The organism is Candidatus Vagococcus giribetii (genome assembly GCF_017316185.1).
GTDB lineage: Bacteria > Bacillota > Bacilli > Lactobacillales > Vagococcaceae > Vagococcus > Vagococcus giribetii.
Map to the genome: position 1 here is coordinate 345 of NZ_JAFLVX010000014.1, position 115,343 is coordinate 115,687.

Below are 115,343 nucleotides of genomic sequence, written 5' to 3' on the forward strand. Positions count from 1 at the left end.
CAAATAAAGAACTGGCATCGATTGGCTATCAAGATATAGCCAAACAATACCAGTATATACACTTAAACTATTGAACCGCCGTATACGGAACCGTACGTACGGTGGTGTGAGAGGGGCAAAGAGTTATTACTTAACTTTTTCCTCTACTCGATTGTAAAAAATAAATAACATCCTTTAATAAAACATTTAAAGCTATTTCGTTTACTATGTTAATCTCCTGATGTTAAAATGATTAAAAGTGACAAAAATATATCGCTTTATTAGAAAAGGGGAGTTTTTTTATGAAAAAGAGCAATTGGTTAACAGGTAGTGTTGTCACAATAACATTATTAAACACTGTATTTCCCGCAGTAAATGTTTCTGCTAATGTGATGTTAGAAAAAGAAACTTTAAATGAAGCAAAATCATTAAAAAATAAAAGTCCGTTGATGTTGAAAAGTGATGCTTATTTAAACAAACTTAGTCAATACAATCAAAAAAAGGCTAACTATGAAGCTAAGATTAGTGAGATGGAGACAAAGAAAGCGTCTCTTGAGGCTAAAAAAAGTAACTATGAAGAAATGACTTTGGCTTACGAAGAAGAATTACTAACATATAAAAACGAGTTAGCAATTTATAAAGTTAGTAGTATGGACGAATACGAAGAAGTCACCAAAACATTAAAGCCTAAAATAGAAGAATATGAAAAACAAATAGATGCTTACAAAAACAAATTAACCAATTATGAAACGATGCTAAAGGATTATGAAGACATGCTAGCTACGTATAGTAAAGAATCTGAAGCCTATCAAGAAGCTTTAGCAAACTATGACGTATTACTTGCTGATTATCAAGAGGCAAAGGTGCATTTTGACCTAGTTTCAGCTGAGTATGACAAATTACTTCTTTCATACAATGAAGACTTAGCAACTTATCAAAAAGCTGTTAAAGATCTTGAAAATGAAATCGCTATCTATGAAGAAGAAGTTATCAAAAAGTATCAAAAAAATCTTGATGCATATGGTGAAGAATTAAGTCAATACGAAGAGCAACTAACCAGTTATACAGAGAATTTAAAAGAGTACAAAGAGCAATTAGCGGCAATTGAAGCTGATTTATTACCATATAAATCTAGATTAGCCGATTATGAACAAGAGTTGTTTGATCAAAAGGAAGCATTAAGTTTATATGATCAAAAGGCTGCATCTTATGATGCTAAATTAGACGAGTACGACCAAAAGTTGTCTGACTATCAGATTGAGCTAGAAGCTTATAATCAAGAGAAACGAGCTTATGAGGCAGAACTAAGTAGGTCAGAATCGTTTATTTTAGATGCTCAAAAAAACATTGAGCAATATGAGGAGCAAGCGACTTCTTATCAAGCGAGACTATCAAGATATGAGAAAGATATCGATGAGTACAAAATTTTAGCTAATAACTATCAAGAAGAAAAAGCTCCTTATGAAGAACAATTGCGTATTTATCAAGAGGAGTTGGATCAGTATACTGGCTTAGTACAAGAGAGTGAGCAAAAATTAACTAAGTATCGACAGGAAAAAGAGATTTATCAGAAACAATTAGCCTTATACGAAGAGCAATTAGAAGCGTATAAGCAGTCTGATCAGAAAGCTTATGAAGAGATTCTTGAAAAGTATAATACGACTAAAGCTTCCTATGATGCAGTTAATAAGACCTTTGAAGAAGAATCTAGTCATTTAAAACAACTTGAAGTAAAGCAAAATGAGCTAGTGACGAAACACAAACAGTTAGAAGATACCTACACACCTCTTCGAACAAAATATGAGGAAGCAACTAGTCTTTATCAAGCAAAACAAAAAGAATACGAGAATTTACTTCAAGAATTTCTTTCTGTTACCACATCTCGTGATGAACTTGAAGTGGAGCTAGCAGCAGCTAGAGAGGAAGTTAAGACATTAACAGCTAAATATCATGAAGTAGACTCGTTGTATCAAGAAAAGAAACAAGTCTCAGATAATTTACTGATTGAAAAAGATAATCTACTAACTGAGTATGATGAGCTAAACCGTATGTACCAACCATTGAAAACTCAAAATGCTAGGTTGTTAAAAGAATACAATGCCTTGTTAGAAGAGTTTAACCGATTGCATGCATTAGCCAATAGCTTAGAGAATGCCTATGATACAACGAGTGAAGAACGTGAACGCTTATTAGATGAGTATGAGTCAGTAAAACAAAGTTATGATCAAACTGTAGAGGCATATAATCAAGCTAATATAGAGAAGGATAAGTTGGCGAATCAACTATCTGACTTGATTGTAATGGCTAATGGAGTCAATCAAAAACTGAGCCTAGTAAAAAAAGAAAAAGAAAAAACATCTAATGAGTATAAGGAAGCTCATGCAAGTTATTTAGTTACGTTAGGTGCCTATGAAGAGACTGAGGCTTTATTGAATCAAGCTAAAGTGACTAATCAAGCTATTCAAGTGGATTATGATGCTTTAAAAGTTTCTTATGATGAGACGCAAGTGATTTATCAAGACACAACTAATCAGTACAATGAATTAATTGAAGAGTACCGCAAAGCTATCAAACAATATGAAGAGCTGACTCTAGAGTATGAAGCGATAAAATTATCTTATGATAGTAGTTTGAAAAGATACAATGAATTGAGAGTGCAGGGTAAACAGTTAAATACAGAATTGAAACAAGTTTCTAAAGAACTGCTTATCTTGAAAAAAGAGTACTATATTTTATCAGCGACATACAAGTCATTGTTATCAGATTTCAATAAGATGGAGACAGTCTATCAATCAGAGATGGATGCTTATGAAGAAGGCATAAAAGAAAAATTGAAGGTTGAACAAAATTATTCAGTAGTTAGTCAATCTTATCAAGAAACCAAAAGAATTATAGAAGAGAGCTTAGCAATTATAAATGAATTAGTCTTGCTTTCACAATCATTTCCAATTGAAGAAAGTAAAGAATCAAACAGTAATAAAGAAGAACTAGCTAACTTTAGTCAGAATTGGAGCGCTCAATTTAGCAAAGCATCTCAAGCTAAAAATGATCTATTAACAGCTATTGATCAGTATCAAGTAGTTTTGGACACGTTTAATGCGTCAAATAGTCAAGCTGAAAACTCCCCAGTAGAGGCAATAAAAAGTCCTTTTTCTAAGGAGTTATTTGAAGCTAATTTTGAAGAGTATGATAAATGGTATCAGTCCTCATTGGTTGCTTATAATGATAATGTAGAAATGACGCAACTATCCAAGGGTTTAAAAGAAAAAAATCAAGAGATTAATGATTTGGTAAAAGAAGTGATTAGTATAACGGAGGAGAGCTCTAGAGAAACGACTGATAAACTAGGAGAGGTTAGTTCAATTCCTAAGAACACGTATTTTCAATATAAAAACCAATACTTCAATTTGTTTACGAATGAAAAAATAGAGGAAATACTTGCTATTTTATCTGGTAATCAAGTCATTGTTGAGGAAACATTAAATGAATTATTGCCTAAAGATTCCAATGCTCTTGAGTTTAATTTAAAACTTATAAAAGAGGCTGTTGAGGTATTTAATAGAGATGTAGAGACAATAAAAAGTAAAGATGCGACCTTCAATATAGAAACAATTGATTTAGATGATAACAAAAATAATGTGGCGAGAGCCTATAATGAATTATCAGATTATTTAAGTGTTCAAATTAATCCTAATTCGGAAGAAGCAGATGCGTTCTCAGTCTTATATAGCGAAACCGCACGCAAGAATACAGCAAACTTTGAGGGATCAAAAAAGCAAGCAAATAAGATGTCTGATGAGGAGTTTATTGATCGTTATGTTGATGGAATCACAGAACCAGGAGTTAGACCTGTTGAAGAGTTTACTGAAAATGATAAAATATATCAAACTATTTTCTTTGCTGGTGGTGCCTTCCACTCTATTGAAGTAGCACCATACACATTCTTTTTTAAAGGAAAAGATTTAGTAGATGCTAACGTTACGTATAAAGATATCGAAAAGGTGAATGCCTTAGATATTGATGTTGAAGAGGCGAAACCTAAAGAAGTAACAGTTCCGGAGTTACCGATTTGGCCAGGCGAGTTAGTAAAACCTGTTCCAGTGACTAATGTTGAGTTAACTTTCACTCAAGTTAAATTTCCTGAAAAACCTGAGGAACCTTTGTTAGGTGAAGCGTTAACTTCTATTGAAGAGGTGAGTGAACCAAAAGAGGCTGAAAAAATAGATAATTTTGAAGATAGTCTTGATAAACCAATTGATGTTATTGACGTAAATGACCCAGTTGATTTTACTGAAAGCATCATTGAGATGCCCAAAGATGTTGAACTACCCGTTGAACCAGACAAACCTGAAATAGTCCCTCCTTTGGGTGATTTTGATGCTCCTAGTGGGAGTTTAGATGAATCAAAAGAAGTTACTAAACCAGGAGATGTGACTGTTCCTGAGAAGGTAGATTTACCTGACTTAGAGTTGAAAGATCCTACAATTATTACCAAACCAGGAGAAATAGCACTGATAGAGCCAATTGAAAAACCAATTTTACCGAATGAAATAGGTGAGATTGAGGGGGTTAAGGAACCAGAAAAACCTGTGAAGCCAACAGACCCGACAGACCCAGTAGATCAAGCTGAGCCGACAAATCCAACAGATTCAAAACAACCAAAAGAGGTAAGTGCTGGTAAGAGAACGAATAGTTCTCAAGGAAATATGGTATTACCTAAAACAGGACAAGCTTCAGGTTTTATAGCTTCAATGACTGGACTTCTTGCAATGGTAAGTGGACTTTGGGTCTTTAGAAAGAAACACTAAAGCCCAGTAAGAAAAAAATATCCAATAAATAAGGATTCACTATGCAAGCATTATGACATAGTGAATTCTTTTTTTTATTACCTGTTAGCTAGGTTTGAGAGGTTATGAGTAGTTAGTGCTAGGATCTTTTCATATTTCCTTGAAGTTACTAGTAGGAACAGGTATATTTTAAGTATTGAAAAAATTAAAACGATTACAAGGAGAGCTTATGTTTCTTTTGATTGATAATTACGATTCATTTGTTTACAATTTAGCTTCGTATGTTGAGGAGCTGGGAGAGAAGATTGAGGTAATGAGAGTTGATGAGGTAGATTTTCATCAGTTAGATCAACGAATTTCAAATCTTGATGGGCTTATTATTTCACCAGGACCTAAACGCCCAGAAGATGCAGTAGAGTCATTAAAGGTATTAGATCGTTATCAGGATAAGTTACCCATTTTAGGAGTATGTTTAGGTCATCAGGTAATGGGGCACTACTACGGTGGGCAAGTGAAAAAAGGTAAGAAGCCTGTTCACGGGAAGGTATCACTGGTTAGTCATACACAGCATGAGATGTTTGAGAAGGTGCCAGAATCTTTTAAAGTGACGAGATATCATTCACTTTCTTTAGTAGAAGAGAGTATGCCAGATTGTTTAGAAGTAACGGCGAAAAGCGAAGATGGTGTGATTATGGGGATTGCTCATAAATCTAAGCCGATATACGGCGTGCAGTATCATCCGGAAGCTTTGTTAACAGAATATGGTCATCAGGTGTTACAAAATTTTATTAATCAATGTAAAAAAGGAGCCCGCTAGTCATGACAAGTGTTCGCTACTATGAAAAGTATCCTAGTATTTCAACTGTGTTTGATCTTTTTTCGACAACGCCTTATGCGGTTTTTTTAGATTCTTCTCTTCAAAATAAGTTGGGACAGTATTCTATTATAGGTTTGAATCCTTATTTGATATTAGAAAGTAAAAATCAGGTGGTTAGGGCAAATGGAGAAATCAGTTCTGAATCACTTGAATACCTAATGAATCAGCAGATGGCTACAGAAAATCAAGAGAATCTGGAAGAATTACCCTTAGTAACAGGTGCTATTGGTTATTATTCTTACGACTATGGTATGGAGAAGATGGGAGTTTCTTCTAGGCACGAAGATCTGATTGGTGTTCAAGAGGCAATTTTTTGCTTTTACGATTGTTTTATCATTGAAGACCATCAAAAAGGTAGATTAGCTGTAATTTCTAACGGAAAGCTAAAAGAGACTGAAACGCAATTAAATGAATTAGAAGAATTGATTTTTGCACAAGAGGAAGTAACTTACTGCTTAGAAAATTCTAGTAGCCATGAGATGAGTGTTACGACTAATATGGAGCAAGAGGCTTATGTGAAAGCAATTAAGCGAGTGATTGACTATATTTATGAAGGTGATATCTACGTGATGAATTTAACTCGTCAGTTAGTGATTGATAGTCAAATTAAGCCTTATGAGTTATTTAAGAAGTTAAGAGAGATTAATCCGTCGCCATTTGGTGGGTATTTAAATTATCCCGACTTTCAAGTGGTTTCCTCATCTCCTGAGCGTTTTATTGAAGTTAAGGATCGCGTGGTGACTACTAGACCAATCAAGGGAACTAGAAAAAGGGGACAAACAAAAGAGGAAGACAAGGCGTTAAAAGCAGATTTGGAGAATTCTGAAAAAGAGAAAAGTGAATTGTTGATGGTAGTCGACTTACAGCGAAATGATTTAAACAAAGTGTGCCAAGCTGGATCAGTCAAAGTACCTAATCTTTTCTTTGTTGAGCCTTATGCCACTGTCTTTCATTTAGTGGCTGATGTTCAGGGGCGTTTGAAAGAGGGAGTCTCAACAGTTGATTTACTCGCATCAGTGTCACCAGGAGGCTCAATAACTGGCAATCCTAAATACAGAGCAATGGAGATTATTGATGAGTTAGAAGAAAGTAGAAGAGGTCTCTATACAGGCTCTATGGGCTATATATCAGCAACAGGTGATAGTGATTTTAATATTATCATTAGAACAGCTATTGCTAAAGAGGGCAAGTTCCATCTAGGTATAGGTGGAGGAATCACCTCTGAGTCAATTCCTTTAGATGAATTTGAAGAGACGAATCAAAAGGCGAAAGCGATTGTCGAAAGTTTTAGAAGATAGAGATGAGGAATAGATATGCAGTTAGATGAAGGATTCTATTTTGGTTTAGGGGCTTTTGAAACGTTGTGTGTCCATCAAAAAAAAATTGTTTTTTTAGAAGAGCATCTAAAAAGGCTTAGAAAAACTTTATTATTTTTAGGTATTAAGCAACCTCTTACAAGTCAAGAGTTGATGGATTATGTTAGTAAACAAGACAAGGAAAGTTTTGTTTTGAAAGTGGCCATCTCAGCAGAAAACAAATTATTCTCTATTAGAGATAATCCCTATACAAAAGAGATGTACGAAACAGGCTTTGACATCAAGTTGTCTGATAATCGTCGTAATGCTTATTCACCTTTTGTTTATCATAAAACCTTGAATTACGGGGATAACATCATGGAAAATCGTTTGGCAAAAAAAGAAGGGTATCAGGAGGTTCTCTTCTTAAATACAGAAGGCTTAGTTAGTGAATGCAGTACTGCCAATATCTTTTTTGTTAAAAATAAACAGATATACACACCGAAAATTGAGAATGGTTTGTTACCAGGTATCTTGAGAGAGTATGTATTGAAGGCGTATTCTGTGATTGAGAAAGATCTATCCTTATCTGATATAGAACACATGGAAGAAGCTTTTGTGACCAATTCTGTTCTTGGGATTATGCCAGTGTGTCGTATTGGACAAACAAAATTTCCTTCTATCAAAGAGAGTCAAAAAATGGCAGAAAAATATGTTGAGTCAATAAGTTATTAAATAACTAAAGGAAAAAGCTGATAAGCCCACTACAGGTTTTATCAGCTTTTTAGCATGCCTTCTTATTCAACAGAAACAAGATTAATCTTAGAAACACCTTCAATGGCTTCTATTTGATTTAACAAGTCTTGAATGGGTATTTGTAAGTCTTTAATATCTAAACTTATCAGAACGTTAGCTTTCTTTTGAATGGGAATATTTTGATTAATGGTCAAAACACTTCCGCCATTTTCTGAGATTACTTTTAAGACGTAAGACAGAATGCCTTTTTTATCCGACAAGACAAAAGAGATAAGAGCTTTTCTTTCTAGTGTCATGTCTTGAGTAGAAAACACATGGTCTTTGTATTTATAATACGCACTACGAGAAATGCCAACGTGTTTAATCGCATCGCTCACATGGTTAAATTCTCCTGTGTCTAAACTTTTTTTAACAGCAATCACTTTTGAAAAAACATCTGGTAACATGGCTTCATCTACGATTAAATAGTTTGTTAACATTGTGTCGCTCCTTCCAAATCACTATTAACTTTATAACATTTCCACTGATGTTTCAATTCTTTTAGTTGGTCATTGAGTGAGTCTATATCGATTTTTTCTTGAGCAATAGCAAGTAGTGTCGGCCCGCTTCCTGAAACGAGGACAGTTAAAGCGCCTGCTTGTTTGGTTAGATCTGATACGATGTTGACCTCGTGAATCAGTTGTTTTCGGTAAGGTTCGTGTAGTTTGTCTGTCATTACTTCTTGTAACAATGGCCCGTCTCCACTCGTTAAAGCTTGAGTCGCAAATAAGAGTTTGCTTTGATTAGAAACAGCATCTGTAAAGTCAATCTTTTCTGGTAGGAGTTCCCTAGCTATTTCAGTAGAAGTTCTAAAATCAGGTATGAGAACCAAGAACTTATAAGAAGAGTGAAGGGGAAATCTTGATGTATAAAGAATTTGATCCCCTTGATAAGAGGCAACTAGTCCGCCGATTAAAGCAGGGGCAACATTGTCAGGATGACCTTCTATTTTTGTACAAAGGGCTAAAGCTTTTTCTTGATTAACAGGGTGACCAGCTAAGGCGTAAGCTCCTAATACCCCAGCAACAACACAAGCTGAGCTACTACCTAAGCCTCGCTCAAGAGGAATATCACTCTTTATCACAAGTTTAATAGGAGACGGCTTTATCCCTAGTTCTGTCATGGCTTCTATGTAAGCCTGATAGACTAGATTGTTTTCATTTTGATACTCAGTAGGGCAACCTGAAATCTGCAAGGACTTTGATGGTTTAAAGTAAAAGTAAGAATAGATATCTAGAGCCATACCTAAACAGTCAAAACCAACGCCCAAATTAGCAGTTGTTGCGGGAACTTTGATACATATCATTGGCTAATCTCCTTTCCCATGAGTCAAAACGTAATGGCTCATTTCTTCTGTAGAGATACAGTCATTAAAAAGAATCGGTAACTCAAGAAGTTCAGCTAAATTATCTGGAACAGGGACACCTGTTTCTCTTTCTAGAAGGCTCATACGAGAAAATAAGTCATCAGTCGCATTGTCTTCAGATAGATTCAAAGCGTCTAACACACTTTCCGTAAATTTATAAGGCGACGCTGTGGCTAAGACAATTTGTTTGTAGCCAAATTCTTCTTGTTCTTTCATAACTTTGTAAGCTACAGCAGTATGAGGATCTAATAAATAATCATGCTCTTTGTAGACGGATTGAATTGTTTGTTTAACTTCTTCATCTGTCGCATATCCTGAACGAAATGTTTGTTGGATTTCTTTTAATGTATCTGAATCTACAGAAAAATAACCATGAGTAGCAAGTTTATCCATCCACTGATTAATTAAGTCACTATCTTGTCCACTTACTTCAAAAAGGAGTCTTTCTAGATTAGACGAGATTAAAATGTCCATACTAGGGGAAGTGGTCATCAGAAAATCACGTCTGGCATCATAGATGCCTGTTTGTAAGAAATCATGTAGAACCTTGTTTTCATTAGACGCACAAACAAGGTGACGTATGGGAAGACCTAGTTTTTTAGCATAAAAGCCAGCAAGAATATTACCGAAATTCCCAGTTGGAACAATAAAATCAACGGACTCATCTACTTGAATCTCCTGATTGTTAACAAGCTGAGAATAAGCGTAAAAATAATAAACAATTTGAGGAATAAGTCGCCCAATGTTGACTGAGTTCGCACTAGATAATTGAATGTTCACTTGATCAAATTCAGCGATTATTTCTGAGTTGTTGAAGAGTTGTTTGATCTGAGTCTGAGCGTCATCAAAATTACCATCAATCCCGCAAACTCTAAGATTGTTCCCAACTTGTGTTTGCATTTGTAATTTTTGAATCGAAGAGACACCCTCATTCGGGAAAAAGACCATGATATCAATGGCCTTATTATCTTTGAAGCCCTCAAGCGCTGCTTTACCAGTGTCGCCACTTGTTGCTGTTAAAATCAGAATTTTTTTTGCCTCATTCTGAATACTTAGAGAATGGTCCATAAAATGAGGCAAAATAGAAAGAGCCACATCTTTAAACGCATTGGTTGGTCCATGAAATAGCTCTAAAACAAAGTCATCACCAACTTGTTTCAGAGGAGTGATGTCTTTTGTTGTAAATTTATCTTCATAAGCAAGTTGAACACATTCTTTGATAGCATCATGGCTAAAGTCTGTCAAAAATAATCGGAAAATTGTCTGAGCCATTTCTTGATAATTGAGATTAACAATATCAGCAACATTTATATGATGATCAGGAAAATTCCTAAGAACGAATAAACCGCCATCAGGACTAAGTCCTTGAAGGATAGCTTGACTTGCTGTCATGTTTATATGATTAGATCGTGTACTTCGATAAATAGTTGTCATAAATAAAACCCCTTGTTTTTTGATATTCCTTATGATAGTATATCCATCATACAAATACAAGTGTTTTTATCAGGAGGACAAATTAATGAATGTTGCTATTTTAGGTTATGGTGTAGTCGGCTCAGGTGTTGAAACAATTATTTCAGAACAATTAGGTGATAAAGAACCTATTAAAGTGGTCAAAATATGGAACAGACCCAATAAAACGAAACAAATTCCTTACTTCGTCTCAGACATTGAGGAGATTATTAATGATCCATCTATTGAGTGTGTGGTGGAAGCTTTGAATGGCATTCACCCAGCGTATGAGCATATTATGGCTTGTTTAAAAAAAGGAAAGCATGTCGTTAGCGCTAATAAAGCGGTTGTTGCTGCATTTTTTGAAGAGTTTCAACAAGTTGCTCATGACAATCAGGTTTACTTCAAGTATGAGGCAAGTGTAGGTGGTGGGATTCCTTGGATAAAAGAGTTAAAACGCGCCAAACGAACAGACGCCATTTCTTCTATTTCTGGGATTTTAAATGGGACATCGAATTATATTTTATCAACGATGGCAAAAGCTCACTTATCTTTTTCAGATGTGCTACTTGACGCTCAAGAATTAGGTTACGCAGAAGCAGATCCAAGTGCAGATATTGATGGATTTGATATCTTAAACAAACTCATTATTTCAAGTTACGTGGCATTTGAAGCAAGAGTCAAACCAGATGATTTCTTACGCCTAAGCATGAGGGGCGTGACGTTAGAAGATAGTCAATATTTTCATAATTTAGGTTACGAGTTGAAATATCTTGGCACTGCAAATGTTGAGAACGAGTCACTTGAAGGAGATGTGATGTTGACTGCTTGTTCTAAACAGAGCTTAGAAGCTAATACATCTTTAAATTACAATTGCGTCTCTCTTGTAGGAGAAACAATCGGTACTTTAAGTTTTTATGGGCAAGGTGCAGGTCAACTGCCAACTGCTCATAGCATGGTGCAAGATTTGCTAGATATTACTAATGAGTCTCATCAAATCAAGTTAAATTCAGTGAAGGATATCTCCAATAAAGGACTTAAAACGTATCAATTTGTTGTGAGAAGTCAACAATCTATCCCAGAGAGCTTTGTGAAGAGAGAAGACCAAGGCTATTGTTATTTACTACCGATGTCTCAATTAAGATTTAAAGAAGTTGTTATGCCTTTATTAGAGGAAACGGATTTAGTTGTTAAAATGGAAGAGTTAAGAGGTGAGTGTGGTGATTAAAGTAGCTAAGTTTGGTGGCAGTAGTGTTGCTAATAGTGCGCAATTAAAGAAAGTCAAAGGGATTGTTGAAGCAGACTCTTCTCGAAAAATAATTGTTACTAGTGCTAGTGGTAAAGAAAACGGTGAGGATCATAAAATAACTGATTTACTGTATTTATGTTATGAGCATAAACGCTACGGTATGCCGATTGATATGATGTTTAACTTGATTCAGGAAAAACTATTAACTATTCAACGTGAATTGTCTTTAGATAACACAATTGATGAGGATATACAGGCTCTTTATGAGGCTTTAAAAGGGCCAATCGAGCTAGATTATTTAATTAGTCGAGGAGAATTTTTAACGGGAAAATTACTTAGTCGCTACCTAGGCTTTCGTTTTATTGATGCAAAGGAGATGATATTTTTTAAATACAATGGAGAATTTGATTATCCGAAAATGGTTGAGGCCTTTCAAAAGTTAGAACCTATTGAAACTGGCGTTGTGATACCTGGCTTTTATGGTAGCTTACCAAATGGGGATATTCGTTTAATGACTCGCGGAGGAAGTGATATTACAGGAAGTATTTTGGCTAATGTGGCTGAGGCAGAGCGCTATGAAAATTGGACAGACGTTTCAGGTATCTTAAAAGCTGATCCAAGACTAGTCAAACAACCCAAACAAATTGATATTATAACTTATGAAGAGTTAAGAGAGTTATCCTATATGGGAGCTTCAGTGATCCATGAAGAGGCAGTTTATCCAGTTAAGGATAAAAATATTCCTATTTATATCCTTAATACCAACGAACCTGAGAATAAGGGCACGATTATTTTAAACAAGGTGGCGATTGAAAAAAGGCAAGCTATTACAGGCATTGCTGGCAAACAGGATTTTTCAATTTTAACTGTTGTTAAAGAGCATATGTCCGATGAGTTCGGAACAATTAGAAAAGCCATTGAAGTGTTGGAAAGTTTTCATATCAAGGTGGAGCAAATTTCGACTGCTATTGATCGTTTCTCATTAGTGGTTGATTCTGAGCAGTTGAAACCAGTTCTTTATGAGGTAGTTGCTCAGATAAAAGAAATCTGTCAGGCTAACCAAGTGAACGTTAGTCACGAATTATCTCTTATTACTGTAGTATCGAGATTTATGAAAGAGAAAACAGGTATGAGTGGTCGCGTATTTGAGGCATTAGGGAAAGAAAAAATCAATATTTCTTTAATCTCTCAAACAGGAGACGAGACTAATATTATCATTGCTGTTAGTAATCAAGATTACCGAAAAACAATCAGAACTATTTATCAGGAATTCGAGGGAGCAGCTTGATTTGAATTTGAAAGACACTCTCTAACTAATGGAGAGTGTTTTTTTGTCTGACGTCATTTATTCATCTATGCTATAATGCTTCATTGTAGGAACGACTAGAATAAATTGTAAGAGGAAGAGTATGATGTCAAAAGTAACGTATCGCTTAATAAAAAAAGAAGACTACAAGTCTATATCCAAATTAATAGAAGAAGCTTTTCATCTAGGTGATTTAATCTCGGATAAAAGTTTATTAACAATTTTTACTAAAAAATATTTATATGATTGTTTATCTGAAGCGACATACATTGAAGTAGCTGAGCTTAATAACCAAGTTGTAGGTGTTATTATGGGAAAAGCAGATTCAAAATACAGTTACTTAAAACATAGCAATTATTATGCGCAAGTTATGATGCAACAATTCAAAATTTTTCTTCATCCTAGTAAGAAAGAGTTGAGTAGTTACAATGATTTATTAACTATTTATGATGAGTTTTATGAGAAGCATAAAGAGAAATTTGATGGCGTTTTAACTCTATTTGCTGTGAATGAGACTTGTCGTGGCTATGGAATAGGTAAACAACTTTTAAAAGATTTAATGAGTTATTTAGAAGAATCTCAGGTGAAACGAATCTATCTTTTTACTGATAGTACGTGTAACTATGGTTTTTATGAGTATCATGATTTTAATAGATTAGAAGAGAAGCCTATTACGTTTAATACATCAGATAAGCCTAAGACGATGAGCGTTTATTTTTACGAACGTTTATTGACTAGTTGTTCATAAAGAAGAAAAAACCATTTTAAAGGTACCTTTTGTTATTTTAAATGAGAAAAGTTATCATTTGTTCAGTAAATGTGCTATACTGACAAGAAATATGGTGATTGGCAGGAGATAAAGATGACAAACATTAAGAAAGCTCTATATATTGGGCTAGGAGGTATTTCTTTTGTGTTAGGAACATTAGGTTTAAGTTTACCATTGATTCCAACAGTTCCTCTTTATATGTTGACTAGTTTTTTATGGTTAAGAAGTTCTGAAAAATTGTATGGAAAATTTATCGCTTCAACTTACTATCAGAAGTACGTACAGGAGTTGATTATCGAAAAGAAAATGACGAATAAGGGGTTAGTACGTTTATTTCTAATGATTTTTATTGTCTTTTTAATCCCAGGGATACTGGTTAATAACCTGGCCATGAGAATTTCTTTAGTCATTGTCTATGTATTACACCTTATCTTTTTGACTTTATACTTTAAAAAGAAAGAAAAGAAACAAGTAACTGTTGGTGTGGAGAAAAACTAACAGATGTATCAATTGATAGAAACACTCTTCTTTTTGAAGATGTTTTTTTTTATTTTGACTTTAGTTGTGGTTTTTGTTCGTTAATTATATAATTAATGTACAAGAAAGAGGTGTAAAACATGAAACCTGAAACAAATGTTAGTCAGTGGAGCTATGAGAATAAAGAGAATTGGATTAAACCTTTACCCAAATCTCAGTCGCCAATCAATATTGTAACAAGGGAAGCAGAGCCAATGTTGGCAGAAGGGCGAATTGTTTTAAATTACAGTCATCAGTTACTTTCTTTATTTGATGCAGATCACTGTATTGAAGGAAAATTGAAAGGTTTAGCAAGCATTAATAGCCGGCCCTTCATATTATCTCAGTTTCATTTTCACGCCAGTGGTGAGCATACGATAGATGGTACATTCTTTCCGCTTGAGTTACATCTTGTTCACGAGTCTCAAGTGGGGATGTTGGCAGTTATTGCGGTGTTATTCGAGTTGGGTGAAGCCAATGAAACCTTAGATGATATACTAGATTTTATGAATCAATCTGGAGAGGATAATCATATCAACATGATGGATTTAATTCCTGATTCTTTTGATTATTATCACTACTTAGGCTCCCTAACAACACCACCTTTGACTGAAAATGTGGAGTGGTATGTCTTAATGAATCGAATGACACTTTCAAAGGAACAGCTAAAGAGATTGACGAGTTATCATAACCATAATTTTAGAGAACCTCAGAATTTGAACAATCGAAAAGTACTTAAAAAGCTCTTTTGAGTGATTCTTTGTTAAGTAGATTTTTTGTAAAAGTAGCTAAGTTTAAGAGCTAGATTCTATAACTGCTAATTGATATATGTTAGTATGAGATAACTTACTGAAAATTGGAGGACGTTACATTGCAAAATAAAATTATGGCTATTAATTCTGGGAGTTCATCACTAAAATTCCAATTATTCGTGATGCCAGAAGAAGAGTTAATCGTAAAAGGCTTATTTGAAAGAATTGGCTCGAAGGAAGGAATCGCTTTTTCTTATTCTTTAAATAATGAGAAAAAAGCGTTTACGATTGAGGGCACAACTCATCAAGAAGCCGTTTCTTTTTTAATTGATTTTTTAATGAAAGAACAATTAGTCGCATCTCTTGAAGAAATTACAGGAGTTGGGCATCGTGTTGCTCATGGTGGCGAATATTTTAAAGCATCTAGTTTAGTCGAAGAAAAAGAAAGTCAAATGATTCATGAACTTTCTAAGTTGGCTCCTTTACATAATCCGGTAAACTTAGCAGGAATTGAGGCATTTAAAGCGGCGTTACCAGGATGTCCTCAAGTAGCTATTTTTGATACAGCTTTCCATCAAACATTACCAACATCACAGTATTTATATCCAATTCCAATGAAATATTACCGTGAAGATAAGATTAGAAAATATGGCTTCCACGGAACAAGTCATCAGTTTGTGGCACAAGTTGGTGCTAACATTCTAGACAAACCACTAGAAGAATTAAAATTGATTACTTGTCATTTAGGAAATGGAGCAAGTATTTGTGGGATTAAAGAAGGTAAATCACATATGACTTCTATGGGGTTCACTCCAATCGCTGGTTTAATGATGGGAACTCGTTGTGGGGATTTAGATCCTTCAGTTGTTACGTATCTACAAGAAGAAAAAGGATATACTGCTGAAGAAATGAATACTATTTTAAACAATGAGTCTGGTTTATTAGGCGTTTCTGAGTTAAGTAATGACTTTAGAGATGTCATTGCTGCAGCCGACATGGGAGAAGAACAAGCAATTATTTCTTTAGATATGTTTACAAGTAAAGTAAAACAAACAATTGGTGCCTATGCAGCTGAACTAGGTGGTGTCGATGGTATTATCTTTACAGCGGGTATTGGTGAAAACTCAAGTTGGGTGAGAGAGAAATGCTGTGAAGGTCTAAGTTTTTTAGGCGCAACTATTGATGTTGACTCTAACAATCAAAGTAAAGAAATTATCAGTACTAAAGAAAGTACAACTGCTATTTTAGTTGTTCCAACTAATGAAGAATTAATGATTGCTAAAGAAACAATGGCCATCATTTCAAAATAAATCATAGTCAAAAGTAATTAATAAACTAAAAGAGACATCAGCTTGATAGCGGATGTCTCTTTTAGTTTATTTTGGATGAATAACTTGATAGCTTTTCATCAATGCTTGAGAAATCATAAGTCTTCGTGGATAAACTAAGTATCGAGGGTACCAAACAGGTTTAAACTTGTTTTTGTATTGTCTTAATCCTTTGAAGGAATACAAACTAGAGGAATGTTGGTAAATACTTGTTGTAATGGTACTTAGTAAACCATTTGTTCTTTCATAACTACTTGAAAGAGGTGCCATACCTAAGTTAAAGACTTGATACTCATTTTCTTTTGACCAAAGGATGAGATGTAAGTAGAGTAAGTCCATCATTGGGATATTATCATGCTCTCTCCAACGAATTAAATCCACTGAGATTTTACCTTCTGTATAAGTTGGCATCATCGAAGCAAAAGCAATCACTTGACCTTCTTTGGTTCTAATAGTGGCGATGTCTTGTTTTAATAAATAAGTATCACCAAAGTTTCCTAAAGAAAAACTCATTTCTTTTCGATGACCAAGCCATTCAGTTGATATTGGTCGTAATTCTTCAATTAATTCTTTAGAAGAAGGTTCAACTTGGAAACTTAATTCCTCTTGTTCTTGCTTATTCAATAACTGACGGAACACTTTGCCTTTGTTACCAGATGTTTTAAAGCTTGTTACGTCTACTTCAGCTTCTTCTCCTAAGTTAAAGAGAGTGTAGTTAAATTCAGTGTAGATATGAATATTCTCTGTTCCTGTTTGATAAAAAATAATTTCTTTCCCAATTTTAGTCGCATAATCATGAAGATCTTTAATGAAAGGGAAAAAGTTTTCGTTATTACCAACAGGGTCTCCTAAAATAAGGACAAAGTAGGTTGTTTCTTGGTAGATACAACCAACACCTAGTAATGTATTGACTAGAACTTTGTTTGAAGGTAAAAAGCCTAAGTTTGCTAGGTTGCTACCTGTATAGTCTGTAATGACTGTTTCAAATTCGGTTACCTCACTACTCATATTGGGTTCGAAGACCAATGTTGAGAAAGTATATTTATGACGCAAACGGTAGCGATTTAGTAAAATATAAGTAAACCAAACAGCTGAAAGGCCTAAAACATAATAGATAAAGCCTTTAAAGAGTTCTAAATCATAAGCACTAGCAGTGTCGTAGATGGATTGAATATTGAAAGCAAGTAGCAGTAATGTTAGTAGCCAAATAACTTTTTCACGTCGATAGCGAACGGTTAAATAAACAGAAAAGTTCTTACGTGATAAGATCAAAACAAGCATTAGAACCACAGTGAAAATTAGACCTTCTACAAACAATAATTGATTAAATAAAACAATTTGACTAATGAGGGTTAGTGAAAGAAGGATTAGTAAGTTACGATAAGCTTCCTTTGACCCATAATACAAGCCAACTAAGTTAGGTATCAAGTAAGTGCTAGCTAATAAGTAGACGACTGATAATACAGCAAAGACAATATTAGTTGTATCACTTGATACGTAGAAAACACCAAAGAATGAATCTTGGAAGAAGAAAAATCCGCCAATTAGAAAGAGAATAATAATAAACCAACGAATTAATATTTGAACTCGCTTTTTAGTGATATCCACAAAAATCGTACCGAATTCCCGAGTGAATAAAACCATTTCATCTTTTTCATTGAGCTTATCTTTTAGAATTAATTGAAGCTCGCTAATAGATAAGATTAAGCCAATTAAGAAAGGCAAGATGTAGTAAGCTAAGCGATAAAATACTAAAGCAAGTAAGACGGCACTTTTGCTTTCGTTAAACTGTTGCGTCATACCTAGTAAAAAGATAACGTCAAATGCGCCTAAACCACCAGGCACCATACTAATAAGACCAGCAATAGCAGCAACAATAAAGACACTTTCCATTTGCCAGAAATTCACATGGACGCCTACAAATCTAAGAGATAAGAACATGACGATTCCGACAAATAAGTAATCAAGCACAGATACGACCGTGTATTTTAAACTTAAAAAGCGGTCACTTGGTACAGGTGGCTTGGCAATGGTAAAGATTAAAAAGACAGGTAGTAGTCCTGCTAAGATAAATAAAGCTACCTTCAATAAAGGATTACTATCCAGTAAACTGGAAGCTGAAAAAACATCAAAGAGCACTAAAAAGGACAGGACCCCAATCCCTGTTAACATCGATAAAAGTAGCAGAGAGATGTTCTTTTTCAACTCTGTTTTTTCTTTATCTGTTTCAATAAAATTTTGGAAGTAATTATACCTAATACTTGAGCCAACAATCCCACCAAAACCAATTAAGGTATTAAGTGAGTTGATAATCCAACTCATCTTCATGGTCTTAAGCCAAGGAACCTTTAATTTTTGGGAACGAATCAGGACGACGTCATACAGACTCAGTATCCAAATCCCCGCAAAACTAACGAGTAGTAACACCGCAATCGATGTGAAAGATCTGTTTTGAATAACGTGAAACACATCTTTAAAATTGATTGACGCAAGCTCTGTTTTTAGTTTCCATGCTGATAGGATAAAAATCCCGAAAGCAACAAAAAACTTAATAAATTTTTTCAATGTTGACCTCTCCTTTATGAATTAAATAACCTTATCATTATACTACCAGTTAAGGGAAAGGTGGTAAATAGTAAAGGTGGTTTAAATAAAAAAATAACAGACTAAGTCACAAGAGACTTAGTCTGTTAATGGATTAATCTTGTTTACCACATAAGCGGTAAATAGCTTCTGCATAGATTTCCATGGTTTTTTCCATTTCATCCAGTTGCCAAACTTCATTGGCTTGGTGCATAGTGTCTTTTGTATCTTTAAACATTGCACCAAACGCAACGCAATTGTTCATAGTTCTAGCATAAGTTGCTCCACCAGAAATGAGAGGTTCACCAACTTCACCAGTCATATCTTGATAGGTATTAAGAAGTGTAGTCACTAATTCAGAGTCTTTTGGTACATAAAGAGAATCTAAGAAATCAAACTCGTTGTAGACTAAGCCGTATTCAGCTACTTTTTTAGTTAAGGTAGCTACTAATTCGTTTTTATCAATCGTTACTGGAATTCTAATATCAATCCCAATTTTAGTTTCATCTTCATTAATTGAAACAGTCGCAGCATTAAAAGTTAATTTTCCTGAAGCGTCGTCCTCAATAGGACCTAAAACACTCACGCCGTTAGCATCATTTTTAACTAGCTTGCCTAAGAAATCTAAACCAGTGTGTGTATAGAAAGGAGCCATTGCTTCTGCTAAACGAGTATTCGCATTAATTCCTTCTGGTGCATCTTTTGAGTGAATGGCTTTTCCTTTAACGATAATCCCATCATCTGTTTGAGTAAAGTCATAACAAAGAGCTTCCAGTTCTTTAGCAACTTCCTCTTTTTTATCTCCTGTATAAGTTGCTGTATCAGGTACCACATTAAGGGCATTACCACCTGTTAAAGTAAAATCAGATGTGCCTTCACCAGTTAAATAAACTTGAAGTAATCCTTTTTCAGCAAATATCACAGGGAAGTTAGCATCAGGAGCAATTCCCATATCTACGCCTTTTTCTTTTTTATGGTATTGATCCATGCAACGCCATAAATTTTCTTCGTCTGTTCCAAAAATAAAGCGAATTTTTTTAGTTAATGTTACGCCTGAATCAAGTAAAGATTTCACTGCGTAAAGAGCAGCGATTGTAGGACCTTTATCATCTTGAACACCACGACCATAGATCGCACCGTCTTTAATGGTTGCTTCAAAAGGTGGTGTGTCCCATAAACTTTCATCTCCAGCAGGAACAACGTCTAAATGGCATAACACACCAAATAATTCTTCACCTTCGCCAATTTCAGCGTATCCATAGTAGCCGTCTGGATCAATAAATGTGGTAAATCCTTCTTCTTCAAATAATGCCAGACCTTCTTTTAAGGCATCTAAAATGTCTTGACCAAAAGGAGCACCTTCTACAGCGTCTTGTAAAAATGATGGTACTTTAACTAAGCGCTGCAAAGAAGTAATTGCCTCTTGTTTGTGTGCGTCTGTAATAAATGTTTTCATCAAATCACCTTTACCTTTCTTTATCTTCTATAATACTGCTAAAAGGCCTAAATAGACAGCAGTTCCCACAAAAAATGAGTAATAAGAGCTTATCACTATTGCTAACGAAAGCAAACGTCAATTGATAAGTATTAGTAAACACTTTTCGTTATTATAGAAAGCCTTTACATAACTATTTTACCTGATAAATAAAACAATGAATGTTATGATCCTTTTTTTCTCATAGTGTTTTAATTTATTCTAATAATGAGATGGAACAGTCGTTTGATAAGTTAAAAAAACACTAAAGATAGCCTTGAAGCTTTCTTTAGTGTCTTGTATTCACTACTTATGTTTCTTCTGTTTCTGATGACTCTTTGTGTTGGTTTTTCATTCTAAATTGGACGAGTTCTCGAGCAATAACCCCAACAGATAAACTGACTAAACCGAGTCCTAGTATACCGTAAATAACGGTGAAAATTTTACCAATATCTGTGACAGGGTGTAAATCACCATAACCAATGGTAGCAAGGGTCACGAAACTAAAGTAAAAGGAATCGACAAAGGTCATATCTTCTACAAAATGATAAAAGAAGGTGCCCATGAGCATAATCAAAGTTGTTGCAGCAAGTAATGCTTTTGTTTCTTCTTTCTTAAAACATAATTTAAGGCATCTACCTAGGCTTTTAAAGCCAATGAGAAGACTTAACATAAAAAAACCACCTATCAAAAAAATTTGTTTCTATTGGACTATCTTAACATACTTCTTTGGTAATATTGAGGGGAAAGTGAGTAGAGAAAATGGAAATAAAAAGTGGTATGATAGACGAGAAAAAAGTACACGAGAAGTGGGGATTTAGATGAAGCGAATAAGTCGAGTAGTGATTGCTTTTAGTTTGTTATTTCTATTAACAAGCTGTGGCTCAAAAGATAAGGAAGAACCTAAAAAAAGAGAAGTTGCTGAAAGAATTAATTGGGAGCTAGTCAAGCAAGTGTCAGGTGTGTGGTTGGGTGAAGGTGAAAAAGAGAAAAAAGTGTATACTATTGCCTTTAAAGATCATGAACTATTTATTAATAATGAAGCTCTAGAAGTAACAGGAACGGAAAAAAACATGGTCCTGACTCAAACGGAGAAGGGGAAGATTTTCTTCTATGATTTCCAAATAGAAGGAGATGAGTTGACTGTTATGCCTTCTTTTCCAGTTAAGGAAGGTCAAACAGGAGGAGTACTAGCTCCTTTTAAATTAGTTCCGATTCAGCATAAGGAAGTTGAAAAACGCAATGGTCATGAGGAAGATGTCGTGACGTATGAAAAAGCTTGGCAAGACATGTATGCTCTTTATAACGAACAGACACCATTTTCTTTAAGCATCACTCAGTACACAAAAGAAGGAGACCCTATTTTTGAGCAAGTGACATTTGATGGGACGCAGTTGTCTTATACTCATGATAATACAAAGGATAAATTTGGTGAAAAAGACGTTAAAAATTGGCACTACAAACAACTAGATTATAAAGAAAAACAAGGGGCAGATAACAAGGGAACAAAGGCTTTTATCTTATCTGAACCTGTTGAAAAAGAGGCGGATAAAGAAGTAGTTTTTGACTGGTAAATTTATCACAAAATTTTGAGCAATTCATAGTTAAAAATTCGAGGGTGCGTGCTATACTGAATCATCAAATTTGGAGGAAGTGAAGTATGCACTTAGTGAGTTACACGGAAGAATCATGGAAAGACATTGAGGCTTATCAATTAGATGATGCCTCATATACTGGTATACCAAAAGAAATCATTCTAGCTAATAAAGATAAAGAAGATTTCTATCCTATTTTATGTTTCAAGGAGGATCGATTAGTGTGCTTTTTTGCTTTAGATGGCAGCAGTGATCGAGAGGTTTATACAACAAATGAGAAGAGCTTTTTGATTCGAGCTTTTTCAACGGATTCAAGGGAAGTTCGAAAAGGTTATGCGACGCAAAGTTTGACTGAATTAGTCGTCTTCTTAAATAGTAATTTTGCCGGTATAAATGAAATCGTGCTAGGTGTGAATGAAAAAAATCCTAATGCTCATAAGATGTATTTAAAAGCAGGATTTATAGATACTGAAAAGAAACATTTAGGGCCAAGAGGCTACCAACATGTTATGCAGTTAAGATTTTAATAGAAATGTTTAACAGATTATTCTTTTTTAGGATAATCTGTTTTTTTACTAAAGTTGTTATATAATTAATAGTAGAAAAGAGGGATGTCAGTGAGAGAGGTTAATATATACGATAAGTTAAGTAATAACCCAATTATTGCAGCAATCAAAGATGAAAAAGACTTAGAGGCGGTCCTTGAATCAGATGTAGAAGTTATTTTTGTACTTCAGTCTTCCTTACTAACGATTAAGGAAGTGTCAAAAAAAATTGAACAGAGTGGAAAAGTTGGCTTTGTTCATATGGGACTTGTCAAAGGTTTATCTGATGATGAAGTTGGTTTGCGTTATTTGAAAGAGAATACTTCTTTTTCAGGGATTATTTCGACAAAATGGCCTCAACTGGTAAGAGCTCAAGCCTTAGGTTTTATGACTGTTTATCGTATTTTTATGGTAGATTCCCTTGCCTTTAATTCTTTAAAGAAAGCTCAAAATCCTAAGTTTCCTGATTTCATTGAAATTTTGCCCAATGCTAGTGGTAAAATTATTAAGTCAGTCAATGAACAAATCAAACGACCTTTAATTGTGAGTGGCTTAATAACAGATAAAGAAGATGTGATTAATGCCTTGAAGCATGGGGCAATTGCTATTTCATCAACAAATAAAAAAGTATGGGAATTCTAAAAAACAGATTGAAAAACTTTGTGAATTATTCTATAATATAAGTAATAAAATAAACAGCTAGAGAAAAGAGCGCACAGAACGAATCTTCACTAACGTGAGGGTTGGTTTTGTGTGCTCTTTTTATATTAATTGGAGGGTGGAAAAATGTACGATATAACGATAATTGGCGGCGGTATCAGTGGTTCTTCCTTAGCGTATGAACTTAGTAAATATCAGGTGAAGGTTTGTTTGCTAGAAGCTGAAAATGACGTGGCAGTTAAAACAACTAAAGCAAATAGTGCCATTTTACATGCTGGGTATGACCCAAAACCTGGTTCACTCAATGCAAAATTAAATGTGGAAGGAGCTAAGCTAGCTAAAGAAATCTGTCGAAAGTTAGATGTTCCAAGAAGACAATTAGGTTCTTTAGTAGTTGCTTTTTCAGAAGAGGATTTAGAAACTATTCGTGATTTGTATGATCGTGGTAATCAAAATGGTGCCCCTGATTTGGCTCTCTTATCAAAAGAAGAAACCCTTGCAAAAGAACCTAACTTGAACAAGGATATTTACGGTGCTTTATATGCGCCAAGTGCGGCTGTGGTGAATCCTTGGGAATATACGATTGCTATGGCTGAGGTGGCGATTCAAAATGGTGTGGACTTTTTCTTTAATCAAGAAGTAACTAACATTACTCCGGTGGCGGATTATTTTGAAATCAACACACAAGATACTTTATATCAGTCCAAATACGTTATTAATGCTGCAGGTGTCCATGCAGGTGAGATTCACGAAATGGTTGCACCTCCAACGTTTCAAACGATTCCTTGTCGAGGTGAGTATTATTTATTGGATTTAGAAGAAACAGATACGGTATCTCACATTGTTTTTCAATGCCCAACAAAAGTAGGGAAAGGCATTCTAGTGGCACCAACAACACATGGAAATATTATTGTAGGACCAAATGCAGAAAATATCCCAGATGAGTTAGTCAATACGGGGCAAGATACAGCCAATACTGCTCTTGGTTTAAAAGATGTTGCTAAAGGAGCAAGAAAAAGCATTCCTTCTATTAATTTAGGTAATTCCATTCGTAATTTTTCTGGTGTGAGAGCTAATACAGACCGCTCCGATTTTATTATTGAAGAAGTAATACCAGGATTTTTCGACATGGCAGGTATTAAGTCTCCAGGCTTAACAGCAGCACCAGCTAATTCTCTTTACTTAATGGATTTAATGGTAGAAAAAGGACTTGTTCTAGAGGAAAAAGAAAGCTATGTGGATTCTAGAGTTCGTGTTCATTTCAATCAAGCATCTATTGAAGAAAAACAAGCTTTAATCAAAAAAAATCCAGACTATGGTCGCATTATTTGTCGCTGTGAGAATATCACAGAAGCAGATATTAGAGAATCCCTTCATCAAACCTTACCTGCTCAATCAGTCGATGGCGTGAAAAGAAGAACCATTGCTGGTATGGGACGCTGTCAGGGTGGTTTCTGTGGACCGAGAGTCGTTGAAATCATAGCAGATGAGCTTAACCTATCACCTTTAGAAGTGGATTTAGATCGATTCAATAGTCATATCTTAGTGAGTGAATCAAAGGAGGAAGAGTCATGTACAATGTAATAGTCATTGGTGGTGGTCCAGCAGGATTAGCAGCAGCCTTAAGTGCTTACGAGAACGGCCTTAAAAAGGTTTTGATTGTCGAACGTGACGTTGAATTAGGTGGTATTTTAAATCAATGTATTCACAACGGATTTGGTCTTCATTATTTTAAAGAGGAGTTAACTGGACCAGAGTACGCTGGTAAGTTTATTGAAAAAGTACAAGAAACACCTATTGAGATTATGTTAGATACGATCTGTTTAGAAGTGACAGAAGACAAACAAGTTCATGTGATGAATAAAACGCAAGGTTATCAAATACTAGAAGCAAAAGCTATTATTCTAGCTATGGGTTGTCGTGAGAGAACAAGAGGAGCTATTCAATTACCTGGAGCAAGACCAGCAGGCATTATGACAGCAGGAGCAGCTCAGCGATACGTGAACATGGAAGGTTACATGGTTGGAAAGAAAGTAGTTATTTTAGGCTCAGGAGATATTGGTTTAGTGATGGCTAGACGAATGACTTTAGAAGGAGCAGAAGTATTGGCTTGTATTGAAGTTATGCCCTACTCTGGTGGACTTAATCGAAACATCGTTCAGTGCTTACACGACTTTGATATTCCTCTTTACCTCTCACATAGCATTATAGATATTAAAGGAAATGAGCGCTTAGAGTCGATTACTATGGCTCAGATTGACGCAAATCGCAACGTAATTCCTGGAACAGAAGAAGTGATTGAATGCGACACCCTATTGTTATCAGTTGGTTTGATTCCAGAAAACGAGCTATCTAGAAAAATGGGTGTTGAGATGGACAAAAAAACTAAAGGAGCTCTTGTTTTTGAAAATAGAGAAACATCGATTCCTGGTATTTTTGCTTGTGGGAATGTGTTACACGTTCATGATTTAGTAGATAACGTGAGTGCTGAAAGTGCGATAGCTGGAAGTGCGGCGGCAGATTTTGTGAAGGAGCTTAATCATTCCTTAGAAGAAGCAATTAATCTTACAAATGGCGAGGGTGTGACATATGTTCTCCCACAAAAAATTAGAAGAAATCATGTGGATAAACGAGTAGATGTTTATTTTAGAGTGAATAAAGTAATGGAGTCGTGTGAAGTTATTATTAGCCATCACGGTGAAGTTATCACAACATTCAAGAAGAAAGATTTGGCGCCAGGCGAGATGGAATCATTGAAATTAAGAAAAAAATTTATTGATGATGAGTCTATTTCAGATTTAGAAATTTCAATCAAGGAGGGATAGAGATGGCAGAACTAATTTGTATTGTATGCCCTAAAGGATGCCATTTACATGTTGATGAACAAAATGAATACCGTGTCACAGGCAATCATTGTAAAAAAGGCGAGGTTTACGGGAAACAAGAATTGATTAATCCAGTCAGAACCATTACATCAACTTGTAAGATCAACCATGGACAACTTCCAAGGATACCAGTAAAAACAAGTGATACTATTCCAAAAGGGAAAATGTTTGAGATTATGAAAGAAATCAACCATGTGGTGTTAGAAGCTCCTGTTGCTGCTGGGGACTTAATTATTGAAAATGTGTTAGATACAGGCGTTGACGTCATTGCTTGTAAAGAAATGATTAGAATTTAACTTAACTAGGAGGAAACAAACATGACATTAGTAAAAATCGTATACGCATCAAATACAGGAAACACAGAAGGTATTTCTGAATATTTAGAGGAAGCGTTTGAAGAATTAGATGTATCAGTTGAAAGAGAAGAAGCAGGGGATGTTGATAGCGATTATTTTGAAGATGCAGATATCGCTATTATCGCTACATTCACTGATGGAGACGGAGAGATTCCATTTGATTTTGAAGATTTCTATGAAGACATTGTTGATGAAGATTTAAGTGGTAAGTTATTTGCAGTAGTTGGTAGTGGTGACAGTGAACTTTATCCAGATTATTTCTGTCATGCAGCTATTTCATTTGAAAAAGCTATGAGTGAAACAGGTGCTACTAAAGCATATGACACCCTAAAAATTGAAAACGATGCAGATAGCGACGATGTGACTCGTATCAACGAATTAGCCAAAGAGGTTGTGGCAAAACTATCTTAGGAAAAAGAGGGAGAGACAAATGAAAAAAACAAAAACCATGGATGGCAACACAGCTGCCGCTTACGTTTCTTATGCTTTTACAGAAGTAGCTGCCATATACCCAATTACACCTAGTTCAACAATGGCAGAGCTTGTTGATGATTGGTCATCTAAAAAAACTAAGAATATATTTGGTGAACCAGTGAAAGTAGTTGAAATGCAATCAGAAGCTGGAGCAGCTGGGACTGTTCACGGCTCACTCAAAACAGGCGTTCTAACCTCAACTTACACAGCTTCTCAAGGGTTGTTGTTAATGATTCCTAATATGTATAAAATTGCTGGGGAGTTACTTCCGACTGTTTTTCATGTGACTGCTAGAGCGATTGCTACAAATGCTTTAAGTATCTTTGGTGATCATTCAGATGTTATGGCAACAAGACAAACTGGATTTGCCATGTTATGTGAAGGAAGCGTTCAGGAAGTCATGGATTTATCCGGTGTGGCTCATTTGGCTAGTATTGAAAGTAGTTTGCCATTTTTAAACTTTTTTGATGGTTTTAGAACAAGTCACGAGTTACAAAAAATTGAAGTGATTGATTACGACGATTTGAAAGGTTTAGTCGACTATGACCAATTAGAGGCTTTTAGAAAACGCGGCCTTAATCCGAATACACCTACTGTATCAGGAACGGCTCAAAACCCAGATATTTATTTCCAATCAAGAGAAACCGTGAATCAACATTATATAGAGTTACCAAAAATTGTACAAAAATACATGAAAGAAATTAATGCTATAAGAGGAACTGACTACGATTTGACGACTTACTATGGTCATGAAGAAGCAACAGAAGTTATTATTTCTATGGGATCAGCGACACCAACAATTCGTCAAACTGTAGATTATTTAAATGGACAAGGGCGAAAAGTGGGACACATTGCGATTCATCTATACCGACCATTTCCTACAGAAAACTTGTTAGAAAAATTACCTAAAACAGTTGAAAAAGTAGCTGTTTTAGACCGAACAAAAGAGCCTGGCTCAGACGGAGAACCTCTGTTTTTAGATGTTCAAAGTGCGTTGTATGAACACTCTAATCATCCGCTTATTATAGGTGGTAGGTATGGTATTGGCTCAAAAGATGTCACACCGAATCAAATTGTCTCTGTTTTTGATCACTTACTTGTAGATAAATCAGAGATGAAACGTCGATTTACCATTGGGATTGAAGATGATTTGACTCACTTGTCACTACCTATGACTCCTGTTCTTGATTTAACACCAAAAAGTACCTTCCAAGGTAAGTTCTGGGGATTTGGCTCAGATGGGACAGTTGGTGCCAATAAACAAGCCATTAAAATTATTGGGGATCATACCGACCAGTATGCTCAAGCTTATTTCTCTTATGATTCTAAAAAATCAGGAGGTCTAACAGTCTCTCACTTAAGATTTGGTGAGGAGCCGATTAATTCGATTTACTTAGTGGAACATCCAGATTTTGTTGGTTGTCATAATGCGGCTTATATTCACAAGTATGACTTGATTAAGGGATTGAAAAAAGGAGGAACTTTCTTACTCAATACGGTTTGGAGTGAGGAGAAAGTGTTAAAACTTTTACCTAAGCATTTGAAACAATACATTGGAGAAAATGATATTCAGTTTTATATTATTAATGCCATGGATATTGCTCAAGAAGAGGGGTTAGGTCGACGAATTAATACAGTGATGTCTACTGCCTTTTTCGAATTAACTGGCTTGATGCCACGAGAAGAGTACTTGCCATTACTGAAAGAAGAAATAAAAGCGACTTATGGGAAAAAATCATCAGAAGTTGTAGAAAGAAATTGGCGAGTTATTGATAAAACATTTGATGCTTTAGTAAAAGTAGGCGTCCCAAGTGATTGGGCAAGCATTGAAGTAACAGAGAAAAAAGAAACAACAGAGGTTCCTGCTTATGTTAAAAATATTGTAGAACCGATTGAGCGACAAGAAGGTAACAGTTTGTCTGTTAAAACACTAATTGATAACGGTATGTTGGGAGGAAATATGCCACTTGGAACAGCTGCCTATGAAAAACGAGGCATTGCTCTTGAAGTTCCTGAGTGGATTCCTGAAGCGTGTACCATGTGTAATGAATGTGCCTTTGTGTGTCCTCATGCGGCTATCCGTCCTTTCTTAGCTAGTGAAGAAGAGATGAGTGAAGCGCCTGCTGGGTACATCACTCGTGATTTCAAAGGGAAAGATGGATTGAATTACCGGATACAAGTGTCGGTTGAAGACTGTACAGGATGTGGTTTATGTGTGGAAGCTTGTCCGGCAAAAGAAAAAGCACTAATTATGCGACCTTTTGAAGAGCAACAAGCAGAAGCAATTAACTGGGCCTTTTCAATGACTTTAAAACACAAAGAAAATCCAGTCAAAAAGGAATCAGTGAAAGGTTCTCAATTTGAACAACCTTTACTAGAATTCTCAGGAGCTTGTTCTGGTTGTGGCGAAACGCCTTATGTTAAATTATTAACGCAATTGTTTGGTGATCGAATGATGGTAGCCAATACAACTGGTTGTTCTTCTATCTGGGGAGCATCTGCGCCAACGACACCGTACACAACTAATCAATTCGGTCAAGGTCCAGCTTGGAGTAATTCCCTATTTGAAGACAACGCGGAATTTGGTTTTGGGATGTATGTGGCGAACCAAGTCAAACGCAATCGTGTGGCAGACAAAATTGAAAAGCTTGTTGCTAGTCAAGAAGGCAGTCCTGAAACAAGAAAACTTATGGAAGAGTGGCTTGCTAAAAAAGAAGAAGGTCAAGGAACACGCCAACGGGCAACTCGTTTATTAGAAGCGATAACACAAGAAAAGTCAGATGTATTTAATGAGTTGGCAACTGATAGCCATATGTTTGTCAAACCAAGTCAATGGATGATTGGTGGAGACGGCTGGGCATATGATATTGGTTTTGGTGGAATCGATCATGTCCTTGCTTCAGGAGAAGACATCAATATCTTGGTGATGGATAATGAGTTGTACGCTAACACTGGTGGTCAAATGTCTAAAGCGACGTCTCAATCTGCTGTGGCTAAATTTGCAGCTTCAGGTAAAAAGACGACTAAGAAAGATTTAGGTATGATGGCTGCTACTTATGGCAATGTTTATGTAGCTCAAATTTCGATCAATGCCCATCCAAATCAAGCGATTAAAGCCATCACAGAGGCTGAAAGTTACCCTGGTCCATCTCTTATTATTGGTTATACACCTTGTATTAATCATGGGATTAAGGGTGGCATGAGCCATGCGTTATTAAATGCCCAAGAAGCTGTAGAGTCAGGTTACTGGCAGTTATATCGCTACGATCCACGTTTAGCAGAAAAAGGCAAAGACCCAATGCGAGTGGACTATAAAAAGGCTGATACAGATAAAATACCAGAATTTTTAGAGACACAAACTCGTTTTTCATCATTAATTAATGTATTTAAAGACGAGGGAAAAGTAGAAGAGATGTATGATAATACAAAAGAAGATGTGATAGATCGTAGAGAGAACTATGAACGACTATCTCAATTAAATAAGAAATAAACACTTTGAGGCTTAGACATGAATTTGCTTATTTATGTCTAAGCTTCTTTTGTTATAATGGGGGTAATAAGAAGAAAATGAGGATAAATCAATGAAATTAACCATTAGAGAAATCGCTAGTTTAGCTGGTGTTTCAACGACAACTGTATCTCATATTTTAAATGACAAAGGACAGCGCTTTAGTGAAGAGATTAGAGAAAAAGTATTAAAGATAGTGGAAGAGCATAACTATTCACCTAATTATTTTGCCTCTAATATCATAAAAAATAAATCCCGATTAATCGGTGTTATTGTTCCGGATATAACAGAAGTTTTTGCTTCTACCTTGATTAACTTGATTAGAAAACCTTTAAATGAAGAAGGGTACAACCTAATGACCTGTGAATCTTCAAGTAGTTTAGAAGAAGAGTTGGCTTTACTTGAAAGGTATCGTCAATTGTCTGCAGAAGCGATTCTCATGTTTACATCGAGTAAGTTATCAGAAAAGATTACGAATAATCGTTATCACGGTATTCCAGTTGTCTTTATCGATGCAGGAATTAATGATAATTATTATGGGAAGATATTCTTTAACGAATACGACACAGCCGTTAGGGCTATTAATTGGCTCATTAAAAAAGGGCATAGCCATATCGGCTTAATCACTGCTAATGACAAACAACATGCTTTTCCAGAAAGAGCTGATGCTTATTACGACGCCTTAGCAGCTAATGGTCTATCTTTAAATAAACAATATGTAGTGAAAACAGAATTTACAATTGAAAAAGGCTATGAAGGTACCCAAAAATTATTGCAACAAGAGAAGCTAACGGCAATTTTTTGTTGTGACGATAATTTGGCTTTAGGTTGTTATCAAGCCATTTATGATGCTGGAAAAGTAGTAAATCAAGATATTGATATTATCGGTTTTGATGGTGTTGAAATACTTAAACACATTAGACCAAAAGTAAAAACGTTGCACCTTCCCTTTGGAGATTTTGGTGATTTAATAGCAACTAAAATCATCACGGCTATTGCAGAGCCTTTAAAAAAACAACCAGATACTTATTTCAATATGATTTTTAATGAAGGAGAAGAGTGATGATTGTTAAGGAAATAGGGTTAAGTGAAAATCAAGCAATGTTGCATCAAATACTCGAACAACACCAAATAGAGAGAACAGGACATAAATCAGAAAAAAGCGACATGGTTTCATTTTGCTTAACTATTAACCATGAGTATGCTGGAGGAGTTGTCGCAAAGAAAACAGGTAACAGACTCCATATATCTCTGTTGGGAGTAAGTCCTCAACATAGACATAAAGGATATGGTGAGACGTTAATAAAAAGAATGGAACAAGAAGCTAGAAATAACAACTGTCGCCATGTGACAGTTAATACTCAGGATTTTCAAGGTTTGTCCTTTTATCAAAAGTTAGGTTTTCATATCTTTGGTGAAATCAAAGATTGCCCTTATGAAGGAACGACTAAGTATTACTTACTGAAAGAATTAACAGAGGAAAAGTCATGAAAATTGAACGGTTAATGTCGATTATTGTCACGTTGCTAGCTAAAAAAAGTGTCACAGCTAGCGAATTAGCCGAGAGGTTTCAAGTAACTACAAGGACTATTTACCGTGATATTGATACGTTAAGTTTGGCGGGGATACCTATTTATTCTAAGAAGGGAATAAATGGCGGATTTTATTTAGATGAAGATTATAAACTAACGAATTTGTTTTTTTCAGATGCAGAAAAACAGTTTATTTATGAGGTGAGTCACGGTTTAACGAAGAGTGTCTCTCATCCAGATTTCGAAGAACTAAATCAAAAAATGAGTTATTTAGTCGATGCATCGAAAAAAGCAACACCCTACTTGTTTGATTTTACCTTGTGGAAGACAAGTCAAGTGATGCTAGAAAAAATTGAGCAAGGCATTGAAGAAAATAAAACAATCACTTTCGAGTATGTGTCCTATAAAGGTGAAACAACTTTTAGAGAAGTGCAGCCAATTAACCTCGTTTATAAATCTTAAGTGTGGTACGTCTATGCGTATTGTTTAATGAGGCAAGACTATCGTTTATTTCGAATAAGTCGAATGAGACAGGTAGTGTTACTAACAAATACCTTTGATCCCAATACGCATCAGCAGATGACTAAAACAACCCTTGATTCATTTTATTCTGGACTTGAAATTAAAGTTGAGATGACTGAGGTGTCTCTAGAGTTTGATAAAAAAGCAAGAGTTAAAGTCTATGATACTTTTCAGGTTAAGGATATTATTGAGTTAGATGACGTATTATTAGTTAATAAAAAATGTCCTAAAGATTCGTGGTTAGTTGAGATGTTGCTTAGCTTTGGTGGAAGTGTCAGAGTGATGTCACCAGAATGGCTAAAAATAGACATAATGAATGAGGCAAAACAAATTTTGGCTAAATATGACATAATGTAGTCAATTTCGTTTGTTAGGATAAATATATAGGAGAGGAGATAGCAGAGATGAAAACAAGTCAATTTAAAGTAGAGAGCTGGCAAGAAGAATGGGTTGTAGAGGGTCAACTAGCTCATGCACAAGCAACGTATTCAATAGAAGGAGACTTGAAAGGTAGTATTCAAGTTGATTACAGTATGTATTATTTTGATTACAATAAAGCGGACGTTCATCAATCTACCAGTCGATTTGAAGGGTTTGGTATTTTCACAGGGGAGATTGATGGACAAAAGGGTAGTTTTAGTTACTATGACCGTGGTCTGTACTTAGAGTCTAGTTTTGATACATCAATAGAGATTATTGCTGGCAGTGGGACAGGTGATTTTAAGACTATTGAAGGAAGTGGTTCTTATCGCCCCGTAGGAAGCAACATGGAAATGACCATCAATCTAAAGATGGGGGATTAACTAGATGAAGCATGAATGGCGAAAACAGGAAAAGGAGCTTTATCTACCTAAAAAGATAGAGATGATAAGTATCCCAAAACAACTTTTTTTACTCATTGAAGGAGCAGGAAATCCTAATAGTGATGCCTTTGCTAAAAAGATTGAAGCTCTCTATAGTGTTTCTTATGGTATTAGAATGGGTATGAAAAAAGGACGATTTGGTGAGGCTTTTGAATATACTGTTTATCCTTTGGAGGGAATCTGGACGACGGAAGATGGCTCAAAAGATGAAGCTTTAAATAAAGAGTCTCTAGTTTATTGCGTGATGATTCGACAACCTGATGGTGTGACTAAAGAAATTGTCGAAGAGATTAAAAAAGAAGTTTTTGACAAGAAGAAAAACAGTGACATTAACTTGATTAAATTTGAGAGTTATGAAGATGGTTTATCTTTACAAACGATACATCAAGGTAGCTTTGATACAGAAGTTGAAACGTTTGAAAAGATGAATGCTTTTTTAGCAGATACACCATACGAAAAAGATTGGTTGATGGACAGATTTGTTCATCGTGAAATCTATTTGTCTGACCCAAGAAAAGTAGTGGCTGAGAAAAGAAAAACTGTCTTGAGGTATAAACTGAAAGAAAAATAAGCTAAAAGAGACATTTTATTCATTTAAAATGTCTCTTTTGTTTTAGAGTATCTCTTGTAATGAAACTTAATTAGATAAATGGGTGTGCTTAAAACTATCTGGGTATTTTAAACCAAATCCGAGTGAACGATCCATAAAAATATGAATCAACCAGATGAGACTTACCATGCGTATGGTTTCATTATTGATTAGAAAGGATATTATAAACATTAAGAGTGGTAAAAATAAGTGATGGATCAGATTATACACTTTGGAACCAATGTTAGTATTAACCAAGTAGCCAATCATTGATAAATCAGGTATGAATAGTAGTAGTAACAAAGTTGTGAATGAAAAATTAAAGACATAGAAAAAACAGAATAAGCAAACAACCAACATACTTAAGTCTTCAGCTTTTAACAAGAGTTTCATGAAATCACTCCTTCAAATCTTTTTAATAAAGGTATTATTTTTTCTTCATCTGTCTTATCATCACTGGTGCTAACAATAGATTCGATTTGTTCAAAAATAGTTAAAGAGTTTTCTAAAACAGTTAAGTCGCTTCTAATCGATTTTATATGATGACGAAGAAAATTTAAGGTTTCTTCTTTGCAAGATAAGGAAGTTTCCTGTTTTTTTAGCTTCAATAATAATGAAATGTCTTCTAGTGAAAAATTGATTTTTTTTAAATGAATGATAAACAATAAATCATTTAAGTCCGATTCACTATACTCTCTGTATCCATTTTGATTTCTCTCAGGTTTGATTAAATGAAGTGTTTCGTAATATCGAATTGTTTCCTTTGACAGTTTAGTAAGAGTAGCTATTTCTTTTATTTTCATTTTCAACACCCTTTCTTTTAATCAGAATAACATTAAAGTTTACTATAAGGTCAAGGGATAAGCTGACTTAAAATATAATTAGCTGAAATCACTCAAAAGGAGACTATTTTTAATGAGTTGATTTTATAAATCGTTAATGCCATATTAGTTACAACAATAAGAAATGAGGAGAATATTATGAGAATTAGATCAGAAAAACCAACTGATAAAAAAGTCATTTATGAGTTAATAAGAGAAGCATTTGCAACAGCGGAACATTCAGATGGGACAGAACAAGAGTTAGTAGACGCTTTAAGAAATAGTGATGCTTATATCCCAGAACTAAGTTTAGTCGCAGAAATTGATGACGAAATAGTTGGGCACATTATGTTTACAAAGGCTAAAGTTAAGGAAGAAGAGGTACTTGCCTTAGCACCTCTTTCAGTCAAACCAAGTTATCAAAAACAACAAGTGGGAACTAAATTAATTGAAGAAGGTCACCGACTTGCTAGTGAGTTGGGATTTGCATATTCAGTTGTATTAGGAAGTGCCCTTTATTATCCTAAATTTGGTTATGTACCTGCAAGTAGTTTAGGTATCAGTGCTCCTGGTGGTATTCCTTCAGAGTATTTTATGGCGATAAAACTTAGTGCAGTGGCGCCTTCTCTAAAGGGAGAAATGAGTTATGCCAAAGAATTTGGATTAGCGTAACTGTGACATAATTGAGTTATGTATTAGTATACCCCTTTTAGTTATGTAAAAAATATACGTATATAATAAAAACTGATTAAAAGTAAGCAAATTAATTAAAAATTAATGTAACGAAATAATGCACATGTTATTATTTTTAGTGTTATTTAANNAATTATTAGGGGGATATATTTTGGAAAATATAAAGGCATTTTTTAAAAGTTTAGATAAGGATAAATTAAAGAAAGTAGTAAAAACAAATAGTTTTACTCTAGTGATGCTACTTTTTTGCTTTCCTGTTGGAATTGTTTTAATGTGGAAATCAAATAATTTTCGTAAAGAAGTGAAAATAATATCAACAGTTGTTGGAACTATTTGGTTAAGCTTATTTATCATGTATGTTTCAGAAGCAAGTTCATACGAAAAAATGTACAACGATTTAGATTACAGACATGTTGTTCTTAAATCAGAGAAAGAAACATTAGAAGCGGAAAAAAACAAACTAGAAGAAACAGAAGTCGAGTATTTAGATTATAAAGAAAAGATGGCTCCTTATGAGAGTTTGTCTGAAGCTGACAGAAAAAAAAGAGAAAATGATGGGAAAATCTCACAAAAGGTAACTGAAGAAATCAGCAAATTACCTGCAGTTGCGAGTATGACTTTAAATGACAAAAGTAAGTTTCAACAGGTTAAAGAACATTATGATAAACTATCAAAAGAGCAAAAAGAATTAGTTGATAGTTCAATTTTTTCAGAGTATGAAGAGAAAATTAAACAATTAGAAGTGGCTGATAAAAAGAAAAAGGAAGATGAACAAAAACAAGCCGAGGCAGCTAAAAGAAAAGCTGAAGAAGAAGCTAAAGGCTTTGAAACGGGAATCACTTATGATCAACTAGCAAGAACTCCAGATGATTATTTGGCAAAAAAAGTTAAGTTTTCTGGAAAAGTGATTCAAGTTATGGAAGGTGATGACTCTACTCAGATTAGATTAGCGGTCGATGGCAATTATGACACAGTCTTATATGCTGAGTATCAGAGTTCTTCAGTTTCATCTCGAGTATTAGAAGATGATTATATTACGGTTTATGGTGTGTCTTCAGGGTTATTAAGTTATAAATCAACAATGGGTGGTACAATCACAATTCCTTCAGTCCTAGTTTCTAAAATTGACCAATAGATGTAAAAAGCTAGGGGCAAATAAAAAACAAATATTGACAATCCGTCTTTAAAAAGAGTAGACTGAAAAAAAGACTACTATATAAAGGTGGAGAAGATATGCCTATCGTACACATTGAATTATTAGAAGGACGTACTCAAGAACAAAAGAATGCTTTAGTGAGAGAAGTTACTGACGCTATTGTCAGAACAACAGGTGCTAAAGAAGAAGCAGTTCATATTGTGATTCAAGACATGGAAAAAGGTAACTACGCTGTTGGTGGTAAAACGAAATTACAATAATTTTTAAAAAGTGTTCATGAATATTCTTAGAATAGCTAGAAAATGAGAGATGTTTATGATAAAATTATAAAGATGTCAGTTAGTTTTGAAGAGATGAGGAGGACGTAGTGTGTATCAACTTCTTTTAACCATTATGCTTATTTTATCAGTACTTATTATTATTGCTGTTATGATGCAGCCAAGCAAACAAAATAGTGCGGCTAGCGCCTTTTCAGGTGGAGCAAGTGAACTATTTGGAAAAGCAAAAGCAAGAGGATTTGAAGCATTCATGCAAAAAGCAACAGCTGTTTTAGGTGTGGCTTGGGTTGCAGTAGCAATAGCTTTAGCCTTTTTATCATCAAAATAAGTAAAAAATCAACCTCCTGTTCTGACAGGAGGCTTTTTTATTGGTACAATAAGGGCAAGTTTTTAAGATAAGGAATGATTTAATGTTACCAACAGAAATTTATTTACAAAATGGCCCTAAGGCTGTTTTACTATTACATGCTTACACAGGCAGTCCAAATGATGTCAGAATGTTGGCAAGAAGGTTAGAAAGAGAAAATTATACAGTACTAGCGCCACTTTTTTCAGGTCACGGAACAGAAGACCCGATGAATATTTTACATATGTCACCAACTATTTGGTTACAAGATGCTAAAAATGCGTTGAAAAAATTACAAGATGATGGTTATAAAGAAATTGCAATTTTTGGTTTATCTATGGGTGGTGTGATTGCGACTACCTTGTTAGGAGAAAATCCTGAAAGATTTGTAGGCGGAGGCTCATTTAGTTCTCCTTTAGTCCCTGAATCAACAAATCAAATTTACCCTAACTTTTTAAAGTACTGTGAATTTATGTATAAAAAAATAACCAACTCTCAAGAAGAATTAGATGAAAAATTAAATAAGGTAAAAGAACCGCTAAAAATTCAACTTCAACAAATATTTAGTTTGTCGACTATTGCTTATAACAATGCACCTAATATCAACAAGCCTCTTTTTATTGCTCAATCAGGGCAAGATGAAATGTTTGATGGCAGTAGTGTTTATGCATTAGGAAAACAATTGAGCCAAACGTATCATGAGATTCACTGGTATAAAAACAGTACTCACGTGATAACGATTAGTAAAGATCGTAAATTGTTTGAAGGAGATGTTGTTGCGTTTTTAAGCCATATTGAGTGGAATGAGGAATAACAATGACAAGTAGTATCAAAGAAACAGTTTTAACGTTTATGAAAGAAAGTAAGAAACAAACTTTCTCTTTAGAACAAATTGCTGAAGGTCTACATTTGCAAAAAAGTAAAGATTTTAAATTACTTGTGCAAACTGTGGCTCAGATGGAGAGAGAAGGTAGCATTAGTTTTAATGCAAAAGGAAAAATTAAAGTGAACAACCAAGATGCTCAACTAGAAGGTGTTTTTAGAGCCAATGAGCGTGGATTTGGTTTTGTAACCATTGAAGGAGAAGACGACGATGTCTTTATCCCTAAGGATTTTACCAATTTTGCCATTGAAGGAGACCAAGTTGTAATAGAAATATTAAAATCAGGTAATCCTTTAGAAAGTCAGGCAGCAGAAGGTAAAGTAGTTGAAATTAAAGAAAGAAAAACCACACAACTTGTAGGAATCTTTTATTTGTATTCAGAAAGTGATATTCAAACAAGTGGCCTATACGGTATGGTGATACCAAAAGATAAAAAACTTAATCAATACCGCGTGTTTATTGCTGATGAAGGCTTAAAACCTGAAGATGGTAGTGTGGTATCAGTTGAGATTACTCACTATCCAGATAATGAGCATACTCATAGTTTTGAAGGGTTAGTCAAACAGATTATTGGTCATAAAAATGACCCAGGAATGGATATTCTATCTATTTGTTTACAACATGGTATTCCAGTTGAATTTGACGAAGCTACATTAAAAGAAGCAGAGTTGATTCCTGATGTGGTTGAAGAAAAAGATTTGGCTGGACGAGTTGATTTACGTGACGAGATTATCGTGACAATTGACGGTGAAGAAGCTAAAGATTTAGATGACGCTGTTCGAGTGAAAAAATTAGATAATGGTAATTATTTACTAGGTGTTTATATTGCAGATGTTTCTCATTATGTGAGAGAAACTACGGCTCTAGATAATGAAGCTAGCGACCGAGCAACCAGTGTGTATCTTACTGACCGAGTGATTCCAATGTTGCCAAGAAAGTTGTCTAATGGGATTTGTTCTTTAAATCCTCAAGTAGATCGCTTGGTGATGTCTTGTGAGATGGAAATTAATCCAGAAGGACAAGTCATCTCTCATGATATTTTTGAAGGGGTTATCCATTCAAGTGCCCGAATGACTTATACAGCGGTTAATGAAATCTTGGAAAAATCTAATGCAGAAACTTTAGAAACATATAAACACTTGATTCCTTATTTTGAAGAGATGGGCGAGTTACATCGCATTTTAGAACGTATGAGGACACAACGTGGTGCCATATCTTTTGAGGACCGTGAAGCTAAAATCATCGTTGACGATGAGGGGCATCCATTAGGGATTGAGTTAAGAGAAAGAAAAGAAGCAGAACGTTTAATTGAGTCATTCATGTTAGCAGCCAATGAAACCATTGCTAAACATTACACGAACTTAAAATTACCATTTATCTACCGTATCCATGAACATCCAAAAGAAGAAAAAGTTCAACGATTTTTTGAGTTTGTCACTAATTTTGGTATTCTAGTTAATGGAAAGAAAGATGATGTTAGTCCAAAAGAATTGCAAAAAGTACTTGATCAGGTTGCAGGAAAACCAGAACAACCTGTTGTTAGTATGATGTTGTTAAGAAGTATGCAACAAGCTCGTTATGAAGAAAATCCAGTAGGTCACTACGGATTAGCAGCTGAAGATTACACTCACTTTACATCTCCGATTCGTCGATACCCAGACTTAATCGTTCATCGTTTGATTAAATCTTATATGTCTAAACCTATTAGTGATGAGACAAAGAATAAATGGGAAGAGATATTACCTGATATTTCTGATCACAGTTCAAAAATGGAACGACGAGCTGTCCAGGCTGAAAGAGAAACAGATAGTATGAAGAAAGCAGAGTTCATGCAAGACAAAGTAGATGAAGAATTTGATGGGATTATTACATCTATTACTAAGTTTGGTATGTTCGTAGAATTGCCTAATACTATAGAAGGATTAATTCATGTGTCTCAATTGAAAAATGACTATTTCCATTTTGTGGAAAATCATTTAGCTCTTGTAGGAGAGAGAACTGGAACGATTTATCGAATCGGTCAACAAGTTAAAATCAAAGTGACAAAAGCGGATCCTGAAACAAGAGAAATTGATTTTGAATTACTATCTGCAGAAACACTTCCAGATCGTATTGAGATTCCTCAAAAGAGTAATGGAAGAGGCAAACCTAGAAAAAATGAACCTCGTCGTAAATCAGAGTCTGATAATCGAAGTGAACGAGGAAAGAAAGCTAAGAAAAATAAGAAGCAACCTTTTTACAAAAGTGTAGCGAAAAAGAAAAGTAGTAAAGGTGGCAGAAATAAAAAGAGGTGATAGGATAAATGGCTAAACAAAAAGAAGACGGCAATCTGATAGCTCAGAATAGAAAAGCTAGACATGACTATGCTGTTATTGAAACAATTGAAGCAGGTATGGTGTTAAAAGGTACTGAAATCAAAGCGATTCGAAATAGACGAGTCAACTTAAAAGATGGATATGTTCGTGTGAGAGATGGAGAAGCTTTTTTAGTAAATGTTCATATCAGTCCTTATGAACAAGGTAACCTTTTTAATCACGATCCTCTTCGAACTAGAAAGCTGTTAATGCACAAAAAACAAATAGAAAAATTAACAGTAGAAAGTAAAAATACAGGGATTACACTAATTCCCTTAAAGATTTATATTAAAAACGGTTTCGCTAAAGTCTTAGTAGGCATAGCTAAGGGTAAAAAGCAATATGATAAACGCCAAGACCTAAAACAAAAAGACATGAATCGTGAAATAAATCGTACCTTAAAGGAACGACAAAGATAGTTATAACAAGGAGAAGACAATTTTGTTTCTCCTTTTTTTTGTTTATCATTAAACACATAAAATATACATTAAAAAAACACATAATTACTTTGTGTTATTTATCATTTGGTGTTATTATAGTCCTAGTTGGGTTCTATATTCCATAGATACCAACTAATGATTGGATTGGACTTCTCAAGTTCTATCATCATAAAAAAACAGGAAATAGTAAAGATGGTCCTGTGAAGAGCATTTTCTAAAAAGAAAAGGGGTGAATAGAGGTGGATGAAAAGTCCCTGATGATTGAGGTTGCAGGAATAACATTTGACGCAACAGTGTGCATTATGACAGTCTTAACATGTCTAATCGTGTTCGCGATTGTATTTTTCTGTAGTCGAAATTTACAGATGAAGCCTAAAGGGAAACAGAATGTTTTAGAATTTATCGTTGACTTTGTGCGTGGTATTGTATCCGATAACATTCCGAAGAAAGAAGTGAATGATTTTCATTTATTAGGATTCACATTCTTCATGTTTGTGCTTGTTTCGAATATTCTAGGATTAGTAACTAAAGTAGTTATTTTCCCAGACGAAATATCACTATGGAAGTCGCCAACAGCCGATCCATTAGTAACGATGACATTGGCATTAATCGCTATTATTTTGAGTCATTACTATGGATTAAAAAAACAAGGTGTGAAGGGCTATTTTGTTAATAGTTTCCTTAAACCAACAGCAATTTTATTCCCAATTAAAATAATTGAAGAGTTTACAAACGTTTTAACGTTAGGGCTTCGTTTGTATGGAAATATTTTTGCAGGTGAGATCTTGTTAACATTAATTGCTAATTTAGGAGCAAGCAGCCCAACAAAATTTGTGCTAGCTTTACCTTTAGAAGTAATTTGGCAAACATTCTCGTTATTTATTGGCGCAGTACAAGCCTTTATTTTTGTGACTTTAATGATGGTTTATCTATCACACAAAATAGAAGCAGAGCATTAGAAATAACATATTAAACAACAGATTATTAGGAGGAAATAGTAATGCAATATATCGCAGCAGCTATCGCAGTTTTCGGAGCTTCAATCGGAGCAGGATTTGGTAATGGTAAAGTAATTGCTCAAACTCTTGAGTCAATGACACGCCAACCAGAAATGTCAGGTCAATTAAGAGCAACAATGTTTATCGGGGTAGCCTTAATCGAGGCCGTTCCAATTTTAGGTGTGGTTATCGCCTTAATTTTAGTCTTCATGTAATAAATAGAAATGAGATAAGAGTCATTTTGAAAATGACCAAGGAAGGAAGTGTAGTAAACTTATGATCCAACAATTAGTCGTGGCTAATGCAGGTCAAGGTATGCTCAGTACAATCCTTTTTGTTTCAGTTTCTTTTCTAATTTTATTATTAGCATTGAAGAAATTTGCATGGGGTCCTGTTGTAAATATGATGGAAGAGCGTGAAAATAAAATCGCTTCTGATATTGATAATGCAGAAAAATCAAGACTTGACGCCGAAAAATTAGGCAAGCAAAGAGAAATGGAATTGAAACAGTCACGTACTGAAGCGCAAGGGATTATCGCCCAAGCTAAAGAGACAGCAGAGAACAACGCTCATGCTATCTTGCTTGACGCTGAAGAGCATGCTACTCGCATTAAGAAACAAGCTCAAGAAGACTTACGTATTGAACGTGAACGAATGATTGACGAAGCAAAAAAAGAAGTAGCAAATCTCTCTGTGGAAATTGCTTCTAAAATTCTTAAAAAGGAATTGTCGGCGAGCACTCATCAAGAGTTAATTCAATCGAGTATTGAAAAGCTAGGAGTCGATGAAGATGAATAGAAAGTATACTGTTGCAAAAACTTATGGTAAAGCTTTATTTTCTGAAGCAGTCCAATTAAACTCACTTTCTGAGATTTATCAAGAAATGCTTCAGTTAAGAGAAGTTTATCATCAAGTACCTGATTTAGGGAACATCCTAACAGATGACCGTTTATCAGTGTATGAAAAAGTAAGCATCATTAAAGATTTAGAAAACAGCTTCAGTGATGAAGTTGCTAAATTTATTCATACAGTTTATGACTATGGACGTATGGATGAAATGCTAGAAATTATTGATGAATTCGAACATTTATATTATGAACAATATGGTATTGTTGTTGTTGATGTAACGACTGCCGTTGCTCTTAATATGGATCAAAGACATGATTTAGAAAGTCGCTTAGCGAAACAATTTCATGCAAACAAAGTTGTTATTCGACCAAAATTAAACCCAGCAATTATGGGCGGAATGATTATCGAATCTGAACATCGTGTCATTGATCAAAGTGTTAGAAGTGAGTTAGCAGAAATTCATTCAACACTTTTAAAATGATACTTAAGTGACAAGGTGAGAGGTGAAATACATGAGTATTAAAGCGGAAGAAATTAGTTCGCACATAAAACAACAACTTGCTAAATACGAAGAGTCTCTAACAGTTGACGAGGTCGGTACTGTCTCTTATGTTGGGGATGGTATTGCACGAGCTTACGGTTTAGAAAATGCTATGTCTGGAGAACTGTTGGAATTTGATAACGGTGTATTCGGTATGGCACAAAACTTAGAGTCTGATAGTGTAGGTATTATCATTTTAGGTAAATACAAAGGAATCCGTGAAGGAGACAAAGTGAAACGTACTGGACGTATCATGGAAGTTCCTGTCGGTGAAGCATTAATCGGGCGAGTTGTTAATTCATTGGGACAACCAATTGATGGTATGGGTGATATTAAAACAAGAAAATTTAGACCTATTGAGGCAGTTGCACCTGGTGTAATGGATCGTAAATCAGTTGATCAACCATTACAAACAGGGATCAAAGCGATTGATGCCTTAGTTCCTATTGGTCGTGGTCAACGTGAGTTAATCATTGGAGACCGTAAAACAGGTAAAACTTCTGTTGCTATTGATGCAATCATTAATCAAAAAAATGAAGACATGATTTGTATTTATGTAGCAATTGGACAAAAAGAATCAACTGTTAGAAACCAAGTGGAAACACTTAAACGATATGGGGCAATGGACTACACAATCGTAGTTTCAGCAAGTGCCTCACAACCTGCTCCATTGTTATATCTAGCACCTTATGCTGGAGCAACTATGGGTGAGGAATTCATGTATAACGGTAAACACGTATTAGTTGTTTATGATGATTTATCAAAACAAGCAGCTGCTTATCGTGAGTTATCATTATTACTTAGAAGACCTCCAGGCCGTGAAGCATTCCCAGGGGATGTTTTCTACTTGCATTCACGTTTATTAGAAAGAGCTGCTAAGTTAAATGATTCTCTTGGTGGAGGATCTATGACAGCACTACCTTTTGTTGAAACACAAGCAGGAGATATTTCTGCCTACATTCCAACAAACGTTATTTCTATTACAGATGGACAAATCTTCTTAGAAAGTGATCTATTCTACTCAGGTGTTAGACCTGCGATTAACGCAGGACTTTCTGTTTCTCGTGTAGGTGGATCAGCTCAAATTAAAGCGATGAAAAGTGTTGCTGGTACCTTACGTACCGACTTAGCAAGTTTCCGTGAATTAGAAGCCTTTACTCAATTTGGTTCTGATTTAGATGCGGCGACTCAAGCTAAATTAAACCGTGGTAAACGTACTGTAGAAATTCTAAAACAAAACGTACATGAACCTTTAAGTGTTGAAAAACAAGTAGTAATTATCTACGCGTTAACTAAAGGCTTACTAGATACTATTCCAGTAAGTGATTTATTACGATTTGAAAAAGAATTATTTGAGTACATCAGTAACAATTATCCTGCAATTTTTGACACAATCAGAAATACTAAAAACTTACCAAATGAAGAAGATCTTAGAAAAGTTATCGACGAGTACAAAGGTATCTTCAGTTCAAGTAGTTTTTCTGTTGCAGACGAATTGACACAATCCTAGAAAGTGGTGATTGAGCATGAGCGGTTCCCTTATTGATATAAAGAAGAGAATAGCTTCAACTAAAAAGACGAGTCAAATAACAAGTGCTATGCGTATGGTAGCTGCTTCCAAATTGACAAAATCTGAACAATCATCTAGACGTTTTCAAGAGTATGCGATGAAGGTAAGAAGCATAACAACTCATTTAGCGTCTTCGCAATTAAAAGCAATTGAAAAAGCTGATTTTTCTAGTTTTGAAGATAGCATGGAAATGTACCATAAACTGTTAATTGCTCGTCCAGTTAAAAAAACAGGCTATATAATTATTACCTCAGATAAAGGGCTTGCAGGGGGATATAATAGTTCAGTTATTAAAAATACTCTAGAGATACTTCGTCAAGATCATGCAGATCAAAATGAAGTAGTCATTATGACTATTGGTGGTGTAGGAGCTAACTTCTTTAAACACCGTGATATACCAGTAGCTTATGAGTTAAGAGGACTTAGTGATCATCCAACTTATAACGAAATTCGTAAGATTGTTAACTCTGCGATTCAAATGTATAATAATGAAGTTTTTGATGAATTATATGTGTGTTACAACCATCATGTTAATACATTATCTTCAGCATTTAGAGCAGAAAAAATGTTACCAATCCAAGATTTGGATTCAACAGAAGCAACAGCTTATGAACAAGATTATATTTTAGAGCCGTCTGAAGACGCAATTTTGAATACATTACTGCCCCTATACGCTGAGAGTTTAATCTACGGAGCAGTGTTAGATTCTAAGACTGCTGAACATGCTGCTCGTATGACAGCAATGAAGAGTGCGACAGATAATGCAGAAAATATTATTGATGATTTGACGATTACCTTTAATAGGGCACGTCAAGCAGCAATTACTGAAGAGATTACAGAAATCGTCGGTGGTGCAGCAGCTTTAGAAGATTAACGGGGAGGAATTATAAAAGATGAAAATTGGAAAAATTGTCCAAGTAATCGGTCCCGTTGTTGATGTGGCTTTTCCTTTAGACCAATCATTACCAGATATTAACGATGAGTTGATTGTTTATAAAGAAGAAAACAAGCAAAAAGTTGTTCTTGAAACAACTATTGAAATGGGAGATGGTGTCGTAAGAACTATCGCCATGGAATCAACAGATGGACTACAACGTGGAATGGAAGTATTACACACTGGTTCACCAATTAGTGTGCCTGTCGGTAAAGAAACTTTAGGACGTGTATTTAACGTTTTAGGTGAAACTATTGACTTAGGTGAAGCACTTCCTGAAACAATGAAAAAAACAAGTATTCATACAGAAGCACCAACGTATGAAGAATTAAGTACAAAAACTGAAGTTTTAATTACTGGTATTAAAGTAATCGATTTACTTGCCCCTTACTTAAAAGGTGGTAAAGTAGGACTATTCGGTGGTGCCGGAGTAGGTAAAACCGTTTTAATCCAGGAACTTATCAACAACATCGCTCAAGAACTTGGTGGTATTTCAGTGTTCGCAGGTGTTGGTGAAAGAACTCGTGAAGGAAATGACCTTTATTTTGAAATGAAAGACTCTGGCGTTATTAATAAAACAGCCATGGTATTTGGACAAATGAATGAGCCGCCTGGAGCGAGAATGCGTGTTGCCTTAACAGGTTTAACAATGGCGGAATATTTCCGTGATGAAGAAAAACAAGATGTATTATTATTCATTGATAATATTTTCCGTTTTACTCAAGCAGGTTCAGAAGTGTCAGCCCTTTTAGGTCGTATGCCTTCTGCCGTTGGTTACCAACCAACTCTTGCTACTGAAATGGGACAATTACAAGAACGTATTACATCTACTAAAGATGGTTCGATTACATCTATCCAAGCGATTTATGTACCAGCCGATGACTATACGGATCCGGCTCCGGCAACAGCTTTCGCCCATTTAGATGCAACAACCAACCTTGAGAGACGTTTATCAGAAATGGGTATTTATCCTGCGGTAGACCCATTAGCATCTTCATCAAGTGCCCTTGAACCAAGTATCGTTGGTGAAGAGCATTACCAAGTTGCAACTGAAGTACAACGTTTACTACAACGTTATAAAGAATTACAAGATATTATCGCTATCTTAGGTATGGACGAATTATCTGATGAAGAGAAAGTTATCGTTGGACGTGCCAGAAGAGTTCAATTCTTCTTATCTCAAAACTTCCACGTGGCTGAGCAATTCACAGGTCAACCAGGTAGTTACGTTCCTTTAGAAGAAACGATTAAAGGCTTTAGAGAGATTTTAGATGGTAAACATGATAACTTACCAGAAGAAGCTTTCCGAAGTGTTGGACGTATTGAAGAAGCTATTGAAAAAGCTGAAAAATTAGGTTACTAAGAAGGAGGAATAACTAATGGGTTCCTTCGTTGTAAATATAGTGACTCCTAGTGGAGTGATTTATGATCATGAAGCTAAGTTTTTAGTTGCAAGTACTGAAGCAGGATCTTTAGGTGTTTTACCTAGACATGCTCCTCTTATTTCACCTTTAAAAATTGATGCGTTACGTATTGATTTAGTTGGTGAAAAAGAAGGAACATCAGATTGGATTGCTGTGAATGGTGGTATTATTGAAATTAGAGATAATGTAGTTTCAATTATTGCCAACAGTGCTGAAACTGAAGAAGACATTGATATTTCACGTGCTGAAGAAGCTAAAAAACGCGCGCTTAAGAAAATTGAGCAAGCGAAAACTCAAGACAATCATGATATTGATTTATCGAGAGCTGAAGTAGCGCTTACGAGAGCTATCAATCGTTTAAATGTAGCTAATAAAAAAAGGTAAAGGGCGAAAGCTCTTTACCTTTTTCTTTTAACTCGGTAAACTTATAAAAGAAACAAGAAAGGTGGTCGACCCGTGTACGGAATCGATGTGTTAGTAAGAATTTTTTGTCACTTTGCTTTTATTTATTTAGCGTTTTGGGGACTTCAATCAACTAGATTGGATCTTTTATTTAAGAAAGGTGAACAGTACTACAAACAAGTGAGAACTGTTTTTGTTTTATTAGCCATTGTTATTGGCTATAATGCAAGTAACTTTTTTATGGAAGTTATGTTCTTAACAAGAGATTTAATTCAAAGTGCTTTTAACTAAACTTGAGTGTTAAATGAGAATAATAATAAAAAATACCATTTTGTATACTACCGTGTTATAATGGTTGAGATTTAATATGAATTCGAGAAATATTCGGAGGTTGAACAATGGAATACATAAGAGTTCACAGCGGAAATAAGCTGTCAGGTGAAGTGACAATAGAAGGAGCAAAAAATGCCGTATTACCGATTTTAGCCGGTGCTTTACTAGCAGATCAAGGTGAAACAGTTATTACAAACGCTCCTATCCTATCAGATGTGTTTATGATGAATAATGTGATTAAACATTTAAATTCTGATATTGATTTTAACCAAGAACAAAATACAATTACAATTGATGCTACAAGAACATTAAAAAACGAAGCACCGTTTGAGTATGTAAGTAAAATGCGTGCGTCAATTGTTGTAATGGGACCTTTATTGGCTCGTACAGGACATGCTAAAGTCGCTATGCCAGGTGGGTGTGCGATTGGTCAACGACCTATTGATTTACATTTAAAAGGTTTTGAAGCGTTAGGTGCTGAGATTACGCAAACAAATGGTTACATTGAAGCTAAAGCAACAGAACTTAAGGGAGCAAGAATTTATCTTGATTTTCCAAGTGTTGGAGCAACTCAAAATATCATGATGGCTGCAGTAAAAGCCAAAGGAACAACAGTGATTGAAAACGTTGCTAGAGAACCAGAAATTGTTGATTTGGCGATCTACTTAAATAAAATGGGTGCTCAAATTGTGGGTGCTGGTACAGAAACAATTCGTATTGAAGGAGTTTCTTCTTTAAAAGGTACTGAACATTCAGTTGTTCAAGATAGAATTGAAGCGGGAACATTTATGGTGGCTTCTGCTGTTACTGGTGGTAACATTTTAATTAAGCATGGTATCATGGAACACAATCGTCCACTTATTTCAAAATTAATTGAGATGGGTGTAACAGTTCAAGAAGAGGCTGAAGGTATTCGTGTTATTGGCCCAAATGTTTTACGTCCAGCAGACATTAAAACATTACCACATCCAGGATTCCCAACTGATATGCAAGCTCAAATGAGTGTCTTAATGACACTAGCTAGTGGCTCAAGTGTGTTATCTGAAACAGTTTTTGAAAACAGATTCCAACATTTAGAAGAAATGACACGTATGGGAGCTAAGTTTAGAATTTCTGGTAATGTGGCTTATATTGATGGTGTTGTTGAACTTCAAGGAGCAGAAGTATCTGCTACTGATTTAAGAGCAGCAGCAGCTTTAGTAATCGCTGGTTTAGTAGCAGATGGTGAAACACGTGTTCATCATTTAGAATACTTAGACAGAGGTTACTATAACTTCCATAAAAAATTGCAAGCACTAGGTGCAGATGTTGAACGAATTAATGAAACTCAAGTTGAAGAAGTTTTAGTAAAATAATCAAGTAAAGGGGAAATGAGATGAGTAGTATCACGAAACGTGTGTTATCACAATTATCACTTGTTATATTAACCCTAGTTATACTTGCTATTTTATTTTTTGTTGGTATTTATCTTGGGTATGTTGTGGTTGGAAAAGGAGACTCTTCCGAGGCCTTTAAACCAGCAACTTGGCAACATATATTAGATTTTGTTAAGTAATAGTAAGAGGCTAACTAGAGATGGTTTGCCTCTTTTATGCTCTTTTTAGAAAGTTGATGAGAAATTAGTGTTTAAAAAAATAATGATCGCACCAGTGAGGTTTTATCAAAAGTTTATCTCACCGATGTTTCCAAGAAGTTGTCGGTATCATCCAACGTGCTCTCAATACATGATTGATGCTATTAATTGTCATGGTGCTTTTAAAGGTGTTGCAATGGGGACTAGTCGTATTTTAAGATGCCATCCATTTGTTAAAGGTGGTATTGATTATGTACCTAGAAAGTTTTCATTAAAACGCAATTACGATGAGAGATATACAGGACCTTATACACGTAAAGAAAACAAGAAATAATCTTGTTTTCTTTTTTTGTTTGAATTGTCTGAATATTCTGTTGACATTAGATTAGAACTTGGTTATAGTTATAAACATCTTAATTAAAAAATACTAATAATTAAAAGGTTAAAGGGGGATTTTTTATGAAAAAATTTGTAGGTATGTTATTTGCGAGTGCTATGCTTCTATCAGCTTGTGGAGCTCCAGGCGGTGGAGGAGGAGCAAGTAAAGATAGCTCAGATAAACAAGCTAGTTCAGATACAGTTAAAATTGGTGTCAACTTAGAACTTTCAGGTGGAGTAGCTGCCTATGGTTTACAGGAAAAAGATGGTATTGAGTTAGCTGTTGAAGAGATTAATGCTAAGGGAGGCATTAATGGTAAAAAAATTGAATTAGTTGTTAAAGATAATAAGTCAGATACGGCAGAAGCCGCTGCAGTAGCTGCTAACTTAACAACAAAAGAACATGTAGCTGCGATTATTGGACCAGCAACATCAGGAGCGTCAAAAGCTCAGATTCCTAATGTAACAAAAGCTAAAGTGCCTGTTATTACACCATCAGGAACAGATGATGCTATTACTGTGGTGAATGATCAAGTTCAAGAATTTATTTTTAGAGCGTGTTTCCAAGATTCTTTCCAAGGGGTTATCTTGGCGAATTATGCGATGAACAATTTAAATGCTAAAAAAGCTGTAGTGATTGGTGATGTATCAAGTGATTATGCTAAAGGGTTAACTAAGTCATTTAAAGATACCTTTACAGGAGAAATTATTGCTGACGAAAAATTCAATCAAAAAGACAAAGATTTTAAAGCGATTTTAACAAAAATCAAGGATAAAGATTTTGACTTTATTTACTTACCTGGTTATTACGAAGAAGCTGGTTTAATTATTAAACAAGCTCGCGAGATGGGAATTGAGCAACCGATTCTTGGTGCTGATGGCTTCTCAGATGAAAAGCTTGTCGATATTGCTGGTAAAGGTAACATGAATAATATCTATTACACAGCTCATTTCTCTGACAAAGCACCTAGTTCAGATAAAGTAAAAGAATTTACAGATGCCTTTAAAGCAAAATACAACAAAACACCAAGCTCATTTAACGCTTTAGCATATGATTCTGTTTATATGTTAGCAGAGGCAATTGATAAAGCTGGTGAAGTCGATGGTGAAAAAATCACAGCAGAACTGGCTAACTTAAAAGACTTTGAAGGTGTAACAGGAAAAATGAGTATGGATAAAAATCATAACCCAGAAAAAGCAGCAGTTGTTATTGGATTAACAGCTGGTGAAGAAACGTCAGCAGATGTGGTAAACCCATAAGAATGGTTGAAAGTAAGGGGCACGTTGAAGCACCCTTACTTTTTTTATGAAAGAGGAGGTCAACTCAAATGGATGTATTTCAGCAACTAATAAATGGGCTGTCATTAGGAAGCATTTACGCTTTGTTAGCATTAGGCTATACCATGGTGTATGGCATTATTAAGCTAATCAACTTTGCCCATGGAGAAATTTATATGGTGGGAGCCTTCGTTGGTTACTACGTCACGAATCAATTTAAATTAAGTTTGATTCCAACACTCATCATTTCGATGGCAATCTGTGCTTGCTTAGGTGTGCTAATTGAATTTTTAGCGTACCGTCCTTTAAGAAAATCAACCAGAATTGCAGCTCTTATTACGGCAATTGGTGTGTCTTTTTTAATTCAATCCTTAATGATCTATTTTATTGGGGCAGATACAAGGCCTTTTCCTCAGATTGTTGATAATACCAATTATGATTTAGGTATTTTTGTTATTAGTAAAATCCAATTAATGATTTTAAGTACATCAATTATTTTGATGATTTTACTACAAGTGATTGTAAAGTATACGAAAATGGGTAGAGCAATGCGAGCGGTGAGTGTTGATGCAGATGCCGCTCAGTTAATGGGAATCAATGTAAATCATACTATTTCATTTACTTTTGCCATTGGTTCAGCTTTAGCTGCAGCAGGAGGCGTGTTAATTGGTCTTTACTACAATAGTATTGATCCTATGATGGGAGTAGCTCCTGGACTTAAAGCGTTTATTGCCGCGGTATTTGGTGGGATTGGTATTATCCCTGGTGCTGCTCTTGGAGGGTTTGCCATTGGTATCATTGAAACCTTTGTCAGTGCTTTAGGATTTACTGCTTACCGAGATGCTGTTGTGTATGCTATTTTGATTATCGTCTTACTGGTAAGACCGGCTGGACTTCTTGGGAAAAATGTCAAAGAAAAAGTGTAGGTGACTAATATGAGAAAAAATTTAAAAGTTAATATGTCTTGGCTAGGCTTAATGGTCACAGGATTTATTATTCTGGCTGTGAGTTATTCTACAGGATTTATGACTCCAGTTATTGAGAATACATTAGTGATGATTGGAATAAATATTATTTTAGCAGTAGGACTGAACTTAGTGATTGGAGTTTCTGGTCAATTTTCTTTAGGTCATGCTGGTTTTATGGCTATTGGAGCCTATGCAACAGCGATTCTTTCAATGAAAACACCTACGTTTACAGGCTTTTTAAGCGGTCTTTTAGTTGGTGCTCTTGTTTCAGGAATTGTGGCATTACTTGTAGGAATTCCGACGTTACGTTTATCAGGTGATTATTTAGCAATTGCCACGTTAGGTGTAGCAGAAATTATTCGTAGTTTAATTATGAATTTAGATAGTATTACAAATGGACCAGCAGGACTGTTTGGTATTACGCCATTTGTAACTTGGTCAATGGTGTACGTTATTGTTTGTATCACCACGCTCATTACAACTAACTTTATTAATAGTCCAGCTGGAAGAGCAACTTTATCTGTTAGAGAAAATGAAATTGCAGCGGAATCGATGGGAGTTAATACAACGAAATATAAAGTGGTGGCTTTTGTGATTGGTGCTATGACTGCAGCTGTTGCTGGTGGCTTATACGCAAGCTACATTCAAACGATTGTCCCTGGTAATTTTGACTTCATGAAATCAATCGATATTTTAATCATTGTGGTATTTGGTGGTGTAGGAAGTATCACTGGAACCTTTATTGCAGCCTTAGTATTAGGTTTTCTGAATATGTTCTTACAAGACGCTGGGGCACTACGAATGATCATTTATGCCTTAGCTTTAGTTATCATCATGATTTTCAAACCATCGGGCTTACTTGGAACAAAAGAGTTATCTTTTAAAAGATTATTTAATAAGGGAGGGTTGACTAATGTCACTTCTAAAAGTAAATAATTTAACCAAAAACTTTGGTGGACTTGCTGCTGTGTCTAATGTATCTCTTCATTTAGAAAAGAATGAGTTAGTTGGCCTAATTGGGCCGAATGGAGCTGGTAAGACAACTCTTTTTAACTTGTTGACAGGTGTTTACGAGCCAAGTGAAGGAGATGTTCTCTTTGAAAAAGAGGGAAAAGAAGAACGTTTAAATGGCATTAAACCTTATAAAATTGCTAATTTAGGATTAGGAAGAACCTTTCAAAATATTCGACTGTTTAAAGAACTTTCTGTTTTAGATAATGTTTTAATTGCGATGACAGGTAAGGAGAAAGTTGGCGTTTTAACAGGTATCTTGAGATTACCTAAGTACTATCAAATGGAGAAAAAAATGGAAAACCAAGCAAGAGACTTGTTGGCGATTTTTGATCTACTTGATAAAGAAGGAGAAAAAGCTAAAAATCTTTCTTACGGAGAACAGCGTCGATTAGAAATTGTTCGTGCTTTAGCAACTGATCCGAGTATTTTATTTCTAGATGAACCTGCTGCAGGAATGAATCCTCAAGAAACTGCGGAGCTGACAGAGTTGATTAAGAAAATTCAAAGAGAGTTTGACTTGACTATTCTTCTAATAGAACACGACATGTCCCTTGTAATGGATGTTTGCGAACGAATTTATGTGTTAGAGTATGGCCAATTAATCGCTGAAGGTGAACCAGAAGAAATCAAAACAAATAAACGAGTAATAGAAGCATATTTAGGAGGTGAATTGACATGTTAACAGTTGATAAAATGTCTGTTCATTACGGCATGATTCAGGCAGTTAAGGAAGTTAGTTTTGAGGTGAAGCAAGGTGAGATTGTAAGTCTCATTGGAGCAAACGGAGCAGGTAAAACAACGATTTTAAGAACTATCTCTGGATTAGTGAGACCAAGTTCAGGCAGTGTTCATTTTGAAGGCAAAGCCATTGAAAAAGAAACGTCTCCAAAAATTGTAAATCAGGGATTGGTGCAAGTACCAGAAGGTCGTCATGTTTTTACGGGTATGACCGTAATGGAAAACTTAGAGTTAGGTAGCTTTTTATATAAAAATAAAAAAGAGAGCCAAGCTATTTTAGATACTGTTTTTCAAAGATTTCCTATTTTAAAGGAACGAAAAAATCAAGATGCTGCGACGTTATCTGGAGGAGAACAGCAAATGCTTGCTATGGGCAGAGCTTTAATGTCTCGTCCTAAGTTATTATTACTTGATGAGCCGTCTATGGGGCTTGCGCCTATTTTTATTAAAGAAATTTTTTCGATTATCCAAGAGATAAATCAACAAGGAACGACAGTCTTACTGATTGAACAAAATGCCAAAATGGCTTTAAGTATTGCAGATCGTGGCTATGTATTAGAAACCGGCAAGATTGTATTAGAAGGTAGTGGGCAAGAGTTGTTAAATAGTCCAGATATTCAAAAAGCGTATTTAGGAGGATAGTCTATGTTAGTCAAAGATTACATGTCAGAAGAGTTAGTGACGACCGAAAAAAACACCAAAATTTTTGATGCAGTGGAATTAATGAAGCAACACGATATTCATCGTTTGCCAGTTGTTGAAAATAAACGATTGGTTGGTTTAATTACAGAAGGAACAATCCAAGAAGCCATGCCGTCAAAGGCAACTAGTTTAAGTGTATATGAAGCCAATTATTTATTGAATAAAACCACTGTAGATGATGTCATGATTAAAGAAGTTCAGACGATTAAAGAGGCTTGTCTTTTAGAAGATGCTATTTTTAAAATGAGAATGAACAAAGTTAATGTTTTACCTGTGTTAAATCAACTGAATGAGATTGTTGGTATCATTACTAATAATGATATCTTTGATGCCTTCTTAAATATTACAGGGTACCGAGAACCAGGCACTCGTGTCTCAATTAGTATTTCTCATGATGAGGAAGGTGTTTTAGCAAAACTAACAGAAATATTTTCAAAGAATCATTTAAACATCATTCAAATTGTGGTGTATCGTCATAAGGAGGAGCCAGTAATTGTAATCCAAACTACTTCAGAGGATAGCCAACATATCCAAGAAGTATTAGAAGAATCTGGATACCAAGTTATTTCATCTATCAAAACCGTTAATCGTTAATACTTGTTAATAAGACTGTCACATGAAGTTATTTTACTTATGTGACAGTCTTATATTTTTTATCAACCTATTTTTTTGGCCAACTAAACCAGTAGTTGATTGTTCAAATGCAAAAAGCTTGCTATGATGAAATCATTAAAGAGGGAGGTTGATCATGGAAACGGCGATTAGTCAGAATTTAAAGAAATACCGAAAAATAAATCACTTAACTCAACAAGAAATGGCGTCACAACTATTTGTTACCCCTCAAGCTGTTTCAAAGTGGGAACGTGGTGAGTCGATGCCTGATATTTCACTTGTCCCACAAATTGCTGATTTATTTGATATTTCAATTGCTAGCTTATGGGAGACCTTACCTGAAAAATCAGAAACAGAGGATTTTGATGAGTTATTAACTCAACTAACAGATATGGCAAGTATTAGAGAGTTGATTAGTCATTTTGATTTTTTTACCTTTTTAACCAGAGAAGAAAAAGAAGTGTTTATGATGAAGTTACTAGAAGTAGAAGGAACGGATATCTTAATAGAAGATATTTATTTTTATTTATCTCAGACTCTCAAGGAAGTGGTCATTACAACGCTTTTAAAAACTAAAAGTTATCAGGGGTTGGAGCAACTGATTCCTATGATGTCTAAAGAAATACGAAGCAAAGTGTTGGTTCATATTTTAGAAGAGAAAAACATGTCTTTTTTAGAAGAATTGCTACCATTCTTAACGCACAGCCAAAAGCAATCACTAATAGATGTCTGTTTATGTCAAGAACCTTTCATAGAAGAAATAGATGCCTTTTTACCCTTTTTTACGAAAGATCAACAAATAGCATTACAATCAATTGAGGAGGATTAATGATGAATAGAGAAGAAAAGAAAAAGAAAGTACTAGACATGCTTAAAGATCAAGTTATTACACAAGCGCAAGCGTTAGATTTACTTGAATTAATTGCCCATGAAACAACGGAAAAGAAAACAAGTGAACCAGAGCCATTAGCAAGAGAAGTAGAAATAACACCACCTAATCTACCCTTTGATTTCTTTGGGCAAAGTGACTATCGTTTTTCTTTTTCTGAACCAGTTCGCAAAAGTCAAATAGCTGAACTAAGAGTTATCGGGAAAAATAGTCAAATTAATGTGATGACCCATCAAAAATCAACGATTGATATTAAGGGATGGTACAAAGCGACAAGAAACAATAATCCAATGATTACCTTTGTGGAACAAGACAATGTTTATGTGCTTAATTACAATGTTCATGGTGTGAAGCATTTAGGTTGTGATATTTATGTTCCAGAGGAAATGCTTGGACTGATTTATATTGAAAATAGTAATGCACCTGTTGATTTGAGAGGGATAGAAGCAAAAGAAATTGGTGTCTTGACTAAGAATGCACCTATTTCAATAAGAGGTTGTATTAGTGAGCGTTTGATTGCAGCGACTAAAAATAGCGATGTGACAGTCAAACAAGTTCAAAGTAAGGTGTTAGATGTGACGACTACTAACGCTAAGATTGTTGTTAATGATACGTTTGCTTTTGAGGGAGAGTTTAAAACATCGAATGCGATGATTTTCTTACAAGACAGTGGCATTACTAAAAGTTACTATGAAACTAAAAATGCTAATTTATGGATTGATTTAACCACGATTGATTTAAGAGGAAGATACGAAATAGAAGGTCGCACAACAAATGCTAATATAGAAGTGCTATTACCTGATCAACAAGATGTGTCTTATCAAATTAGTGGAGCCACTAAACGTGGAGCGATTATAACAGATAGAAGTGACTTGAGAATTCGAGCAAGAGACAAAGGATATCTTGTTGCAAAAACTTATGACTATGACACGTCACCTTCTTCAGTTAATTTAAATCTTCAGACCACGAATGCCAATATTAAAATAACTGAAACTTTTTATTAAAAAGCACCCTATTTTTTGACTTAACAAACGTGTAAAAATATGCTATCCTCAATAGGTTGAGAGATAAGAGGTGAATATAATGAGAAAAAACAAACCTGTTGAGGTAGAGATTAGAGAAGAAGAAATCTTAAAAGACGGTGAAAAAATAGCGTGCCATCAATTGTTTATTGGTAAAAAGATGATTGGTGAAGTAATCGCAATGGAAGATGCTAAATTTGAAGTGAAAGCTGATGATAGTTTAGTTGGTTATACAAAAACAATGGATGAAGGCTATGAAGAAGTTTTAAGAAATTGGAATTTACATAATTAATTTCAAAAAGTTCTTGCTTTTTTATAACAAATTATGTATGATTATGAAGTCGGGTTTTTAACACGACTAGCTGGAGGGGTAGCGAAGTGGCTAAACGCGGCGGACTGTAAATCCGCTCCTTCGGGTTCGGCAGTTCGAATCTGCCCCCCTCCATTTTTTATTGGGCTATAGCCAAGCGGTAAGGCAACGGACTTTGACTCCGTCACTCGTTGGTTCGAATCCAGCTAGCCCAGTCATCAAAGCTAACTATTAAGTTAGCTTTTTTATTTTATAAAAGAAAGGAAGTTATCTTGATGGATTTAACAAATAAGCTAAAAGAACAATATATGAATTACCGTGATATATTAAAAGCAAATGATGTTGTAGGAAATGTCAAAGAAACAGTCCCTTTTATAAGTGTTGAGACAAGTAAGAATCATCAAAAAGAAAATAGCCGTAAATGGCAAGCCAAGCTCTATTAATAAAAAAGCAAGTCTAGACTTGCTTTTTTATTTGACAATATCAATTCCTAAAACTGTTAGATGTCCGTTTCCAACTAGTTTGATGACTAATCTTGCCATGTGGCTAGGAGAAAAGTCTGAATCAGTTGTGACCCACCAATGAACAGTTCCCATAAAGATAGAAGTCATATACTCAATAATGAAACTCATAGGGACTTCTATATCGTTTTCTGTAATTTTTAATTTGGAGAAGGTATCTTGATACATATCTGTTAGGACATGTGATATTTTTTTTCGAAATATTTCACTAGAACTACCTTCAGTTAGAATGATGAAGAATCCTTGTTGCTCTTTGATCATGGTGAATACACGAGTTAAGGTTTTTTCAATGGAGTGTAAGTTTACCAACTGATCATTATTTAGTTGGCTAGCATCTAAAATATGGATGAGGTTTTCAATGGCAAATTCCATAATGTAATCATAAAGGTCTGGTTTGTCTTTGAAATGAGCGTAAAAAGTCGCCCGATTAATCATGGCCTCATTGGCGATATCTTGAATAGTAACAGCTTCATATCCTTTTTGACTAACTAGCTGTAAAAAGGACTCAATAATCATTTTTTTTGTGCGGATGACGCGTATGTCTTTTTTTTTCATATTTTTCTCCTTTAATAAACAACAAATGAGATTAGTTTGTTGCTTAAATCACAAATAAGTCTCGATTGATGATTGAAATTATTTCAAACAAGCATAAGATATACTATATAGTATATCAAACACTTTGTAAGATAATCAACAAGGTGTTGAATTAAATTCAATTAAGGGCTGATAAATAAATGGTATTAAGAATTGGAATTGATGTCGGATCAACAACTGTCAAATGTGTTGTGCTTAACGATGAAAATAAGGTACTTTTCTCAACCTATCAGCGTCATTACTCAGATATTAAACAAGCAACTATTAATGTGTTAACAGATATCCAGAGTGAGCTGGGGAAAAATAATAAATATAAATTAGTGATGACAGGCTCAGGTGGTATGGGACTTTCTGAGTTATTAGATGTGGCTTTTGTGCAAGAAGTGATTGCAGGAACAAAGGCAGTAGAAACGCTAATCCCTGAAACAAATGTGGCTATCGAGTTAGGCGGAGAAGACGCTAAAATTACTTTCTTTGAAGGCTCTCTTGAACAACGGATGAATGGGAGTTGTGCTGGCGGGACAGGTGCTTTTATAGATCAGATGACAAGCCTATTAGAGACAGATGCCAATGGTTTGAATGAACTAGCAAAATCTCATCAACGAATTTATCCAATAGCCTCTCGTTGTGGTGTTTTTGCTAAAACGGATATTCAACCACTAATAAATGAGGGTGCAAGAAGAGAAGATATTGCTGCAAGTGTATTTCAAGCTGTCGTCAACCAAACAATAGCTGGTTTAGCTTCTGGTAGAAAAATCAAAGGGAAAGTGGCGTTTTTAGGTGGACCGCTTTTCTTCATGAGTGAACTCAGACAACGATTTATTAAAACACTTGAATTAGAAGAGGATCAAGTGATTTTTCCTAGTCAACCTCAATTATTTGTTGCTCTAGGAGCTGCCTTGTCAGTTAACCAAGAACAACCGATTTTGTTAGCTGATTTAATTGATGGTTTAGCCTTTTCAACAAAAGAGTCTTTAGGTATGGAAGATTGTTTACCTCCTTTATTCAAAGATGAGGAAGAGTTGCTTGCTTTTAGAAATCGTCATAACCAAAAAGATGTTAACACGCAAGCATTCTCTAGTTATGAAGGCCCTGTTTTTATTGGAATTGATGCGGGTTCAACGACCACAAAAGTAGTTGTTATTGGAGATGAGTCTCAACTGTTATTTAGCCATTATGGTAATAATGAAGGTCGACCTTTAGAAACAACGATTGAGGTATTAAATCGAATCTATCAAGAGTTTCCTACTGATTGTTATGTCGCTAAAACAGCTGTGACAGGTTACGGTGAGCATTTGATAAAACACGCTTTAAAGGTAGATATTGGAGAAGTGGAAACAGTAGCTCATTACAAAGCTGCGAATTTCTTCGCCCCTGGTGTTGATTTTATTTTGGATATTGGTGGCCAAGATATGAAGGCGATGACCATTGAATCAGGTGCATTGTCGTCCATTCAATTGAATGAAGCTTGTTCTTCAGGATGTGGTTCATTTTTAGAGACATTTGCTAAAAGCTTGAATTACTCGATTGAAGACTTTGCTAAAGCTGCCGTAGCTTCACCAACGCCTGTGGATTTAGGATCTCGCTGTACAGTTTTTATGAATTCAAAAGTACGACAAGTTCAAAAAGAAGGAGCAACTCCAGGAGATATATCAGCAGGATTAGCTTATTCTGTCATTAAAAATGCTTTATATAAAGTTATTAAAATGAAACAATCTGAAGAATTAGGAGATGTGATTGTCTGTCAGGGTGGGACTTTTTACAATGAGTCTGTTTTGCGAGCTTTTGAGTTGATTAGTGAGCGAGAAGTGGTTCGGCCAAGTATTTCAGGCTTAATGGGAGCTTTTGGAGCTGCCTTGATTGCTTGTGAGGAGTATAGTTTAGATGATGCTTTGAGTAGTTTACTTAGTTTGAAAGAGATGGACGAACTAACTTCAGAAAAATCATTCTCTGTTTGTGGTTTATGTGAGAATAATTGCCAATTGACAGTGACTATATTTTCAGATGGTCGTGAATTTGTGACTGGAAATCGTTGTGAACGTGGAACGAGAAAGAAAGAGAAAAAGGGGCCTCGTTATGAGAATTTAGTGGACTATAAATACCGACGCTTATTCAAATATCGAGCGTTAAAGGATGATCAGGTTAAATACGGCACCTTAGGTATTCCACGGGTGTTGAACATGTATGAAAATTATCCCCTATGGCATACTGTTTTTTCTGATTTAGGCTTTAAAGTAGTCTTATCACCAAAATCTGATAAAGAATTGTATGAAAAAGGGATTGAGACAATCCCAAGTGATACTGTGTGTTATCCAGCTAAACTGGTTCATGGTCATATTGAGTCCTTGATTCAAGATAAGGTGGATGTCATCTTTTACCCAGGCGTGGTTTATGAGCGAATTGAAGATATAAAGGCAGACAATCATTTTAACTGCCCGATTATTCAAAGTTATTCTGATGTGATTAAAAATAATATGGACGCGATTCGAGAAGGAAAAGTCGATTACCGAAATCCTTATCTTAATTTGGCAGATGAAGAATCTGTTATTAAGCAACTTCAAATAGCTTTTTCTGACTATAGTTTTTCTCATGAAGAAATGAAAGAAGCTGTTTTACATGGCTTTAAGGAACTTGATAAGTACAAAGCAGACTTACAAAAACGTGGCGAAAAATTACTTGAGAAGCTCCACCAAAACAATCAAAAAGCAATTGTCCTCTCAGGAAGACCGTACCATGTGGATCCAGAAATCAATCACGGTATTGCCAATATTATTACGCAAGAAGGATTCCATGTCTTAACAGAAGATAGTATTTCTCATCTTGGAGATGTGGAGAATTTACGTGTGGTGAATCAATGGGTTTATCATTCTCGTCTATACGCGGCTGCTAAAGTTGTGGCAAAAATGCCTAATCTTGAGTTAGTTCAACTTAATTCTTTTGGTTGTGGTTTAGATGCAGTGACAACAGACCAAGTAGAAGAAATTATGGCTCAGTATGGCCGTCTATACACGGTTTTAAAAATTGATGAGGGATCAAATTTAGGGGCCGTTCGAATTAGGTTACGATCATTAAAAGCAGCGATTAAAGAAAGAGAAAAAGCTCAAGTCGTTCCGAAAAAGAAATTTGAAGAGCCAAGTAAAGTTGTATTTACTAAAGATATGCGAAAAACACATACCTTACTTCTGCCTATGCTAAGTCCAATTCATCAAAAGGGCTTAGTCGATGTCGCATTACGAGCTAGTGGCTATAATGTTGTGTGTCTTCCAAGTGAAGATAAGGAGGCTATCGATGTAGGGCTTAAGTATGTGAATAATGACGCGTGTTATCCAGCGATTATTTCAATTGGTCAGTTGATTGAAGCGCTGCAATCAGGTCAATATGATGTGGAGAATACGAGCGTTATGCTAACACAAACAGGTGGCGGGTGTCGTGCCACTAATTACATTCCTCTACTAAGGAAAGCTTTAACAGATGCGGGTTTTCCTGATGTGCCAGTTGTCTCAATTTCTCTTGGTAACCAAGGAGTTGAATCAAATCCAGGCTTTAAAATGAGTTTGCCTTTAATGAAACGTGTGGCAGTTGCCTTTTTATATGGGGATCTTTTTGAAAAAGTTGTCTACCGAACCAGACCCTATGAAGTAGAATCAGGAGCTGTTAATCGACTACATGATAAATGGTTAGAAACAGTTAAGTTAAGTGTTGAGAAAGGTTCTTTCAAGCAATTCAAAAAGAATATGAAACAGATTGTTCGTGAGTTTGATACTATTCCTCTTAATCAAGAGGTTAAACCAAAAGTAGGTGTTGTAGGAGAGATTTTAGTCAAGTATTCACCTACAGCCAATAATGATATTGTAGCTATTCTTGAGAGAGAAGGAGCCGAAGCGGTGGTACCAGGTATTATTGGCTTTATGAATTATTCTCTGTACAATTCTATTTGGAAATATAATCATTTAGGATTTAGCAAAAAATCGAAATGGGTGGCTCAGTTTGCAATTAAGTTAATTGAACAGTGTGAAAAGCCGATGAATGAAGCGTTTAAACAATCTCAACGATTTACACCCATTACCGCCATTGAGGCTTTAGCTGAAGAAGCGAGTCAAATTTTATCGATTGGTAATCACACAGGGGAAGGCTGGTTTTTAACAGGAGAGATGATTGATTTACTCAATCACGATGTGCCTAATATTATTTGTATGCAGCCCTTTGGTTGTTTACCAAATCATGTTGTTGGAAAAGGCGTGATGAAAGAGTTAAGACATCGCTATCCGATGGCCAATATAACGGCAGTTGATTATGATCCTGGAGTCTCCGTTGTGAATCAACTTAACCGAATTCGTTTGATGTTAGCTACGGCTGAAAAGAATTTACAACAAACTGTACAGATTGACTAAAAATGGAAGAATATCAGAAAATAAGTTGTATCCTTTGTCTATACCAGTTATAATGTGATATAGAATTAAGAGAGGAAAGTGGTTGAATATGGTCTCTAAACTACCTGTGTATTTAAGAATTCATGATCAAATTAAAACGGAGATTGAAGAAGGCAAGTGGCATGTAGGTGACCGTCTACCATCTGAAAGAGAATTATCTGAAAAGTTCAATGTTAGTCGAATGACATTAAGACAAGCCATTCAAACTTTGGCTGACGAAGGAATTCTTGAGAGAAAGATTGGTTCAGGAACTTATGTCGCTAGAAAAAAAGTTCAAGAAACCATGATTGGTACAACTAGTTTTTCTGATATTATAAAGGAACAAGGTGGTACACCTTCAAGTAAAACTATTTCTTATTTTGTGACAAAGCCAAGTTCAAGTGAAATGGAAAAATTGCAATTAACTGAAAAAGAAGACATCTTAAAAATGGAACGTATTCGTTACGCAGATGATGTACCAATTTGCTTTGAGGTGGCAAGTATTCCTTATAAATTAGTTTCTGATTTTGAAAAAGAAGAAATTACGACGTCGTTATACCACGTGTTAGGTAAAAAAGGACCTTCACCAATTGGTAAATCAACACAACAGATTTCAGCTGTTGTGTCGTCTGAAAAAATTGCTCATTTCCTTGATATAAAAAGAGGCGAAGCTATTTTAAGATTAAGCCAAATATCTTATTTTGAAGATGGCACACCTTTTGAATATGTAAGAAGCCAATATGTAGGTGAGCGCTTTGAGTTTTATTTAGAAAAATAAAAAAACAAAAGGACTATGACGTAAGAAAACTTATGTCATAGTCCTTTTTAATGAATAGGAATTTCAACGTAATCTGTTTCGCCTAATTCGATGAGACATTGATTGCTAAGGAGATCAATCAGTTGTTGCTCTAGAGAAGAAGTGGCGTCTTCATTAGCCATAATAGTTAAGGTTACTTTATCAGTAAAGTCAGTTTCTTTTAGATGATAATCAGGATTCATTTCTAAAAAGTGAGTGACTTTTCCATGAAGTGGGTAGTCAATAGTTACTATGACTTCTTGTTGCAGCACTCCTTTAACTAAGCCGACGTGTTGAATTGTTTCAGCCACAGCGCTACTGTAGGCTCTAATTAAACCACCTGCACCAAGTTCAGTTCCACCAAAGTAACGGGTAACAACCGCAAGTACGTTGCGAAGTTCTTTTACTTTTAACACTTCTAACATGGGGATTCCTGCCGTACCGCTTGGTTCCCCGTCATCAGTTGAACGTTGGATTTGTTGTGTGTCACCTAAGACATAAGCTACGCAATTATGAGTGGCTTTCCAATGTTCCTTTTTGATGGATTGAATGATTTCTTTTGCTTCATCTTCCGTTTCAATTCGTTTTAAAGTACAGATGAAACGGGATTTTTTTATGACAATTTCAAATTGTCCATCTGATTTTATGGTATAGTATTGAGATAACATAATTAGCCTCCTAGGGTTAGTTGATTTGTGTTAAATAAAGAAGAGGTGTCACAAGTGAAAAGAAAAATATTATTATGGTTAAGCTTACTGTCATTACTATTCCTAGTAAGTTGTAGCAACGAAACAACTAAAAAAGAAAAGAAAGCAACTGATCCAGAAAGTGCTCTTATGTATACTTTTTCAATTGATCAACATGACTACCGTTTTCGTTTACTAGATGGTTGGATTAAATACCCAAATGAGGATGATAGTATTGCTTTTCTTGTTGGGAATAAAGATATTAAGTCTTTCATGACTGCTGGTTTTGAAGAGAATCATTCATCATTAGATGCTTATAAGGATTCTTTCGTGAAAAAGCTAGAAGAAGGACAAGCTATTATTCTAGAAGAACCTAAAAAAGAAACGATTAACAAGTTAGATTGCTATACGTTAAGCTTTACCATGAAAGATGCTAAGGATCGTCCCTTAATTTACAAAACACATTTGATTGAAACAAAAGATTATTTTGTAAATTTAGCTGCTTGGACAAGTCAAGAAAAACCAAGTAAAGAAGTACTAGATGAATTAGAAACAATGTTAGGAACATTTGAGTTACTAAAATAAAAAATAAAAGGTCCGACAGAGAAGGTCATTCTTATGTCGGGCCTTTTTTATAAATGATTCGTTAACCAATCATAGATATCATTCATCACATCATCTTTTTCAACTTCATTTAAAATTTCGTGACGTAAATCATGGTAAAGTCTTAACGTCACATCTGAAAAGAAATGATCGTTTAAATCCACAGCTACTTTTCTTGGGATTTTACCGTAATTACCAACGGGGTCTTTTTCCCCACTAACAATTAAAATAGGTAAGTCTGGTCGAATAGTTTTGAACCAATTTTTTTGAGTTGCCCCATCGATTAGACTGATTAGAGTAAAAAAGCCATTATTTGTAAAGACAAATCCGCATTTTGGATCCTGATCATAAGCTACTACATTATCTTCGTTTTTAGATAACCAAGCATTTGATGAGCCGGGTTGCTTAATTTTTTTATTAAAGCTACTAAAGGATAAATGATGAAAAGCAGAATTTACTACTTTTGGACTAATGGTATTAAGTCCCTTTAGTAGACGCTTAGTCATCTGGACTTCTTCGCGTTTACCACCAGTTCCCATTAAGACAGCACCATCAACCATAGTTGAATGAGATTTCAAATAATTTCTTAAAACAAATGAGCCCATGCTATGCCCTAAAATAAATAAGGGAATGTGTGGGTATCTTTTTTTGATGTAGTTAGTAATTTGGAATGTGTCTTCAACTAAAATTTCTGCACTCTCACCTTTAGCAAAATAACCATATTGAGGGGATTCTATGTCTACAGAGTCTCCGTGTCCTAGGTGATCATGTCCAACAACTAAAATATTATTTTGATTTAAAAATGTCGCAAATTCATCGTATCTTTCGATGTATTCTGCCATACCATGAATGATTTGAAGGATGGCTTTGGGTGCTTTGTTACTTTCAGGTTGCCAAATAACACCATTCAAATCTGTTTTCTCGTCCATTGATTCGATAACAAAATATTTTTTCATCTGTTACATCCTTTCTCTTCAAGTTAGCTATAGTCCATTATAGTCTATTTCTAAAAAACAAAAAAGAGTTCCGCGTATTTTTTATTTGAAGAGGTGATTTATGGGGATAGAAGAGTACCTTAAAGGGAGAAAATTACTAAAAGAAGAAATTCCGCAGATGTATCACGACGCATTAGAGTCTTCAAACATCAAGAAACAAAAAGGAATGATCGTATCAGGTAATCAAGTGATTTGTCAGAGGTGTTTGAGTAAATCAACGACATCACAGTCTTGTATCAGTCAAAAGAAGCATTCCTTCTATTATTGTGATCAATGTATTTTATTGGGCAGGATTGAGAGTCGTAAAACACTGTATTCAATGAAAGAGAAAAAAAGAAAACCTAGAGCAGTTGTTTTTTCCTGGGAAGGAACATTAACCAAGAGCCAGAAACAACTCTCTTGTTGTTTGTTAAAAGCTTATAAAAAGCATCAACACTTTTTAGTCCATGCAGTAACTGGAGCTGGTAAAACAGAGATGCTTTTTCCACTTATTCATTATGCGTTAAAACAGGGAAGTCGAGTCGCTGTGGTGTCTCCAAGAGTTGATGTATGTCTAGAACTTTTCCCTCGTTTTCAAGAAGCTTTTAATCAAGAAGAGATGGTTCTTCTATATGGTAAACAAAATGAGCCTTATTGTTATACAAGCTTTGTCGTGGCGACTACTCATCAATTGTTAAGGTTTGAAGAAGCTTTTGATTTAATTGTGGTTGATGAGGTAGATGCGTTTCCTTACGCCGGTAATCAAATGCTAGAAAACGGGGTAAAGAAAGCCTTGAAAAAAAGGAGTGTTCTTGTTTACTTAACAGCAACACCTAGCCAAAATTTGTTGCAACAAGTTGAGAAAAAAGAACTGATGACGGAATCTCTGTCTAAACGTTACCATCAACATTCGTTGCCAGTTCCTGTGTGTTACTTTGATTTTTTCCTTAAGAAGAAATTGTCAAAAGGCAAACTCCCAAAGGTACTAGAGTCATTATTAAGAGAGCAAAAAAGACAGTGTCTCATTTTTTTGCCAAATATCGAGAGAATGAAAAGGTGTTTTAAGTTAATGTCACAACAGTTTCCAGAGAAAAAAATTGCTTATGTTCATGCAAGTAAAGAAGACCGAGAAGAGTTGATTTTATCTATGAGAAAAGGGGAGATTGATTGGCTTCTTTGCACGACTATCCTTGAAAGAGGTGTGACTTTTCCTAATATAGATGTCATTGTTCTTGAAGCTGAGCATCCGGTATTTAATACAGCCAGTCTAGTTCAAATAGCAGGACGCGTGGGGAGAAAAGCTGATTACCCAACAGGACAAGTGTCTTTTATTCATCAAGGTAAAACACGTCATATGAATCAAGCTATTAAACAAATCAATGAGATGAATCAGAAAGCAGGGTTTAAATGAAGTGTGGTTTTTGTCATAGTCCATTAACAAAAGAAGTTTCTTTGTCTCAGTTATTGAGGTTTAGCCCAGTTGTCTTTAATGAGTATTGTCTAAGTTGTTCTAAAGAATTATCTAGGTTAAATAAAGAAGTTTTTCACTGTCAATATTGTCAAAAAGAGTTAGCAGTTGATTCAAACATTTGTGATGATTGTCATGACTGGGAGAAGCAACTAAAAACATTTTCATTAAAACATGATTACTTATTTTCTTATAATGAAAAAATGAAAGCTTATTTTCAACACTATAAATTTTTAGGAGATATTCATTTAAGTCGTGTTTTTGCTTCAGATATTCAAGAAGGATTAAGGAGTTATCAACAAGCAGGTTTTATAATTGTTCCAATTCCATTATCTAAGAAAAAACTAAGAAAAAGAGGCTTTAATCAAGTTGAGAGGCTTTTAATGAGTAGTGATATTCCATTTACTTCAATGATGTCTAAGAAAGAGACCTTAGTTTCTCAATCTGAAAAATCAAAAGAAGAGCGCTTAGCTTCAAAACAACCTTTTTTTATTTCAAACAAAGCAAAAAGAAAGATAAAGGGACAGAAAATACTATTAATTGATGATGTTTATACGACAGGAAGAACTATACTGCATGCTTATGATTGTCTTTTACCTTACAAACCTAAAGAAATACGGTCATTTTCTCTTTCAAGATAAAATATGAAGCGTTTTTTTACCAAACTGAATTGTCATTTGTCTATTAGTTAGTTATAATAGTAGTAAGAAGAGAGAGGTAAGAGAGTGGTCCTTCTATTCTTTCTCTTTGAGTGATAGACGAAAGGGGTAATTAGTATGTTTAGATATAATGTACGCGGAGAAAACATTGAGGTTACTCAAGCCATTAGAGAATACGTTGAGAAAAAAATTGGGAAATTAGAAAGATATTTTACTAACGTTCCAGAATCAACAGCTCACGTTAATTTAAAGGTTTACTCAGACAAAACAGCTAAAGTAGAAGTAACAATTCCATTACCATACTTAGTGTTGAGAGCTGAGGAAACATCTCCAGATCTATATGCTAGTATTGACTTAGTAGTAGATAAATTAGAGAGACAAATCAGAAAATACAAAACTAAAATTAATCGTAAATCTAGAGAAACAAATCTAGATCAAGCGACAGCTGCTGCGATTTTTAATACAGAAAATGTAGAAGTTCATGAAGAACCTGATTTAGAAATCGTAAGAACTAAACGTCTGTCATTAAAACCTATGGATAGTGAAGAAGCTGTATTACAAATGAACATGTTAGGACATAATTTCTTTATCTTTGAAGATGCAGAAACAAATGGAACAAGCATTGTTTACCGTCGTAAAGATGGCAAATACGGTTTAATCGAAACAAATTAATCAAGAAAAGAGCATGTGGTAAGCCACATGCTCTTTTTTATCGCCCTTTTCTAGCTAAAAGAGTTTTATTTTGTGGCAACTAATGATAAAATATGTGAGATGAACTCATTTATTTTTTTTGAACAATAAATAATGATAATTGATATCAAATGATTATATATAAGGAGTAGATTTCATTCATGGCAAATTTTTTGAAACAATTAATTGAAAATGATAAAAAAGATTTAAAACGTTTGGAAGCTTTAGCTGGAAAAGTTGAAGTATTAAAGGACCAGATGGAGTCGTTAAGTGACGAAGCTTTAAAGGCAAAAACAGAAGAATTTAAAGCGCGTTACCAAAAAGGTGAAACATTAGATGATTTATTACCAGAGTCGTTTGCAGTTGTTCGTGAAGCAGCCAAACGTGTATTAGGACTATTCCCATACAAAGTACAAATTATGGGTGGTATCGTCTTACATGAAGGTAGTATTCCTGAAATGAAAACAGGGGAAGGTAAAACATTAACAGCGACTATGCCTGTTTATTTAAATGCCTTATCTGGAGAAGGTGTACACGTTGTAACGGTTAATGAGTACTTAGCAACACGTGATGCGAGTGAAATGGGTGAGTTATATAACTTCTTAGGTTTAACAGTTGGTTTAAACATCAACTCAAAATCATCAGAAGAAAAACGTTTAGCTTATGCATGTGATATTACTTATTCAACTAATAATGAATTAGGTTTTGACTACTTAAGAGATAACATGGTTGTTTACCGTGAACAAATGGTACAACGTCCATTAAACTTTGCTGTTGTTGATGAGGTTGACTCAATCTTAATCGATGAGGCAAGAACACCGTTGATTATTTCTGGTCAGGCTGAAAAATCAACAGCTATGTATAACCGTACAGATAACTTTATTAAAACATTAGTTAATGAAGAAGATTACAAAATTGATGTGCAATCAAAAACAATCGCTTTAACAGAAGAAGGTATTTCAAAAGCTGAAAAACATTTTGATGTAGCTAACCTTTATGATATTGAAAACACATCGTTAACTCACTATTTAGATCAATCATTAAGAGCTAACTACATCATGTTATTAGATATTGATTATGTGGTTCAAGATGGCAAAGTAATGATCGTTGACCAATTTACAGGTCGTATCATGGACGGACGTCGTTATTCTGATGGTCTTCACCAAGCTATTGAAGCTAAAGAAGGCGTTGAAATCGAAGATGAAACGAAAACAATGGCTAACATTACCTTCCAAAACTACTTCCGTATGTACAAAAAATTGTCAGGTATGACAGGTACTGCGAAAACAGAGGAAGAAGAATTTAGAGAAATTTATAACATGCAAGTTATTCAAATTCCTACAAACCAACCAATTATTCGTGATGACAAAGCAGATTTACTATACCCAACATTAACAAGTAAATTTAAGGCTGTTGTTGCGGATATTAAAGAACGTCATGAAAAAGGACAACCTGTCTTAGTTGGTACTGTAGCCGTTGAAACATCAGAATTAATTTCTGAGATGTTAACAAAAGCAAAAGTACCTCATGAAGTGTTAAACGCAAAAAATCACTTTAAAGAAGCTGAAATTATCATGAACGCTGGTCAAAAAGGCGCAGTTACTATTGCAACAAACATGGCTGGTCGTGGTACGGATATTCGTTTAGGTTTAGGCGTTATTGAAGCAGGTGGATTAGCTGTTATTGGTACAGAACGTCACGAATCAAGACGTATTGATAATCAGTTACGTGGACGATCAGGACGTCAAGGAGACCCTGGAGTTACACAATTCTACTTATCATTAGAAGATGAATTAATGAAACGTTTTGGTTCAGAGCGTATTAAAGTATTCTTGGATCGTATGAACCTTGAAGAAGAAGATGCGGTTATCCAAAGTAAAATGTTTACTAAGCAAGTTGAATCAGCACAAAAACGTGTTGAAGGTAACAACTACGATACACGTAAAAATGTGTTACAATATGACGATGTGATGCGTGAACAACGTGAAGTTATCTATCGTCAACGTAACCAAGTTATTACATCTGATTCAGATTTAGAAGCTGTTTTATTAGGTATGGTGGAAAGAACGATTAACCGTTATGTAGAAAGCCATACACAAGGTGAAAAAGCTGATTGGAATTTACAAGGCTTAGTTGATTTCGTTGGAGCAACGATTACTCATGAAGACGCTATTTCTTTAGCTGATTTTGAAGGTAAGACACCAGAAGAAATGAAGAGCTTTATTCTTGGAAAAGCAAAAGAACTTTACCAAGAAAAAGTAGAAATTCTTGATAGCCCTGAACAATTATTAGAATTCCAAAAAGTGGTTATTTTAAGAGTTGTTGATACAAAATGGACAGATCATATTGATGCAATGGATCAATTAAGAGAATCAATTGGTTTACGTGCATATGGTCAAAATAACCCATTAGTAGATTATCAAACAGAAGGTTACCAAATGTTTAACGACATGGTTGGTGCGATTGAATATGAAGTAACTCGTTTATTCATGAAAGCTGAAATCCGTCAAAATGTTCAACGTGAACAAGTGGCTCAAGGAGAAGCAGTTCAACCAACTGAAGAACAAGGTGTTGTTTCTTCTGATAGTAAGAAAATGCCTATCAGAGTCGAAGAAAAAGTTGGCCGTAATGACTTATGTCCATGTGGTAGCGGTAAAAAATATAAAAACTGTCACGGTAAGCCAGTTTAAAGCGAGTGCGACTTAGAAATTCTGAGTCGCTTTGCTTATTTCTAGGAGGTCTTTTTATGGAATTATATGAAATTAAAACAAATTTAGAACAACTAGCTGAAAAGATAACTAATTTTAGGGGGTCTCTTTGACTTAGATGAGTTAGAAGAGCAAATAGCAGAAGCTGAGTCAATGATGGAGGATCCTGATTTTTGGAACGATTCTCAAAAAGCTCAAAGCACAATTGATCGATCTAATCAGTTAAAAGCACAATATGATACCTTTAATGATTTAGCAACAGGATTAGAAGATCTAGTTTTAATGGTAGAGATGCTTGATGAAGAACCTGATGAGGATATGTTTAAAGAGCTAGTTGATAACTATAAAAGTTATCAGTCTAAAGTAGATGAGTTTGAGTTGTCACAGCTACTCAGTGATGAATATGATCATAACAATGCTATTTTGGAATTTCATCCAGGTGCAGGAGGCACGGAATCTCAGGATTGGGGCAGCATGCTTTTAAGAATGTATACAAGATGGGCTGATTCAAAAGGCTTTCAAGTGGAGACAATTGATTATCAAGCTGGAGATGAAGCTGGCATTAAAAGTGTGACGCTATTGATTAAGGGATTTAATGCCTTTGGTTATCTAAAATCAGAACGAGGGGTTCATCGTCTAGTTAGAATTTCACCTTTTGATTCAAATTCAAGAAGACATACTTCTTTTTGTTCCATTGATGTGATGCCAGAACTATCAGATGATGTGTCCATTGATATTAAATCAGACGATTTGAAAGTTGATACCTACCGAGCAAGTGGAGCTGGAGGTCAGCATGTCAATAAAACTGATTCAGCCGTTCGAATCACTCATATTCCAAGTGGTGTGGTTGTTGCTTCTCAAGCACAACGTTCACAACTTAAAAATAGAGAACAAGCCATGAGTATGTTGAAAGCAAAACTCTATCAAATTGAGATGGAGAAAAAAGAGCAAGAAGCTGCTAGTATTCGCGGGGAGCAAATGGAAATTGGTTGGGGATCTCAAATCAGATCTTATGTTTTCCATCCATACTCTATGGTAAAAGATCACCGAACAAATTACGAAGTTGGAAATACTCAGTCTGTTATGGACGGAGATATAGATGGGTTTATTGATGCCTACTTAAGATGGAAAATGTCAAACGTATAACAACTCTAGCCAATAGTCATGTTTTGAAATAGAATTGTAATGTAATGAAATTAACATCAAGACAATCTCATGTTATACTGTTTTTGAGATGTGAGGTTATTTAGTTAATATAAAAATAAGTGGGGAGAATACTCATGATTGAAATGAAGAAAGTTACCAAAAAGTATTCTAATGGAACAACTGCCGTTAGAAATTTATCTGTCAATATAAATCAAGGAGAATTTGTTTACGTTGTAGGCCCTAGTGGTGCTGGTAAATCAACGTTTATCAAGTTAATGTATCGTGAAGAAAAAGCGACTAAGGGAAGTTTAAATGTATGTGGTTATGATTTATTAACCATCAAAAATCGTAACGTCCCTTATTTACGTCGTGAAATTGGTATTGTGTTCCAGGATTATAAACTGCTATCTCAAAAAACAGTTTATGAAAATGTAGCTTATGCTATGCAAGTTATTGGAAAAAAACCAAGAGAAGTTAAAAAACGCGTTCTAGAAGTATTAGACTTAGTAGGACTAAAACACAAAGTTAGAGTGTTTCCAGATGAATTGTCAGGTGGGGAGCAACAACGTGTTGCAATTGCTAGAGCAATTGTTAATACACCTAAAGTACTCATCGCTGACGAACCAACAGGAAACTTAGACCCTGAAAACTCATGGGAAATCATGGATTTACTTGAACGAATCAATAATCAAGGTACAACCATTGTTATGGCCACTCATAATAGTATGATAGTAAACGAAATCCGTCATCGTGTCTTGGCAATTGAAAATGGTCGAATTACACGAGATCAAGATGAGGGGGATTACGGATACGATGATTAGAAATTTTTTCAGACATATAGGTAGTGCATTAAAAAACTTAAAACGAAATGGTTGGATGACGCTGGCATCTGTCAGTGCTGTAACAGTAACCTTGACATTAGTAGGTATTTTCCTAGGTGTCATTTTAAACGTTGCTAAAATAGCAGAAGATATTAACAACAGTGTAGATGTATCGGTCTTTGTTGATATCGGTACTAATGAAAAAGATACGAAAGCATTAGGAGAAGAATTAAATAAAATTCCTAATGTTGAAAAAGTAATCTTTTCAAGTAAACAAAATGAGTATAAAAAATTAACAGATAAGTTAGGAGATACTTGGAAGTTATTTGATGGAGATGATAATCCATTATATGATGTGTATATTTTGACTGCTAAAGACTCTGATTCAATTAAAGGCATTCAAAAAGCAGCATCAGGCTTAAAAAATGTTCATAAGGCAGACTACGGTGGCCAAAACTCAGATAAGATTTTAGCGATTTCTAAAAACGTAAGATTATGGGGTTCTATCGGAGCGGTCTTCTTGATTGCGGTAGCGATTTTCTTAATCTCTAATACAATCCGAATCACAATTATTTCAAGAAAACGCGAAATTCAAATTATGAGACTAGTAGGAGCGAGAAATGGCTTCATTCGTTGGCCATTCTTCCTAGAAGGTGCCTTCATTGGTGTACTAGGATCAATTGTTCCTGTTCTTCTGATTTCATTTGGCTATTCTCAAGTTTATTACTTCTTTACGAAGAGTATGATTGCTTCAGCATCTTATGAACTTGTTTCACCAACCTCATTAGTCCTTCAATTAAATGGGTTATTACTCGTTATTGGAGTTGTAATTGGATCTTTCGGTTCAGTTCTTTCGATGAGAAGATTCTTGAAGATTTAACGAATGTCTATATATAGTAGAAAAAGGTTAACATTTAGGTTAACCTTTTTTTATTTTGTCTGTTGAGATAAACCAAGAAAATAGTACAATTAAAGTAAGAGGGATTTATATGAGAAAGTGTGGTGAGGGAGATATCAATCAAGAGAATGAAACGTATCATTTGATTAAACATAAGGCAAGTATGTATCTCGTTTTAGTAGGTTTATTTTTTATATTTGATTTTTTGTTAAGTCAGAATAAGCATGCCAGTTTTTTTGAAGAGATAGAGTTTTCAAAGCATCGTCTTATTTACATTTTGATTTTTTTGTTTCTGGCAGCTACTAATTTAATCTATCACTATTTTAGACTTAAAAATCGTAAGGAAAAGATACCCAGTCAAGACTCAGAAGAGTATTATCTTCTATTAGTAAAGGAATATAATCGTTATGAAAGATATGTCCAATTAGCTGAGAAAAAATTGGATATGTTGAAAGAAATTTCGCCTATTATTGTGACTTTTGTGTTTTTACAAGGATTAATAGAAAAAATAATCAGTGTGTCCATTCAAATGGAGTTTAGTGAAATATTTGGTTTTGTTATCGTTTTGTTCTATGTTTTTATGTATATGGAAGCTTGGCATACGTATAAATTAGATAGTCATTATCTATATAAATACAAAGACATGATGTTTGAGTACGAGGAAAAGAAAAAAGATGACACATAAATGTCATCTTTTTTCTTATAAGGGATGATATTTGTCACTAACTCAATGGGGAATATTATTAGTGAGTAGAAACCGTTTATTGTTTATTCGTGCATAGGCACTATTAGCACGCAAGTTGGGGAGCCTGCGTATCAAAAAAATAAAAATAAACTAAGTTTCCACTCAATTATAACACAAGTGTATTATAATGAAAAAGGTATGTTAAAAAAACTCTTATTAATTTCTTAAAAAAATGATTATTGTAAAAAGAATGTAAAAAGACTTGCAATTTTCCCCTCTAAATTATATGTTTAGTTTGGACGAAAAAGTAAATGAGATTATTTTGTAAAATATTGGTAAATTCTAGGAGGTTAACTCGTGAAAAAAGTGTACAAAGCAACGGGACTATTAGCTTTATCTTTAGTATTAGTTAGTTGTGGGAAAGTTGATAATGGTGAATCAATTAATGCAGTAGGATCATCAGCTATGCAACCCTTAGTCGAAGCTGCTGGAGAGCAGTATAGTAGCACAAATGTAGGTAAATTTATTAATGTTCAAGGTGGCGGTAGTGGGACTGGTTTAAGCCAAGTTCAATCTGGCGCAGTGGATATTGGTAATTCAGATTTATTTGCTGAAGAAAAAGAGGGTATTAAAAGTGATGAGCTAGTTGATCATCAAATCGCTGTTGTAGGCTTAACACCAATTGTAAATAAAGAAGTTGGCGTAACAGATATTTCAAAAGAGGATTTAAAGAAAATTTTTACAGGTGAGATTACTAATTGGAAAGAAGTTGGCGGACGTAATCAAAAAATCGTATTAATTAACCGTGCAGCTGGAAGTGGTAGTCGTCATACATTTGAACAATGGGTATTAGATGGGGAGAAACCTAAAAATGCGCAAGAACAAGATTCAACTGGTATGGTTAGACAAATTGTTAGTACAACACCAGGAGCTATTAGTTATGTCTCATTTTCATATGTAACAGATGAAGTGGCTACACTATCAATTGATGGTATTAGTCCAACAGAAGAAAATGTCATGAGAAACAAATGGCCAGTATGGTCTTATGAGCATATGTATACAAAAGGAGAGCCAAAAGGGTTAACCAAAGATTTCCTTGATTACATGTTATCAGAGGACGTACAAAAAGAAATCGTTCCACAATTAGGCTACATTCCAGTTTCACGTATGACTGTGGATAGAGATGTAGAAGGAAATGTAACGCCCAAATAAGGGAAGGGCATAGGAGGAAAAACCTTGGAAGATATTCAGAGTAAGTTGCTAAAAAAATCATCGAAGAAAAAAACAGAGCAATTTGGGAAAAGTATTAGTTTTTTAGCAATAGCTTTAATCGTTGCTGTCGTAGTTGCTATTTTTTATTTTGTTGCTAGTAAAGGACTAGCTACCTTTTTTGTAGATGGTGTTAGTTTAAAAGATTTCTTATTTGGAACAGAATGGAACCCAAGTTCAGTTGATGAAAGTGGACAACCATTAGTAGGAGCCTTACCAATGATTTTAGGTTCTTTTATCGTAACGTTTTTATCTGCTTTAATTGCGACACCTTTTGCAATCGGTGCGGCAGTTTTTATGACAGAAATATCACCTAAATTAGGAACTAAAGTTCTTCAACCAGTTATTGAATTACTTGTAGGTATTCCGTCAGTTGTTTATGGATTTATTGGTCTTTCAGTCATTGTACCTGCTGTAAGAAGTGTTTTTGGTGGTTCTGGATTTGGTATTCTAGCAGGGACATTTGTCTTATTTGTTATGATTTTACCAACAGTGACATCAATGACAGTTGACGCTCTAAAGGCTGTACCAAGACATTACCGTGAAGCGTCTCTAGCTCTTGGAGCAACTAGATGGCAAACAATTTACAAAGTGGTTCTTCGCTCAGCTATCCCAGGAATCTTAACAGCTGTTGTTTTTGGTATGGCAAGAGCCTTTGGTGAAGCCCTAGCGATTCAAATGGTTATTGGTAATGCGTCTCTAATGCCGCATAACTTAATCACACCAGCTTCAACGTTAACAAGTGTGTTAACTATGGGAATTGGTAATACAATTATGGGAACTTTACAAAACAATGTCTTATGGTCATTAGCATTATTACTATTATTAATGTCATTATTCTTCAATATTGTGACACGTTTAATTGGTAGAAAAGGAGCAATGAAATAATGAATGCAAAAAGAGCAGACAAAATAGCCACAGGCGTTCTTTATGGAATTGCTGTGATCATCATTACTATTTTAGCAAGTCTTTTACTTTATATTTTAGGTAGAGGAGTTCCTCATATTAGTTGGGATTTCTTGACGCAACCATCTAAGAGTTTCCAAGCTGGTGGTGGTATTGGTATCCAACTATTCAACTCATTTTATCTACTATTTATTACAATGTTAATTAGTATCCCAATCTCTATTGGAGCAGGTATCTACTTAGCAGAGTACGCCAAAGATAATATGTTAACTAACATTATTAGAACATCAATTGAAGTATTAAGTTCACTTCCTTCTGTTGTTGTTGGTTTGTTTGGGTTTTTAGTGTTTGTTATTCAAGCAGGATTAGGTTTCTCTATTATTTCAGGAGCCCTAGCATTAACATTCTTTAACTTACCACTATTAACAAGAAACGTAGAAGAATCATTAAAAGCTGTTCATTTTACTCAACGTGAAGCAGGGTTAGCTCTAGGTTTATCACGATGGGAAACAGTTATACGGGTAGTTATTCCAGAAGCTTTACCTGGTATTTTAACAGGAATCATTCTTGGAGCAGGTCGTATTTTTGGTGAGGCAGCTGCTTTAATCTATACAGCCGGACAAAGTGCCCCAGCCTTAGATTTCACTAACTGGAACCCAATGAGTATTACAAGCCCATTAAATATTTTTAGACAAGCAGAAACGTTAGCTGTTCATATTTGGAAAATTAATAGTGAAGGTAACATGCCTGATGGCGCTCAAGTATCAGCAGGAGCTTCAGCTGTATTAATTATTGCTGTGTTAATATTCAACTTCTTAGCACGTTTTATCGGTAAGAGATTGCATAAGAAAATTACATCAGCATAGAAGTAGATAAGGGGATTAATCATGAAAAAATATAATCTGGATGAAACACATATTATTCAGTTAAATGAAAACGAGAATAAAATTGCACTGACAACAGATGATCTTCATGTTTGGTATGGTCAAAATGAAGCGATTAAAGGTGTCAGTCTTCAATTTGAAGAAAATAAAATTACGTCATTAATTGGTCCTTCAGGTTGTGGTAAATCAACTTATTTACGTTCTTTAAATAGAATGAATGATGAAATTGATGGCACTAAAATTGAAGGTAAAATCTTTTACGAAAATACAGATATCAATTCTAAAGCAGTTGATGTATACGAAATGAGAAAACACATTGGTATGGTTTTCCAACGTCCGAATCCATTTAGTAAGTCAATTTATGACAATATTACATTTGCATTACGCCGTCATGGCATGAAAGACAAGAAAGAATTAGATGAAATTGTTGAAACAAGCCTTAAACAAGCAGCGCTTTGGGAGCAAGTAAAAGATAACTTAAACAAAAGTGCTTTAGCTTTATCAGGGGGACAACAACAACGCTTATGCATTGCTCGAGCGATTGCAATGAAACCAGATATTTTACTTTTAGATGAGCCTGCTAGTGCGCTAGACCCAATCTCAACAAGTAAAGTAGAGGAAACGTTAATTAACTTAAAAGAAAACTATACGATCATTATTGTGACTCACAACATGCAACAAGCATCCCGTATTAGTGATTACACGGCATTTTTCTATATGGGACAAGTAATGGAGTATGACAAAACAAGAAAAATCTTCACACGACCTAAAATTCAGGCAACTGATGATTATGTGTCTGGACATTTTGGATAAGGAGGAAATACATGTCTATTATAGAATCAAAAGATTTGCATCTTTATTATGGCAAAAATGAAGCGTTAAAAGGAATTACAATGGATTTTGATAAAGGCGGTATTACAGCTCTTATCGGTCCTTCAGGTTGTGGTAAATCAACATTTTTAAGAACACTAAATCGTATGAATGATTTAATTCCTTCTGTGACTATTACGGGAAATGTTAGTTACAATGGAAAAGATATCTATAGCCCTAAAATGGATACAGTGTCACTCAGAAAACAAATCGGTATGGTGTTTCAACAACCTAATCCATTCCCATTTTCTATCTACGAAAATGTTATTTACGGATTAAGATTAGAAGGAAAACATTCAAAAGCTGAGCTAGATCAAGTGGTTGAAGAAAGTCTAAAAGCTGCCGCAGTTTGGGATGATGTGAAAGATAAGCTAAATAAAAGTGCTCTTTCTTTATCTGGTGGACAACAACAACGTGTCTGTATTGCAAGAGTTCTTGCCGTGAAACCAGAAGTTATTTTATTAGATGAGCCAACTAGTGCACTAGATCCTGTATCTAGTGGTAAAATAGAGAATATGTTAGTTGAATTAAAAAACAAATACACAATGATTATGGTAACTCATAATATGCAACAAGCCTCAAGAATTTCGGATAAAACAGCCTTCTTCTTGAGTGGTGATTTAATCGAGTATGACAAAACAAAAAACATCTTCATTAATCCTAAGGAAAAACAAACAGAAGATTATATTACAGGGAAATTTGGTTAAAAGAAGGAGAGATAACGTATGTTAAGAAGCCAATTCGAAGAAGATTTAACAAAAATTCATGATAAATTTGAAAAAATGGGTGAAGATGTTAACGAAGCCATTAGAAAGTCAATTCGTGCTTTTATTGACCATGATAAAAGCTTAGCAAAAGAAGTGATTGCAGATGATGAGCGAATTAATGCTAAAGAGCAAGACTTAGAGAAAAAATGTTTTGAGATGATTGCTCTGCAACAACCCGTTACATTAGATCTCAGAAAAATTGTAACTATTATGAAAGCTAGTTCAGATTTAGAGAGAATGGGAGACCATGCTGTATCTATTGCTAAATCAACTATTCGTGTTAAAGGGAATAAACGTGTATTAGAAATTGAAAATGAAATTTCTGAAATGGCAACACACGTTATGGCAATGGTGAGTGAAGTTCTGATTGCTTATGTTAATACAGACAGTCAACACGCAATTGAAATTGCTTTAAGTGATAAATTAACTAATAAATACTTTAAATCAATCTACTCTCATTCAATTAAAGCGATGCAAGAAAACCCAGAAACAGTTATTGTGGGAGCAGATTATTTACAAGTGGCTGGTTACTTAGAAAGAATCGGTGATTACGTAACAAACATCTGTGAGTGGATTGTGTATCTAACAACAGGGAAAATTGAAGAACTTGATTTGAAAAACTTCGAAGAAAACTAGGTCATATACCTAGTTTTTTTGTTATAATTTGTAATCAAGTTGTAATCTTTTTACCTATGTTTGTATGATATAGTTTATAAGTAATCAAATTAAGCCGAGGTAATGTTAATGAAAATAAAAAAATCAATCGTATTGACTGTAGCAACACTCTCAATAATGGGATTAACATGCCCTGGAGTTGTTCAAGCAGAAAGTATCGATAGTAAAATTGCAAACGAAGAACAAAAGATTAATGACTTAAGTGCTAAGAAAGCAGCATCTGATAGTTCTCTAGCAGACTTAGAAGCAAAAATTAATAGTCTGACTTCTGAAACAGATTCTCTTTTAAAAGAAAAAGCAACCCTTGAAAAAGAAGTTAATCAATTAACAGAAGAAATTAAAGAATTAGAAATCAAAATTGAAAAAAGAAATCAAAAGATTGAAGAGCAAGCAAGATCAACTCAAATCAATCAAGACAAACAAGACTTAGTTAATGTATTGTTAGATTCTGAATCAATTTCTGATGCAATTGGTAGAACTGTAGCCTATTCTAAATTAGTCTCAGCCAACAATGATATCATGGAAGCACAAAAAGAAGATCAAGACAATTTAAATACAAAAAAAGCTAGTGTTGAAGAGAAAGTTCAAGAAGTAACTGAAAAAGCTGCTGTTTTAAAAGAAAAACAAGCTGAGTTAGAAACTTCAAAAATTGCTCAAGTTAAATTAGCTAATGACATTTTGAAAAACTTAGATGACGCTAAAAATAAAAAATCTGAATTTGTTGCTCAAAAAGCAGAAGCAGAACGAATTGCAGCTGAACAAGCTAAAAAAGCTAAAGAAATAGCTGAACAACAAAAAGCAGCTCAACAAGCAGCAGCAGATGCTCAAAAAGCATTTGAAAAAGAGCAAGAAAAAGCAAATGACCAATTAGAAGCAAATGGACCAAGTTCAATCACAAAACCAACTGGAGATAAAGGTGCTAGTGATAACAGTGAATCAAGTTATGCAAGTGGCTTCCAAAGACCATTATCATCATTCACTATTACAAGTACATTTGGACCTCGTCAAGACCCTACAGGTTTTGCTGGAGACTTCCATGATGGTTTAGATATGGCAGCACCAGCTGGAACGCCTATTATGGCATCTAGAGCTGGAACGGTTGTTGAATCAAGTTATCATTATAGTGCAGGTAACCACGTTATTATCCAACATGATAATGGTTATTACACTTATTACATGCATATGAGTCAACCAGGAATCGCAGCAGGTTCAACTGTCTCTGCAGGAGATGTTGTTGGATTAGTTGGAACAACTGGTAGTTCAACTGGTAACCATTTACACTTTGGTATCTCAACTGGACTTTGGAGTGGTTTCATGAACCCAGCTCCATTTATTGGATTATAAGATATAAGACTAGCCTACCTTTAGGTTAGTCTTTTTTTATCCCATCTTAGTAGGTTCTTGAGATATATGCATAAATCCAACTCAAGACCTATGACAAAAAAATTGTTTACAGGCATAATGTGTATATAAGATTTATAAAACCTATAAGGAGGCTTTACACATGCAAGAAAGAGATAGAATTTTGGAGTTAGTCAAAAAAGGAATATTATCGACTGAGGAAGCTTTGGTTTTATTGGAGAATATAGCAACTGAAAAAGATGAAAAATTGGTAAATAAAGAAGCAGCAGAAGTGAAGAAAAATGTGGTGTCTGAACAAGGAGAAACAATTGAGAGTGATAAACAGGAACACTCTTCAGTTGATGAGATGCTAGAAAAAGAGGATTTACTTGGTACTGAGGATTTCTTTGAAAAACTTCAAGAGAATGAACGTCAAGACCAAGAACGCTTAGAAAAAATATTAGCTGAAATTACAGAAGGTATTAATGAAGTATCAGCTAATTTAGATGAAATTGATGTTGAAATTCAAGGGTTGGATAAAGACATCAATGAAAAAAATGAAGCCATCACAGTCTTAGATACAATGGAAGATTTGGACGGCTTAACAGAAGGTAAATTGTTAGAACGAGAAGAATTAGAAAAAGAAGTAAGTTACTTAAAAGAAACAAAAGAACAATTACTCTCTGAAAAAGAAGAATTAAAAGAGCAATTGAAAGAATTCAAGAAAGAACAAAAAGAAACCGTTAAAGAAGATTGGAAAGCAAAATTTGATCTTCCAGATGATTGGAAAGAACAAGCCAATGAAACATTCAATCAAGTAGGCGAAAAAGTGGGTGAAGCTGGTACTCAGTTTGGCTCATTCATCAAGAAAACGATTGAAGCAGTTACGAATTCAGTTAACGATAATGTTGATTGGAAAGACATTAACATTAAAGTACCAGGTGTTGCTAGTCAATCGTTATCTCATGAGTTTTTATACCCAGATAACAAAGCAACTCTAATTGATGTAAAAGTGGCAAATGGTAAAGTTGCCTTTAAAACATGGGACCAAGAAGATGTTAAAGTTGAAGCAGATATTAAGTTCTACGGAAAAATGAACGCTGATAGTTTGTTTGAAGCGTTTTTAGAAAGAGCTGACATTGATGTAGATGATGAAAAAATTTCTTTCCAAATTCCAAACAAACGCATGAAAGTTGATTTGGTCTTCTACTTACCTAACAGACATTATGATCATGTATCAGTTAAAATGTTAAATGGAGATATCAAGTTAAGTGAGTTGGTTTTAGGAGATGTCTTCTTAAAAACAACTAATGGTGAGATGAAAGTAGAGAGAGTTTCAGCTAGTATGTTAGAAGTTGAAGGCGTAAATGGAGAAGTTGACGTGAAAGATAGCTCTATTATCGATTTTCTAGGAGAAACAGTTAACGGAAATGTTCGCTTGAAATCTGATATTAAAAGCACAAAAGTATCTCTAATCAATGGAGAAATCAGAGTGACAGTCCCTAAAGATAGTTCACCTAAAAAAGTTGACGCATCTGCTGTCAATGGAACAATTAAGTTAGCTTTACCTGATACTGTCGGTATCGAAGGAACATGTAAAACAAATTTTGGTAGTATTAAAAATCGTTTTTCTAATATTGAAATGATTCGTGAAAAGCGCGATAAAACAAATCAATGTGAAGAGTTTAGAAGAGATGGTTCTGAAGAGTTAGTTTATGTTAACCTTGGAACAACAACAGGAAGCATTCTTTTAAAAGACACTGATAATTAAAGAATAAATTGGAGTGAAATAACATGAGTAAAAAATTAACTAAATCCTCATCAAATGTAGTTATTTCTGGTTCATTAGCCGGAGTAGCTGAATATATTGGCATCGATCCTACGATTGTTCGAGTAATCTATGTGATTCTCTCTTTAGTAACAACAGGATTTCCAGGTTTCTTATTATACATCGCTTTAATGGTATTACTTCCATCAGGAACTAACCAAAGACGTTCAAACTTTAATACTTATGATGAACCTTTTGAACAATATCATCCTTATGAGGATAATAAATTCAATCGCAAAAAAGCGGCTAAACCAAGAAAAGAAGCGGAAAAAGTGAAGGTTGAAGAAGATGATTGGAGCGATTTCTAGTGTCTTATCTACAGAGGTTAGTAGTTAATACATTAGCGTTTATTTCACTCTCTGTTTTATTTCCAACGAAGTTTTATGTCAGTAGCTTTGTCATTGCGATTGTTGCAAGTTTTGTCTTATCTATCCTAAACATGATTGTTAAGCCAATCTTGCATTTGTTTTCATTACCGATTACGCTGATTACCTTTGGCTTGTTCAGTTTTGTCATCAACGCAGCTATTTTGAAGATGACATCAAGCTTAGTTGGAGAAACAAACTTTGCTTTTTCTAGCTTTGGTTCAGCATTATTGATTGCTGTTATCATGTCGTTTATTAATACCATTGTGACAGATCATAATGAAAGTAAATACCGTTAAATGAGAAATAAGAATAAGAAAAAAGGACAACGATAATAAGTTGTCCTTTTTCTTTATTTAAGTGTGATTCCCTAGAATATCTAGGCATTAAATGATAAACTATAACAGTCGATATAGATTTTAAACGTTAAGGAAGTGACAGAAATGGTGCAAATTAAAGATATTGTGAATCAACTACAATTAGATGTTTACTCTGGCGAAGATTACTTAGATAGAAGTGTTTGTTCAAGTGAGATTTCAAGACCAGGATTAGAATTAACAGGTTATTTTAATTATTATCCAGCAGATCGTATCCAGTTATTTGGAAAAAAAGAAATTACATTTACTGAAAAAATGACGTCAATTGAAAAAGATATTATTTTTAGAAAGCTATGTTCTGAAGAAATCCCTTGTTTTGTTGTCGCTCGTGGTTTGAAGGTCCCAGAAGAGTTAGTGGAAATTACAAAAGAAAAACATATTCCAATTATTTCTTCAACGATTTCAACATCATTACTTTCTGGTATTATCTCGAACTTTTTAGAAAGCCAGTTAGCTGAACGTGTTTCAATCCATGGCGTGTTAGTAGAGGTCTATGGTTTAGGTGTATTGATTCAAGGAAGCAGTGGAATTGGTAAAAGTGAAACAGGTCTTGAATTAATTAAAAAAGGACATCGCTTAATTGCAGATGACCGTGTGGATATTTATCGCCAAGATGAACGTACAGTTATTGGAGAGGCTCCAAAGATTTTAGAACATTTAATGGAGATTCGTGGTGTGGGAATTATTGATATCATGAATTTATTTGGAGCGAGTTCTGTTAGAAATAAATCTCAAATTTCTCTAGTCGTTAATTTGCAAGACTGGACAAATGATAATAAATACGATCGTTTAGGCAGTAGTACTGAAACGATTTCCCTAGGTAATGTCCCAGTTCCACGTATTACAATTCCAGTATCAACTGGTCGAAACGTGGCAACTATTATTGAAGTAGCGGCGATGAATTTCAGAGCTAAAACAATGGGATATGATGCGACGAAAAAATTCGAAGCAAATCTGAGTAAACTAATTGAAGAAAACTCAAGTGAGAAGGGAAATTAATAAATGAAGTTATTATACATAGATCCAACAGCATTTACGTTGTTTGGGTTAGATATACAATGGTACGCTATTATTATCGTATCAGGTATTGTGTTAGTGTCTTGGTTAGCCTCAAAGGAAGCTGTTAAAGTAGGACTTAGAGAAGACGATGTGGTGGATTTGATGCTTTGGGCACTACCTATTTCAATTCTTGGAGCAAGACTTTATTATGTGTTGTTTGAGTTGGACTATTATTTAGCTCATCCAAGTGAAATTCTAGCAATTCGAAATGGTGGCTTAGCCATATACGGAGGCTTAATTGCCGGAGGGTTAGTGGTCTTTTTCTTTACGAGACATCGTTTTATTTCTACATGGAAATTTTTAGATGTGGCAGCACCCAGTGTGATTTTAGCCCAAGGAATTGGTCGTTGGGGAAATTTCATGAATCATGAAGCCTTTGGTGGTGTTGTTAGTCGTAACTTTTTAGAAGGATTACACTTACCACAATTTATTATTGATAATATGTATATTGATGGCCAATATCGCCAACCGACATTCTTATATGAGAGTGTTTGGAATGTCCTTGGATTTGTTGTGCTAGTTGCTTTAAGAAGGAAACCTAACTTCCTTAAAGAAGGAGAATTAGCATTGATGTATGTTTTATGGTACTCATTTGGTCGCTTCTTCATTGAAGGAATGCGTACAGATAGTTTGATGCTTGGTAATGTGATTCGTGTGTCTCAATTATTATCGGCTGTTTTATTTGTAGGGGCTTTGGCCTTACTTATTTTCAGAAGAAAAAAATATGATTTACCATTTTATGATAGAACTAAAGGAGATAAGAAAGCCATTTAAGGGCTTTCTTATTTTTTTGCTTTTTTAAAGCATTACTAGTATGATAAACTGAGAAGTGATAAAAAGATGTTAAAGGAGCTTTTAAAACATGAAGCAAAAAGTAGCTGTGCTAGGAGCAGGTTCTTGGGGAACGGCTTTAGCGATGGTCTTAGTAGAAAACGGTCATGATGTCACAATTTGGGGACACCATGCTGAACAAATGAGTGAAATCAATGAAAACCATACAAACAGTAAGTATTTACCAGATATTCAGTTGCCAATTGAATTAAAGGCTAATTATAATATGGAAGAGTGTGTCGCTGATGCCGATGCCGTCTTGTTTGTTGTTCCAACAAAAGCAATGAGAAGCGTGGCAAAACAATTCGTTGAGGTATGTCACAACCAACCAGTTATTATTCATGCAAGTAAAGGATTAGAACAAGTTTCTTATAAACGTATTTCTGAAGTGTTATTAGAGGAAATTCCAGCAGAACATCGTAAAGATGTAGTTGTTCTATCAGGCCCAAGTCATGCAGAAGAAGTTGCAGTTAAAGACGTGACAACGATCACTGCAGCAGCTGCTGATTTAGCTTGTGCTGAATATGTGCAACAGTTATTCTCAAATGAATACTTCCGTGTGTACACTAATCAAGATGTGATTGGTGTTGAATTAGGTGCAGCATTGAAAAATATTATTGCCCTAGGCTCTGGTGCGTTACATGGGTTAGGATACGGAGATAATGCTCGTGCAGCTATTATGACACGTGGTCTAGCTGAAATTAGCCGTTTAGGAGTAGCGATGGGAGCAGATCCACTAACTTTTATTGGTTTAAGTGGTGTTGGTGACTTAGCAGTAACATGTACAAGTGTTCACTCTAGAAACTGGCGTGCAGGCGATTTACTTGGTAAAGGACATTCATTAGAGAATGTTTTAGACAACATGGGAATGATTGTTGAAGGTGTTTCAACGACTAAAGCAGCTTATGAATTATCAAGAGAATTAGGCATTGATATGCCAATTACTGAAACAATTTATAAAGTGTTATACGATAACGAAAATGTTGATAACGTCATTAAACAAATTATGTTAAGAGAGTTTAAGTCAGAACAAGAATTTTAAAGTAACTAATAGGAGCTGTGGCATAGGCGTAACAACTTATGTTTCAGTTCCTTATTTATGACTAAAAAAGTAATGATTTTAATGGATAAGAAGTAGGTGTAAGAAGTGGAAATTACTAAAGGGATTTTACATATTATTGATAGAGAAGCAGGTTCGTTAATCTGTTCTCAAAAAGAATTGGATTTAAAAGAATACGCAGTGAAAGAATACTTAAATTCTGTTATTAAACGATTAGAAAAAGCAGAGTACAAAACAGGTATTCTTAGTCAAGACTCTGACTTCTACAAAGTGTTAGTAAATGAGGAACTTGATTTTGTTGAGACGTCAAGTGAGATTGCTCAAATGATGTTTGACAGCCTAGCGATTAGTGAAGATGCACCAAGTGGTGATGTGCTAGTTGTGGAGATAACAGAACTAAATGGAGTAAAAAAACTCGGTATGATTAAATTTAATTACAAACCAAGTTTTACCCATCACGTGACCTATGTGGAAGAAAAAATGCAAAATAATATTATTTTAAATAAAACAATCTTTCCATCAAGAACTCAACGAATTGAAGAATGTTGTTTAATTCATTTAGAAACCTATGAATTAGAAATCGTTGAAAAAAAATATAGTTTTGAAGGTCAAAAGCGTTTATTCTTTTCAGAACGTTTCTTACAAGTAGAGCCTAAGCCCACTGTAACTGAGAATTTAAAAATTATTAAAAAGGCTGTAAAAGAAGTAGCCAACCGCTACAACGAAGAAGAATATGTAAGTATGAGTCAAACTCAGCAAGCAATTTTTGAAAGTATTGAAGAAGAGGGAATTATTAGCAAAGAAAAAATAGCTGATGCGGTGTTTGTTAACAACGAATCAGCTAAGCAAGAATATTTTGAGATTATTGAGCAGACTAAATTCTCAGAAGAAATCCCAAGTAATGTTCCTAAATATGAAAAGAAATACAGTAAACAAAAATTTAAACTAACTAACGGTATTGAGTTAAGTATCCCAACGGATATTTTTAAAGACAAAGAACTGATTGAATTTATTAATAATCCTGATGGTACTATTTCCGTTATGATCAAAAATGTAGAAGAAGTAGTTAGTAAATTTTAGCCATGAAACTCTTTATGGAAAAAATCACTAGTTTTTAGCATCGTATCAATGGTTAAGATATGAGGTTCGCCTTCTCCTATGTCAAAACTCATCCCCTTACCGTAGGCTGTGTCTTTATGAGCCAAATAAAACTCATGAGTCACGTTGAATGGAAGTTTAGCGTCTTCTGTTCCATGCCAAAAATAAAGAGGTCGACCATCAAGGGTTTCAGGCATTAGGCTTAAATCAAAAAATTTGTTCCAAGAGACTAATTCTCTTAGGAGTTGGCCACTATAACTATTTTCTTGATCCACATAAGAGGCAACCTTATGAACGAAGTCTTGAAAGTTAGGTGTACCCATTAAGATAGCAGCTGCTTTTATTTCTGGAAAATGAGTGAGTAGACCAGCAGTGGTCATGCCTCCCATAGAAAAGCCAGCCACTCCAAGTTTGTCTTCTTCAATGAGTTGTCTTTTTTGATAAAATGACTTGATTAAAGGGAACTCACTAAAATTATGTTGAATCGTTGACCAAAACCTAAAAGAGGGGATACCTGTTGGGGATTCGACTTTTCTTTCTCCGTGGTACATACCATCTGGTAAAATAACGCGCATATTTTGTTGAGCAATTTTTTTAGCTGCTGTGAGTGCCAATTCCTTATTCGTTTGCCAACCATGATAGTAGACAATGAGTGGTAGAGCTTCATTAATTTTATCTTTAGGTACCACTTCAAGAATAGGAACATGAGCAATGGTTCTTTTTCTAATTGTTGTTGTCACAAGAGTCACATCCTTTGTCTTTAGTTTACGTAAGATGCTAGCAGAAGTAAACGAAACTGTTTCAGAGGAAAAATAAGATAAATTACAAGTTGAGGATGGAATTTTTAATAAATTTCCCTTATAATGGAGAATGAGTCTTTAATCAGAGAGGGGAATAGAAATGGTTTATCAAGCCTTATATCGAGAATGGCGATCTCAGACGTTTGATGAGATGGTTGGGCAACAAATGATCACACAAACTTTAAAAAATGCCATCATTCAAGATAAAGTTTCCCATGCCTATCTCTTCACAGGACCAAGAGGAACAGGGAAAACCAGTGCAGCCAAAGTATTTGCTAAAGCAATTAACTGCCAGCATTCAGTCGACGGTGAGCCGTGTAATGAATGCCCTGATTGTATTGGTATTACAGAGGGTCGTGTCAATGATGTGATTGAAATCGATGCGGCTAGTAATAATGGAGTAGAGGAAATTCGTGATATTCGTGACAAAGTAAAGTATGCACCTACTCAAGTCACCTATAAAGTTTATATCATAGATGAAGTTCATATGCTTTCAACGGGGGCCTTTAATGCCTTATTAAAAACATTAGAAGAACCACCAAAGCATGTTGTCTTTATTTTAGCCACAACAGAGCCTCACAAAATCCCTGCTACGATTATTTCTAGAACACAACGTTTTGATTTTAAACGAATTGGTTTAGAAGATATTGTGGATCACTTACAACGAATACTAGATAAAAAAGAGATTGCCTATGATGCGGCAGCTGTTAAAATTATCGCTAGAAGTGCTGAAGGTGGTATGAGGGATGCTTTAAGTATCTTAGATCAAGCTTTATCTTTTAGTGAAGATGAATTAACAGTGAATGATGCGCTAGAAGTAACGGGGAGTTTGACAAATGATATTATGGATCGTTATTTAGGTCATTGTTTGCATAACGAACCAGAAGAAGCATTAGAGGTATTGAACCAGTTATTAAAAGAAGGTAAAGAGAGTAATCGTATTGTTGAGAATTTATTACTTTATTGCCGAGATTTATTAGTGTATAAACAAGCTCCAGCTGTTTTAGAGAAACAAGTTGGTTTGTTAACCGATGGCTTTAAACAACTTAGCTCAGAGTTGAGTGTTGAAAGGTTGTATGAGTTAATCAATCAGTTTAACGACACACAAAAAGAAATAAGATTTAGTCACCAACCAACAGTCTTTTTAGAAGTAATGACTGTTAAACAAGCTACTTTACATCGACCTCAAGTTTCTACTGAGGTACTGTCATCTAATGCAGAAAGTCATGCAGATGTTGAGTTATTAATGGACAAGATCAATCAGTTAGAAAAAGAAGTTAGTTACTTAAAAGAGCATGGTGTGACAACTGCTCAAGAAGGACAAAAGCAAGCAGCGCCAAGCAAAAAAGCAAAAGCAAGTACTTATCGTATTCCTACTGAGCAAGTCTACCAAGTTTTAGAAAAAGCGAAGAAGGATCAATTGTTGGCAGTTAAAGGAGCTTGGGAGGAATTACTTCAATTTTTAACAGTGACTCAAAGAGCCATGATTAAAGCAAGCGAACCAGTAGCTGCTAGTGATGATAATTTGATTATCGCGTTTGAATATGAAATATTATGTCAAAAAGCTAGTCAAGATGAAGAATTAACCTTAGCCATTAAACATGGTTTTGAGCGTTTATTAAGATATTCACCTAATTTGATTAGTGTGCCAAAAGAGCAATGGTCTGAGTTAAGACAGTCCTTTATCGCTCAAATGAATTCTGGTGAATCAGGTCAGGACGCACCTGTTGCAGCAAGTGATCCAGTTGTTGACGAAGCAAAAGAATTATTTGGTTCTTTTGCTACGATTATTGAAGATTAATGAGGAGAGATTATTATGATGCGTGGAATGGGAAATATGCAAGGTATGATGAAACAAATGCAAAAAATGCAAAAAGAAATGACTGAAACAAAAGCTCAATTAGATAGTATGGAATTTATCGGTGAAGCTGGAAATGGTTTAGTTAAAATTACTATGACAGGTGAGCGTAAAGTGATTAACGTAAGCATTACTCCTGATGTTTTAGATCCAGAAGATGCTGACATGACTCAAGATTTAGTTTTAGCAGCAACAAATGATGTATTAGCTAAGATTGAAGTTGAAACAGAAAAAATGATGGGTAAATATACTAAGAATATTCCTGGATTCTAACAGTCAAATAAACAAGCAAAACAGGAAGGGGACTTCCTGTTTTTTTAAGAGAAAGAAGGCATTAACATGCATTATCCGACACCAATTGCAAAACTAATTGAAAGTTACATGAAATTACCAGGAATAGGGGCTAAAACTGCTACTAGATTAGCCTTTTATACGATTAACATGAGGGAAGAAGATGTCACAGAATTTGCAAAATCATTAATTAGTGTCAAAAGAGACCTTCATTACTGTCATATTTGTGGCAACATTACAGATGAAGAAACATGTGACATTTGTCGAAATCCAAACCGAGACAAATCAACGATTTTAGTAGTTGAAGAAACCAAAGATGTTATGAGTATGGAGAAGATGAGAGAATACAAAGGTTTGTACCATGTGTTAAATGGGGTTTTATCTCCAATGGATGGGACTGGTCCTGATGATTTGAACATTGCATCATTAATTAAGCGTCTTCACGGAGAAGAAGTGACCGAAGTAATCATTGCAACAAATGCCACAACAGATGGTGAGGCAACTGCAATGTATTTATCTCGTCTCATTAAACCAGCCGGTATTAAAGTGACACGACTAGCTCATGGTTTAGCAGTAGGTAGTGACATTGAATACGCAGATGAAATTACCTTATTAAAAGCAGTTGAAGGTAGAACAGAGTTATAAGAACCAAAGGAGTGAGTCATGTGACAGGTATTTTTATTACCATTGAAGGTCCAGATGGGGCAGGAAAGACAACAGTTATTAAAGAATTAAATAAACGCTTAGAAAAAGAAGTAAAAGTAGGAATTGTATTAACTCGTGAACCAGGAGGCATCCCAATTGCTGAAAAAATCAGACAGATTATTTTAGATCCAGAAAACACAGAGATGGACGAAAGAACAGAAGCTCTTTTATATGCAGCAGCAAGAAGACAACATTTAGTTGAAAGAGTGCTACCAGCTCTTGCTAAAGGAGAACTAGTTATTTGTGATCGTTTTGTAGATAGCTCTGTTGCCTATCAAGGATCAGCTAGAGGAATTGGTGAGGCAGAAATTTTAGAGTTGAATCAATTTGCCATTGAAGGGCATTTACCAGATTTAACTCTTTATTTAGATGTTCCTTCTGAAGTGGGGCTTGCAAGAATTAATCAAGGTAGAAGAGCAACTGAATTAGATCGTTTGGACAAAGAAGATTTAACCTTTCATCAAAAGGTTAGAACGGGGTATTTAGCTTTACTAGATAAATACCCTGAACGAATTCATTTAATAGATGCAAAAGAAGATATAGAAAAAGTCGTCAAAAATTGTTATGATTTAATTAAGGAAACGTATCCTTCAATTTTTTAAGAAAAGGAGAGATTGGCATATCATGAAACTTTTATTAGCGATCGTACAAGATAAAGACAGCAACCGTTTATCAAGTGAGTTAATCAAATCTAATATTCGCGCAACTAAATTGTCAAGTACTGGTGGATTTTTAAGAGCAGGCAATACAACTTTTATTGTAGGGATTGAAGATGAGCGAGTCGATGAAGTTCTTCAAGTGATTAAGGAAACGTGCCAATCAAGAGAACAATTTGTCACATCTCCTGTTACTTTTGATTTATCAATGGATCCACACAGCTCTTACCCAATTGAAATTCAAGTAGGTGGCGCAACTGTGTTTGTGATGCCAGTAGAAGGGTTCCATCAATTCTAATGACAAAACAATTAAGAGAACGTGTAAAAGAAGACCAACCTCAGTTAGTCAGTCAATTTGAAAAAGTAATCCGTCATAACAAACTAACTCATGCCTATTTGATTGAAAATCAAGATGACTTAATTACGTATGAATTCTCCCTTTGGTTAGCAGAGTCGATTTTTTGCTTAACAAAAGAAGAAGGCTTACCTTGTGGAATATGTGTCAATTGTCGACGGATTGAAAGTGCAGATTTTCCTGATGTGAATGTCATTGAACCAGATGGACAAACGATAAAAGTTGATCAGGTAAGAGAAATTAAGCAGACCTTTATCCGAAGTGGTTTGGAATCAAGGAAAAAAGTCTTGATTATTCGTCAAGCTGAAAAAATGACAACAAGTGCTGCTAACAGTTTATTAAAATTTATTGAAGAGCCTGATGGTATGATGTATGTGTTCTTTTTAACGACTAATCTCAATAAAATATTGCCAACCATCCAATCAAGATGCCAACAAGTCTATTTAAAACCTGTACCAAAAGAAGGAATTGAAAGAGCTTTAGAATTAGAAACAGATTTTTCTAATAGTCAGATTAAAATCATTGCTGAATTGGCAGATTCTAAAGAAAAGGCAGTTGAATTATCAAGGGATGAGTGGTTTAATGGTTCTAAAGAAACCATAACAAAATGGTTTCACTATTTAACAAATCATAATGCATTGGGTTTTGTGTTTGTTCAACAATATTTAGTTAAAATAGCTAAAGAAAAAGAACAACAATTTTTAGTGTTAGATTTGCTTTTAGTGTTGTATCGCTTTCGTCTTAATGAAGAGATAGCATCACAGGGAATGAATCAAAAACAACTAACAAAATCCATTGAACTAATTATTAACGCTAGACAGAAGATGGAAGCAAACGTGTCATTTCAAAATGTTTGCGAACAACTTGCTTGGCAGTTATTGCATTAATATAGGAGGGCAAAACGATGGTAGAAGTAGTCGGTGTTCGCTTTAAGCCAGCTGGTAAAATATATTATTATACAAGCTCAAAAAATCATTTAGCATATACATTTAATCAACAAGTATTAGTGGAATCTCAGAAAGCTAAAGAAATGGCTTTCGTTGCTGTCCTTCAAAAAGAGATGGCAAAAGAAGATTTACCAGAAGATATGAAACCTATTCTTCAAGTTGCTACAGATAAGGATTTAAGAAAGTACGAACAAAATCAACGTGATGCCAGAAACGCCTATACAATTGCTAAGGAGAAAATAAGTCAGCATAACCTTGAAATGAAACTTGTTGATGCTGAGTACACATTTGATCGTAGTAAAATTATTTTTAGTTTTACAGCAGATGGGCGCATTGATTTTAGAGAGCTCGTTAAAGACTTAGCTAGTATTTTCAAAACACGAATTGAGTTAAGACAAATTGGTGTTAGAGATGAAGCTAAACTCTTAGGCGGTATTGGTCCTTGTGGTAGACCTTTGTGTTGTAGCACTTTTTTAGGTGACTTTGCTGCCGTTTCAATCAAGATGGCAAAAGAGCAAGGATTATCACTGAACCCTACTAAAATTTCAGGTGTCTGTGGTCGCTTAATGTGTTGCTTAAATTATGAAAATGAAGAATATGAACGAATCAGAAAAACTATGCCAGATTTTGGTAAAACAGTACCAACACCTGATGGACCAGGTCGTGTTATTGGTATTAATGTGTTATCTGAAGTTGTAAAAATAAAACTACAAACTCGTGAAACCCCCGTTGAATACGATTTAGACGAGTTATTAGAAGCAAAAGAGCTGACAAAAAAGGAAGATTAGCATGGAAAAAACCAATCTGTATGATGAATTAATCGATGTTGAAAAGAGTTTACAAACCATGTTAACCCAAATTGGTGAAATGAAAGATGTGGTTGATAGTGTTCTAGAGAAGAATTTGAATTTAGAACTTGAAAATCAGCATTTGAGAGATCGCTTAGAAAAATTAGAGCGAGAAGATTTACCAGAAGATAGTAAACAAGAATTATCTAAGTCCCGTTTGAATTTAGAAAAATTATACGAACAAGGATTTCATGTGTGTAAAGACTTTTATGGTTCAAGAAGAGAGAACCATGAAGAATGTGTTTTTTGTTCTCACATGATTTACGGAAAATAAAAACTGGTTAGGCTTTTAGCTAACCAGTTTTTTTAAAGGAGAAAATGATGAAACAGCAGAAAAGCTTTAAAGACATGGAGCAAGGAAAGCTTTATTTAGTCCCGACACCAATAGGGAATCTTGAAGACATGACATTTCGTTCAGTGAAAATGTTAGACGAAGCAGACTTGATTGCCAGTGAAGATACAAGAAACACTCAAAAATTATTGAATCACTTTGACATTGCGACAAAACAGATTAGTTTGCATGAACATAACGTCAAAGAAAGAGTTCCAGAACTTATTGCTCTTTTAAAAGAAGGGAAAAAAATAGCTCAAGTGAGTGATGCTGGCATGCCTTCTATTAGTGATCCGGGACATGAACTTGTTTTACAAGCAATCGAAGAAGACATTGATGTTATCTCATTACCAGGAGCCTCAGCAGGAATCACAGCTTTAATAGCTTCAGGAGTATCACCTCAACCCTTTACCTTTTATGGTTTTTTACCTCGTAAAAGTAACGAACAAAAAAAAGCTTTGGAAGGGTTAAAAAACAATCATTCAACATTAATCTTCTATGAATCACCTCATAGAATTGTTAAAACACTGATTAATATGAAAGAAGTGTTTGGAGGAAATCAAAAAGCGGTTCTTTGTCGTGAGTTGACAAAATTATTTGAAGAATACTCTCGTGGTACGATTGAAAGTTTAATCGAGGGATTAGAAGGAAAAACAATTAAAGGTGAATGTTGCCTTATTATTGAGGCGAGTGTTTCCGAACAACCAGATGATTCTGTATTGGGATTAACACTTGTTGAGCATGTGACTTATTTGATTGAAGAAATGGATTTTTCAAGTAAAGATGCCATAAAAGAAGTTGCAAAAATAAGAGGATTAAAAAAACAAGAGGTATACAAGGAATTTCACAGAGAATAAAGATGAATGTAAAAAGGCTTCAACTAAAAAAAAGTTGCATATTAACAAGGTTATGATATAATTTTCTTGTATAAGTACTATTAGAATAGGGATATTTAGTTTGTTTTTTTGTAAAAGCTTCTGTTTTTTTATTCTAAAGAAGGCTTGAATGTTGCATGATGTATAATATAAGTTTTATTGTGAGGTGGGATTTCTATTGTTTAATAATTGGTTAAAGCGTCGAGATGGTGGCGAGAACGAGAATACGGAAGAAAAATTGTTACCAGATGAAGAGTTGAATTTATCTAGCCAAGCCTATGATGATAATGAAGACGATTATTATTACTATTACTATTATGAATCTGATGGTGATAAAGGCCCAAGTATTCCTGATTTATCGACACAACAAAGTGACACAAAATCAGATTATTTTGATTCAAAAGATAACACGTATGTGAGTCCTTTTGAATCAACGGGTAAAGTAGCAGAGGAAGAAACAGCTGATTTTAATTATGAAAAAGACTACGTTGAAGTTGCTGAAAAAGTGCAATCAAAGGATTCTGATGATAAGGCGTCTCTTGAAGCGGAGCTAGCTAATTTAAAAGCTGAGTTCAGTACCGTTTTATTGGAGAACGAAGCATTGAAAGAGCAAACGAGTCGCTTGTCTTTTGTCGAAGAAGATAATGAAAAATTAGCTAAGCAAGTTGAAGAGTATGGCAATGTGTTAGAAGAGAACAACGACCTAAGAACACAATTATTAGAAATAGAAGCTAAATCTGAACTAAGCCATGAAGAAGCAGCACATCTAAAAGAATTAGATGAACAACTATCAATTCTTAATGAAGAAAATGCGACTGAGAAAGCTAAAAATGAGCTGTTAGAACAACAAATTGCAGAACTAACAAGCCAACAAACAGATTTAGAAACAACTAAGACACAATTACAAGAAGAACTGGATAAATCACACAGTTTGATTGAAACACTTCAATCAGAAAATGCTGTTTTTGTTGCTAAAATTGATGACATGCAAGCTGCTTTGAAAGTATCTGATGAGTCTAAATCTGAAGAAAAACTAATGATTGAAGAAAACATCCGAATGATTAAAGAGCTTGAAGAAGAATTGAATCAATCGAAACAATTAGAAACTGAATTAACAAAACGCTACGAAAACGAGATTGAAACTAATAAAACAATCATCATGAATAAAGAACAGGAGTTAACTGAAATGAACGAAAGAATTAGCCAAACGGAAGCACTAGAAAAAGAACTAGCTGAGTTAAGAGAAAATCAAAAAGCTATTTATGACTTACAACAAGAGTTATCAAATATGCGTCAACAACAAGTTGAGGTAACAACAAGCTTAACTGAATTAGCTTCTGAAAAAAGTAGAGCAACTCGCTTAGAAAAAGAAGTAGCAGAATTAAAAGGGAGCCAAACACCAGAAGTAAGTTCTTTACAAGCTGAATTAGCTCAAGTTAAAGAAGAATTACGTTTAGCTAATCTTAAAGCAGAACAAAATGGTTCAATGAATCAATCAGACATTGCTCACGTAATGTTAGAAGCACAAGCAAAAGCACGTCAAATTGTTGATGTAGCTAACTACGAAGCAAAACGCCGCGTAGCTGATTCTGAAATGGAATTAAGTGCAGTGAGCCAAGAAGCTAGAAACTACTATAGAAAATTAGAAAAAATTAAAGCAGAATCAGAAGTTGTTTTCTCAGAATTGTTAAGAAAACTTGAATCAATTGGAGACATCGATAGACTATAATCTTTGAAAGAGAGGGAAACGTGATGACAACAAATCATAAAAAGAACACACATCGTAAAATCGGGCTGTTTGTTGGTGTAACTACAACGGTATTTTCGATTTGTGCCCCAATCCTTCAAACTGTAGCTATTGCAGAAGAAGTTAATCACTCTTCAACAACTAGAGTTCCTATGTTACCTGATGCGACTTCAGTCATTAACTATGACAGTGAGTTTTCAAGTAATTTAGACTCTTCAGCAACAGAAGAGACAAGTCAGAGTTCAACAGAAGTACCTGAAGAATCAACTTCATCAAGTAGTGAAGAGACTGTTCCAAGTAGTGATACTGGGAGCAGCTCTTCAAGTTCTTCTAATACGAGTCAATCGTCAAGTAGTTCGTCAACTAAACCATCGACATCAACTGGAAATAGCCAAGATATTTCTAGTAGTTCATCTAATCATAATGGACAAGGTAGCTCGTCTTCTATGAGTAGTTCAAAAGATGATACGAAGCCATCAAAGGATACAAACAGTGACTTGATTGGTAAGAATATTAAAAAGGATAATACACCGATTAAATATTCAAGAAATCAATCAACAGCCGAATTCATTGAAGAAATTGGTGAAGATGCACGAGCAATTGGTCAAAAGAATGACTTATACGCATCAGTTATGATTGCCCAAGCTATTTTGGAAAGTGGTTCAGGTAACAGTGGTTTAGCGAAAGGCCCTAATTATAATTTATTTGGTATTAAAGGTTCCTATCAAGGAGAGTCTGTCCAGATGCCGACTCTAGAAGATAATGGCTCAGGTGGTATGTATACTATTTCAGCTAAGTTCAGAAAATACCCGAGTTATAAAGAGTCTTTAGAAGACTATGCAACGTTAATGACAGGTGGAACTCAAGGTAGATCTACTTTTTATCAAGGCGCTTGGAAAAGTAATACAAATACCTACAAAGACGCGACTAAGTTTTTAACAGGTCGATACGCAACAGATACAAGATACAATGAAAAATTAAATGGTCTGATTGAAACATATGATTTAACTCAATACGATCATAAAAAAGCCAATGAACCTAAGATGAAAAAATCAAAGGAAACAGAAGCTTTTATCAATGATATTTCTAAAGATGTTCAAAGTGTCGCAAAAGAGAATGATTTATACGCATCTGTATTAATTGCAGAAGCTATTATTCAAAGTTCATCAGGGAACAACGTATTAGCAGACAATCATAATATCTTTTCAGTTGAAGGCAAGTACAAGGACAAGAGTGTTGAAGTTGATACGATTCGTCAAAATGAAAAAGGCCCAACACTAGAAAAAGTCGCTTATAAAGATTATCCTGATACTAAAACGGCAATTTCAGATTATCCAGATGTCTTGAAAAAGGATAAATCTGTTTATGAAGAAATGACAATGAGCAAAAAGGATACTTATAAGAAAGTAACTGCTTATATGACAGCTCAAAAAAATCAAGATCGATCATATCATAAAAAGTTAAACGGGTTAATCGCAACTTATGATTTAACAAAATTTGATGAAACACCAAAGAAAGCTGAGCCTCAACATGAAAAAGAGGAAGCAAAGAAAAAAACTCAAAACCTTGATATCATTAACAAATTAGGGCAAACAATGACTGATAAGTTATATGAAGGTTTTGAAAAACCAATTAAATATCAAGTGACTAAAAAGTAAAGAATGATTTCTTTACTTTTTTGTTTGGAACAAGATTTGACATTTTTGAAGAAATGGCTTATAACTAAAGAGCTTATATATGATTATGATATGGATAATCGTTTCTACTCAACACCATAAAGGTTGAACTATAAGCAAGATAAGGTGTCATGACCTTTTTTTGCTTTCAACAAAAATGGAATACTTATTTGGAGGCAAATCATGAGAGAATTATTGGACAAGATTTTACAAGAAGGTACAGTATTAGAAGAAGATGTATTAAAAGTTGATAGTTTTTTAACACACCAAGTTGATCCAGAATTAATGAGTTTAATTGGGAAAGAGTTTGCATCTCGTTATCAAGATAAAGGAATTACAAAAGTAGTGACTATTGAATCATCAGGAATTGCACCTGCTGTATTTATCGGTCTAGAGTTGGGGATTCCAGTTATTTTTGCAAGAAAGCAAAAAAGTTTAACGATGAATGCTGAGCTGTTAACAGCAGAAGTGTACTCATTTACAAAACAAGTAACTAATAATATTTCTATTTCAACTAAGTTTTTAACCGAAAAAGACAATGTGCTAGTGGTTGATGACTTTTTAGCCAATGGTCAAGCAGCATTGGGACTTGTTGAATTATGTCGCCAAGCAGGAGCTAGTGTTGAAGCTATTAATATTGTGATAGAAAAATCTTTCCAAAGTGGCCGTGCGTTATTAGAAGAAAAAGGTTACCGAGTTGATTCCTTAGCACGAGTTAAGTCTTTAAAAAACAATCAAGTATCTTTTATTGAAGATTAATATAAAAAAATTGGAACAGTTAACATATTGTTAACTGTTTTTTGCTTTTAATGACACTCTCACTCTTTTAGACTTTACAGTTTCATCACAATTTTGTTACTATTAGAGATGATTGTTTGATTTAATTGGAGAAAGTAGTGAGGGAAGTTGTCGGAAATAATTTTACCAGGAAGTACAATTGGTATTATTGGTGGAAGGCATATTAGCAAAATGCTAACAATGTCTGCTAAAAAATATGGCTTTACAGTGGGAGTGTTAGACCCAATGATGGATTGCCCAGCTTCCCAAGTAGCTGATTGGCATATTCAAGGGGATTATAATGATGAGAGATCACTATTGGAGCTGGCTAAAAAAAGTGATGTATTAATGTATGAAGTCCGAAACATTGATATTAATGCTATCAAGTTCTTACAAGAAATTGTCCCTGTGCCTCAAGGAACATTTGGTCTGGCTATTACACAGGATCGATTGATTGAGAGAGAGTTTTTGGATAATCATTCAATTAATATTTTGCCGTACGAAACAGCTGTGTTAATTTCAGATATTAAAGCTGCTGCTCAGATTGTTGGCTATCCTTGTGTAGTTAAGTCAACTAGACGTTATGGTGAGGAAGAAAGCATCGTCATTATTGATTCGGAAAAGGATGTGGATTTGGCAGTTCCATTGATTCAACAAGGAGCTTGTCTTGTTGAAGCCTATATTCCTTTAAAGAAAGAATTATTTTTATCGATTGGAATTAATCAAAATGGAGAATACACACTCTTTCCAATTGTTGAAAGTACGCACACCAAACAAGGTGAGTTGAAGAAGATTAAGGCATCAATTGACATCCAAGATTTAGATGATTCGACGATTAATCAAATTGAGCTAATTGCTCGAGTGATAGCGTCAGAATTACATGTGAGTGGTATTGTTGGTGTGGAGTTTCTAATTAATGAGTCAGGAAATCTATTTGTGAATGAGATTTCTTCTATTGCTCATGAAGCAGCTTCCTATAGCTTGGATGCCTGTGATTTTTCTGAGTATGATATTCACATTCGTGGTGTCTGTAATTGGCCATTGCCAAAGGTAACCCAATTCATTCCAGCAGTAACATTTAATGTAACAGAAAAAAATGAAGATGTGGCTTTGTTTTTATTAAGTAAGAAGAAACAGTGGCATTATCATTTTTATCAATACCCGAAGGCAGAACAAACCTTAATAAAAGGGCATGTAACAGTTTTATCACGCAACATTGAGGAGACGATTCAAGAGATTAAACATGCTGGTTTATTGGAAGACTAGTATTTGGAGTAGGGACGGAAAAAGTAAGTGAAAAAAAGCAGAATGCAACAAATGGCATATGATTATATAAAGAGCAACATCAGTGAAGGCAGATGGCCAAATGAAGTTCATTTAGTTGAACAAGATATATCAAGAGAGTTATCGATTAGTCGAACTCCTATCAGAGAAGCAATTAATTGTTTAATTATAGAAGGCTATCTAGAAAAGGAACCAAATCGTGGAGTGGTTGTTAAAAAGCAAACTATTTCTGCAAAGGAATTTATCGAAAGAACACAATTGTTAGAATTGTTATTATCTAATTACTTGTTTCAACTTCAAGTCAAGCGTCATCAGATTAATCTTGATGAAATGCTATTTTTACTAGACGAAATGAAACAAGAGTCAGATTATGTAGGAAAAACAAAGACCCTAGAAACAATCCTTATGGTCTTTTTAGATGCTATGGACAATCAGTTGGTGAAACAATTAGTAATGACCAACTTTGAGCAATTATTATTTGTTAAATTTCCAAATGTTCCACTGTTATTTTTATATGATGAAGTAGGAAAATGTTTGACGTCTATCTGTAAACATATAGACACCGAATCTTATGATTTATGTCGAAAGGATATTCGTGTCTTTTTTAATCGTCTTAATTTGGAGTTAATAGATCAACAAATATAAAAATAGAAGGATTGATAAAACATGAAACAAATAAACTTTGGTAGTACACAAGTAAAAGTACCTCAAGTAGCTTTAGGTTGTATGAGAATGAGCGGTTTATCATTAAAAGAAGCAGCAGAAGCAGTTAATACAAGTTTAGAAGAAGGGATTAACTTCTTTGACCATGCGGATATTTATGGTGGTGGAGAATCTGAAATTTTATTCTCTCAAGCTGTCAAAGAATTAGGCGTTTCAAGAGAAGATATGATGATTCAATCTAAGTGTGGGATTAGAGATGGTTTTTATGATTTCTCTAAAGAACACATTATTACAAGTGTTGAGGGCATTTTAACTAGGTTAGGGACAGATTACCTTGATGTCTTAGCTCTTCACCGTCCAGATACCTTAATGGAGCCTGAGGAGATCGCTGAGGCGTTTGATTACTTACAAAGTAAAGGTATGGTTCGTTACTTTGGTGTTAGTAACCAAGGACCAATGCAAATGGAGTTAATCCAAAAAAGTCTTAATCAACCATTAATGGTTAACCAACTACAATTTGGTTTAAAACATGCAGGAATGGTAGCTCATGGTATGAACCAAAATATGGAAAACGCAACAGGTGTTTACCGTGATGGAGGGGTATTGGAATACAGTCGCTTAAAAGACATTACTATTCAAGCTTGGTCACCTTATCAATATGGCTATTTTGATGGTGTTTTCCTAGGTCATAAAGATTTTAAAGAGTTAAATGCTGTGATTAACGAAATGGCAGATAAATATGGCGTGACAGATACAGGAATTGCGACGGCTTGGATTAATCGCCATCCGGCAAATATCCAAACTATTGTAGGAACAATGAACCCACAACGTATTAAAGACATTTCTGCAGCAAGTGAGATTACTTTATCTAGGGAAGATTGGTACACACTTTACAAAGCAAGTGGTTATGAGTTGTTATAAAACAAAAAAAGAGGGAAATTATGGAAATAAAAATTGAAAGAGTTGTTAAAAAGTATGGTGTAATGGAAGTATTAAATATTGATCAAATGACATTTGAAAGTGGTAAAGCTTACGGGATTATCGGTCCTAATGGCGCGGGAAAAACAACCCTATTTAAATGTATGACCAATATTATTAGTGATTATGAAGGGCAAATTACAATTGGAGATATTCCTGTAACTGAAGATAATAGTGTCTTAAGTCATGTAGGGATTGTTCTTGATGGTATTTCCGTTTATAAAGATCGTACTGGGTGGTTTAATATTGAGTATTTTTCAGGTTTACGAGGTAATTTTAATCCTGAACGAGCAGAGCAGTTGGCAAGAGAGTTAGAGATTTCTGAATACTTGCATGGAAAAGTTCAAACCTACTCATATGGAATGGTAAAAAAATTAATTTTATTGATTGCTCTTCTTCATGAGCCTAAAATTCTGATATTAGATGAGCCATTTAGAGGTTTAGATGCAGAGACTGTTACTTGGTTTAAGTTTTACTTGAAACAAATGACATCAAAAGGAATGACCTTAATTATCTCAAGTCATGTTCGCAATGATATTGAGTCACTATGTCAGGAAGTATTTGTCATCAAAAAGGGACAAATCGTGAAACATATTGATTTAGGAGCAGTAACAGATAAAATGATTCGTGATATTGAAACGACTAATCAAGAAGCCTTAATTCTTATCTTAGAAGATTTAAACTATTACTATCAACTAAGAGAAAATGGAATCATCCGTTTGAATATTAAAGATGAGCGTTGGTCTGACGTGAAAAGCAGACTAAACTCTCAAGAAATAGACATAACGGAATTAAAAAAAGTCCATATATTAGACGGCAACTTGAATTAGAGGAGGAGTATCATGAGTGGAAAATTAATTTTTAAAATGGAATTGTTTAAATACATGCGAGATAAAAAATATTTAATGACAACTGGTATCTTAGCAGTTATAAATATTTTTACCACAGTTTACTTGGTTCATTTGATTGATCAAGCAAACCAAATCTCAGAAACTGAAGGTAATTTTATAGGATTATTCATCATATTCTTTACCTTAACGATATTTGCTAACTTTGCTTTTATGTTTCTGTACCCGTTTCATCTGATGTCACTAGACTATAAAAATGATGTTATGGCAATGTTAGTTGCTTCTGGCGTTAACAGAACTAGGTTATTTTTCTCAAAAATTGGAGCAAGTCTTTTATGGAGTCTAGCAGTTACATTTGTTTTAGTCTTTATCCCTGGTTTTATCGTTTTATTAAAGATGTCTCAAACAACAGGTATGATTCAAATGATTAGCGATATTCTAAGAATCATGAATATTAATAGCGTAAGTATTTTTGGTGTTTGTTTTACTTTTCTAAATTCATACTTGAATACATTGATTTTGATTCTAGCAGCAACTATCTTGATGAGAGGGAAAAACTTAACTATTTTAGTTTATTTTGCCTTTAATATTGCCCAATCCATGATTTTAGGATTACTGGCATTTATCCCTGCTAGTTTAAATTTTAGTGACACAGGTTTATCTATCTTTAGTAATTTAGGAATGTTATTAGTTTCAGTTGGAATGGTTTTATTCTCTTTAAGAGTGATGAAAAAACAAAATTTATAAGAAAAGCTTCGTTAACTATTAAGAAAAGCAAGATAATGATGAATTATCTTGCTTTTTTTGTTGATATAGGGTAGATTATCATAGGACGCAAAAATTACACGCTTAATCGTTTGGGAATGTTCGTGTTTTGCTCCCTAAAATAATTTTTTTGATCCTAGGAGGACGTATTATGAAGATTTTTGATTATGAAGATATTCAACTAGTGCCTAATAAATGTGTGGTAGAAAGCCGTTCAGAGTGTGAAACAACTGTTAAGCTTGGCAACAGAGAGTTTAAAATGCCTGTGGTGCCTGCGAATATGCAGACAATCATTGATGAAAATATTGCAGAATTTTTAGCATCAAAAGGATATTTCTATATTATGCACCGTTTTGATGAAGATGGAAGAATTCCATTTATCAAAAACATGCATGACAAAGGTTTGTTCGCTTCTATTAGTGTTGGCGTTAAACCAAATGAATACGAATTTGTTAAAAAAATGGCAGATGAAAAGATTGTTCCTGATTATGTGACAATTGACATTGCTCACGGTCATTCAGATTCAGTTATTAATATGATTAAACATTTAAAAACATTCTTACCAGAAACTTTTGTTATTGCTGGTAACGTAGGAACACCAGAAGCAGTACGTGAGTTAGAAAACGCTGGAGCTGACGCAACAAAAGTTGGTATTGGACCAGGTAAAGTGTGTATCACGAAGTTAAAAACTGGTTTTGGAACAGGTGGTTGGCAATTATCAGCTTTAAGAAGATGTAGTAAAGCTGCACGTAAGCCGTTAATCGCTGACGGAGGTATTCGTACTCATGGTGATATCGCTAAATCAATTCGTTTTGGAGCTACTATGGTTATGATTGGTTCTTTATTTGCTGGTCACGAAGAGTCTCCAGGTGAGACAGTTGAAGAAAATGGTAAATTATACAAAGAATACTTCGGTAGTGCTTCTGAGTATCAAAAAGGTGAGCACAAAAATGTAGAAGGTAAGAAAATCATGATTGAACATCGTGGTAGCTTAGAAGATACATTAATTGAAATGCAACAAGATTTACAATCATCTATCTCATATGCAGGTGGAAAAGATTTAGAATCTATTAGAAAAGTAGACTATGTGATTGTTAAAAACTCTATTTTTAATGGAGATATTTTTTAAGTCACTATTATCTTAACAATAAGTAACTGTAGTGTAGGCACGTCTTACACTACAGTTTTTTTAACCCTAAGATGAAAAAGGATTCTATCTATCTTAAAAAGCATGAACATGATAAACTAGTGAAACTACGAGATGTTTGTTAGAAAGTTGGGGAAAAGTTGGAAGAAAAAACAAATCCTAAATGGGGATTAATAGCAGGTTTATTAGCGTATGTATTATGGGGTGTGTTGCCTTTTTACTGGAAGGCAGTAGGAGAGGTATCAGCTCTATCGATTTTATGTTACCGTGTATTATGGTCATTTGTCTTTATGCTAATTGTTTTACTAATCACGAAAAAGTTATCTCGTTTTTGGTGTGAGGTAAGAGAAATAATCAAAAATAAAAAAAGATTACTAGCAATTATTATGGCGGCTCTTTTAATTACAGCCAACTGGTTTATTTTCATTTTTTCAGTGAGTAGCGGTAAAGTCATTGATGCAAGCCTTGGGTATTATATTAATCCTTTGGTTAACGTCGTCCTAGCAACAGTTATTTTAAAAGAACGCTTAGGCCGTGGCGAGTTGATTGCTTGTTTATTAGCAACTGTAGGCGTTGTGTTACTAGCTATTCAAAGTGGTCAAATGCCATGGTCTAGTTTAGCGATGGCTGTGACGTTTAGTTTATATGGTTTAATCAAAAAAACAGCCAGCGTTAGCTCTTTAACGGGCTTAACAATAGAAACGGCTATTATGGCACCATTTGCTTTTATTTACTTAGTCTTTTACTCGTCAGAAGGTTTTATGGCTTTTGATTTTAAGATTAATTTACTCTTAATTGGAGCTGGTGTGGTTACAGCTATTCCATTGTTTTTATTTGCAGAAGCTGCTAAAAATATTTCTTATATATTAGTAGGCTTTTTACAATATATTGCACCAACACTAATGTTAGTTGCAGCTATTTGGCAATTTGGAGAAACTTTTAGCACACCTCAAATGATTGCTTTCTCATTTATTTGGCTAGGCATTCTTATTTTTACAGGAACGAGCGTCTTATCATTAAGAAAAAATAAATTAGCTTAAAACAGCAAAAAGAAAAGGATAGTGATGTAAGTAAATACTTACGTCACTGTCCTTCTTGTTTTTTAGTTTAAAACCCATTGCTCTAATGCGTATGCCACACCATGTTCATCGTTTGATTTCGTGATTTTATCGGCAATTTCTTTAACAGATGGAACTGCATTTCCCATGGCTACGCCAGTACCAGCTACTTCAATCATAGATAAGTCATTTTCATTATCTCCAATAGCCATTACTTCATCTAAGCTAATATTTAAAAAATTCGCTAATTCTGCTACAGCAATTCCTTTAGTAGCTTGTTTATTGAGAACTTCTAAATAGAAAGGCATGCTTTTAACCATCGCAAAACGCTCAGTAAATGACTCTGGAATTTCTTTAATGGCTGCATCTAATTTTTCTTGGTGATCAATCATCATTGACTTAATGATTTTGGTATCAGCAGTCATGTCAGAAACAGGACGATAAGTTAATGGCATTCCTGTTAAGAAAGACTCATGAATCGTGTATTCAGAAATATCTTTATTGGCTGTATACATGTTGTTATAGTCTTGAACGTGTAGATGAATATTTAATTTTCTAGCTAGTAACTCAATATCTAAGTAGTCATCATGACTTAAGCCATGTTCAATTAAAACTTTTTCAGTACCAGCATTTTGAATTAAAGCACCATTATAAGTAATCATAAAACCATGTTCGTTGTCTAAATTTAATTCTTTGATTAAATCCATAACACCAATAGTTGGTCTACCTGTAGCTATAACAATGTTAACTCCTTGCTCAGTACATTTTCGAATCGCTTCTTTCACTTCATTAGTGACTTTACGTTCTGAGTTCAGTAATGTTCCATCAATATCAATTGTGACAAGTTTAATACTCAAAATAGTTACACTCCTTAGTTTTCTTTGATGCCACCGTTATGAATATGACGATTAAAGGCGACAATCTGTTCTTCAAATAAAGTATATGATGAGGCTTCTTTTGTTGCAAGCATTTCTTTAGGGAAGTAGAATCGCTGATCGCCTTTTGTTTGTCCTGCTAGAGCAGCTACTAAATCACTAGCTTTTGATAATTCAACTAGTGAGCCATCAGATTCCATTAACTCGATTTGAGTTCGGTGTTTATTTTTAGTTGGTGCGTAAAAATCATATGGCAAATCATAACTTGAATTAATAGCAGTATAGTTATCTGGATCAAAGCCAACTTCTCGAATTAACTGTTGTAAAACAGGAATCTGATCCTTTGTTTTGTCGTTAAATGTAACAGATTTAAAGGGACGACGGTGTAAAAAGCGTTTAGCTAAATCGCTTAGTGTCGTATCTGAATGATCTGCCCAAGACAGAAAAGCAGTATTTAATACGCCATCATCTAGTTTCAAATAATCTGTTAATGTATAGTCATTCTTTAGAAAAGGAATGAGTAAAGGCGAGTAGTTAGTAAAGAACTCCGGATCATTTTGATAGAGAAACTTACCTCGTTTTAATAAATGGTCTAAAATAACTTCCATCCCTCTAGAAACTGGGTGAAAATAAATTTGCATATACATTTGGTAACGACTGACAATGTAATCCTCAACAGCGTGCATGCCGTTAAATTGGAAAGTAATACCGTGTTTATAAGGTCTAATAACACGTAAGATACGGGTTAAATCAAATGTGCCATACTCTGTTCCTGTGTAGTAAGCATCTCGAAGTAAGTAATCCATACGGTCCGCATCAATCTGGCTAGAGATGAGTTGAACAACTTGTTGGTTGGGATAAGTTTTACTAATAACACTGGCTACTTTTTCAGGGAAATCAGAAGAGACTTGACGCAAAATCTCATTAATTTCAGTTGTTTCTGAGGTAATGATTTCAATAGTAATGGCTTCGTGATTGGTATTGAAAATCCCCTCAAAGGTATGGGAGTATGGGCCATGTCCGACGTCATGGAGTAAGGCCGCACATAAAGCGACTAAACGTTCTTTGTCATCCCAACCTTTTTCAGGATCATCTTTAATCGAAAAATTACGTTCAAAAAAATTACAAATTCGTCGTGTGATTTCGTAAACACCTAAAGAATGGCCGAATCTTGAATGCTCAGCTGCATGAAAAGTGAACGAGCTTGTACCAAGTTGTTTAATCCGTCTCAGACGTTGGAACTCTTTTGAGTTAATCAAGTCTAAAATAAGTCGATGCTCCACATGGATGTATTGATGAATAGGATCACGGAAGACTTTCTCGATAGGAAGAGTGGTTTCGTAGTTGGTCATTAAAGCGCCTCCCAGTTAATGATTTCATTTCGTCGTTTCATTCGTTCTTCCTGATGTTTAAAGCTATTTTCAAAGTCTTCTGATGCTAAAAAGTGTTGAAATTCTTCCTGTGAAGACTGATCTAAGTTGTAGTTTGCTTCTATAGCTCCTAATAAACGTGATGTCATATCTGACACACTTAGAGATGTTTCTAGTAAATCTGATAAATTTGCCATCGAGTCTGGGTTGACAGGAGGAAACTTATCTTGACCAAATTTGTCACCTAAGCTGACTTGGTAAAAATCTCTCACTAAAGAGCCACGTTTATTTTGATCCCCATTAACACTTAAATAGATCATGATAGCAATCCCTTTTTTGATACGTCTTTGAGAGATGCCGGCGAATTTTTTGCCATTGATACTTAAATCAAACTCGCCAGGACAATAGGAATCGCTCACTTCAAAGGCATCGATTTGACAGTCGAAATCTGCTAATGCTGTTTCAATCATCTGCTTCATTAATTCATAGCCATTATCAATAGATAGGTCGGACTTAATTTCTGGTTGAGGAAGAATCATTGTAAAGTTTAAGACACCTTCATCTGCTACAACAGCAAGGCCGCCAGAGTTTCTAACAACTGGTTGATAACCATTTGTTAGAATAGAAGAAATCCCTTTATCAAGCATGGTAACTCGAGTATCTTGCATGCCTAAAATAAGTTCGTTAGTCATTGTCCAAAAATGGAAACAAGTTAGTTGCTCATTACCTGCATATTCCGCTAATAGATCTGTATAAATAAAAGGCTCTAATGCCTTTTGTGAAGGTATATTGATGTGTTCTAATAACACAGCCGATTGGTTTAATTGAGTCATGTCATCGCTCCTAAAATCATAGTATGTTTATTATACATGAGTTGATGTAAAAAAAAGAGCTAAAAGACTTTGACTTTATTTGACAAATGAATGAGAACCAAGGAAAATAGAGGAAATAGTAAGTTGAGGTGTAGAGATGGAAGAGAGAAAATCAATCCCTGTCATGATTAAATTAAAGACAGAAGTGTTTCAAGAAAATGAATTTAAAGAGTTCTTTTTGGAAGAAGAAGGCCAAATTGTTCGTATTGGCGAAGTTCTTTATATTAGATACAAGGAATTGTTAGATGGAGTCGACAATAAGGTATCTGTTACGATGAAAATTTTAGCAGATGGTAGTGTGCAGTTGATACGTGCTGGAGAGGTACGTATGAAATTGAAGTTTGATTATCAAAAGTACAATGAAACTAACTACCAAACGCCTTTTGGCAATATGATTATTCGAACCTTTACTAATAATATTCGAGTGAGTTTAAAAGACCGTCCATATTCTGGACAAGTAACCATCGATTATGATTTATATGGTGGGGAAGAAAAAATTGGTGTTTACCACTTGGAACTTAATTTTACGGCGTAGATTGGCTAAAAAGAATGAAATTAAATTGCATTGAATCAGTAGTTATTGTATTATAAAGAGTAGACTGTGAAAGGACGTGTGCCAGTTGGAATTTAAAATGTTCGAGGGTATCGATAAAAGTGAAATCTCAATGATAGAAGTGGCTCATGCTATTTTAGCTGAACGTGGCGACATCATGGATTTTTCAGACTTAGTTAATCAAATCCAAACTTATTTAGGAAAAGCGGATAGTGAAATTAGAGATGTATTACCACAATTTTATACAGATTTAAATATTGATGGTAGTTTTATTTCTTTAGGCGATAATCGTTGGGGATTACGTGCTTGGTATCCAATTGACTCTATTGATGAAGAAGTATCAGGAATCGATGAAGATGATGATGAAACAGTTCGTCGTAAAAAACGTAAGAAAGTAAATGCCTTTATCGGAATGGATGAAGACGCAATTGATTACAATGACGATGACCCAGAAGATTCAGACATCGATCACGATGAAGATGACGAAGAGCTTTATGACGAAGAAGATGATGAAGCAAAAGAAATTAAAGAATACACAACTGATTTATCTGAAATTGGAGACGTTGACGAAGAAGAAACTGACGAAGCTGAAGGTTTAACGATCGTCGATGAAGACGACTTAGACGATGACGATCTTTATGACGATGAAGAGGAAGAAGAACAAGAACAAGAATAACAAGTTAAAAGAGTTCCTTATTATAAGGAGCTCTTTTTTTAAAATGAGGAGGCAGTTATGTGATTCACCAACTAGTTAATTATATTATTTTTGCATTAAATACATTTTCAGTTATTATTTTATTATTTGGTGTTGGAAAAGCGATGATTGATTTCTTTAAAAACGAGATGAGTGGACTAGACCAAAAGGAAGTTTCAAAAAGGAATAACGCAGTAAAAATCTATTTAGGTTCATATGTCCTACTAAGTTTAGAAGTATTAATTGCCTCAGATATTATTGAAACAATCCTTAATCCATCGATTGAAGATATCTTGATTTTAGCTGGGATAGTTGTTATTAGAACAGCGATTTCGTACTTCTTAGGAAAAGAAATTGAGAGCACAGAAGTCTGAAAAAAATAGCTTAACAAATTTAAATATTTGTTAAGCTATTTTTTTATTTGAGTTAAAACACTTGTGTTTTTTTATATTAACGCTTACAATAGCAACTATACCAAATAAACAAATAGTAAAGGAGCAATACAAAGATGGTTGATTTAAAAGTAGATGAGAACTATATCTTATACATTAATGGCGAGTGGACCAATGGTAAAGGCTCAGATAGATTAGATAGTTATTCCCCAGCAACAGGACAAAAATTAGCAAGTTTTGTTGATGCAGTTTCTGAAGATGTTGATGACGCAGTTGAGGCAGCGACTAAGGCTTTAGTGGATTGGAAAAAGATGTCTATTTTAGACCGTAGTCAATTATTACTAAAAATAGCAGATGTGATTGATGCCAACATGGAGCATTTAGCTATGGTTGAATCAATGGATAATGGTAAGCCAATTCGTGAGACAACAACAATTGATGTCCCACTAAGTGCAGACCATTTTAGATATTTTGCAGGAGTTATCCGCAGTGAAGAGGGAACCGCAACAGCTTTTGATGAAAATACACTAAGTATTGTGATTCGTGAACCAATTGGGGTAGTAGGACAAATCATTCCTTGGAACTTCCCAATTTTGATGGCAGCTTGGAAAATTGCACCAGCTTTAGCTGCAGGGAATACTATTGTGATTCACCCATCATCATCAACGTCTCTAAGTTTACTTGAAATGGTAAAACTAATTGGTCCACTTTTACCAAAAGGTGTGTTGAATGTTATCACAGGTAAGGGTTCAAAATCAGGAGACTACATGTTGCATCATGAAGGATTCAATAAATTAGCCTTCACAGGTTCAACTGAGATTGGTTATAACGTAGCAAAAGCAGCCGCTGAAAGATTGATTCCTGCAACCTTAGAACTTGGTGGCAAATCAGCTAATATTTTCTTTGATGATATGCCTTTTGAAAAAGCCCTTGAAGGAGCTCAATTGGGTATTTTATTCAATCAAGGTCAAGTGTGTTGTGCCGGTTCAAGAATATTTGTTCAAGAGGGCATTTACGATAAATTTGTAAACGCTCTTAAAGAAAAATTTGAATCTGTTATTGTTGATGAACCATGGAAACCTGAAACTCAAATGGGCGCTCAAGTCAACGAAGGACAATTAATTAAGATTGAAGAAGCTATTGAAGCAGGCCGTCGTGAAGGAGCTACTATTTTAACAGGTGGAACCAGATTAACAGGCGCTTTAAGTAATGGCTGTTATATGAGACCGACATTATTGACTGATGTAACAAATGACATGGAAGTGGCACGTGAAGAAATTTTTGGGCCAGTTGCTGTTGTGATTAAATTCAAAACAATGGAAGAAGTCATTGAAATGGCCAATGATTCTGATTACGGTCTAGGTGGCGGTGTGTGGACAACCAACATTAACACAGCTCTAAAAGTAGGGCGTGGTGTTGAAACAGGACGTGTTTGGGTGAATACATACAATCAAATTCCAGCTGGAAGTCCTTTTGGCGGATACAAAAAATCTGGTATTGGAAGAGAAACACATAAAGCTATCCTAGATAGTTACTCACAATCAAAAAATATCTATATTGATACACAAGATACGCCGATTGGTCTGTACTAAATTAAATACATTGTGAAAAAGTTTGAAAGTTTCAGAAAAGTAACGATTATCGTTTAGTTTGGCTAGCAATCAAGAGGAAACTCTGTTAAAATGACTGTGTTAGCTAAGCTAAACTTAATAAAAATCTTTATCCAAAATTAGGAGGAAATTATTTATGGCATTAGTATCAGCAACAGAAATGTTAAAAAAAGCTAGAGAAGGTCAATACGCAGTTGGGGCTTTCAATACAAACAACTTAGAGTGGACAAAAGCAATCTTACAAGGTGCTCAAGAAGCAAATGCACCAGTAATGATCCAAACATCTATGGGAGCTGCTAAATACATGGGTGGCTACCAAGTTTGTTACGATATCGTAAAAGACTTAATCGATTCAATGGGAATTACAGTACCAGTAGCTTTACATTTAGATCATGGTGAATACGAAGATGCTTTAAAATGTATCGAAATTGGATACACTTCTGTTATGTTTGATGGTTCTCATTTACCATTTGACGAAAACTTAGAAAAAGCTAAAGATGTAGTTGCTAAAGCTCACGCTGCAGGCGTTTCTGTAGAATGTGAAGTTGGAAGCATTGGTGGAGAAGAAGACGGAATCATCGGTTCTGGTGAATTAGCAGATCCAGCTGAATGTAAAGCAATGTCTGATACAGGTATTGATTTCTTAGCAGCAGGTATTGGTAATATCCATGGTTCTTACCCAGAAAACTGGACTGGATTAAGCTTTGAAACATTAGAAGCTATCGCAGCAGTTACTGATGGTAAACCATTAGTATTACACGGTGGATCAGGTATTCCTTTAGACCAAGTACAAAAAGCTATTTCTTTAGGTGTTTCAAAAATCAACGTAAACACTGAATGTCAAGAAGTATTTGCAGCAGCTACACGTAAATACATCGAAGAAGGTAAAGATTTAGAAGGTAAAGGCTTTGACCCTCGTAAATTATTAGCACCAGGATTTACTGCTGTAACTGAATTAGTTAAAGAGCGTATTGAATGGTTTGGTTCTACAAACAAAGCATAATTAATTTTAAAAAGACTGACCTTGTGTCGGTCTTTTTTCCTTTTAGAGATAAAACCATCTATCGCTTTTTTTAACGCGTGGTTTATGGTAAAATGTCATTGGTTAATAAAATATTGATGAAACTTGTAGCTGCTTGTAAAAAAGCAGCTTTTTTAAAGTATAAAGTGAGGATATATAATCATAATGAAAAAATTAGTAATTAATGGCGGAAAGAAGCTAAAAGGTGAAGTTAAAATAAGTGGAGCAAAAAATAGTGCAGTTGCCTTAATTCCAGCAGCTATTTTAGCGGACTCACCAGTTATATTAGAAGGTGTTCCTGATATTAAAGATGTGCATTCATTAAAAGAAATTTTAGAGTTAATGGGTGTTAGTGTAAGTTTTGAAAACAACCGTATGAAAATAGATCCATCAAACATGAAATCAACTCCAATGCCAAGTGGTAAAATTCAAAGTTTAAGAGCTTCATATTATTTTATGGGAGCTTTATTAGCTAAGTTTAATGAAGGGGTTGTTGGTTTACCTGGTGGATGTTACTTAGGACCAAGACCGATTGATTTACATATTAAAGGCTTTGAAGCATTAGGTGCAACTGTTACAACTGAAAATGGTGCGACTTACTTGAATGCTGATGAAGGCTTAAAAGGTACTCGAATCTACATGGATATGGTATCTATTGGAGCGACTATTAACGTTATGCTAGCAGCTGTAAAAGCTGAGGGAAGAACAGTTATTGAAAATGCAGCAAGAGAACCAGAAATTATTGATGTTGCCACACTTTTAAACAACATGGGTGCTAATATCCGTGGTGCTGGTA

General features: G+C 34.8%; 116 protein-coding genes, 2 tRNA genes, 1 pseudogene and 1 riboswitch (1 of these 120 only partly in view). Of the genes and pseudogenes, 104 read left to right on the forward strand and 15 right to left on the reverse strand.

Annotated features, from left to right (window positions below; genetic code table 11):
• The first annotated feature begins 281 nt into the window (after window positions 1-281).
• From DOK76_RS04270 to DOK76_RS04285, 4 genes are all read left to right on the forward strand, one after another.
• On the forward strand, window positions 282-4,787 hold the full coding sequence (locus tag DOK76_RS04270) for an LPXTG cell wall anchor domain-containing protein (RefSeq protein WP_206965226.1): 4,506 nt from the start codon (window positions 282-284) through the stop codon (window positions 4,785-4,787).
• A 208-nt stretch (window positions 4,788-4,995) separates the two neighbouring features.
• A complete protein-coding gene (locus DOK76_RS04275) occupies window positions 4,996-5,583 on the forward strand; it encodes an anthranilate synthase component II (RefSeq protein ID WP_206965227.1) in 588 nt (195 codons plus the stop codon).
• 2 nt (window positions 5,584-5,585) lie between these two features.
• Window positions 5,586-6,941 (forward strand): aminodeoxychorismate synthase component I, encoded by a 1,356-nt coding sequence (gene pabB / locus DOK76_RS04280; RefSeq protein ID WP_206965228.1) that lies wholly within the window; start codon window positions 5,586-5,588, stop codon window positions 6,939-6,941.
• A 15-nt stretch (window positions 6,942-6,956) separates the two neighbouring features.
• On the forward strand, window positions 6,957-7,673 hold the full coding sequence (locus DOK76_RS04285) for an aminotransferase class IV (RefSeq protein ID WP_206965229.1): 717 nt from the start codon (window positions 6,957-6,959) through the stop codon (window positions 7,671-7,673).
• Between the two features lie 62 nt (window positions 7,674-7,735).
• Here the strand turns inward: DOK76_RS04285 and DOK76_RS04290 are convergent, their stop codons facing one another.
• From DOK76_RS04290 to thrC, 3 genes are read right to left on the reverse strand one after another with little or no spacing between them, the layout of a single operon-like run.
• Entirely contained in the window at window positions 7,736-8,173 is a 438-nt protein-coding gene (locus DOK76_RS04290) for an ACT domain-containing protein (protein WP_206965230.1), read from the reverse strand.
• The gene (gene thrB, locus DOK76_RS04295) at window positions 8,167-9,039 is read right to left on the reverse strand and encodes a homoserine kinase (protein ID WP_206965231.1); all 873 of its coding nucleotides are present in this window, start codon (window positions 9,037-9,039) and stop codon (window positions 8,167-8,169) included. The genes DOK76_RS04290 and thrB overlap by 7 nt, the downstream gene beginning before the upstream one ends.
• A 3-nt stretch (window positions 9,040-9,042) precedes the next feature.
• Entirely contained in the window at window positions 9,043-10,533 is a 1,491-nt protein-coding gene (thrC, locus tag DOK76_RS04300) for a threonine synthase (RefSeq protein WP_206965233.1), read from the reverse strand.
• Window positions 10,534-10,618: 85 nt separating this feature from the next.
• Here thrC and DOK76_RS04305 point away from each other — a divergent pair, with 85 nt between their 5' ends.
• From DOK76_RS04305 to DOK76_RS04330, 6 genes are all read left to right on the forward strand, one after another.
• The gene (locus DOK76_RS04305; RefSeq protein WP_206965235.1) at window positions 10,619-11,779 is read left to right on the forward strand and encodes a homoserine dehydrogenase; all 1,161 of its coding nucleotides are present in this window, start codon (window positions 10,619-10,621) and stop codon (window positions 11,777-11,779) included.
• The gene (locus DOK76_RS04310; protein WP_370590091.1) at window positions 11,769-13,088 is read left to right on the forward strand and encodes an aspartate kinase; all 1,320 of its coding nucleotides are present in this window, start codon (window positions 11,769-11,771) and stop codon (window positions 13,086-13,088) included. Before DOK76_RS04305 ends, DOK76_RS04310 begins: the two co-directional genes overlap by 11 nt.
• 121 nt (window positions 13,089-13,209) lie before the next feature.
• Window positions 13,210-13,854, forward strand: coding sequence for a GNAT family N-acetyltransferase (locus DOK76_RS04315; RefSeq protein ID WP_206965236.1), 645 nt, complete (start codon window positions 13,210-13,212; stop codon window positions 13,852-13,854).
• Between the two features lie 123 nt (window positions 13,855-13,977).
• On the forward strand, window positions 13,978-14,373 hold the full coding sequence (locus DOK76_RS04320; RefSeq protein WP_206965384.1) for a YbaN family protein: 396 nt from the start codon (window positions 13,978-13,980) through the stop codon (window positions 14,371-14,373).
• Window positions 14,374-14,492: 119 nt separating this feature from the next.
• Complete coding sequence (locus DOK76_RS04325; protein ID WP_206965237.1) at window positions 14,493-15,143, forward strand: carbonic anhydrase family protein; 651 nt, start codon at window positions 14,493-14,495, stop codon at window positions 15,141-15,143.
• A gap of 134 nt (window positions 15,144-15,277) precedes the next feature.
• Window positions 15,278-16,453, forward strand: a complete 1,176-nt coding sequence (locus tag DOK76_RS04330; RefSeq protein ID WP_206965385.1) for an acetate/propionate family kinase — start codon at window positions 15,278-15,280, stop codon at window positions 16,451-16,453.
• 66 nt (window positions 16,454-16,519) lie between these two features.
• Here the strand turns inward: DOK76_RS04330 and DOK76_RS04335 are convergent, their stop codons facing one another.
• From DOK76_RS04335 to DOK76_RS04345, 3 genes are all read right to left on the reverse strand, one after another.
• Window positions 16,520-19,036, reverse strand: a complete 2,517-nt coding sequence (locus DOK76_RS04335) for a phosphatidylglycerol lysyltransferase domain-containing protein (protein WP_206965238.1) — start codon at window positions 19,034-19,036, stop codon at window positions 16,520-16,522.
• 133 nt (window positions 19,037-19,169) lie between these two features.
• Window positions 19,170-20,510 carry a M20 family metallopeptidase gene (locus DOK76_RS04340; protein ID WP_206965239.1) on the reverse strand — a complete coding sequence of 447 codons (1,341 nt, stop codon included), beginning with the start codon at window positions 20,508-20,510 and terminating at the stop codon, window positions 19,170-19,172.
• Between the two features lie 328 nt (window positions 20,511-20,838).
• Window positions 20,839-21,201, reverse strand: a complete 363-nt coding sequence (locus DOK76_RS04345; RefSeq protein ID WP_206965240.1) for a potassium channel family protein — start codon at window positions 21,199-21,201, stop codon at window positions 20,839-20,841.
• A gap of 148 nt (window positions 21,202-21,349) precedes the next feature.
• Here DOK76_RS04345 and DOK76_RS04350 point away from each other — a divergent pair, with 148 nt between their 5' ends.
• The 13 genes and pseudogenes from DOK76_RS04350 to DOK76_RS04415 all read left to right on the forward strand — a co-directional run bounded on the left by DOK76_RS04350 (window position 21,350) and on the right by DOK76_RS04415 (window position 34,039).
• A complete protein-coding gene (locus DOK76_RS04350) occupies window positions 21,350-22,102 on the forward strand; it encodes a DUF4362 domain-containing protein (protein ID WP_206965241.1) in 753 nt (250 codons plus the stop codon).
• An 86-nt stretch (window positions 22,103-22,188) separates the two neighbouring features.
• Window positions 22,189-22,650, forward strand: a complete 462-nt coding sequence (locus tag DOK76_RS04355) for a GNAT family N-acetyltransferase (RefSeq protein ID WP_206965243.1) — start codon at window positions 22,189-22,191, stop codon at window positions 22,648-22,650.
• Window positions 22,651-22,740: 90 nt separating this feature from the next.
• Complete coding sequence (locus DOK76_RS04360) at window positions 22,741-23,310, forward strand: glycerol-3-phosphate responsive antiterminator (RefSeq protein ID WP_206965245.1); 570 nt, start codon at window positions 22,741-22,743, stop codon at window positions 23,308-23,310.
• A 144-nt stretch (window positions 23,311-23,454) separates the two neighbouring features.
• Window positions 23,455-24,912, forward strand: a complete 1,458-nt coding sequence (locus tag DOK76_RS04365) for an NAD(P)/FAD-dependent oxidoreductase (protein WP_206965247.1) — start codon at window positions 23,455-23,457, stop codon at window positions 24,910-24,912.
• Window positions 24,900-26,153 (forward strand): NAD(P)/FAD-dependent oxidoreductase, encoded by a 1,254-nt coding sequence (locus DOK76_RS04370; protein WP_206965248.1) that lies wholly within the window; start codon window positions 24,900-24,902, stop codon window positions 26,151-26,153. Before DOK76_RS04365 ends, DOK76_RS04370 begins: the two co-directional genes overlap by 13 nt.
• A 2-nt stretch (window positions 26,154-26,155) precedes the next feature.
• A complete protein-coding gene (locus DOK76_RS04375; protein WP_206965249.1) occupies window positions 26,156-26,509 on the forward strand; it encodes a DUF1667 domain-containing protein in 354 nt (117 codons plus the stop codon).
• A gap of 21 nt (window positions 26,510-26,530) precedes the next feature.
• Window positions 26,531-26,980 carry a flavodoxin gene (locus DOK76_RS04380; protein WP_206965250.1) on the forward strand — a complete coding sequence of 150 codons (450 nt, stop codon included), beginning with the start codon at window positions 26,531-26,533 and terminating at the stop codon, window positions 26,978-26,980.
• A 19-nt stretch (window positions 26,981-26,999) separates the two neighbouring features.
• On the forward strand, window positions 27,000-30,533 hold the full coding sequence (gene nifJ, locus DOK76_RS04385) for a pyruvate:ferredoxin (flavodoxin) oxidoreductase (RefSeq protein ID WP_206965251.1): 3,534 nt from the start codon (window positions 27,000-27,002) through the stop codon (window positions 30,531-30,533).
• Window positions 30,534-30,624: 91 nt separating this feature from the next.
• The gene (locus DOK76_RS04390) at window positions 30,625-31,614 is read left to right on the forward strand and encodes a LacI family DNA-binding transcriptional regulator (protein WP_206965252.1); all 990 of its coding nucleotides are present in this window, start codon (window positions 30,625-30,627) and stop codon (window positions 31,612-31,614) included.
• Window positions 31,614-32,042 (forward strand): GNAT family N-acetyltransferase, encoded by a 429-nt coding sequence (locus DOK76_RS04395; RefSeq protein WP_206965253.1) that lies wholly within the window; start codon window positions 31,614-31,616, stop codon window positions 32,040-32,042. Before DOK76_RS04390 ends, DOK76_RS04395 begins: the two co-directional genes overlap by 1 nt.
• 14 nt (window positions 32,043-32,056) lie before the next feature.
• Window positions 32,057-32,962 (forward strand): annotated as a pseudogene (locus tag DOK76_RS13420) (helix-turn-helix transcriptional regulator).
• Window positions 32,963-33,009: 47 nt separating this feature from the next.
• On the forward strand, window positions 33,010-33,408 hold the full coding sequence (locus DOK76_RS04410; protein ID WP_206965257.1) for a DUF3224 domain-containing protein: 399 nt from the start codon (window positions 33,010-33,012) through the stop codon (window positions 33,406-33,408).
• A 4-nt stretch (window positions 33,409-33,412) separates the two neighbouring features.
• Window positions 33,413-34,039, forward strand: a complete 627-nt coding sequence (locus tag DOK76_RS04415) for a GyrI-like domain-containing protein (RefSeq protein WP_206965258.1) — start codon at window positions 33,413-33,415, stop codon at window positions 34,037-34,039.
• A 66-nt stretch (window positions 34,040-34,105) separates the two neighbouring features.
• Here the strand turns inward: DOK76_RS04415 and DOK76_RS04420 are convergent, their stop codons facing one another.
• Window positions 34,106-34,450 carry a DUF4260 domain-containing protein gene (locus DOK76_RS04420; protein WP_206965260.1) on the reverse strand — a complete coding sequence of 115 codons (345 nt, stop codon included), beginning with the start codon at window positions 34,448-34,450 and terminating at the stop codon, window positions 34,106-34,108.
• Entirely contained in the window at window positions 34,447-34,860 is a 414-nt protein-coding gene (locus DOK76_RS04425) for a MerR family transcriptional regulator (protein WP_206965262.1), read from the reverse strand. Before DOK76_RS04425 ends, DOK76_RS04420 begins: the two co-directional genes overlap by 4 nt.
• Before the next feature lie 177 nt (window positions 34,861-35,037).
• Here DOK76_RS04425 and DOK76_RS04430 point away from each other — a divergent pair, with 177 nt between their 5' ends.
• From DOK76_RS04430 to DOK76_RS04580, 31 genes are all read left to right on the forward strand, one after another.
• Window positions 35,038-35,550, forward strand: a complete 513-nt coding sequence (locus DOK76_RS04430) for a GNAT family N-acetyltransferase (protein ID WP_206965263.1) — start codon at window positions 35,038-35,040, stop codon at window positions 35,548-35,550.
• 172 nt (window positions 35,551-35,722) lie between these two features.
• Window positions 35,723-36,706 (forward strand): hypothetical protein, encoded by a 984-nt coding sequence (locus DOK76_RS13295; RefSeq protein WP_206965265.1) that lies wholly within the window; start codon window positions 35,723-35,725, stop codon window positions 36,704-36,706.
• 98 nt (window positions 36,707-36,804) lie between these two features.
• On the forward strand, window positions 36,805-36,987 hold the full coding sequence (gene thmT, locus DOK76_RS04440) for a 2-hydroxymuconate tautomerase (RefSeq protein WP_206965267.1): 183 nt from the start codon (window positions 36,805-36,807) through the stop codon (window positions 36,985-36,987).
• Between the two features lie 109 nt (window positions 36,988-37,096).
• Window positions 37,097-37,333, forward strand: coding sequence for a preprotein translocase subunit SecG (gene secG, locus DOK76_RS04445; RefSeq protein ID WP_206965270.1), 237 nt, complete (start codon window positions 37,097-37,099; stop codon window positions 37,331-37,333).
• A gap of 82 nt (window positions 37,334-37,415) precedes the next feature.
• Window positions 37,416-38,165, forward strand: coding sequence for an alpha/beta hydrolase (locus DOK76_RS04450; protein ID WP_206965272.1), 750 nt, complete (start codon window positions 37,416-37,418; stop codon window positions 38,163-38,165).
• A 2-nt stretch (window positions 38,166-38,167) separates the two neighbouring features.
• Window positions 38,168-40,528: a ribonuclease R gene (gene rnr, locus DOK76_RS04455; RefSeq protein WP_206965273.1), complete on the forward strand. Its 2,361-nt coding sequence runs from the start codon at window positions 38,168-38,170 to the stop codon at window positions 40,526-40,528.
• An 8-nt stretch (window positions 40,529-40,536) separates the two neighbouring features.
• Window positions 40,537-41,007, forward strand: a complete 471-nt coding sequence (smpB, locus tag DOK76_RS04460) for an SsrA-binding protein SmpB (RefSeq protein ID WP_206965274.1) — start codon at window positions 40,537-40,539, stop codon at window positions 41,005-41,007.
• Window positions 41,008-41,267: 260 nt separating this feature from the next.
• Window positions 41,268-41,987, forward strand: coding sequence for a F0F1 ATP synthase subunit A (atpB, locus tag DOK76_RS04465; RefSeq protein WP_206965275.1), 720 nt, complete (start codon window positions 41,268-41,270; stop codon window positions 41,985-41,987).
• Window positions 41,988-42,028: 41 nt separating this feature from the next.
• Complete coding sequence (gene atpE, locus DOK76_RS04470) at window positions 42,029-42,241, forward strand: ATP synthase F0 subunit C (RefSeq protein WP_206965276.1); 213 nt, start codon at window positions 42,029-42,031, stop codon at window positions 42,239-42,241.
• 100 nt (window positions 42,242-42,341) lie between these two features.
• Window positions 42,342-42,824 carry a F0F1 ATP synthase subunit B gene (atpF, locus tag DOK76_RS04475; protein ID WP_206965277.1) on the forward strand — a complete coding sequence of 161 codons (483 nt, stop codon included), beginning with the start codon at window positions 42,342-42,344 and terminating at the stop codon, window positions 42,822-42,824.
• Window positions 42,817-43,356, forward strand: a complete 540-nt coding sequence (atpH, locus tag DOK76_RS04480; protein ID WP_206965278.1) for an ATP synthase F1 subunit delta — start codon at window positions 42,817-42,819, stop codon at window positions 43,354-43,356. The genes atpF and atpH overlap by 8 nt, the downstream gene beginning before the upstream one ends.
• Before the next feature lie 31 nt (window positions 43,357-43,387).
• Window positions 43,388-44,926 (forward strand): F0F1 ATP synthase subunit alpha, encoded by a 1,539-nt coding sequence (gene atpA, locus DOK76_RS04485; protein ID WP_206965279.1) that lies wholly within the window; start codon window positions 43,388-43,390, stop codon window positions 44,924-44,926.
• A gap of 16 nt (window positions 44,927-44,942) precedes the next feature.
• Window positions 44,943-45,860 carry a F0F1 ATP synthase subunit gamma gene (locus tag DOK76_RS04490; RefSeq protein ID WP_206965281.1) on the forward strand — a complete coding sequence of 306 codons (918 nt, stop codon included), beginning with the start codon at window positions 44,943-44,945 and terminating at the stop codon, window positions 45,858-45,860.
• Between the two features lie 19 nt (window positions 45,861-45,879).
• Window positions 45,880-47,283 carry a F0F1 ATP synthase subunit beta gene (atpD, locus tag DOK76_RS04495; RefSeq protein WP_206965282.1) on the forward strand — a complete coding sequence of 468 codons (1,404 nt, stop codon included), beginning with the start codon at window positions 45,880-45,882 and terminating at the stop codon, window positions 47,281-47,283.
• Window positions 47,284-47,299: 16 nt separating this feature from the next.
• Window positions 47,300-47,728: a F0F1 ATP synthase subunit epsilon gene (locus DOK76_RS04500; RefSeq protein WP_206965283.1), complete on the forward strand. Its 429-nt coding sequence runs from the start codon at window positions 47,300-47,302 to the stop codon at window positions 47,726-47,728.
• A gap of 72 nt (window positions 47,729-47,800) precedes the next feature.
• Window positions 47,801-48,037 (forward strand): DUF1146 family protein, encoded by a 237-nt coding sequence (locus DOK76_RS04505; RefSeq protein ID WP_206965284.1) that lies wholly within the window; start codon window positions 47,801-47,803, stop codon window positions 48,035-48,037.
• A 107-nt stretch (window positions 48,038-48,144) separates the two neighbouring features.
• A complete protein-coding gene (gene murA / locus DOK76_RS04510) occupies window positions 48,145-49,434 on the forward strand; it encodes a UDP-N-acetylglucosamine 1-carboxyvinyltransferase (RefSeq protein ID WP_206965285.1) in 1,290 nt (429 codons plus the stop codon).
• A 20-nt stretch (window positions 49,435-49,454) separates the two neighbouring features.
• A complete protein-coding gene (locus DOK76_RS04515; protein WP_206965286.1) occupies window positions 49,455-49,634 on the forward strand; it encodes a DNA-directed RNA polymerase subunit beta in 180 nt (59 codons plus the stop codon).
• Window positions 49,635-49,716: 82 nt separating this feature from the next.
• Complete coding sequence (gene yidD, locus DOK76_RS04520; RefSeq protein ID WP_206965386.1) at window positions 49,717-49,986, forward strand: membrane protein insertion efficiency factor YidD; 270 nt, start codon at window positions 49,717-49,719, stop codon at window positions 49,984-49,986.
• A gap of 125 nt (window positions 49,987-50,111) precedes the next feature.
• Window positions 50,112-51,290, forward strand: coding sequence for an ABC transporter substrate-binding protein (locus tag DOK76_RS04525; RefSeq protein ID WP_206965287.1), 1,179 nt, complete (start codon window positions 50,112-50,114; stop codon window positions 51,288-51,290).
• A gap of 68 nt (window positions 51,291-51,358) precedes the next feature.
• Entirely contained in the window at window positions 51,359-52,234 is an 876-nt protein-coding gene (locus DOK76_RS04530; protein WP_206965288.1) for a branched-chain amino acid ABC transporter permease, read from the forward strand.
• Between the two features lie 9 nt (window positions 52,235-52,243).
• On the forward strand, window positions 52,244-53,212 hold the full coding sequence (locus DOK76_RS04535) for a branched-chain amino acid ABC transporter permease (protein ID WP_206965290.1): 969 nt from the start codon (window positions 52,244-52,246) through the stop codon (window positions 53,210-53,212).
• A complete protein-coding gene (locus DOK76_RS04540) occupies window positions 53,190-53,972 on the forward strand; it encodes an ABC transporter ATP-binding protein (RefSeq protein ID WP_206965291.1) in 783 nt (260 codons plus the stop codon). Before DOK76_RS04535 ends, DOK76_RS04540 begins: the two co-directional genes overlap by 23 nt.
• A complete protein-coding gene (locus tag DOK76_RS04545; RefSeq protein WP_206965387.1) occupies window positions 53,960-54,670 on the forward strand; it encodes an ABC transporter ATP-binding protein in 711 nt (236 codons plus the stop codon). Before DOK76_RS04540 ends, DOK76_RS04545 begins: the two co-directional genes overlap by 13 nt.
• 3 nt (window positions 54,671-54,673) lie before the next feature.
• Window positions 54,674-55,324 (forward strand): CBS and ACT domain-containing protein, encoded by a 651-nt coding sequence (locus DOK76_RS04550; protein ID WP_206965292.1) that lies wholly within the window; start codon window positions 54,674-54,676, stop codon window positions 55,322-55,324.
• A 154-nt stretch (window positions 55,325-55,478) separates the two neighbouring features.
• A complete protein-coding gene (locus DOK76_RS04555) occupies window positions 55,479-56,171 on the forward strand; it encodes a helix-turn-helix domain-containing protein (protein ID WP_206965293.1) in 693 nt (230 codons plus the stop codon).
• A gap of 2 nt (window positions 56,172-56,173) precedes the next feature.
• Complete coding sequence (locus DOK76_RS04560) at window positions 56,174-57,235, forward strand: DUF4097 family beta strand repeat-containing protein (RefSeq protein WP_206965294.1); 1,062 nt, start codon at window positions 56,174-56,176, stop codon at window positions 57,233-57,235.
• A gap of 79 nt (window positions 57,236-57,314) precedes the next feature.
• Window positions 57,315-57,545 carry a DUF2969 family protein gene (locus DOK76_RS04565; protein WP_206965295.1) on the forward strand — a complete coding sequence of 77 codons (231 nt, stop codon included), beginning with the start codon at window positions 57,315-57,317 and terminating at the stop codon, window positions 57,543-57,545.
• 72 nt (window positions 57,546-57,617) lie between these two features.
• Window positions 57,618-57,698, forward strand: a tRNA-Tyr gene (locus DOK76_RS04570).
• Window positions 57,699-57,706: 8 nt separating this feature from the next.
• Window positions 57,707-57,778: transfer RNA gene (locus DOK76_RS04575), tRNA-Gln, on the forward strand.
• A 60-nt stretch (window positions 57,779-57,838) separates the two neighbouring features.
• Window positions 57,839-58,006 (forward strand): hypothetical protein, encoded by a 168-nt coding sequence (locus DOK76_RS04580; RefSeq protein WP_206965296.1) that lies wholly within the window; start codon window positions 57,839-57,841, stop codon window positions 58,004-58,006.
• Between the two features lie 27 nt (window positions 58,007-58,033).
• Here the strand turns inward: DOK76_RS04580 and DOK76_RS04585 are convergent, their stop codons facing one another.
• Complete coding sequence (locus DOK76_RS04585) at window positions 58,034-58,639, reverse strand: TetR/AcrR family transcriptional regulator (protein WP_206965297.1); 606 nt, start codon at window positions 58,637-58,639, stop codon at window positions 58,034-58,036.
• Window positions 58,640-58,818: 179 nt separating this feature from the next.
• On the opposite strand from DOK76_RS04585, the gene DOK76_RS04590 reads away from it, so the two are divergent.
• Together DOK76_RS04590 and DOK76_RS04595 are read left to right on the forward strand one after the other, a co-directional pair.
• Window positions 58,819-63,069: a 2-hydroxyacyl-CoA dehydratase gene (locus DOK76_RS04590; RefSeq protein ID WP_206965298.1), complete on the forward strand. Its 4,251-nt coding sequence runs from the start codon at window positions 58,819-58,821 to the stop codon at window positions 63,067-63,069.
• Window positions 63,070-63,157: 88 nt separating this feature from the next.
• Window positions 63,158-63,865 (forward strand): GntR family transcriptional regulator, encoded by a 708-nt coding sequence (locus tag DOK76_RS04595; protein ID WP_206965299.1) that lies wholly within the window; start codon window positions 63,158-63,160, stop codon window positions 63,863-63,865.
• Window positions 63,866-63,912: 47 nt separating this feature from the next.
• Here DOK76_RS04595 and DOK76_RS04600 read toward each other — a convergent pair whose 3' ends face one another.
• The gene (locus DOK76_RS04600) at window positions 63,913-64,551 is read right to left on the reverse strand and encodes a YigZ family protein (protein WP_206965300.1); all 639 of its coding nucleotides are present in this window, start codon (window positions 64,549-64,551) and stop codon (window positions 63,913-63,915) included.
• A gap of 54 nt (window positions 64,552-64,605) precedes the next feature.
• On the opposite strand from DOK76_RS04600, the gene DOK76_RS04605 reads away from it, so the two are divergent.
• A complete protein-coding gene (locus DOK76_RS04605; protein ID WP_206965301.1) occupies window positions 64,606-65,154 on the forward strand; it encodes a hypothetical protein in 549 nt (182 codons plus the stop codon).
• Between the two features lie 47 nt (window positions 65,155-65,201).
• Here DOK76_RS04605 and DOK76_RS04610 read toward each other — a convergent pair whose 3' ends face one another.
• Window positions 65,202-66,128, reverse strand: coding sequence for an alpha/beta fold hydrolase (locus DOK76_RS04610; RefSeq protein ID WP_206965302.1), 927 nt, complete (start codon window positions 66,126-66,128; stop codon window positions 65,202-65,204).
• A 100-nt stretch (window positions 66,129-66,228) separates the two neighbouring features.
• Here DOK76_RS04610 and DOK76_RS04615 point away from each other — a divergent pair, with 100 nt between their 5' ends.
• The 22 genes from DOK76_RS04615 to DOK76_RS04720 all read left to right on the forward strand — a co-directional run bounded on the left by DOK76_RS04615 (window position 66,229) and on the right by DOK76_RS04720 (window position 88,533).
• A complete protein-coding gene (locus DOK76_RS04615; protein WP_206965303.1) occupies window positions 66,229-67,557 on the forward strand; it encodes an ATP-dependent helicase ComFA in 1,329 nt (442 codons plus the stop codon).
• The gene (locus DOK76_RS04620; protein WP_206965305.1) at window positions 67,554-68,255 is read left to right on the forward strand and encodes a ComF family protein; all 702 of its coding nucleotides are present in this window, start codon (window positions 67,554-67,556) and stop codon (window positions 68,253-68,255) included. The genes DOK76_RS04615 and DOK76_RS04620 overlap by 4 nt, the downstream gene beginning before the upstream one ends.
• 135 nt (window positions 68,256-68,390) lie before the next feature.
• Window positions 68,391-68,945, forward strand: coding sequence for a ribosome hibernation-promoting factor, HPF/YfiA family (gene hpf / locus DOK76_RS04625; protein WP_206965307.1), 555 nt, complete (start codon window positions 68,391-68,393; stop codon window positions 68,943-68,945).
• Between the two features lie 179 nt (window positions 68,946-69,124).
• On the forward strand, window positions 69,125-71,653 hold the full coding sequence (gene secA, locus DOK76_RS04630; RefSeq protein ID WP_206965308.1) for a preprotein translocase subunit SecA: 2,529 nt from the start codon (window positions 69,125-69,127) through the stop codon (window positions 71,651-71,653).
• Between the two features lie 56 nt (window positions 71,654-71,709).
• A protein-coding gene (gene prfB, locus DOK76_RS04635) for a peptide chain release factor 2 (protein WP_206965309.1) occupies window positions 71,710-72,817 on the forward strand; the annotation gives its coding sequence in 2 pieces (ribosomal slippage) (window positions 71,710-71,781 and window positions 71,783-72,817; 1,107 coding nt in all).
• A gap of 134 nt (window positions 72,818-72,951) precedes the next feature.
• Window positions 72,952-73,638, forward strand: coding sequence for a cell division ATP-binding protein FtsE (ftsE, locus tag DOK76_RS04640; RefSeq protein ID WP_206965310.1), 687 nt, complete (start codon window positions 72,952-72,954; stop codon window positions 73,636-73,638).
• Window positions 73,631-74,518 carry a permease-like cell division protein FtsX gene (gene ftsX, locus DOK76_RS04645; RefSeq protein WP_206965311.1) on the forward strand — a complete coding sequence of 296 codons (888 nt, stop codon included), beginning with the start codon at window positions 73,631-73,633 and terminating at the stop codon, window positions 74,516-74,518. The genes ftsE and ftsX overlap by 8 nt, the downstream gene beginning before the upstream one ends.
• Window positions 74,519-74,627: 109 nt before the next feature.
• On the forward strand, window positions 74,628-75,221 hold the full coding sequence (locus tag DOK76_RS04650) for a hypothetical protein (RefSeq protein ID WP_206965312.1): 594 nt from the start codon (window positions 74,628-74,630) through the stop codon (window positions 75,219-75,221).
• 366 nt (window positions 75,222-75,587) lie between these two features.
• On the forward strand, window positions 75,588-76,433 hold the full coding sequence (locus DOK76_RS04655) for a phosphate ABC transporter substrate-binding protein PstS family protein (RefSeq protein WP_370590093.1): 846 nt from the start codon (window positions 75,588-75,590) through the stop codon (window positions 76,431-76,433).
• Window positions 76,434-76,457: 24 nt separating this feature from the next.
• Window positions 76,458-77,378, forward strand: coding sequence for a phosphate ABC transporter permease subunit PstC (pstC, locus tag DOK76_RS04660; protein WP_206965314.1), 921 nt, complete (start codon window positions 76,458-76,460; stop codon window positions 77,376-77,378).
• A complete protein-coding gene (pstA, locus tag DOK76_RS04665) occupies window positions 77,378-78,262 on the forward strand; it encodes a phosphate ABC transporter permease PstA (protein ID WP_206965315.1) in 885 nt (294 codons plus the stop codon). The genes pstC and pstA overlap by 1 nt, the downstream gene beginning before the upstream one ends.
• 21 nt (window positions 78,263-78,283) lie before the next feature.
• Window positions 78,284-79,093, forward strand: a complete 810-nt coding sequence (gene pstB, locus DOK76_RS04670; protein WP_206965316.1) for a phosphate ABC transporter ATP-binding protein PstB — start codon at window positions 78,284-78,286, stop codon at window positions 79,091-79,093.
• An 11-nt stretch (window positions 79,094-79,104) separates the two neighbouring features.
• Window positions 79,105-79,857 (forward strand): phosphate ABC transporter ATP-binding protein PstB, encoded by a 753-nt coding sequence (pstB, locus tag DOK76_RS04675; RefSeq protein ID WP_206965317.1) that lies wholly within the window; start codon window positions 79,105-79,107, stop codon window positions 79,855-79,857.
• Window positions 79,858-79,875: 18 nt separating this feature from the next.
• The gene (phoU, locus tag DOK76_RS04680) at window positions 79,876-80,553 is read left to right on the forward strand and encodes a phosphate signaling complex protein PhoU (protein WP_206965318.1); all 678 of its coding nucleotides are present in this window, start codon (window positions 79,876-79,878) and stop codon (window positions 80,551-80,553) included.
• Window positions 80,554-80,661: 108 nt separating this feature from the next.
• Window positions 80,662-81,936 carry a murein hydrolase activator EnvC family protein gene (locus tag DOK76_RS04685; RefSeq protein ID WP_206965319.1) on the forward strand — a complete coding sequence of 425 codons (1,275 nt, stop codon included), beginning with the start codon at window positions 80,662-80,664 and terminating at the stop codon, window positions 81,934-81,936.
• Between the two features lie 160 nt (window positions 81,937-82,096).
• Window positions 82,097-83,704, forward strand: a complete 1,608-nt coding sequence (gene liaX, locus DOK76_RS04690; protein WP_206965320.1) for a daptomycin-sensing surface protein LiaX — start codon at window positions 82,097-82,099, stop codon at window positions 83,702-83,704.
• A gap of 23 nt (window positions 83,705-83,727) precedes the next feature.
• Entirely contained in the window at window positions 83,728-84,069 is a 342-nt protein-coding gene (locus DOK76_RS04695) for a PspC domain-containing protein (RefSeq protein ID WP_206965321.1), read from the forward strand.
• Complete coding sequence (locus tag DOK76_RS04700) at window positions 84,069-84,425, forward strand: phage holin family protein (protein ID WP_206965323.1); 357 nt, start codon at window positions 84,069-84,071, stop codon at window positions 84,423-84,425. The genes DOK76_RS04695 and DOK76_RS04700 overlap by 1 nt, the downstream gene beginning before the upstream one ends.
• A 135-nt stretch (window positions 84,426-84,560) precedes the next feature.
• Window positions 84,561-85,502: an HPr(Ser) kinase/phosphatase gene (gene hprK, locus DOK76_RS04705; protein ID WP_206965324.1), complete on the forward strand. Its 942-nt coding sequence runs from the start codon at window positions 84,561-84,563 to the stop codon at window positions 85,500-85,502.
• Window positions 85,503-85,505: 3 nt separating this feature from the next.
• Entirely contained in the window at window positions 85,506-86,336 is an 831-nt protein-coding gene (lgt, locus tag DOK76_RS04710; RefSeq protein WP_206965325.1) for a prolipoprotein diacylglyceryl transferase, read from the forward strand.
• Window positions 86,337-86,424: 88 nt separating this feature from the next.
• Entirely contained in the window at window positions 86,425-87,435 is a 1,011-nt protein-coding gene (locus tag DOK76_RS04715; RefSeq protein WP_206965326.1) for an NAD(P)H-dependent glycerol-3-phosphate dehydrogenase, read from the forward strand.
• Window positions 87,436-87,540: 105 nt separating this feature from the next.
• The gene (locus tag DOK76_RS04720) at window positions 87,541-88,533 is read left to right on the forward strand and encodes a nucleoid-associated protein (RefSeq protein ID WP_206965327.1); all 993 of its coding nucleotides are present in this window, start codon (window positions 87,541-87,543) and stop codon (window positions 88,531-88,533) included.
• Here the strand turns inward: DOK76_RS04720 and DOK76_RS04725 are convergent.
• Complete coding sequence (locus tag DOK76_RS04725; RefSeq protein ID WP_206965328.1) at window positions 88,530-89,291, reverse strand: alpha/beta fold hydrolase; 762 nt, start codon at window positions 89,289-89,291, stop codon at window positions 88,530-88,532. The two genes, DOK76_RS04720 and DOK76_RS04725, sit on opposite strands and share 4 nt — an antisense overlap.
• A 160-nt stretch (window positions 89,292-89,451) precedes the next feature.
• Here DOK76_RS04725 and dnaX point away from each other — a divergent pair, with 160 nt between their 5' ends.
• The 19 genes from dnaX (at window position 89,452) to rarD (ending at window position 107,142) form a co-directional block, all read left to right on the forward strand.
• Window positions 89,452-91,152, forward strand: coding sequence for a DNA polymerase III subunit gamma/tau (gene dnaX / locus DOK76_RS04730; RefSeq protein WP_206965329.1), 1,701 nt, complete (start codon window positions 89,452-89,454; stop codon window positions 91,150-91,152).
• Window positions 91,153-91,167: 15 nt separating this feature from the next.
• Window positions 91,168-91,482, forward strand: coding sequence for a YbaB/EbfC family nucleoid-associated protein (locus DOK76_RS04735; RefSeq protein ID WP_206965330.1), 315 nt, complete (start codon window positions 91,168-91,170; stop codon window positions 91,480-91,482).
• 66 nt (window positions 91,483-91,548) lie between these two features.
• Window positions 91,549-92,145 carry a recombination mediator RecR gene (gene recR / locus DOK76_RS04740; RefSeq protein WP_206965332.1) on the forward strand — a complete coding sequence of 199 codons (597 nt, stop codon included), beginning with the start codon at window positions 91,549-91,551 and terminating at the stop codon, window positions 92,143-92,145.
• Window positions 92,146-92,165: 20 nt separating this feature from the next.
• Window positions 92,166-92,807 (forward strand): dTMP kinase, encoded by a 642-nt coding sequence (tmk, locus tag DOK76_RS04745; RefSeq protein WP_206965334.1) that lies wholly within the window; start codon window positions 92,166-92,168, stop codon window positions 92,805-92,807.
• A 22-nt stretch (window positions 92,808-92,829) separates the two neighbouring features.
• Complete coding sequence (gene darA / locus DOK76_RS04750; RefSeq protein ID WP_206965336.1) at window positions 92,830-93,159, forward strand: cyclic di-AMP receptor DarA; 330 nt, start codon at window positions 92,830-92,832, stop codon at window positions 93,157-93,159.
• Window positions 93,159-94,103, forward strand: a complete 945-nt coding sequence (locus DOK76_RS04755; protein ID WP_206965338.1) for a DNA polymerase III delta subunit-related protein — start codon at window positions 93,159-93,161, stop codon at window positions 94,101-94,103. Before darA ends, DOK76_RS04755 begins: the two co-directional genes overlap by 1 nt.
• A 17-nt stretch (window positions 94,104-94,120) precedes the next feature.
• Window positions 94,121-94,951, forward strand: coding sequence for a PSP1 domain-containing protein (locus tag DOK76_RS04760; RefSeq protein WP_206965340.1), 831 nt, complete (start codon window positions 94,121-94,123; stop codon window positions 94,949-94,951).
• A 1-nt stretch (window position 94,952) separates the two neighbouring features.
• On the forward strand, window positions 94,953-95,285 hold the full coding sequence (locus DOK76_RS04765) for a DNA replication initiation control protein YabA (protein WP_206965342.1): 333 nt from the start codon (window positions 94,953-94,955) through the stop codon (window positions 95,283-95,285).
• Window positions 95,286-95,332: 47 nt separating this feature from the next.
• A complete protein-coding gene (rsmI, locus tag DOK76_RS04770; protein ID WP_206965344.1) occupies window positions 95,333-96,199 on the forward strand; it encodes a 16S rRNA (cytidine(1402)-2'-O)-methyltransferase in 867 nt (288 codons plus the stop codon).
• Window positions 96,200-96,395: 196 nt separating this feature from the next.
• On the forward strand, window positions 96,396-97,946 hold the full coding sequence (locus tag DOK76_RS04775; RefSeq protein ID WP_206965346.1) for a coiled-coil domain-containing protein: 1,551 nt from the start codon (window positions 96,396-96,398) through the stop codon (window positions 97,944-97,946).
• A gap of 23 nt (window positions 97,947-97,969) precedes the next feature.
• Entirely contained in the window at window positions 97,970-99,622 is a 1,653-nt protein-coding gene (locus DOK76_RS13300; protein ID WP_206965348.1) for a glucosaminidase domain-containing protein, read from the forward strand.
• A gap of 53 nt (window positions 99,623-99,675) precedes the next feature.
• A riboswitch (purine riboswitch) is annotated at window positions 99,676-99,773 on the forward strand.
• Between the two features lie 50 nt (window positions 99,774-99,823).
• Complete coding sequence (locus DOK76_RS04785; protein ID WP_206965350.1) at window positions 99,824-100,399, forward strand: xanthine phosphoribosyltransferase; 576 nt, start codon at window positions 99,824-99,826, stop codon at window positions 100,397-100,399.
• Between the two features lie 147 nt (window positions 100,400-100,546).
• The gene (locus DOK76_RS04790) at window positions 100,547-101,683 is read left to right on the forward strand and encodes an ATP-grasp domain-containing protein (RefSeq protein WP_206965352.1); all 1,137 of its coding nucleotides are present in this window, start codon (window positions 100,547-100,549) and stop codon (window positions 101,681-101,683) included.
• A gap of 27 nt (window positions 101,684-101,710) precedes the next feature.
• Window positions 101,711-102,346: a GntR family transcriptional regulator gene (locus DOK76_RS04795; RefSeq protein ID WP_206965353.1), complete on the forward strand. Its 636-nt coding sequence runs from the start codon at window positions 101,711-101,713 to the stop codon at window positions 102,344-102,346.
• Between the two features lie 21 nt (window positions 102,347-102,367).
• Complete coding sequence (locus tag DOK76_RS04800) at window positions 102,368-103,285, forward strand: aldo/keto reductase (RefSeq protein WP_206965354.1); 918 nt, start codon at window positions 102,368-102,370, stop codon at window positions 103,283-103,285.
• 20 nt (window positions 103,286-103,305) lie between these two features.
• Window positions 103,306-104,172 (forward strand): ATP-binding cassette domain-containing protein, encoded by an 867-nt coding sequence (locus DOK76_RS04805; RefSeq protein WP_206965355.1) that lies wholly within the window; start codon window positions 103,306-103,308, stop codon window positions 104,170-104,172.
• Between the two features lie 12 nt (window positions 104,173-104,184).
• The gene (locus tag DOK76_RS04810) at window positions 104,185-104,937 is read left to right on the forward strand and encodes a hypothetical protein (protein ID WP_206965356.1); all 753 of its coding nucleotides are present in this window, start codon (window positions 104,185-104,187) and stop codon (window positions 104,935-104,937) included.
• Between the two features lie 169 nt (window positions 104,938-105,106).
• Window positions 105,107-106,084, forward strand: a complete 978-nt coding sequence (guaC, locus tag DOK76_RS04815) for a GMP reductase (protein WP_206965357.1) — start codon at window positions 105,107-105,109, stop codon at window positions 106,082-106,084.
• Window positions 106,085-106,242: 158 nt separating this feature from the next.
• Complete coding sequence (rarD, locus tag DOK76_RS04820; protein WP_206965358.1) at window positions 106,243-107,142, forward strand: EamA family transporter RarD; 900 nt, start codon at window positions 106,243-106,245, stop codon at window positions 107,140-107,142.
• Window positions 107,143-107,204: 62 nt separating this feature from the next.
• Here the strand turns inward: rarD and yidA are convergent, their stop codons facing one another.
• The 3 genes from yidA to DOK76_RS04835 are packed head-to-tail and all read right to left on the reverse strand — an operon-like array spanning window position 107,205 to window position 110,238.
• Window positions 107,205-108,017: a sugar-phosphatase gene (yidA, locus tag DOK76_RS04825; RefSeq protein WP_206965360.1), complete on the reverse strand. Its 813-nt coding sequence runs from the start codon at window positions 108,015-108,017 to the stop codon at window positions 107,205-107,207.
• Between the two features lie 14 nt (window positions 108,018-108,031).
• Complete coding sequence (locus DOK76_RS04830; protein WP_206965362.1) at window positions 108,032-109,387, reverse strand: HD domain-containing protein; 1,356 nt, start codon at window positions 109,385-109,387, stop codon at window positions 108,032-108,034.
• Window positions 109,387-110,238: a lipoate--protein ligase family protein gene (locus tag DOK76_RS04835; RefSeq protein ID WP_206965364.1), complete on the reverse strand. Its 852-nt coding sequence runs from the start codon at window positions 110,236-110,238 to the stop codon at window positions 109,387-109,389. The genes DOK76_RS04830 and DOK76_RS04835 overlap by 1 nt, the downstream gene beginning before the upstream one ends.
• Before the next feature lie 136 nt (window positions 110,239-110,374).
• Between DOK76_RS04835 and DOK76_RS04840 the strand changes: the two genes are divergently transcribed.
• From DOK76_RS04840 to murA (DOK76_RS04865), 6 genes are all read left to right on the forward strand, one after another.
• Window positions 110,375-110,812, forward strand: a complete 438-nt coding sequence (locus DOK76_RS04840) for a YwiB family protein (RefSeq protein WP_206965366.1) — start codon at window positions 110,375-110,377, stop codon at window positions 110,810-110,812.
• An 85-nt stretch (window positions 110,813-110,897) separates the two neighbouring features.
• On the forward strand, window positions 110,898-111,506 hold the full coding sequence (gene rpoE, locus DOK76_RS04845; protein WP_206965368.1) for a DNA-directed RNA polymerase subunit delta: 609 nt from the start codon (window positions 110,898-110,900) through the stop codon (window positions 111,504-111,506).
• A gap of 59 nt (window positions 111,507-111,565) precedes the next feature.
• Complete coding sequence (locus DOK76_RS04850; RefSeq protein WP_370590092.1) at window positions 111,566-111,898, forward strand: DUF1622 domain-containing protein; 333 nt, start codon at window positions 111,566-111,568, stop codon at window positions 111,896-111,898.
• Between the two features lie 134 nt (window positions 111,899-112,032).
• A complete protein-coding gene (locus DOK76_RS04855) occupies window positions 112,033-113,508 on the forward strand; it encodes an aldehyde dehydrogenase family protein (protein WP_206965370.1) in 1,476 nt (491 codons plus the stop codon).
• A 154-nt stretch (window positions 113,509-113,662) separates the two neighbouring features.
• Entirely contained in the window at window positions 113,663-114,529 is an 867-nt protein-coding gene (locus DOK76_RS04860) for a class II fructose-bisphosphate aldolase (RefSeq protein WP_206965372.1), read from the forward strand.
• 183 nt (window positions 114,530-114,712) lie between these two features.
• Window positions 114,713-115,343 carry the beginning of a UDP-N-acetylglucosamine 1-carboxyvinyltransferase gene (gene murA, locus DOK76_RS04865; protein WP_206965374.1) on the forward strand. Its footprint extends 635 nt past the window's final position, so the window shows 631 of its 1,266 coding nt (coding positions 1-631); its start codon is at window positions 114,713-114,715; its stop codon lies beyond the right edge, outside the window.

Excerpts from the sequence above, each read along its gene's own strand:
- DOK76_RS04425 (WP_206965262.1), bottom strand. The coding sequence starts at position 34,860 with ATGAAAATAAAAGAAATAGCTACTCTTACTAAACTGTCAAAGGAAACA.
- DOK76_RS04595 (WP_206965299.1), top strand. The coding sequence starts at position 63,158 with ATGGTCTCTAAACTACCTGTGTATTTAAGAATTCATGATCAAATTAAA.
- atpD (WP_206965282.1), top strand. The coding sequence starts at position 45,880 with ATGAAAATTGGAAAAATTGTCCAAGTAATCGGTCCCGTTGTTGATGTG.
- DOK76_RS04490 (WP_206965281.1), top strand. The coding sequence starts at position 44,943 with ATGAGCGGTTCCCTTATTGATATAAAGAAGAGAATAGCTTCAACTAAA.
- DOK76_RS04805 (WP_206965355.1), top strand. The coding sequence starts at position 103,306 with ATGGAAATAAAAATTGAAAGAGTTGTTAAAAAGTATGGTGTAATGGAA.
- DOK76_RS04590 (WP_206965298.1), top strand. The coding sequence starts at position 58,819 with ATGGTATTAAGAATTGGAATTGATGTCGGATCAACAACTGTCAAATGT.
- DOK76_RS04785 (WP_206965350.1), top strand. The coding sequence starts at position 99,824 with ATGAGAGAATTATTGGACAAGATTTTACAAGAAGGTACAGTATTAGAA.
- guaC (WP_206965357.1), top strand. The coding sequence starts at position 105,107 with ATGAAGATTTTTGATTATGAAGATATTCAACTAGTGCCTAATAAATGT.
- DOK76_RS04650 (WP_206965312.1), top strand. The coding sequence starts at position 74,628 with ATGAGAAAGTGTGGTGAGGGAGATATCAATCAAGAGAATGAAACGTAT.
- DOK76_RS04350 (WP_206965241.1), top strand. The coding sequence starts at position 21,350 with ATGAAGCGAATAAGTCGAGTAGTGATTGCTTTTAGTTTGTTATTTCTA.
- DOK76_RS04420 (WP_206965260.1), bottom strand. The coding sequence starts at position 34,450 with ATGAAACTCTTGTTAAAAGCTGAAGACTTAAGTATGTTGGTTGTTTGC.
- DOK76_RS04415 (WP_206965258.1), top strand. The coding sequence starts at position 33,413 with ATGAAGCATGAATGGCGAAAACAGGAAAAGGAGCTTTATCTACCTAAA.
- DOK76_RS04390 (WP_206965252.1), top strand. The coding sequence starts at position 30,625 with ATGAAATTAACCATTAGAGAAATCGCTAGTTTAGCTGGTGTTTCAACG.
- recR (WP_206965332.1), top strand. The coding sequence starts at position 91,549 with ATGCATTATCCGACACCAATTGCAAAACTAATTGAAAGTTACATGAAA.
- thrC (WP_206965233.1), bottom strand. The coding sequence starts at position 10,533 with ATGACAACTATTTATCGAAGTACACGATCTAATCATATAAACATGACA.
- pstB (WP_206965317.1), top strand. The coding sequence starts at position 79,105 with ATGTCTATTATAGAATCAAAAGATTTGCATCTTTATTATGGCAAAAAT.
- DOK76_RS04270 (WP_206965226.1), top strand. The coding sequence starts at position 282 with ATGAAAAAGAGCAATTGGTTAACAGGTAGTGTTGTCACAATAACATTA.
- DOK76_RS13300 (WP_206965348.1), top strand. The coding sequence starts at position 97,970 with ATGACAACAAATCATAAAAAGAACACACATCGTAAAATCGGGCTGTTT.
- DOK76_RS04600 (WP_206965300.1), bottom strand. The coding sequence starts at position 64,551 with ATGTTATCTCAATACTATACCATAAAATCAGATGGACAATTTGAAATT.
- DOK76_RS04345 (WP_206965240.1), bottom strand. The coding sequence starts at position 21,201 with ATGTTAAGTCTTCTCATTGGCTTTAAAAGCCTAGGTAGATGCCTTAAA.
- DOK76_RS04860 (WP_206965372.1), top strand. The coding sequence starts at position 113,663 with ATGGCATTAGTATCAGCAACAGAAATGTTAAAAAAAGCTAGAGAAGGT.
- darA (WP_206965336.1), top strand. The coding sequence starts at position 92,830 with ATGAAACTTTTATTAGCGATCGTACAAGATAAAGACAGCAACCGTTTA.
- atpA (WP_206965279.1), top strand. The coding sequence starts at position 43,388 with ATGAGTATTAAAGCGGAAGAAATTAGTTCGCACATAAAACAACAACTT.
- DOK76_RS04430 (WP_206965263.1), top strand. The coding sequence starts at position 35,038 with ATGAGAATTAGATCAGAAAAACCAACTGATAAAAAAGTCATTTATGAG.
- DOK76_RS04450 (WP_206965272.1), top strand. The coding sequence starts at position 37,416 with ATGTTACCAACAGAAATTTATTTACAAAATGGCCCTAAGGCTGTTTTA.
- DOK76_RS04275 (WP_206965227.1), top strand. The coding sequence starts at position 4,996 with ATGTTTCTTTTGATTGATAATTACGATTCATTTGTTTACAATTTAGCT.
- DOK76_RS04565 (WP_206965295.1), top strand. The coding sequence starts at position 57,315 with ATGAGAAAAAACAAACCTGTTGAGGTAGAGATTAGAGAAGAAGAAATC.
- DOK76_RS04615 (WP_206965303.1), top strand. The coding sequence starts at position 66,229 with ATGGGGATAGAAGAGTACCTTAAAGGGAGAAAATTACTAAAAGAAGAA.
- lgt (WP_206965325.1), top strand. The coding sequence starts at position 85,506 with ATGAAGTTATTATACATAGATCCAACAGCATTTACGTTGTTTGGGTTA.
- DOK76_RS04685 (WP_206965319.1), top strand. The coding sequence starts at position 80,662 with ATGAAAATAAAAAAATCAATCGTATTGACTGTAGCAACACTCTCAATA.
- DOK76_RS04285 (WP_206965229.1), top strand. The coding sequence starts at position 6,957 with ATGCAGTTAGATGAAGGATTCTATTTTGGTTTAGGGGCTTTTGAAACG.
- atpE (WP_206965276.1), top strand. The coding sequence starts at position 42,029 with ATGCAATATATCGCAGCAGCTATCGCAGTTTTCGGAGCTTCAATCGGA.
- DOK76_RS04855 (WP_206965370.1), top strand. The coding sequence starts at position 112,033 with ATGGTTGATTTAAAAGTAGATGAGAACTATATCTTATACATTAATGGC.
- DOK76_RS04340 (WP_206965239.1), bottom strand. The coding sequence starts at position 20,510 with ATGAAAACATTTATTACAGACGCACACAAACAAGAGGCAATTACTTCT.
- DOK76_RS04580 (WP_206965296.1), top strand. The coding sequence starts at position 57,839 with ATGGATTTAACAAATAAGCTAAAAGAACAATATATGAATTACCGTGAT.
- DOK76_RS04695 (WP_206965321.1), top strand. The coding sequence starts at position 83,728 with ATGAGTAAAAAATTAACTAAATCCTCATCAAATGTAGTTATTTCTGGT.
- DOK76_RS04620 (WP_206965305.1), top strand. The coding sequence starts at position 67,554 with ATGAAGTGTGGTTTTTGTCATAGTCCATTAACAAAAGAAGTTTCTTTG.
- DOK76_RS04835 (WP_206965364.1), bottom strand. The coding sequence starts at position 110,238 with ATGACTCAATTAAACCAATCGGCTGTGTTATTAGAACACATCAATATA.
- DOK76_RS04355 (WP_206965243.1), top strand. The coding sequence starts at position 22,189 with ATGCACTTAGTGAGTTACACGGAAGAATCATGGAAAGACATTGAGGCT.
- ftsE (WP_206965310.1), top strand. The coding sequence starts at position 72,952 with ATGATTGAAATGAAGAAAGTTACCAAAAAGTATTCTAATGGAACAACT.
- thmT (WP_206965267.1), top strand. The coding sequence starts at position 36,805 with ATGCCTATCGTACACATTGAATTATTAGAAGGACGTACTCAAGAACAA.
- rnr (WP_206965273.1), top strand. The coding sequence starts at position 38,168 with ATGACAAGTAGTATCAAAGAAACAGTTTTAACGTTTATGAAAGAAAGT.
- DOK76_RS04735 (WP_206965330.1), top strand. The coding sequence starts at position 91,168 with ATGATGCGTGGAATGGGAAATATGCAAGGTATGATGAAACAAATGCAA.
- DOK76_RS04800 (WP_206965354.1), top strand. The coding sequence starts at position 102,368 with ATGAAACAAATAAACTTTGGTAGTACACAAGTAAAAGTACCTCAAGTA.
- DOK76_RS04325 (WP_206965237.1), top strand. The coding sequence starts at position 14,493 with ATGAAACCTGAAACAAATGTTAGTCAGTGGAGCTATGAGAATAAAGAG.
- liaX (WP_206965320.1), top strand. The coding sequence starts at position 82,097 with ATGCAAGAAAGAGATAGAATTTTGGAGTTAGTCAAAAAAGGAATATTA.
- DOK76_RS04530 (WP_206965288.1), top strand. The coding sequence starts at position 51,359 with ATGGATGTATTTCAGCAACTAATAAATGGGCTGTCATTAGGAAGCATT.
- DOK76_RS04755 (WP_206965338.1), top strand. The coding sequence starts at position 93,159 with ATGACAAAACAATTAAGAGAACGTGTAAAAGAAGACCAACCTCAGTTA.
- DOK76_RS04395 (WP_206965253.1), top strand. The coding sequence starts at position 31,614 with ATGATTGTTAAGGAAATAGGGTTAAGTGAAAATCAAGCAATGTTGCAT.
- pstB (WP_206965316.1), top strand. The coding sequence starts at position 78,284 with ATGAAAAAATATAATCTGGATGAAACACATATTATTCAGTTAAATGAA.
- DOK76_RS04555 (WP_206965293.1), top strand. The coding sequence starts at position 55,479 with ATGGAAACGGCGATTAGTCAGAATTTAAAGAAATACCGAAAAATAAAT.
- pstA (WP_206965315.1), top strand. The coding sequence starts at position 77,378 with ATGAATGCAAAAAGAGCAGACAAAATAGCCACAGGCGTTCTTTATGGA.
- DOK76_RS04760 (WP_206965340.1), top strand. The coding sequence starts at position 94,121 with ATGGTAGAAGTAGTCGGTGTTCGCTTTAAGCCAGCTGGTAAAATATAT.
- DOK76_RS04810 (WP_206965356.1), top strand. The coding sequence starts at position 104,185 with ATGAGTGGAAAATTAATTTTTAAAATGGAATTGTTTAAATACATGCGA.
- DOK76_RS04380 (WP_206965250.1), top strand. The coding sequence starts at position 26,531 with ATGACATTAGTAAAAATCGTATACGCATCAAATACAGGAAACACAGAA.
- DOK76_RS04715 (WP_206965326.1), top strand. The coding sequence starts at position 86,425 with ATGAAGCAAAAAGTAGCTGTGCTAGGAGCAGGTTCTTGGGGAACGGCT.
- DOK76_RS04290 (WP_206965230.1), bottom strand. The coding sequence starts at position 8,173 with ATGTTAACAAACTATTTAATCGTAGATGAAGCCATGTTACCAGATGTT.
- secA (WP_206965308.1), top strand. The coding sequence starts at position 69,125 with ATGGCAAATTTTTTGAAACAATTAATTGAAAATGATAAAAAAGATTTA.
- hpf (WP_206965307.1), top strand. The coding sequence starts at position 68,391 with ATGTTTAGATATAATGTACGCGGAGAAAACATTGAGGTTACTCAAGCC.
- DOK76_RS04500 (WP_206965283.1), top strand. The coding sequence starts at position 47,300 with ATGGGTTCCTTCGTTGTAAATATAGTGACTCCTAGTGGAGTGATTTAT.
- DOK76_RS04610 (WP_206965302.1), bottom strand. The coding sequence starts at position 66,128 with ATGAAAAAATATTTTGTTATCGAATCAATGGACGAGAAAACAGATTTG.
- DOK76_RS04560 (WP_206965294.1), top strand. The coding sequence starts at position 56,174 with ATGAATAGAGAAGAAAAGAAAAAGAAAGTACTAGACATGCTTAAAGAT.
- DOK76_RS04375 (WP_206965249.1), top strand. The coding sequence starts at position 26,156 with ATGGCAGAACTAATTTGTATTGTATGCCCTAAAGGATGCCATTTACAT.
- DOK76_RS04370 (WP_206965248.1), top strand. The coding sequence starts at position 24,900 with ATGTACAATGTAATAGTCATTGGTGGTGGTCCAGCAGGATTAGCAGCA.
- nifJ (WP_206965251.1), top strand. The coding sequence starts at position 27,000 with ATGAAAAAAACAAAAACCATGGATGGCAACACAGCTGCCGCTTACGTT.
- rsmI (WP_206965344.1), top strand. The coding sequence starts at position 95,333 with ATGAAACAGCAGAAAAGCTTTAAAGACATGGAGCAAGGAAAGCTTTAT.
- DOK76_RS04585 (WP_206965297.1), bottom strand. The coding sequence starts at position 58,639 with ATGAAAAAAAAAGACATACGCGTCATCCGCACAAAAAAAATGATTATT.
- atpH (WP_206965278.1), top strand. The coding sequence starts at position 42,817 with ATGAATAGAAAGTATACTGTTGCAAAAACTTATGGTAAAGCTTTATTT.
- DOK76_RS04365 (WP_206965247.1), top strand. The coding sequence starts at position 23,455 with ATGTACGATATAACGATAATTGGCGGCGGTATCAGTGGTTCTTCCTTA.
- smpB (WP_206965274.1), top strand. The coding sequence starts at position 40,537 with ATGGCTAAACAAAAAGAAGACGGCAATCTGATAGCTCAGAATAGAAAA.
- DOK76_RS04515 (WP_206965286.1), top strand. The coding sequence starts at position 49,455 with ATGAGTAGTATCACGAAACGTGTGTTATCACAATTATCACTTGTTATA.
- yidD (WP_206965386.1), top strand. The coding sequence starts at position 49,717 with ATGATCGCACCAGTGAGGTTTTATCAAAAGTTTATCTCACCGATGTTT.
- DOK76_RS04840 (WP_206965366.1), top strand. The coding sequence starts at position 110,375 with ATGGAAGAGAGAAAATCAATCCCTGTCATGATTAAATTAAAGACAGAA.
- DOK76_RS04830 (WP_206965362.1), bottom strand. The coding sequence starts at position 109,387 with ATGACCAACTACGAAACCACTCTTCCTATCGAGAAAGTCTTCCGTGAT.
- DOK76_RS04330 (WP_206965385.1), top strand. The coding sequence starts at position 15,278 with ATGGCTATTAATTCTGGGAGTTCATCACTAAAATTCCAATTATTCGTG.
- atpF (WP_206965277.1), top strand. The coding sequence starts at position 42,342 with ATGCTCAGTACAATCCTTTTTGTTTCAGTTTCTTTTCTAATTTTATTA.
- DOK76_RS04305 (WP_206965235.1), top strand. The coding sequence starts at position 10,619 with ATGAATGTTGCTATTTTAGGTTATGGTGTAGTCGGCTCAGGTGTTGAA.
- DOK76_RS04550 (WP_206965292.1), top strand. The coding sequence starts at position 54,674 with ATGTTAGTCAAAGATTACATGTCAGAAGAGTTAGTGACGACCGAAAAA.
- DOK76_RS04410 (WP_206965257.1), top strand. The coding sequence starts at position 33,010 with ATGAAAACAAGTCAATTTAAAGTAGAGAGCTGGCAAGAAGAATGGGTT.
- ftsX (WP_206965311.1), top strand. The coding sequence starts at position 73,631 with ATGATTAGAAATTTTTTCAGACATATAGGTAGTGCATTAAAAAACTTA.
- DOK76_RS04535 (WP_206965290.1), top strand. The coding sequence starts at position 52,244 with ATGAGAAAAAATTTAAAAGTTAATATGTCTTGGCTAGGCTTAATGGTC.
- DOK76_RS04525 (WP_206965287.1), top strand. The coding sequence starts at position 50,112 with ATGAAAAAATTTGTAGGTATGTTATTTGCGAGTGCTATGCTTCTATCA.
- DOK76_RS04540 (WP_206965291.1), top strand. The coding sequence starts at position 53,190 with ATGTCACTTCTAAAAGTAAATAATTTAACCAAAAACTTTGGTGGACTT.
- DOK76_RS04765 (WP_206965342.1), top strand. The coding sequence starts at position 94,953 with ATGGAAAAAACCAATCTGTATGATGAATTAATCGATGTTGAAAAGAGT.
- murA (WP_206965285.1), top strand. The coding sequence starts at position 48,145 with ATGGAATACATAAGAGTTCACAGCGGAAATAAGCTGTCAGGTGAAGTG.
- thrB (WP_206965231.1), bottom strand. The coding sequence starts at position 9,039 with ATGATATGTATCAAAGTTCCCGCAACAACTGCTAATTTGGGCGTTGGT.
- dnaX (WP_206965329.1), top strand. The coding sequence starts at position 89,452 with ATGGTTTATCAAGCCTTATATCGAGAATGGCGATCTCAGACGTTTGAT.
- pabB (WP_206965228.1), top strand. The coding sequence starts at position 5,586 with ATGACAAGTGTTCGCTACTATGAAAAGTATCCTAGTATTTCAACTGTG.
- phoU (WP_206965318.1), top strand. The coding sequence starts at position 79,876 with ATGTTAAGAAGCCAATTCGAAGAAGATTTAACAAAAATTCATGATAAA.
- DOK76_RS04315 (WP_206965236.1), top strand. The coding sequence starts at position 13,210 with ATGATGTCAAAAGTAACGTATCGCTTAATAAAAAAAGAAGACTACAAG.